This is a genomic window from Streptosporangium sp. NPDC001681 (assembly GCF_040298085.1).
Lineage (GTDB): Bacteria > Actinomycetota > Actinomycetes > Streptosporangiales > Streptosporangiaceae > Streptosporangium.
In genome coordinates this window covers 1-89,602 of sequence record NZ_JBEOZN010000023.1, presented here as the reverse complement: position 1 = coordinate 89,602, position 89,602 = coordinate 1, and the positions used below count along the sequence as shown (strand labels likewise).

Annotated in this window: 82 protein-coding genes and 1 pseudogene; 54 read left to right on the top strand and 29 right to left on the bottom strand. The window is 70.3% G+C overall.

Translation table 11 applies throughout. From position 1 onward, the window contains the following. Positions 1–89: 89 nt before the first annotated feature. Positions 90–977 (bottom strand): hypothetical protein, encoded by an 888-nt coding sequence (locus ABT130_RS13845; protein ID WP_350955580.1) that lies wholly within the window; start codon positions 975–977, stop codon positions 90–92. Between the two features lie 176 nt (positions 978–1,153). Further along, positions 1,154–2,098 (bottom strand): aldo/keto reductase, encoded by a 945-nt coding sequence (locus ABT130_RS13840; RefSeq protein WP_350919132.1) that lies wholly within the window; start codon positions 2,096–2,098, stop codon positions 1,154–1,156. A gap of 65 nt (positions 2,099–2,163) precedes the next feature. On the opposite strand from ABT130_RS13840, the gene ABT130_RS13835 reads away from it, so the two are divergent. The 5 genes from ABT130_RS13835 to mshC all read left to right on the top strand — a co-directional run bounded on the left by ABT130_RS13835 (position 2,164) and on the right by mshC (position 6,340). Beyond that, a complete protein-coding gene (locus tag ABT130_RS13835; protein ID WP_350919135.1) occupies positions 2,164–2,865 on the top strand; it encodes a histidine phosphatase family protein in 702 nt (233 codons plus the stop codon). Positions 2,866–2,874: 9 nt separating this feature from the next. Further along, entirely contained in the window at positions 2,875–3,447 is a 573-nt protein-coding gene (locus ABT130_RS13830) for a DUF3090 domain-containing protein (RefSeq protein ID WP_350955578.1), read from the top strand. Further along, positions 3,444–4,205: an SCO1664 family protein gene (locus tag ABT130_RS13825; RefSeq protein WP_350955576.1), complete on the top strand. Its 762-nt coding sequence runs from the start codon at positions 3,444–3,446 to the stop codon at positions 4,203–4,205. The genes ABT130_RS13830 and ABT130_RS13825 overlap by 4 nt, the downstream gene beginning before the upstream one ends. 92 nt (positions 4,206–4,297) lie before the next feature. Beyond that, on the top strand, positions 4,298–5,026 hold the full coding sequence (locus ABT130_RS13820; protein ID WP_350955574.1) for an NRDE family protein: 729 nt from the start codon (positions 4,298–4,300) through the stop codon (positions 5,024–5,026). Positions 5,027–5,116: 90 nt separating this feature from the next. Beyond that, entirely contained in the window at positions 5,117–6,340 is a 1,224-nt protein-coding gene (mshC, locus tag ABT130_RS13815; protein ID WP_350955572.1) for a cysteine--1-D-myo-inosityl 2-amino-2-deoxy-alpha-D-glucopyranoside ligase, read from the top strand. A gap of 202 nt (positions 6,341–6,542) precedes the next feature. Here mshC and ABT130_RS13810 read toward each other — a convergent pair whose 3' ends face one another. Then, positions 6,543–6,746 carry a cold-shock protein gene (locus ABT130_RS13810; RefSeq protein WP_030904638.1) on the bottom strand — a complete coding sequence of 68 codons (204 nt, stop codon included), beginning with the start codon at positions 6,744–6,746 and terminating at the stop codon, positions 6,543–6,545. Between the two features lie 213 nt (positions 6,747–6,959). Further along, complete coding sequence (gene def / locus ABT130_RS13805) at positions 6,960–7,436, bottom strand: peptide deformylase (RefSeq protein WP_343961111.1); 477 nt, start codon at positions 7,434–7,436, stop codon at positions 6,960–6,962. 407 nt (positions 7,437–7,843) lie between these two features. On the opposite strand from def, the gene ABT130_RS13800 reads away from it, so the two are divergent. The 7 genes from ABT130_RS13800 (at position 7,844) to ABT130_RS13770 (ending at position 17,799) form a co-directional block, all read left to right on the top strand. Then, the gene (locus tag ABT130_RS13800) at positions 7,844–9,163 is read left to right on the top strand and encodes an MFS transporter (protein ID WP_350955570.1); all 1,320 of its coding nucleotides are present in this window, start codon (positions 7,844–7,846) and stop codon (positions 9,161–9,163) included. 165 nt (positions 9,164–9,328) lie between these two features. Then, complete coding sequence (locus tag ABT130_RS13795; protein ID WP_350919152.1) at positions 9,329–11,410, top strand: molybdopterin oxidoreductase family protein; 2,082 nt, start codon at positions 9,329–9,331, stop codon at positions 11,408–11,410. Further along, positions 11,407–12,813 carry an FAD-dependent oxidoreductase gene (locus ABT130_RS13790; protein ID WP_350919155.1) on the top strand — a complete coding sequence of 469 codons (1,407 nt, stop codon included), beginning with the start codon at positions 11,407–11,409 and terminating at the stop codon, positions 12,811–12,813. The genes ABT130_RS13795 and ABT130_RS13790 overlap by 4 nt, the downstream gene beginning before the upstream one ends. A 119-nt stretch (positions 12,814–12,932) precedes the next feature. Then, positions 12,933–15,380, top strand: a complete 2,448-nt coding sequence (gene nirB, locus ABT130_RS13785) for a nitrite reductase large subunit NirB (RefSeq protein WP_350955568.1) — start codon at positions 12,933–12,935, stop codon at positions 15,378–15,380. Between the two features lie 94 nt (positions 15,381–15,474). Further along, a complete protein-coding gene (gene nirD, locus ABT130_RS13780) occupies positions 15,475–15,828 on the top strand; it encodes a nitrite reductase small subunit NirD (RefSeq protein WP_350919161.1) in 354 nt (117 codons plus the stop codon). 55 nt (positions 15,829–15,883) lie between these two features. Next, on the top strand, positions 15,884–17,053 hold the full coding sequence (locus ABT130_RS13775) for a uroporphyrinogen-III synthase (protein WP_350919164.1): 1,170 nt from the start codon (positions 15,884–15,886) through the stop codon (positions 17,051–17,053). Next, positions 17,050–17,799, top strand: coding sequence for a sirohydrochlorin chelatase (locus ABT130_RS13770; RefSeq protein ID WP_350955566.1), 750 nt, complete (start codon positions 17,050–17,052; stop codon positions 17,797–17,799). The genes ABT130_RS13775 and ABT130_RS13770 overlap by 4 nt, the downstream gene beginning before the upstream one ends. Positions 17,800–17,814: 15 nt before the next feature. Here the strand turns inward: ABT130_RS13770 and ABT130_RS13765 are convergent, their stop codons facing one another. Together ABT130_RS13765 and ABT130_RS13760 are read right to left on the bottom strand one after the other, a co-directional pair. After that, complete coding sequence (locus ABT130_RS13765) at positions 17,815–18,669, bottom strand: PAC2 family protein (protein WP_350955563.1); 855 nt, start codon at positions 18,667–18,669, stop codon at positions 17,815–17,817. 65 nt (positions 18,670–18,734) lie between these two features. Beyond that, the gene (locus ABT130_RS13760) at positions 18,735–19,193 is read right to left on the bottom strand and encodes a universal stress protein (protein ID WP_350955561.1); all 459 of its coding nucleotides are present in this window, start codon (positions 19,191–19,193) and stop codon (positions 18,735–18,737) included. Between the two features lie 94 nt (positions 19,194–19,287). Here ABT130_RS13760 and metH point away from each other — a divergent pair, with 94 nt between their 5' ends. The 5 genes and pseudogenes from metH (at position 19,288) to ABT130_RS13735 (ending at position 25,132) form a co-directional block, all read left to right on the top strand. After that, a complete protein-coding gene (gene metH / locus ABT130_RS13755) occupies positions 19,288–22,752 on the top strand; it encodes a methionine synthase (RefSeq protein WP_350955559.1) in 3,465 nt (1,154 codons plus the stop codon). 26 nt (positions 22,753–22,778) lie between these two features. Continuing rightward, entirely contained in the window at positions 22,779–23,429 is a 651-nt protein-coding gene (locus ABT130_RS13750) for an HAD family hydrolase (protein ID WP_350919178.1), read from the top strand. A 177-nt stretch (positions 23,430–23,606) separates the two neighbouring features. Beyond that, positions 23,607–23,816: pseudogene (locus ABT130_RS13745) on the top strand (transposase); the annotation flags it as partial. Between the two features lie 62 nt (positions 23,817–23,878). Further along, complete coding sequence (locus ABT130_RS13740) at positions 23,879–24,445, top strand: transposase (protein WP_350955557.1); 567 nt, start codon at positions 23,879–23,881, stop codon at positions 24,443–24,445. 270 nt (positions 24,446–24,715) lie between these two features. Beyond that, positions 24,716–25,132, top strand: coding sequence for a cellulose binding domain-containing protein (locus ABT130_RS13735; RefSeq protein WP_350955555.1), 417 nt, complete (start codon positions 24,716–24,718; stop codon positions 25,130–25,132). Between the two features lie 267 nt (positions 25,133–25,399). On the opposite strand, the gene ABT130_RS13730 is transcribed toward ABT130_RS13735, so the two are convergent. The 3 genes from ABT130_RS13730 to ABT130_RS13720 all read right to left on the bottom strand — a co-directional run bounded on the left by ABT130_RS13730 (position 25,400) and on the right by ABT130_RS13720 (position 27,279). Further along, positions 25,400–26,149: a hypothetical protein gene (locus tag ABT130_RS13730; RefSeq protein WP_350955553.1), complete on the bottom strand. Its 750-nt coding sequence runs from the start codon at positions 26,147–26,149 to the stop codon at positions 25,400–25,402. 150 nt (positions 26,150–26,299) lie between these two features. Then, positions 26,300–26,500: a DUF397 domain-containing protein gene (locus tag ABT130_RS13725; RefSeq protein ID WP_350955551.1), complete on the bottom strand. Its 201-nt coding sequence runs from the start codon at positions 26,498–26,500 to the stop codon at positions 26,300–26,302. Next, complete coding sequence (locus ABT130_RS13720; protein WP_350955549.1) at positions 26,491–27,279, bottom strand: helix-turn-helix domain-containing protein; 789 nt, start codon at positions 27,277–27,279, stop codon at positions 26,491–26,493. Before ABT130_RS13720 ends, ABT130_RS13725 begins: the two co-directional genes overlap by 10 nt. 530 nt (positions 27,280–27,809) lie before the next feature. Between ABT130_RS13720 and ABT130_RS13715 the strand changes: the two genes are divergently transcribed. Continuing rightward, positions 27,810–28,286, top strand: a complete 477-nt coding sequence (locus ABT130_RS13715) for a hypothetical protein (RefSeq protein ID WP_350955547.1) — start codon at positions 27,810–27,812, stop codon at positions 28,284–28,286. Positions 28,287–28,296: 10 nt separating this feature from the next. Here ABT130_RS13715 and ABT130_RS13710 read toward each other — a convergent pair whose 3' ends face one another. Further along, positions 28,297–30,312, bottom strand: a complete 2,016-nt coding sequence (locus ABT130_RS13710; protein ID WP_350955545.1) for a hypothetical protein — start codon at positions 30,310–30,312, stop codon at positions 28,297–28,299. A gap of 28 nt (positions 30,313–30,340) precedes the next feature. Then, positions 30,341–30,568, bottom strand: a complete 228-nt coding sequence (locus ABT130_RS13705) for a hypothetical protein (protein ID WP_350955543.1) — start codon at positions 30,566–30,568, stop codon at positions 30,341–30,343. 291 nt (positions 30,569–30,859) lie between these two features. Here ABT130_RS13705 and ABT130_RS13700 point away from each other — a divergent pair, with 291 nt between their 5' ends. Then, entirely contained in the window at positions 30,860–31,171 is a 312-nt protein-coding gene (locus ABT130_RS13700; protein ID WP_350955541.1) for a hypothetical protein, read from the top strand. Positions 31,172–31,363: 192 nt separating this feature from the next. On the opposite strand, the gene ybiA is transcribed toward ABT130_RS13700, so the two are convergent. The 4 genes from ybiA to ABT130_RS13680 form a co-directional block, all read right to left on the bottom strand. After that, a complete protein-coding gene (gene ybiA / locus ABT130_RS13695; protein ID WP_350955538.1) occupies positions 31,364–31,936 on the bottom strand; it encodes a riboflavin biosynthesis intermediates N-glycosidase in 573 nt (190 codons plus the stop codon). Between the two features lie 22 nt (positions 31,937–31,958). Beyond that, the gene (locus ABT130_RS13690) at positions 31,959–32,777 is read right to left on the bottom strand and encodes a hypothetical protein (RefSeq protein ID WP_350955536.1); all 819 of its coding nucleotides are present in this window, start codon (positions 32,775–32,777) and stop codon (positions 31,959–31,961) included. 135 nt (positions 32,778–32,912) lie between these two features. Beyond that, on the bottom strand, positions 32,913–33,884 hold the full coding sequence (locus ABT130_RS13685) for a hypothetical protein (RefSeq protein ID WP_350955534.1): 972 nt from the start codon (positions 33,882–33,884) through the stop codon (positions 32,913–32,915). Beyond that, on the bottom strand, positions 33,881–34,429 hold the full coding sequence (locus tag ABT130_RS13680; RefSeq protein ID WP_350955532.1) for an RNA polymerase sigma factor: 549 nt from the start codon (positions 34,427–34,429) through the stop codon (positions 33,881–33,883). The genes ABT130_RS13685 and ABT130_RS13680 overlap by 4 nt, the downstream gene beginning before the upstream one ends. Positions 34,430–34,579: 150 nt before the next feature. Here ABT130_RS13680 and ABT130_RS13675 point away from each other — a divergent pair, with 150 nt between their 5' ends. Continuing rightward, positions 34,580–35,329, top strand: a complete 750-nt coding sequence (locus ABT130_RS13675) for a DUF4184 family protein (RefSeq protein WP_350955530.1) — start codon at positions 34,580–34,582, stop codon at positions 35,327–35,329. Here ABT130_RS13675 and ABT130_RS13670 read toward each other — a convergent pair. After that, positions 35,320–35,673: a glutaredoxin domain-containing protein gene (locus tag ABT130_RS13670; RefSeq protein WP_350955528.1), complete on the bottom strand. Its 354-nt coding sequence runs from the start codon at positions 35,671–35,673 to the stop codon at positions 35,320–35,322. The genes ABT130_RS13675 and ABT130_RS13670 overlap by 10 nt on opposite strands. Positions 35,674–35,733: 60 nt before the next feature. Next, entirely contained in the window at positions 35,734–36,657 is a 924-nt protein-coding gene (locus ABT130_RS13665) for a TIGR03620 family F420-dependent LLM class oxidoreductase (RefSeq protein ID WP_350955525.1), read from the bottom strand. A 466-nt stretch (positions 36,658–37,123) separates the two neighbouring features. Between ABT130_RS13665 and ABT130_RS13660 the strand changes: the two genes are divergently transcribed. From ABT130_RS13660 to ABT130_RS13630, 7 genes are all read left to right on the top strand, one after another. Then, the gene (locus ABT130_RS13660) at positions 37,124–38,062 is read left to right on the top strand and encodes an ABC transporter ATP-binding protein (protein WP_350955523.1); all 939 of its coding nucleotides are present in this window, start codon (positions 37,124–37,126) and stop codon (positions 38,060–38,062) included. A 1-nt stretch (position 38,063) separates the two neighbouring features. Then, positions 38,064–38,804 carry an ABC transporter permease gene (locus ABT130_RS13655; RefSeq protein ID WP_350955521.1) on the top strand — a complete coding sequence of 247 codons (741 nt, stop codon included), beginning with the start codon at positions 38,064–38,066 and terminating at the stop codon, positions 38,802–38,804. Positions 38,805–38,827: 23 nt separating this feature from the next. Beyond that, on the top strand, positions 38,828–40,075 hold the full coding sequence (locus ABT130_RS13650; protein WP_350955519.1) for a sensor histidine kinase: 1,248 nt from the start codon (positions 38,828–38,830) through the stop codon (positions 40,073–40,075). Beyond that, entirely contained in the window at positions 40,068–40,700 is a 633-nt protein-coding gene (locus tag ABT130_RS13645; protein ID WP_350915485.1) for a response regulator, read from the top strand. Before ABT130_RS13650 ends, ABT130_RS13645 begins: the two co-directional genes overlap by 8 nt. A 203-nt stretch (positions 40,701–40,903) precedes the next feature. Next, a complete protein-coding gene (locus tag ABT130_RS13640; RefSeq protein ID WP_350915483.1) occupies positions 40,904–41,092 on the top strand; it encodes a hypothetical protein in 189 nt (62 codons plus the stop codon). Positions 41,093–41,322: 230 nt separating this feature from the next. Then, on the top strand, positions 41,323–41,694 hold the full coding sequence (locus tag ABT130_RS13635) for a hypothetical protein (RefSeq protein WP_350955517.1): 372 nt from the start codon (positions 41,323–41,325) through the stop codon (positions 41,692–41,694). A gap of 176 nt (positions 41,695–41,870) precedes the next feature. Continuing rightward, the gene (locus tag ABT130_RS13630) at positions 41,871–42,413 is read left to right on the top strand and encodes an EF-hand domain-containing protein (RefSeq protein WP_350915479.1); all 543 of its coding nucleotides are present in this window, start codon (positions 41,871–41,873) and stop codon (positions 42,411–42,413) included. A gap of 85 nt (positions 42,414–42,498) precedes the next feature. Here ABT130_RS13630 and ABT130_RS13625 read toward each other — a convergent pair whose 3' ends face one another. Further along, complete coding sequence (locus ABT130_RS13625; protein ID WP_350915477.1) at positions 42,499–43,719, bottom strand: cytochrome P450; 1,221 nt, start codon at positions 43,717–43,719, stop codon at positions 42,499–42,501. Positions 43,720–44,191: 472 nt separating this feature from the next. Between ABT130_RS13625 and ABT130_RS13620 the strand changes: the two genes are divergently transcribed. From ABT130_RS13620 to ABT130_RS13590, 7 genes are read left to right on the top strand one after another with little or no spacing between them, the layout of a single operon-like run. Next, the gene (locus ABT130_RS13620) at positions 44,192–45,010 is read left to right on the top strand and encodes an SAM-dependent methyltransferase (RefSeq protein WP_350955515.1); all 819 of its coding nucleotides are present in this window, start codon (positions 44,192–44,194) and stop codon (positions 45,008–45,010) included. Position 45,011: 1 nt separating this feature from the next. Continuing rightward, on the top strand, positions 45,012–45,896 hold the full coding sequence (locus ABT130_RS13615) for an NAD(P)-dependent oxidoreductase (protein ID WP_350915473.1): 885 nt from the start codon (positions 45,012–45,014) through the stop codon (positions 45,894–45,896). Between the two features lie 8 nt (positions 45,897–45,904). After that, on the top strand, positions 45,905–47,779 hold the full coding sequence (locus tag ABT130_RS13610; protein ID WP_350955513.1) for a non-ribosomal peptide synthetase: 1,875 nt from the start codon (positions 45,905–45,907) through the stop codon (positions 47,777–47,779). Beyond that, a complete protein-coding gene (locus ABT130_RS13605; protein ID WP_350955511.1) occupies positions 47,776–52,326 on the top strand; it encodes a type I polyketide synthase in 4,551 nt (1,516 codons plus the stop codon). The genes ABT130_RS13610 and ABT130_RS13605 overlap by 4 nt, the downstream gene beginning before the upstream one ends. Next, positions 52,323–53,120 (top strand): thioesterase II family protein, encoded by a 798-nt coding sequence (locus ABT130_RS13600; RefSeq protein WP_350955509.1) that lies wholly within the window; start codon positions 52,323–52,325, stop codon positions 53,118–53,120. The genes ABT130_RS13605 and ABT130_RS13600 overlap by 4 nt, the downstream gene beginning before the upstream one ends. A 5-nt stretch (positions 53,121–53,125) precedes the next feature. Further along, entirely contained in the window at positions 53,126–54,340 is a 1,215-nt protein-coding gene (locus tag ABT130_RS13595) for a cytochrome P450 (RefSeq protein ID WP_350915465.1), read from the top strand. Positions 54,341–54,363: 23 nt separating this feature from the next. Then, positions 54,364–55,212 carry a methyltransferase domain-containing protein gene (locus tag ABT130_RS13590; RefSeq protein ID WP_350955507.1) on the top strand — a complete coding sequence of 283 codons (849 nt, stop codon included), beginning with the start codon at positions 54,364–54,366 and terminating at the stop codon, positions 55,210–55,212. Here ABT130_RS13590 and ABT130_RS13585 read toward each other — a convergent pair. The 3 genes from ABT130_RS13585 to ABT130_RS13575 all read right to left on the bottom strand — a co-directional run bounded on the left by ABT130_RS13585 (position 55,186) and on the right by ABT130_RS13575 (position 58,914). Next, positions 55,186–56,436, bottom strand: a complete 1,251-nt coding sequence (locus ABT130_RS13585; protein ID WP_350955506.1) for an NAD(P)/FAD-dependent oxidoreductase — start codon at positions 56,434–56,436, stop codon at positions 55,186–55,188. The two genes, ABT130_RS13590 and ABT130_RS13585, sit on opposite strands and share 27 nt — an antisense overlap. 203 nt (positions 56,437–56,639) lie before the next feature. After that, positions 56,640–58,169 carry a PucR family transcriptional regulator gene (locus ABT130_RS13580; protein WP_350955504.1) on the bottom strand — a complete coding sequence of 510 codons (1,530 nt, stop codon included), beginning with the start codon at positions 58,167–58,169 and terminating at the stop codon, positions 56,640–56,642. 220 nt (positions 58,170–58,389) lie between these two features. After that, a complete protein-coding gene (locus tag ABT130_RS13575; RefSeq protein WP_350955502.1) occupies positions 58,390–58,914 on the bottom strand; it encodes a hypothetical protein in 525 nt (174 codons plus the stop codon). A gap of 228 nt (positions 58,915–59,142) precedes the next feature. Between ABT130_RS13575 and ABT130_RS13570 the strand changes: the two genes are divergently transcribed. Together ABT130_RS13570 and ABT130_RS13565 are read left to right on the top strand one after the other, a co-directional pair. Then, positions 59,143–59,271, top strand: a complete 129-nt coding sequence (locus ABT130_RS13570) for a hypothetical protein (RefSeq protein ID WP_350915456.1) — start codon at positions 59,143–59,145, stop codon at positions 59,269–59,271. Positions 59,272–59,309: 38 nt separating this feature from the next. Then, complete coding sequence (locus tag ABT130_RS13565) at positions 59,310–60,227, top strand: tetratricopeptide repeat protein (RefSeq protein ID WP_350955499.1); 918 nt, start codon at positions 59,310–59,312, stop codon at positions 60,225–60,227. Positions 60,228–60,254: 27 nt separating this feature from the next. On the opposite strand, the gene ABT130_RS13560 is transcribed toward ABT130_RS13565, so the two are convergent. Continuing rightward, positions 60,255–60,755, bottom strand: coding sequence for an ATP-binding protein (locus tag ABT130_RS13560; RefSeq protein ID WP_350915453.1), 501 nt, complete (start codon positions 60,753–60,755; stop codon positions 60,255–60,257). Between the two features lie 238 nt (positions 60,756–60,993). Here ABT130_RS13560 and ABT130_RS13555 point away from each other — a divergent pair, with 238 nt between their 5' ends. The 5 genes from ABT130_RS13555 to ABT130_RS13535 all read left to right on the top strand — a co-directional run bounded on the left by ABT130_RS13555 (position 60,994) and on the right by ABT130_RS13535 (position 66,791). Next, positions 60,994–62,364 carry a helix-turn-helix domain-containing protein gene (locus ABT130_RS13555; protein ID WP_350955497.1) on the top strand — a complete coding sequence of 457 codons (1,371 nt, stop codon included), beginning with the start codon at positions 60,994–60,996 and terminating at the stop codon, positions 62,362–62,364. Beyond that, positions 62,361–63,293 carry a phosphotransferase enzyme family protein gene (locus ABT130_RS13550; RefSeq protein ID WP_350955495.1) on the top strand — a complete coding sequence of 311 codons (933 nt, stop codon included), beginning with the start codon at positions 62,361–62,363 and terminating at the stop codon, positions 63,291–63,293. The genes ABT130_RS13555 and ABT130_RS13550 overlap by 4 nt, the downstream gene beginning before the upstream one ends. 112 nt (positions 63,294–63,405) lie before the next feature. Then, positions 63,406–64,830: a glutamate decarboxylase gene (gene gad, locus ABT130_RS13545; RefSeq protein ID WP_350955493.1), complete on the top strand. Its 1,425-nt coding sequence runs from the start codon at positions 63,406–63,408 to the stop codon at positions 64,828–64,830. Positions 64,831–64,894: 64 nt separating this feature from the next. Then, the gene (locus tag ABT130_RS13540) at positions 64,895–65,764 is read left to right on the top strand and encodes a class II glutamine amidotransferase (protein WP_350955491.1); all 870 of its coding nucleotides are present in this window, start codon (positions 64,895–64,897) and stop codon (positions 65,762–65,764) included. A gap of 373 nt (positions 65,765–66,137) precedes the next feature. Then, positions 66,138–66,791: an HD domain-containing protein gene (locus ABT130_RS13535; protein ID WP_350955489.1), complete on the top strand. Its 654-nt coding sequence runs from the start codon at positions 66,138–66,140 to the stop codon at positions 66,789–66,791. Between the two features lie 4 nt (positions 66,792–66,795). Here the strand turns inward: ABT130_RS13535 and ABT130_RS13530 are convergent, their stop codons facing one another. Further along, a complete protein-coding gene (locus ABT130_RS13530) occupies positions 66,796–67,806 on the bottom strand; it encodes a GlxA family transcriptional regulator (protein WP_350915441.1) in 1,011 nt (336 codons plus the stop codon). Positions 67,807–67,809: 3 nt separating this feature from the next. Here ABT130_RS13530 and ABT130_RS13525 point away from each other — a divergent pair, with 3 nt between their 5' ends. Continuing rightward, positions 67,810–67,992: a catalase-related domain-containing protein gene (locus ABT130_RS13525; protein WP_350955487.1), complete on the top strand. Its 183-nt coding sequence runs from the start codon at positions 67,810–67,812 to the stop codon at positions 67,990–67,992. 50 nt (positions 67,993–68,042) lie between these two features. On the opposite strand, the gene ABT130_RS13520 is transcribed toward ABT130_RS13525, so the two are convergent. Both ABT130_RS13520 and ABT130_RS13515 read right to left on the bottom strand, forming a co-directional pair. Further along, a complete protein-coding gene (locus ABT130_RS13520; RefSeq protein WP_350955485.1) occupies positions 68,043–68,417 on the bottom strand; it encodes a hypothetical protein in 375 nt (124 codons plus the stop codon). 88 nt (positions 68,418–68,505) lie between these two features. Further along, positions 68,506–69,438, bottom strand: a complete 933-nt coding sequence (locus ABT130_RS13515; RefSeq protein ID WP_350955483.1) for a TIGR03621 family F420-dependent LLM class oxidoreductase — start codon at positions 69,436–69,438, stop codon at positions 68,506–68,508. Between the two features lie 98 nt (positions 69,439–69,536). Here ABT130_RS13515 and ABT130_RS13510 point away from each other — a divergent pair, with 98 nt between their 5' ends. The 3 genes from ABT130_RS13510 to ABT130_RS13500 are packed head-to-tail and all read left to right on the top strand — an operon-like array spanning position 69,537 to position 73,184. After that, entirely contained in the window at positions 69,537–70,691 is a 1,155-nt protein-coding gene (locus ABT130_RS13510) for a Gfo/Idh/MocA family protein (protein ID WP_350955481.1), read from the top strand. Then, complete coding sequence (locus ABT130_RS13505; protein ID WP_350915431.1) at positions 70,688–71,578, top strand: hypothetical protein; 891 nt, start codon at positions 70,688–70,690, stop codon at positions 71,576–71,578. The genes ABT130_RS13510 and ABT130_RS13505 overlap by 4 nt, the downstream gene beginning before the upstream one ends. A 13-nt stretch (positions 71,579–71,591) precedes the next feature. After that, a complete protein-coding gene (locus tag ABT130_RS13500; RefSeq protein WP_350955478.1) occupies positions 71,592–73,184 on the top strand; it encodes a carbamoyltransferase family protein in 1,593 nt (530 codons plus the stop codon). Positions 73,185–73,202: 18 nt separating this feature from the next. On the opposite strand, the gene ABT130_RS13495 is transcribed toward ABT130_RS13500, so the two are convergent. After that, on the bottom strand, positions 73,203–73,583 hold the full coding sequence (locus ABT130_RS13495) for a hypothetical protein (RefSeq protein WP_350915427.1): 381 nt from the start codon (positions 73,581–73,583) through the stop codon (positions 73,203–73,205). A 62-nt stretch (positions 73,584–73,645) separates the two neighbouring features. On the opposite strand from ABT130_RS13495, the gene ABT130_RS13490 reads away from it, so the two are divergent. After that, positions 73,646–75,973: an ATP-binding protein gene (locus ABT130_RS13490; RefSeq protein ID WP_350955476.1), complete on the top strand. Its 2,328-nt coding sequence runs from the start codon at positions 73,646–73,648 to the stop codon at positions 75,971–75,973. On the opposite strand, the gene ABT130_RS13485 is transcribed toward ABT130_RS13490, so the two are convergent. From ABT130_RS13485 to ABT130_RS13475, 3 genes are all read right to left on the bottom strand, one after another. Continuing rightward, positions 75,948–76,202 carry a hypothetical protein gene (locus tag ABT130_RS13485; RefSeq protein ID WP_350955474.1) on the bottom strand — a complete coding sequence of 85 codons (255 nt, stop codon included), beginning with the start codon at positions 76,200–76,202 and terminating at the stop codon, positions 75,948–75,950. The two genes, ABT130_RS13490 and ABT130_RS13485, sit on opposite strands and share 26 nt — an antisense overlap. Further along, on the bottom strand, positions 76,199–77,506 hold the full coding sequence (locus ABT130_RS13480; protein ID WP_350955472.1) for a DUF6271 family protein: 1,308 nt from the start codon (positions 77,504–77,506) through the stop codon (positions 76,199–76,201). Before ABT130_RS13480 ends, ABT130_RS13485 begins: the two co-directional genes overlap by 4 nt. Before the next feature lie 160 nt (positions 77,507–77,666). Further along, positions 77,667–78,713 carry a LacI family DNA-binding transcriptional regulator gene (locus tag ABT130_RS13475; RefSeq protein ID WP_350955470.1) on the bottom strand — a complete coding sequence of 349 codons (1,047 nt, stop codon included), beginning with the start codon at positions 78,711–78,713 and terminating at the stop codon, positions 77,667–77,669. A 156-nt stretch (positions 78,714–78,869) separates the two neighbouring features. Between ABT130_RS13475 and ABT130_RS13470 the strand changes: the two genes are divergently transcribed. From ABT130_RS13470 to ABT130_RS13435, 8 genes are all read left to right on the top strand, one after another. Continuing rightward, positions 78,870–79,877 carry a dihydrodipicolinate synthase family protein gene (locus ABT130_RS13470; RefSeq protein WP_350955468.1) on the top strand — a complete coding sequence of 336 codons (1,008 nt, stop codon included), beginning with the start codon at positions 78,870–78,872 and terminating at the stop codon, positions 79,875–79,877. Further along, complete coding sequence (locus ABT130_RS13465) at positions 79,874–80,194, top strand: (2Fe-2S)-binding protein (RefSeq protein WP_350915415.1); 321 nt, start codon at positions 79,874–79,876, stop codon at positions 80,192–80,194. Before ABT130_RS13470 ends, ABT130_RS13465 begins: the two co-directional genes overlap by 4 nt. After that, positions 80,184–81,647, top strand: coding sequence for an FAD/NAD(P)-dependent oxidoreductase (locus ABT130_RS13460; RefSeq protein WP_350955466.1), 1,464 nt, complete (start codon positions 80,184–80,186; stop codon positions 81,645–81,647). Before ABT130_RS13465 ends, ABT130_RS13460 begins: the two co-directional genes overlap by 11 nt. Further along, complete coding sequence (locus ABT130_RS13455; RefSeq protein WP_350915411.1) at positions 81,644–82,864, top strand: NAD(P)/FAD-dependent oxidoreductase; 1,221 nt, start codon at positions 81,644–81,646, stop codon at positions 82,862–82,864. Before ABT130_RS13460 ends, ABT130_RS13455 begins: the two co-directional genes overlap by 4 nt. Further along, positions 82,858–84,156 (top strand): amidohydrolase family protein, encoded by a 1,299-nt coding sequence (locus ABT130_RS13450; RefSeq protein WP_350915409.1) that lies wholly within the window; start codon positions 82,858–82,860, stop codon positions 84,154–84,156. Before ABT130_RS13455 ends, ABT130_RS13450 begins: the two co-directional genes overlap by 7 nt. Then, on the top strand, positions 84,153–86,219 hold the full coding sequence (locus ABT130_RS13445; RefSeq protein ID WP_350915407.1) for a hydantoinase/oxoprolinase family protein: 2,067 nt from the start codon (positions 84,153–84,155) through the stop codon (positions 86,217–86,219). The genes ABT130_RS13450 and ABT130_RS13445 overlap by 4 nt, the downstream gene beginning before the upstream one ends. Then, on the top strand, positions 86,216–87,943 hold the full coding sequence (locus ABT130_RS13440) for a hydantoinase B/oxoprolinase family protein (RefSeq protein WP_350915405.1): 1,728 nt from the start codon (positions 86,216–86,218) through the stop codon (positions 87,941–87,943). Before ABT130_RS13445 ends, ABT130_RS13440 begins: the two co-directional genes overlap by 4 nt. Positions 87,944–87,949: 6 nt before the next feature. Beyond that, positions 87,950–89,602: ABC transporter substrate-binding protein (locus ABT130_RS13435; protein WP_350955464.1), on the top strand; the 1,653-nt coding region annotated here is incomplete at its 3' end.

The window sequence follows — 89,602 nt, the reverse complement described above, 5'->3', positions numbered from 1 at the left end:
GGTCACCGCAGCACGCTGCGGCTCCCTCCTCCGCCTTGCGAGACACCACCTGACCGATCCTCGCCACGGCAAGATCCGCAGGACAGGACCTAGGCCACCCGGTGATGGCCCGGTGGCACCGGCTCGAAGGGGATCGACTCCTTGACCTTCCGCCTGCTGTACAGCAGGCGGACCGCGAGGATGGCCAGAATGAGCACCGCAGTGGTGAGCACGGTGCCCGCCGTGTCGGATGACCGGCTGGGCGTCACCGGCCGTTCGTTTGACATCTGCCGCTGCAACTCCTGCATCAGCGGGGCCGGCCAGAGCAGTTCCACCCGGGGTGCCTCGGCGTCGACCACGGGTGACGGCTCGGAGGTCACCGGTGCGTCCACGTCGATCGCGGGCGTGTCGGCCTCCGGATACGGCGACCGTGAGGGCTGTCGCGTCCAGCCGGTCGGCACCGGAACCGGTTTCTTCCGCGCGGGCCGGTGGCCGTGGTCGCGCGAGGGGCTCGGCGACGGCTTGGGCCGGGCCGCCTCCTGAGAGAGGGGACTCTCCGACGGGTCCGGGCATTTGGGGGAGGCCGCCGTGGGCCGGCAGGTGCCGGTGGGATCCTCGGGGCGCGAGGGGGTCTCCTCGCCCGCTGCGGGTCGGGTTTCGGCGGCCGAGGTGGCTGGTGCCGGTGTCTCCTCCCCGACGGGGGACGTCTTCTCGGCGGTGGGCGTCCGAGCCGTGGTGCCGGCGGTGTCGTCACCGGCGGGCGAGGACGAGAGCGGGGCCAGCATGGGGGCGAGCGGGGAGGCGTCGCCCGTGATGCCGCTCACCACCTTGTCCACGGTCCGGCAGATCCCGCCCGTCACGGTGCCCAGCAGCCCTCCGTGATCGCAGTCGTCCACCTGCGTGACGGTGTCCGCCCGGGCGGTGTCCACCGACGAGACCGCCGGGATCCCGCTGCCCAGCACCAGCGCCAGTGCGCCTGCCGACATCGCGGTTCGCACTCGTCTCCCTTCCCCCGGGTCGGATATCGGCCGTGATGTGCTGCCGACATCCGGGTGCCCCCGCTACCTGTTCGACAGTCTTGTGGGGGGGCCCGGTTTTTTCACGGAAAGTTGCTATTCGGTATCGACTAGTGATACGCGAGGCGAATTCTCGTTCGGTTTCCGTCCTGGGCGTCTCAGTCGGCCGACACGTCGTCGAGTGCTTCCCTTATCTCCACGGGCAACGCCAGGTCCTCGGCCTGGAGCACCCCGGACAGCTGCGCGTGGGTGCGGGCGCCGACGATGGCGGAGGCCACCCCCGGCTGGTCGCGTACCCACGACAGGGCCACCGACAGCGGCGAGACGCCAAGCCCTTCGGCGGCGGTCGTCACCGACTCCACGACCCGGCGGCACCGCTCGTCGAGGTAGGGCGTGACGAAATCGGCGAAGTGCGGGGTGGCGGCCCGAGAGTCGGCGGGGATGCCCGTGCGGTACTTGCCGGTGAGGACCCCGCGCCCGAGCGGCGACCAGGCGAGCACCCCGGCGCCGACATGCTCGGCGGCGGGGATCAGCTCGCGCTCGGCCTCTCTGGCCAGGAGCGAGTACTCGACCTGGGCCGCGACGATCGGCACCCGCCCTGGAACCGCCCGCTGCCCCACGGCGGCGGTCGCCAGCTGCCAGCCCGCGTAGTCGCACACCCCGGCGTACGCGGCCCGCCCGGAGGACACGATCGCGTCCACGGCGGCCAGGGTCTCCTCCAGCGGGACGTCGGGATCAAAGGCGTGCAGCTGCCACAGGTCGACCTCGTTGACGCCCAGGCGGGTCAGGGAGGCGTCGATCGCGGCGACCAGGTGCTTCCTTGAGGCGTCGCGGGGTCTGCGCCCGGCGGGGGTGAGCACGGCCTTGGTGGACAGCACCAGCTCCGAACGCGGCACCGAGTCGCGCAGCAGCCGCCCGAGCAGCCGTTCGGCGTCGCCGCCCGTGTAGACGTCGGCGGTGTCGATGAGCGTGCCGCCGGCCTCGGCGAACATGCGGAGCTGCGCCGCGGCCTCCTCGGCGCCGGTGTCACGCCCCCACGTCATCGTCCCCAGTCCCAGGCGGGACACCGACAAGCCGCTCCGGCCCACATAGCGCTGCTCCATGATCCGGCCAGATTACCGCTCGGCCACTTAAAAGTAGTGGAGTGAGGGCTGCAAGACTTGCCCGCGTGACGACCTTGTTGCTGGCCAGACACGGCCTTACCCACCTCACCGGTCCGGTCCTCGCGGGATGGACCCCGGACGTTCACCTCAGCGACGCGGGACAGGCCCAGGCGAAGGCCCTCGCCGCCCGGCTGACCTCGCTGGAGCTCGACGCGATCGTCTCCAGCCCGCTGGAACGCTGTCAGGAGACCGCGCAGGCGGTCGCCGAGGGGCGACAGGGGGCGGAGGTACTGACCGATGAGCGCTTCGGCGAGTGCCGTTACGGTGACTGGACGGGCCGCCCGATCGCCGAACTCGTCAAGGACCCCCTCTGGCCGGTGGTGCAGGCCCATCCGAGCGCGGTGACGTTCCCCGGGGGAGAATCCCTGCCGGCCGTCCAGTACCGCGCCGTGGCGGCGGTCAGGGAATGGAACGAGCGTCTCGGCCCGAAGGCGGTCTACCTCGTCTGTAGCCACGGAGACGTGATCAAGGCCATCGTGGCCGACGCCATGGGGCTGCATCTGGACCAGTTCCAACGGATAACCGCTGATCCGGCCTCGCTCACCGTCATTCGCTACACCCCCTTGCGCCCCTTCGTGCTCAGGCTCAACGACACGGGTGGGGATATGGCTGGATTGCGCCTCGCGGAGGGTTCGGAAGGCGAGGACGGGGGAGAAAATCCCACCGGGAGTGATGCCGCAGTCGGCGGCGGATCCGGGACCACGTAAGGTCGGGCTATGCCGGTCTTCGACTACGATCCACCCGAGAGATTCGTGGCCGGTGCCGTGGGGCAACCGGGTTCACGAACCTTCTTCCTGCAGGCGCGGGGACAGGGCAGGCTGACCACCGTGGCGCTGGAGAAGTTCCAGGTGGCCGCGCTGGCCGACCGCCTCGACCAACTGCTCGACGAGGTGTTGCGGCGCGGCGAGGCCGGTGTCCCGGTGCCCGCCGTCGCTCCGGCCGCGCTGGCCGACAACGCCCCTCTCGACGTGCCGATCAGTGAGGACTTCCGCGTCGGCACCATGGCCCTGGCCTGGGACCCCGAGGCCGACCAGGTGGTCATCGAGGCCCAGGAGGCCGGGGTCGAGGAGGAGCTCGAGCCGTCCTCGTCCGCCGATCTCACGGTGCTGCGCGTGCACATCAGCCCAAGCGCCGCCAGGGCCTTCACCAAGCGGGCCATGGCACTTGTCGCCGCCGGGCGTCCGCCCTGCCCGCTCTGCGCCCAGCCTCTCGATGCCGAAGGGCATATTTGTGTGCGGCTCAACGGTTACCGGGGTAGTAGCGCTTCATCTGGTGGAGGAGGCGAATGAGCGCTGAGAGCGAGCCGACGCTGAGCACGGCGCCGGCCGCGGGGCTGGACGACGAGACCGCGATGCGTCTGCTCCGTGACGGACGGCTGGATGTGGCGGGTCGCCTGGTCGAGGCGACCAACATGACGCTTTACTGCTCGGTCCGGCTCGGCGGGCTCGTGGCGGCCTGTGTGTACAAGCCGGTACGGGGGGAGCGCCCGCTCTGGGACTTCCCCGACGGGACCCTGGCCGCCCGAGAGGTCGCCGCCTACGAGGTCTCCGCGGCGATCGGCTGGCGGATCGTGCCGCCCACCGTCTACCGGGACGGCCCGTTCGGCCCGGGAATGTGCCAGCTCTGGATCGACACCGACCCCGAGATCGACCTGATGGTGCTGATCCGCAGTCGCCAGCCCTCGCTGCGGCGGATGGCCGTCTTCGACGCCGTCGTCAACAACGCCGACCGCAAGGGTGGCCACCTGCTGCCGCTCGCCGACGGCCATGTCTACGGGGTCGATCACGGGGTCTCCTTCTCCGCCGAGGACAAGCTCCGCACCGTGCTCTGGCAGTGGCGCGGCAAGCCCCTGTCCCGCGAGGCCATGAACGTCCTGACCCGCCTCGAACGCGACCTGGAGCAGGGGCGGCTCGGCCGCCGCCTCCGAGAACTCCTCACCCTCCCCGAGGTCGAGGCGACCTGGTCGCGGGTCCGCAGGCTTCTCGACACCGGCCTGCACCCCCTCCCCTCCAAGGAGTGGCCGGCGATCCCGTGGCCGCCGATCTGAGCCCCCGGCTGGCAGGTGCCGTGACCTCGGACTCCTTGCCGGTGAAGGACCCCGCTCCGCGCCCGCTCGCGGCGGAGGCGTAGCCTCCGGGCATGTGCACGGTTGTCGTCAGCATCGATCCGAGCGCCGAGATCCCCCTGATCGTGGTCGGGGTGCGTGATGAGTTCACCGGCCGTCCCTGGGTTCCGCCGGCGGGACACTGGCACAAGGACCGGCCCGGCCTGATCGGCGGTCGAGACCTTCAGGGCGGCGGCACCTGGCTGGCCGTCGACCCCCGGGCCAGGAGGGTCGGGGCCCTTCTCAACGGGCACGGCGTGCTCGCCCCGGAGGAGACGCGCCGCTCACGCGGTGACCTCCCGCTCCTGGCGGCCGCCGGAGGCCGGCCGGTGGAGAGCGACCTTGACCGCTATGACCCCTTCCACCTGCTGCGCGCCGATCCCAGCGGGGCCTGCCTGTGGCACTGGGATGGGACCGCGCTGGAGCGAGACGTCCTTCCTCCGGGAACCCACATGATCGTCAACAGCGGCTGGGAACGCGGTGAGGAGAACGAGCGCGTCGCGTTCTTCCGCCCCCTGTTCGCAAAGGCCGGCCGTCCCACGGAACTCGACGGCCCCTGGGAGGAGTGGCGGGAACTCGCCACCGGGGCGGGGATTCCCTCTGATGACCTCCGGTCCATGATCATTCATCATGAGCTGCCCGACGGGCGGATCTTCGGCTCTCTCTCCGTCACCCTGCTCGCCCTGGCGCCGGGCGGCGTCCGCTACGACTTCACCGCCGCCCCCCGTGATCCGGGCGCCTTCCGTGAAGTCCGCACGGAATGATCTGGGCACCTCGCGGAGTTGAGACGAATGCCTCTGTATCCGCCACCCCGAGCTGATCGGGGTGGTCTGTCTGCTCGATAGGCTCACTTTATGAGATCGTGGTCTGCGCCGAAGGTTCCTCGGCTTCCCGGTGCCGGTGTCCCGCTGCGGCTTTTCGACACCGCTGTGCGAGATGTCGTCCCGACAAAGCCGGGTCCCATGGCACGGATGTACGTCTGCGGCATCACGCCCTACGACGCCACCCATCTGGGCCACGCCAACACCTACCTCGCCTTCGACCTGGTCAACCGGGCCTGGCGAGATGCCGGGCACGGGGTGCACTTCACCCAGAACGCCACGGATGTCGACGACCCCCTGCTGGAACGCGCGGAGCAGACCGGCATCGACTGGCGTGACCTCGCCGAGCGCGAGATCGAGCTGTTCCGGTCGGACATGGAGGCGCTGCGCATCCTCCCGCCGCGCGACTACATCGCCGTGACCGAGGTGATCGACCAGGTCGCGGCCCTGATCGAGCTGTTGCGTGACAAGGGCGCCACCTACGACCTGGAGGGTGACGTCTACTTCGACGTGGCCGCGGCCCCCAAGTTCGGTGCCGTCTCCGGTTACCCGGAGGAGCAGATGCTCGCCCTGTTCGGCGAGCGCGGAGGGGACCCGGAGCGCCCGGGCAAGAAGCACCCGCTCGACTGGCTGCTCTGGCGTGCGGAGCGCCCGGGGGAGCCGTCCTGGCCCTCGCCGTTCGGTCAGGGAAGGCCCGGCTGGCACATCGAGTGCACCGCGATCGCTCTGGCGAACCTGTCCAGTGGTTTCGACGTCGCCGGTGGGGGCTCCGACCTGATCTTCCCGCACCACGAGTGTGGCGCCCACGAGGGCCACGTGGCGTGTGGCGAGTGGCCTTTCGCCAAGGCCTACGTGCACGCGGGCATGGTCGCCCTGGACGGCGAGAAGATGTCCAAGTCGAAGGGCAACCTGGTCTTCGTCTCCCGCCTGCGCGGGGAGACCGATCCGATGGCCATCCGGCTGGCCCTGCTGGCGCATCACTACCGCTCCGACTGGGAGTGGACCTCCGACCAGCTTGCCTTGGCGGAGGTGCGGCTGGCGCGCTGGCGCTCGGCGGCGGGCCTGCAGACCGGCCCCGACGCCGGTGTCGTGCTCGACAGGGTCCGTGCCCGGATGGCCGACGACCTGGATGCCCCCGGCGCCCTCGCGGTCATCGACGACTGGGCCGAGCGTGCCCTGTCGGAGGGCGGCAGCGACCCGGGCGCGCCGCTCCTTGTCGGGCGGATCGCGGACGTGCTGCTCGGAGTCGCGCTCTGAAGGCGGGGTGGTCTGACCCTCTCTGGCGCTGCCCGGGGCTCTCGGCCGCGTTGAGAGCCGCCCTGCCCGCTCTGAGGCCAGTGCTCTTCGGGTGACCGCCTGGAGAGCACTCCCCGGCGGGGGAGCAGGGGCCGGAAAATGACTGAGCCCGCACCGCTTGCGCGGTGCGGGCTCAGCCCGAAGCCTTTGAGGTCAAACCAGGTCAGATGAGCTCGACCTTGTCGGCCTGCGGGCCCTTCTGGCCCTGCGTGGTGACGAAGCTGACACGCTGGTTCTCCTCCAGGCTGCGGTAGCCGCTGGAGTTGATAGCCGAGTAGTGCACGAAGACATCGGCGGTGCCGTCATCCGGTGCGATGAATCCGAAGCCCTTTTCGGCGTTGAACCACTTAACGGTGCCCTCAGACAAAACTACTTCTCCTCATTGGGAGCCTCACCGAACCACCAGGTCGGCGGCACGGGGCTGCGTTGCGGACCCTACCATGCACCCGCGGAAACCATCCGGAGAAACTGTAACGTCCGCTGTCGGCGGACTTCTCATAAGCACTTGAGATGATAAGGCTAAGCTGAGAACTACGACTGCAACTGCAACACTCTATCGGACAGTTGTGAGGTGTGCAAGTCAAGAGATCGAGGCGAGGAAGCGTTCCCGCTCCTCCTCGGGGAGGCGGTCGATGAAGAGGGTGCCGTCGAGGTGATCGGCCTCGTGCTGGAGAACGCGGGCCAGCATGCCCAGGGCCCGGACGGTGACGGGTTTGCCGAACATGTCACGACCGCGGGCCGTGACCATGTAGGAGCGTTCCAGTGGCCACCAGTGGCCGGGGGCGGACAGGCACGCCTCGTCGGCCACGATCCTCCGCTCGGACAGTTCCAGGCGCGGGTTGACCAGGTGGCCGGACTTGCCGTCCAACTCGTAGACGACGACCCTGAGCGGGACGCCGATCTGCGGGGCGGCGAGTCCCGCGCGGCCCGTGCCGGCACGCATCGTGGCCTGGAGCGACTTCACCAGGACGCGCAACGCGCGGTCGAAGGTGGTCACAGGCTCGGCCACCGTGCGCAGCACGGGATCGTCGAACAGTCGGATTGGCTGGACGGCCACGCGCACTCCCCGAGGCGGATGAATCGGCACCGGTGACGGTTCCCGTTGTCGCACCGGCTCAACCATTGCCGTTACTTGTGAGTGTGCTTCGGTGGGCGCGCTCCGACCGGCCCACGCCTTACCGCATCTCCGGGCGGCGTGACCGTGAGCGCGATCACACTCCAGGAGCCGGCCGCGCCGCTACCCTGGGGGCCCGGGATCGTGACAGGGCGTGTCCGTGGCCGAACGGTCGCCGGCTTCCCGCACCCCCCGGGTTTCCGGAGTGTTGCGAGTGTGCGGCGTGTGCATTGCGTATTTCCAGGGTTAGTTGCGTGTAACCGGTGCACCATCACAGACAGTGAATGTGCGTAACGCCGCCCTCCTAGTTTCGGGGATCGAAGCCCCCCGAAACCACAGGAGGACAGACGATGAGGCCCTGGATCAGCGACTGGCGGCCCGACGATCCGGATTTCTGGCAGGAGCACGGCCGGAAGGTGGCCAGGCGGAACCTGGTCTTCTCCATCTTCGCCGAGCACCTCGGGTTCACGCTGTGGACCGTCTGGAGCATCGTGGCCGTGCAACTCGGCTCCTACGACTTCTCCACCGACCAGCTCTTCTGGATCGTCGCCCTGCCCAACCTGGTCGGCTCGGCGCTGCGCATCCCGTACACCTTCGCCCCGGCCAGGTTCGGCGGCCGGAACTTCACGGTGGTCAGCGCTCTGCTCCTGCTCGTGCCCGCGGTGCTGCTGGCCGTCGCGGTCGGCGACCCCGGCACCCCCTACTGGATGTTCCTCGCCATCGCGGCCACGGCGGGGCTGGGCGGCGGCAACTTCGCCTCCAGCATGGCCAACATCACCCACTTCTATCCCCGGGAGAGGCAAGGGGCCGCGCTCGGGCTCAACGCGGCCGGCGGCAACATCGGGGTCAGTTCCGTCCAACTTCTCATGCCGTTGGTGATCGGGGCGTTCGGGCTGGCCGCCGCGGGGCTGTTCTGGATTCCCTTCATCCTGGCCGCCGCGGTGGGCGCCTACTTCTTCATGGACAACCTGACCTCGGCCAAGGCCAGTCCCGCGGACCAGTTGAAGGTCGTCGGCCGGGTCCAGACCTGGATCATGTCAGTCCTGTACATCGGTACGTTCGGCTCCTTCATCGGCTACTCCACCGCGTTCCCGCTGCTCATCAAGAGCCAGTTTCCCGAGCAGGCCTCGCTGGTCTGGCTGGCCTTCCTCGGCCCGCTGCTCGGCTCCCTGGTCCGCCCGGTGGGCGGCTGGCTGTCGGACCGGCTCGGCGGGGCGCGGGTGACGTTCGTCAACTTCGCCGCGATGGCGGGCGCGGCGGTGCTGGTCTGGCAGGGGCTGTCCCAGCGCGGCTTCGCGCTGTTCTTCTGTGCCTACATGCTCCTGGTCGCCACCACCGGTATCGGCAACGGCTCCACCTACCGGATGATTCCGGCGATCTTCCGGGCCAAGGCGGTCGCGGGCGTCACCCCGGGCACGGCCGCTCACGACGCCGCCGTGGCCGTCGGGAAGCGGGACGCCTCCGCGGCCATCGGAATCATCTCCGCGATCGGTGCCTTCGGCGGGTTCTTCATCAACCGCGGATTCGGCAGCTCCATCGCCGCGACCGGCGGGGCGGGGGCCGCACTGGCCTCCTTCGCCTCCTTCTACCTGGTGTGCGCGGTCATCACCTGGGCCTGTTACCTGCGTGCCGCAGGCAGTGCGCCGAGCCTGGCGGCGGCCCGGGTGTGAGCGCCGGCCAGGCCCGGCACCCGCCGTGCTCACATCCGGCACCGGCCGGGCCGACGGATAACTCACATCCACCTCATTGCGAATGTGAACACGGTTAGTGGCTTGTAGCACATCGGTAACAGGGGAGACCTCACGGTGAAACCGCCTGAAAGCACCATCGGACCCATGCCGGTCTCACTTCCCCCCCAGACACCTGTGAAGGGTGGGACGGCGACGCACTGCCCCTACTGCGCTCTGCAGTGCGGCATGAACGTCGCGGTGGACGAGACCGTCACGATCACTCCGCGTCACGACGTCCCGGCCAATGCGGGAGGACTGTGCCAGAAGGGCTGGACCGCCGGTGAGCTCCTCACCGGCGAGCGGCTGACCACCCCGCTGTTGCACGGCGAGGAGGTCGGCTGGGACGAGGCGCTCGGCTTTGTCGCCGACCGGATACGTGCCGTCCAGGCCGAACACGGCCCCGACGGCGTGGCCGTGTTCGGCGGCGGCGGCCTCACCAACGAGAAGGCGTACCTGCTCGGCAAGTTCGCCCGGGTGGTGTTGCGGACCAGCCAGATCGACTACAACGGCCGGTTCTGCATGTCCTCGGCCGCCGCGGCCACCAACCGAGCCTTCGGGATGGACCGTGGTCTGCCCTTCCCGATCACCGACCTCGCCCGCGCCGACGCGGTCCTGATCGCGGGCGGAAACGTGGCCGAGACCATGCCGCCGTTCGTCCGTCACCTCACCGCGATGCGCGCGGCGGGCGGCCGGCTGATCGTCATCGACCCGCGGGTCACCGCGACCGCCCGGCAGGCCGACCTGCACCTGCAGCCGACCCCCGGCACCGACCTGGCGCTGGCCCTGGGCCTGCTGCACATCGTGGTCGCCGAAGGTGATGTCGACGAGGCATACGTGGCCGCCAGGACGAGCGGGTTCGACGCGGTCCGCACCTCGGTCGCGGCCTGGTGGCCCGAGCGAGTGGAACGGATCACCGGTGTGCCGGTCGCCCGGATGCGCGCCGCGGTCGCGATCCTCGCGGGCGCGAGCCGGGCGGCGATCCTCACCGGGCGCGGCGCCGAGCAGCACGCCAAGGGCACCGACACCGTCAGCGCGTTCGTCAACCTCGCGCTCGCCCTCGGGCTGCCGGGGCGCGAGGGGTCGGGTTACGGCTGTGTCACCGGGCAGGGCAACGGGCAGGGAGGCCGCGAGCACGGGCAGAAGGCCGACCAGCTCCCCGGCTACCGCAGGATCGATGATCCGGCGGCCCGCGCCCACGTCGCCGCCGTGTGGGGCGTCGACCCCGATGACCTGCCGGGACCCGGCCGCTCCGCCTACGAACTGCTGGACGCGCTCGGCACCGGCGGCGGCCCCCGGGCGCTGCTGCTGTTCGGCTCCAACCCATTGGTCTCCGCGCCGCGTGCCGGGCACGTCGCCGAGCGGCTCGGCTCACTGGACCTGCTCGTGGTCTCGGACCTGGTCCTGTCGGAGACCGCCGCGATGGCCGACGTCGTGCTGCCCACCACCCAGTGGGCCGAGGAGAGCGGCACCATGACGAATCTGGAAGGCCGGGTGCTGCTCCGCCGCCAGGCGGCCGCCCCGCCGTCAGGGGTGCGGAGCGACCTTGAGATTCTCCGGGGGCTCGCCACGAGACTGCGCGGGACAGCCGGAGCCGAGGGTTTCCCCGCCGATCCGCGCGAGGTCTTCGATGAGCTCCGCCGGGCCTCGGCAGGTGGGATCGCCGACTACGCCGGCATCACCTATGAGCGGATCGCCGCCGAGACCGGGGTGTTCTGGCCCTGCCCGGCCGAGGATCACCCGGGTACTCCCCGGCCTTTCCTGGACGGCTTCGCCACGCCCGACGGGCGCGCCCGGTTCGTGCCGGTCGAGCACCGTCCGCCCGAGGAGGACGTCGACCCGGAGTATCCGCTCCATCTCACGACGGGACGGGTGCTCGCGCACTACCAGAGCGGTGCGCAGACCCGGCGGATCGCCACACTGAACATGGCGGCACCCGAGGCGTTCGTGGAACTCCACCCCGACCTCGCCGAGCACCTGGACGTGGCCCCGGGGGAGATGCTGCGGGTGGTCAGCCGGCGCGGCGCGACCGAGGCGCCGGCCAGGGTCAATCCGGCGATCCGGCAGGACACCGTGTTCATGCCGTTCCACTGGCCGGGCGTCAACCTGCTCACCAACCCCGCGCTGGACCCGGTGTCGAGGATGCCGGAGTTCAAGGTCTGCGCGGTCAGAGTGGAGCGTGCCGGATGACCCGGATCGTGGTCGTGGGCAACGGGATGGCGGGCGCCCGTCTGGTGAGCGAGATCCGTGCCCGTGACCGGCACGTCGGGCTGACCGTGTTCGGGGCCGAGGAGTCGCAGCCCTACAACCGCGTGCTGCTGTCGAACGTCGTGGCCGGGACGATGCCGCCCGACCAGGTGCGATTACTCGACCCGGCCTGGTACGCCGATCATTCGGTGACGGCGCTGCCCGGGGTCGAGGTGACCGCCGTGGACCGGGAGAACCGGGCCGTGCTCACCGCCACGGGCAGGCGCGAGCCGTACGACGTCCTCGTGCTGGCGACAGGCAGCGAGGCGGTCGTGCCGCCGGTACCGGGTGCGGCGGGCAGGGCCGTCACGTTCCGCACGATGGACGACTGCCGGAGGATCCTGCGGGCCGCCGGCGCGGCGCGGCACGCCGTGGTGATCGGAGGTGGTCTGCTCGGAGTCGAGGCGGCGCGTGGCCTGGCCGGGCGCGGCCTGCCGGTGACGCTACTGCATCTGGCCGGGCACCTGATGGACCGTCAGCTGGATGCCGAGGCCGGGCTGGTGCTCGGCCAGACCCTGGGCACGCTGGGGGTGAGGACCAGGACCGGCGTCGTGGTCGAGGAGATCCTCGACGACGGTGTGCGGCTCGCGGGAGACGAGACGGTCGAGGCCGATCTGGTGGTGCTCGCCTGCGGGGTCCGCCCGGTGACCGGGCTGGCTCGCGAGGCCGGGCTGGAGGTGGCGCGCGGGATCGTCGTCGACGACGAGATGCGCACCGACGACCCGTCGATCTTCGCGATCGGCGAGTGCGCCGAGCACCGGGGCAGGGTCTACGGGCTGGTCGCGCCCGCCTGGGAGCAGGCCGCGGTGGTCGCCGACATCGTCACGGGGGCCGACAAGGCCGCCCGATACCGGGGATCGCGGCTGGTGACCCGGTTGAAGGCCAGGAGCGTGGAACTGGCCGCGATGGGCGAGACGCACCTGACCGAGGACGACGCGGAGGTCGTGCGGTTCAGCCACCGGGCGGCGGGCACCTACCGCAAGCTCGTCATCCGCGACGGCCGCCTGGTCGGCGTGATCCTCCTCGGTGAGACGTCGGCGGTGGGCAACCTCACCCAGTTGTTCGACCGGGGCGGGCCGCTGCCGGGAGACCGGGCCGGTCTGCTCTTCCCCGGTCTGCAGGGCAACGCGGTAGCCGAGAGCCCGGTCAGGATGCCGGACGCGGCGAAGGTCTGCCAGTGCAACGACGTGACCAAGGGGCAGATCAGGGCCTGCTGGGAGTCGGGCGCCAGGGACGTCGCGGCCGTGGCCGCCGCCACCCGCGCCACCACCGGCTGCGGCGGCTGCCGCGACGCGGTCGAGGGCATCGTCGGCTGGCTCTGCGAGCAGGAAGGAGTCTCGGCGTGACCGGCGCTGGAGGCGAGGGAACGGCCGGGCGCCGGACGGACACGGAGCCGCCCCGCCCGGTGAGCGGGACGATCCATCGGGGACGGGCAGACGAAGCGGACGGAAGGGCGAGCGCGATCATGTCACGACTTGTCGTGGTGGGAAACGGACCGACATCGCACCGGCTGGTCGAGGCCCTGGTCGCCAAGGGGTTCACGGGCCGGATCACGGTGCTGGGGGAGGAGCCCAGACCGGCCTACGACCGGGTGGCGCTGACCTCCTACCTGGCGGGCAGAAGCGTTGAGGATCTCACCTACCCGGTGCCGGAGGGGGTCGTGCCGCGCCTGTCGTCCAGGGTCGTCGACATCGACAGGCGGACGAAGGAGGTCATCACCGCGGACGGCCATCGCGAGCCGTACGACGTGCTGGTGCTGGCCACCGGGTCCAGCCCGTTCGTGCCGCCGGTGCCGGGCAGGGAACTGGACGGCTGCTTCACCTACCGCACGATCGACGATCTCGACGCGATCAGGGAGGCCGCCTCGGCCGCCACGAGCGGCGTCGTGGTCGGCGGCGGGCTGCTGGGGCTGGAGGCCGCCGACGCCCTGCGTGGCCTGGGCCTGTCGACGCACGTGGTGGAGATGGGCGGCTGGCTCATGCCCCGCCAGGTCGACGAGGGCGGCGGCGCGGTGCTGCGCGGTCACGTGGAGGGGCTCGGCCTGAGGGTGCACACCGAGGCGGGTGTGCAGGAGATCGTCGCGGGCCCGGACGGGCGGGTGGCGGGCCTGGTCAAGCCGGACGGGGAGACCGTCGAGGCGCAGATCGTGGTCTTCTCCGCCGGGGTCAGGCCCCGTGACGAGCTGGCCAGGCAGGCCGGCCTGGAGGTTGGCGGGCGCGGTGGGATCGTCGTGGACGATCGGATGCGCACCGCCGACCCGGCGATCTACGCGATCGGCGAGTGCGCGTCGCACGAGGGCGTGGTCTACGGGCTGGTCGGCCCCTGCTTCACGATGGCCGAGGTCGCCGCCGACCGCATCCTCGGCGGCGGGGCGGTCTTCACCCGTGCGGATCTCTCCACCAAGCTCAAACTGCTCGGTGTGGAGGTCGCCCAGTTCGGCGCCATGGACGGCGCGCTGGACGTGACCTTCATGGATCCGGTGGGCGGGGTCTACCAGAAGCTGTTCGTCAGTGACGACGCGCGCACCCTGCTCGGCGGGATCTGCGTCGGCGACGCCACCCCGTACAACACCCTGAAGCCCTTCGTCGGCCGCGATCTGCCGGGATCGCCGAGCGAGCTGTTGTTCAGCGGTGGCCCGGCGAGCGTGGAGCTTCCCGACGACGCGCAGGTCTGCTCCTGCAACAACGTCACCAAGGGCCAGGTGCGTGCCGCCGTCGCCGACCACGGCCTCACCGACGTCGCCGGGATCAAGGGCTGCACCCGCGCGGGCACCACCTGCGGCAGCTGCGTCCCGATGCTCAACCAGATTCTCGTCAAATCGGGCGTCGAACTCTCCAAGGCTCTGTGCGAGCACTTCGCGTACAGCAGGGCGGAGCTGTTCGACATCGTCCGGGTGCGCGCCATCACGACGTTCTCCCAGCTGATCGCCGAGCACGGCACCGGGCGCGGTTGTGACGTGTGCAAGCCGGTGGTCGCCTCGATCCTCGCCTCGCTCGGCGGCGGCCACATCCTCGACGGAGAGCAGGCCGCCCTGCAGGACACCAACGATCACTTCCTGGCCAACATCCAGCGCAACGGCACCTACTCGGTGGTGCCGCGCGTCCCCGGCGGGGAGATCACCCCGGACGGGCTCATCGTGATCGGCGAGGTGGCCCGCGACTTCGGCCTGTACACCAAGATCACTGGCGGGCAGCGGATCGACCTGCTCGGGGCCCGCGTGGAGCAACTTCCGCTGATCTGGAAGCGCCTGGTGGACGCGGGCTTCGAGTCCGGGCACGCGTACGGCAAGGCGCTGCGCACCGTGAAGTCCTGCGTGGGCTCGGCCTGGTGCCGGTACGGCGTGCAGGACGCCGTCGGCCTGGCCATCGCGCTGGAGCTGCGCTACCGGGGGCTGCGCTCGCCGCACAAGCTGAAGTCGGCGGTCTCCGGCTGCGCCCGCGAGTGCGCCGAGGCCAGGGGCAAGGACTTCGGCGTCATCGCCACCGAGCGAGGCTGGAACCTCTACGTGGGCGGCAACGGCGGCTTCAGCCCGCGCCACGCCGACCTGTTCGCCTCCGATCTGGGCACCGAGGAACTGGTCCGCGTCATCGACCGGTTCCTGATGTTCTACATCCGTACCGCCGACCGCCTGCAGCGCACCTCCGCCTGGCTGGAGGCACAGGGGCCGGCCTACGTCAGGGAGGTCGTCCTGGAGGACTCCCTCGGGATCTGCGCCGACCTGGAGGCGCAGATGGAGCGGCATGTGGCCGGCTACGCCGACGAGTGGCGCGCCACGATCGAGGACCCGGAGAGGCTACGGCGGTTCGTCTCCTTCATCAACGCCCCCGGCACGCCGGACCCCTCGATCGCCTTCGAACCCCAGCGCGACCAGGTGAGACCGGTCCTCATCCCACTGGAGGTGGTCCGTTCCTGACCAGCCGCCCCCCATGTCCCACATCCCCCGCCGACGCGCTGGGAGGCCCGCTCCGGCCCGCCACCGCCGACATCCCGAGGAGAGGCACTCACCGATGACCGCCCTGAGCGAAGAGCTGGAGCAGGCCGGCTGGACGCCGGTCTGCTCCTACCCGGACCTGCTGCCCGAGCGTGGCGTGTGCGCGCTCGTCGGCGGTCGTCAGATCGCGCTGTTCCGTGCCTTCGACGGCACCCTGTTCGCGATCGGCAACCGTGACCCGTTCAGCGGTGCCCACGTCCTGTCCCGCGGGATCATGGGCACCAGGGCCGGCGAGCCGGTGGTGGTCTCCCCCATGCACAAGCAGGCTTTCTCCCTTGCGACGGGGGTGTGCCTGGACGATCCCGCGACGGCCGTGCCGACCTACCCGGTCCGCCTCACCGGCGAAACGGTGGAGGTGGGCACGGGGTGAGCCCGCAGGCGGCCGGATACCTGAAGAAGATCAAGCGAGGAGTGGTGAACGACAGATGAGCATCGCCGTTCTGGACAGCCCCGTCGACTCTCCCGAGACCGCGCCCGACGCGCTGGCCGGGTTCACGATCGGGGTCACCGCCACCCGGCGGCGTGAGGAGTTCTGCGCGCTGCTGGAACGCAGGGGCGCCAGGGTGGTGCGCGCCCCCGCGATCCGCCTGGTACCCCTGGCCGAGGACGCCGACCTGCTGGCCGCGACGCGAGCCGGCCTGTCCGCCCCGATCGACGACGTGGTGGTCACCACCGGCGTCGGCTTCCGGGGATGGATGGCCGCCGCCGAGGGCTGGGGGCTGGCGGGCGACCTCGCCGAGCACCTGACCTCCGCACGGCTGCTGACCCGCGGGCCCAAGGCCCGCGGCGCGGTCAGGGCCGCCGGGCTGAACGACCACTGGACCCCGTCCACGGAGTCGTGCGAGGAGGTCAAGCAGCACCTCCTGGCCCAGGACCTGCGCGGCCGCCGCATCGCCGTGCAGCTGCACGGGGAGCCGCTGACCGGCTTCGTGGCCGCACTGCGCGAAGCCGGCGCGGAGGTCATCGAGGTGCCGGTCTACCGGTGGCTGCCCTACCGGGACGTGTCGCCGCTGCGCCGCCTGGTCAGCCAGGCGATCTCCGGCGGGGTGGACGCGGTGGCCTTCACCAGTGCCCCGGCCGTGCTGGCCATGCTCAACTCGGCCCGCGCGGACGGCCTGGAGGACGCACTGGTCGCGGCCTTCGCGGGGCCGGTCGTCGCCGCCTGCGTGGGCCCGGTCACCGCCGGGCCCCTGGAGGCGCGCGGGGTGCCCACCGTGCAGCCCGAGCGCTCCCGCCTGGGCACGCTGGCCCGTACCCTCGCCAGGCACCTGCCCGAGCACAGCGTCACCCGCCTGGTCGCGGGCGGCCACCGGCTGGAGATCCGCGGTCACGCCGTCGCGGTGGACGGCGAGCTGAAGCCGCTGCCGCCGGCGCCGATGGCGGTGCTCAAGCGCCTGGCCGACAAACCCGGGCACGTGGTGGCCCGCTCCGACCTGCGGACGGTGCTCCCCGGCGGCCCGTCGCGGGACTCGGCCGAGCACGCGGTCGAGATGGCCATCACCCGCCTGCGCCGGGCGCTCGGCCCCTCGGGAATCGTCGAGACGGTCGTCAAACGCGGTTACCGCCTGGCCTGCGACCGGGGCGAAGGCCTGTGACGACGCTGGTCCTCGCCGGGCACGGGACGCGCAGCGCGAGGGGGGAGGAGACCCTGGCCGGTCTGCGTGACCTGGTACGCGAGGGCCGCCGGGGAACGCGCGTCGAGCAGGCGTTCCTGGAGATCAGCTCACCCCCGCTGGCCGACGTGCTCGCCCGCGTGCCCGGCCCTGTCGTGGTGGTCCCGCTGCTGCTGGCGGGCGGCTACCACGTCCACATCGACCTGCCCGCGGTGGTGGCCGCGGCCAGGCCGGACGCCACGGTGACGGCCCCGCTGGGGCCGCATCCGCTGCTCACGGCCGTGCTCGCCAGACGACTGGCCGCCGCGGGGCTGAGGGCGGCGGACTCGGTGATCCTGGGAGCCGCGGGGTCGTCCGACCCTGCGGCGCTGGCCGACGTGCGGGCGGCGGCCCGGCTGCTTTCGGTCCGGCTCTCCCGCCCCGTCACCGCGGCCTTCGCCGCCACGGGCACCCCCTCGATCGCCGAGGCCCTGGAGCGGCTGCGCTCAGGACCCGCGCCGCGGATCGCGCTCGCCTCCTACCTCCTGGCCCCGGGCTTCTTCCAGGACCGTCTGGAGGCGTCCGGTGCCGACCTGGTCGCCGCCCCCCTGGGGGTGGACGCCGACCTGGCCGCGCTGGTGTGGGCCCGGTTCGACCAGGCGTGCCCGGCACCGGTGACCTTGGACTCGGACCGGAGGCGCCCGGCCTCCGCGCGCCCGGTCCTGGCGGAGAGGAACGGCCGGTGGTGACCGCCGGCCGCGGGCTCAGCCGTCGGAGTCGCGGTCGCGCCGGCGCAGGTAGCGCTCGAACTCGGCGGCGATGGCGTCACCACTGGCCTCGGGCAGCTCGGCGGCGTCCTTGCGCTCCTCCAGCTCCTTGACGTACTCGGCGACCTCGCTGTCCTGAGAGGCCAGCTCGTCGACGCCGTGCTCCCAGGCCCGGGACTCCTCGGCCAGCTCGCCCAGCGGCATCGGGATGTCGAGCAGGTCCTCCATCCGGCTGAGCAGTGCCATGGTGGCCTTCGGGTTGGGGGGCTGGGCCACGTAGTGCGGCACCGAGGCCCACAGCGACACGGCGTGCAGCCCGGCCGCGCCCAGGGACTGCTGGAGCACGCCGACGATGCCGGTCGGTCCCTCGTAGCGGCTCAGCTCCAGGTTGATCGCCCTGGCCAGCCCCTCGTCGGTCGCCGATCCCACGATCGGCACCGGACGGGTGTGCGGCGAGTCGTTGAGCAGCGCGCCGAGCAGAACCGCCAGCTCGACCCCCAGCTCCCGGCAGACCAGGACGATCTCCTCGCAGAAAGCGCGCCAGCGCATGTTGGGCTCGATGCCGCGGAGCAGCACCACGTCGCGGTCGACGCCCGGCGGCCTGGCCACCGACAGCTTCGTGGTCGGCCAGGTGATGGAGCGCGTCAGCCCCTCGCCCATCTCGACGATCGGGCGGGTCACCTGGAAGTCGTAGTACTCCTCGGGGTCCAGGGAGATCAGCGGGGTCGCCTTCCACTCGCCCTCGAGGTGCGCGATCACTCCGCTCGAGGCCTCGCCCGCGTCGTTCCACCCCTCGAACGCGGCGATCATCACCGGGTCGACGAGCTCGGGCAGACCTTCGATCTCGATCACGCGCCCCCTCCTTCGCACCGCACCGTCCTATCCGGCTAAGCCTATGCCGTGAGGGGGCCTTCACGTCACCTTCCGGATGTGGTGTGGACGATCAGGACGTCGCAGCCCGCGCGCTGGGACACGCCGGACGGCACCGAGCCGAGCAGCCGCCCGGCCAGGCTGTTGAGCCCCCGGTTGCCGACGACCACGAGATCGGCCCCGCGCCTGCCGGCGAGCGACACCAGCACGTCCACCGCGTCACCCTCCTCGGCGGCCAGTTCGATCGTCCGGGCGCCCGCGGCGACCGCGTGCTCCCGGGCGGCGCGCAGGGCGTCGTCCGCCGGGGTGGAGCCGGTCACCTTGTAGGAGAGGTCGCCGAGGACGTCGGCGGCGGCGTTGCGGTCGCGCTCGCGCATGGGGGAGTAGGCGCAGGCCAGGATCAGGTCGGCGCCGGTGGCGGCGGCGAGGGAGGCGGCCGAGGAGACCGCGCCGAAGGAGGAGGTGGAGCCGTCGGTGCCGACAAGGATGGTGCGGTAGGTCGCCATCGGTGCCTCACAGGGGTGGCCGTGTTAATTGGACAGGAAGTTCAATTGCTGTCGGCAACAATAACGGCCATGCGGATCCCAGTACTCTTGTCTCATGACAAGCACCCCGTCTTTCCGTGAAGTCCTGGCCGAGCGCGTGATGGTCGCCGACGGGGCCATGGGGACGATGCTTCAGGCCCACGACGTCACCCTGGACGACTTCCAGGGCCACGAGGGCTGCAACGAGGTGCTCAATGTCACCCGCCCCGACATCGTCCGCGCCGTGCACGAGGCCTACTTCGAGGTGGGGGTCGACTGCGTCGAGACCAACACCTTCGGGGCCAACCTTTCGGCTCTCGGTGAATACGACATCTCCGAACGGGTCTTCGAGTACTCGGAGGCCGGTGCCCGCGTCGCCCGGCAGGCGGCCGACGCCTGGTCCACCCCCGAGCGGCCGCGCTTCGTGCTCGGCTCCATCGGCCCCGGCACCAAGCTCCCGACTCTCGGGCACAAGCCGTACGCCGTGCTGCGCGACGCCTACTACGACAACGCCGCGGGGCTGGTCGGCGGTGGCGCCGACGCCCTGATCATCGAGACCTCCCAGGATCTTCTCCAGGTCAAGGCGGCGGTGATCGGCGCACGCCGGGCCATCGCCGACGCCGGCCGGGACGTGCCGATCATCGCCCAGGTGACCATCGAGACCAACGGCGCGATGCTGCTGGGCTCGGAGATCGGCGCGGCACTGACCGCGATCGAGCCGCTCGGCGTCGACGTGATCGGCCTGAACTGCGCGACCGGTCCCGCCGAGATGAGCGAGCACCTCCGCTACCTGGCCCGCCACGCCCGGGTCCGCCTCTCGTGCATGCCCAACGCCGGACTGCCCGTGCTGACCTCCGATGGCGCCTACTACCCGCTGAGCCCCGAGGAACTGGCCTCGGCGCACGAGAACTTCACCCGCGACTACGGCCTCTCCCTCGTCGGCGGCTGCTGCGGTACCACGCCCGAGCACCTGCGCCGGGTCGTCGAGAGGGTACGCGGGCAGGAGACGGCCCCGCGCCGGCCCCGCCCCGAGGCCGGTGCCTCCTCTCTCTACCAGAGCGTCCCCTTCCGCCAGGACATCTCGTACATGGCCATCGGCGAGCGCACCAACGCCGTCGGTTCCAAGGCATTCCGGGAGGCGATGCTCGCCCAGGACTGGGAGGAGTGCGTGGAGATCGCGCGGGCGCAGGCCCGCGACGGCGCGCACATGCTCGACCTCTGCGTCGACTACGTGGGGCGCGACGGCGTGGCCGACATGAAGGAGCTGGCCTTCCGCTTCGCCACCGCCTCCACGCTGCCGATCGTCCTCGACTCCACCGAGCCCGCCGTGCTGGAGGCCGGGCTGCAGATGCTCGGCGGGCGCGCGGTCGTCAACTCGGTCAACTACGAGGAGGGCGACGGCGTCGAGTCGCGCTTCCACAGGAACATGACGCTGGTACGCGAGTACGGCGCGGCCGTGGTGGCCCTGACCATCGACGAGGAGGGCCAGGCGCGCACCGCCGACTGGAAGGTCCGGATCGCGCTGCGCCTCATCGAGGACCTGACCACGAAGTGGGGCATGAACGTCGAGGACATCCTCGTCGACGTGCTCACCTTCCCCATCGCCACCGGCCAGGAGGAGACCAGGCGCGACGCGCTGGAGTCGATCGAGGCGATCAAGGAAATCAAGCGGCACCACCCCGGGGTGCAGACGGTACTGGGCCTGTCGAACGTGTCGTTCGGTCTCAACCCCGCTGCCCGCATCGTGCTCAACTCGGTCTTCCTCAACGAGTGCGTCAACGCCGGCCTCGACGCGGCGATCGTGCACGCCTCCAAGATCCTGCCGATGGCGCGCATCCCCGAGGAGCAGCGCCAGGTCGCCCTGGACATGGTCTACGACCGGCGCAGGGAGGGTTACGACCCGCTGCAGCGGTTCATGGAGCTGTTCGACGGCGTCGACGCCGCGGCTCTCAAAGCGAGCAAGGCCGAGGAACTCGCCGCGCTGCCGCTGTGGGAGCGGCTCAAGCGCCGCATCGTCGACGGCGAGCGCAAGGGCCTGGAGGCCGACCTCGACGAGGCCCTCGCCCAGCGCCCCGCCCTGGAGATCGTCAACGACGTGCTGCTCGACGGCATGAAGACCGTCGGCGAGCTGTTCGGCTCCGGCCAGATGCAGCTGCCGTTCGTGCTCCAGTCGGCCGAGGTGATGAAGACCTCGGTCGCCTACCTGGAGCCGCACATGGACCGGGTCGAGGGCGAGACCAAGGGCCGCATCGTGCTCGCCACGGTCAAGGGCGACGTGCACGACATCGGCAAGAACCTGGTCGACATCATCCTCTCCAACAACGGCTACGAGGTCGTCAATCTCGGCATCAAGCAGCCGGTGTCGGTCATCCTGGAGGCCGCGGAGGAGAAGAAGGCCGATGTCATCGGCATGTCCGGGCTGCTGGTGAAGTCCACGGTGGTCATGAAGGAGAACCTGGAGGAGATGAACTCCAGGGGCATCTCCGACAGGTTCCCCGTGCTGCTCGGCGGGGCCGCGCTGACCCGTGCCTACGTCGAGCAGGACCTCGCGGAACTCTTCCAGGGCGAGGTCCGCTACGCCCGCGACGCCTTCGAGGGACTGCGCCTGATGGACGCCTTCATGGCGGTCAAGCGCGGCGAGAAGGGCGCGAGCCTGCCGCCGCTGCGCGAGCGCCGGGTCAAGACCGGAGCCACGCTGGTCAGGACGCCGGTGGAGGAGCTGCCGGCCCGCTCCGACGTGGCCTTCGACAACGCGGTGCCGGCGGCGCCCTTCCTCGGCGAGCGCGTCATCAAGGGCGTACCGCTCGCGGAGTACGCCGCGTTCCTTGACGAGCGGGCGACGTTCATGGGCCAGTGGGGCCTCAAGGCCGCCCGCGGTGGTGACGGGCCCTCTTACGAGGAACTGGTCGAGACCGAGGGCAGGCCGCGCCTGCGGATGTGGCTGGAGCGGATGCAGACCGAGGGCCTGCTGGAGGCGGCGGTCGTCTACGGCTACTTCCCGTGCGTCAGCGACGGCGACTCGCTGATCATCCTGGACGAGGGGGGCAACGAGCGCACCCGGTTCACCTTCCCGCGCCAGCGCCGCGACCGGCACCTGTGCCTGTCCGACTTCTTCCGCTCCAAGGACTCCGGTGAGGTCGACGTCGTCGCCTTCCAGGTCGCGACGATGGGCAACCGGGTCTCCGAGGCGGCGGCCGAGCTGTTCGCCAAGGACGCCTACCGCGACTACCTGGAGCTGCACGGTCTGTCGGTGCAGCTGACCGAGGCCCTGGCCGAGTACTGGCACGCGCGGGTGCGCACCGAACTGGGCATCGGCGGTGACGAGTCCCTGGAGGACATGCTCAAGGTCAACGTCACGGGCTGCCGCTACTCCTTCGGCTACCCGGCCTGCCCCAACCTGGAGGATCAGGTCCAGCTGATGGGGTTGCTCGACCCGTCCAGGATCGGTGTCGAGCTGTCCGAGGAGTTCCAGCTCCACCCCGAACAGTCGACGTCCGCGCTGATCGTCCATCACCCTGAGGCCAACTACTTCAACGTGTGACCGTCTGCCGGAAGGGCTACAAGGGTATGGAAGCGGTTCTCTTCGACATGGATGGGCTTCTCGTCGACAGCGAGAAGATCTGGTTCCAGGTCGAGACCGAGGTGATGGAGCGGCTCGGCGGCGAGTGGGGGGCCACCCACCAGGAGAACATGGTGGGCGGCTCGATGTCGGCGGCCGTGGCGTACATGCTCCGGGTCTCCGGTGGGAGCGCCGCTCCCGAGGAGGTGGAGAGCTGGATGGTGGAAGGCATGATCTCCAGGCTCGCCGGTGGTGTGGAGATGATGCCGGGCGCCGCCGAGCTGCTGGCGGGGGTGCACGGGGAGGGCCTGGCCGCCGCCCTGGTCACCTCCTCGGCACGGCTGATCGCCGAGGCGTGCCTGCGGAGCATCGGCAGGCATCACTTCGACCACGTGGTCACCGGTGACGATGTCGCGAGGAGCAAGCCCGATCCCGAGCCCTACCTGACGGCGGCCCGTCTGCTGGGCGTGGATCCGGCCCGCTGCGTCGCGCTGGAGGATTCCCCGAATGGGGTGACATCGGCTACCGCGGCGGGCTGCCGGGTGGTGGCGGTGCCGAGCGTGCTGCCGATTCCCGGTGCGCCGGGCCGTCTTGTCGTCGAGTCGCTGCATGAGGTCGATGTGGAGGTCCTGCGCTCACTGTCCGCCGGTGCCCGCTGAGCGGCCCCGTCGTCCGGCGGATGGCATGAGGACGGCCGGTGTGCTCCTTTCAGGAGAGCGCCTGTTGGGGATCCTCCCTGATCTTTCATGCGATCCTGGCCGCACCCCCTAGTAGTGCTTTGTTAGGTCAGCCTGTTGTGGCTGGTCGGGTTGGTCGTGTGGTGGTTCGATGCGGGCGTGACCCCCGAACAGCTCGCTCATATCCGTCGGCGGTTGGAGACGTTCGCCGCTGAGGTGTTCACTCCCTTGGCCCGCTCGGATCAGCGGGCCAAGGGGATCACCTACCTGCGGGGACTGCTCTTGGACGGTCGCCGTAAGTCGATGCAGCCGATGGCCGAGCGCCTGGGGGTGGATCACCAGGGGTTGCAGCAGTTCGTCACCTCAGCGGCGGATTCGGTGGTCTGGATGATCGTTGGATGGGTGGGTGGCGAGGGGTTTCCGATGGATTGATGCGAGAGTGGCTTCCCGATGATCACGTGGTGTGGGTGCTGCTCGAGGTAGTCGAGCAGTCGGACGTCACGGCGTTGGAGGCTCGGTATGCGCAGGCCGGGCCCGGTCGCCGCGCTTATGATCCTCGGATGCCGCTGTCGCTGCTGATCTACGCGTACTCGGCTGGAGTACGGTCGTCGCGGCAGATCGAGCGGCTGTGCCGGACGGATGTCGCGATGCGGGTGATCTGCGGGCTGCTGGTGCCCGATCACACGGTGATCGCTCGGTTCCGGCAGCGGCACCAGGACTCCGTGCGGGATCTGTTCACCCAGGTGCTGCTGATCTGCGCGAAGGCTGGTTTGGGAAGGCTGGGCACCATCGCCGTGGACGGCACGAAGATCGCCGCGGACGCATCGAAGAAAGCCACGTGCCGCAGACAATGGCTGCAACAGCAGGTCGATGAGATCCTCACGCGGGCTGCGGCGAAGGACGCGGGCGAAGACGCCGCGGTCGCGCCCGTGGATGTGGCGTACGAGCATCCAGAACCCGCACGCGGGGTGCCACGACGGAGGGTGGGCCGCTGTTGAAGGTGCGGTGCCGCGCATGGTGAGAAGCGCGGCGAGGGCGGGTGGAAGGTTCGAGGCCACGCTCATCGGGACCCCGGCGGGTGCCAGGCGGAAGGTGATGGCCGGTGTCGAGGAGTGGGGTGCGGGTGATCCCACGCGATCAGGTGGCTCCAGAGTCAAGTGTCAGTAAAGAAGTCAAGAGTTGATATGGCCAGGTCAGCGCACTCCTTGACCGAAAGCATAAGGATTTAGTAGAAAATCCTAGTAAACCTGGATTGGAGGAGATCGGACATGCGAAGTCGACTGGCCGGCGCCCTGGGCGTGGTGGTTCTGGCGCCGGTGATCGTTGCGATCCTCGGGGTCGAGGCGGCCGGGGCCTCCACGTGTACGGCGACGTACCAGGAGGTCAACTCCTGGTCCTACCAGGAGAACGGGGCCTGGGTGACCGACAACATGGTCGAGATATCGATCAAGAACACCAGCACCTCGATCATCGACGAGTGGCAGCTGAACTGGACGTGGCCGGGCAAACAGAAGGTCGCAGTCTTTCTGGCCGGCCGGATGGACCAGTCGGGGGCCGACGTCACCGTCCACAGCAACGGGTCGTGGAATCCCATGAAGCCGAACGCCGCGGTCCAGCTGGCCTTCATCCAGCGGGGGGCTTCCGCCGCCCCCGCCCCGACCGTGACCTGCACTCCCGTCCAGTAGCACCCGGGACCCGATACCTTGACCCTCCTCACCCGACCTCCATCCGCAGAGGCGGACGGCATCACCCGTCGGGCCACTCGCTCGCGTCGCCAAGCAGGAGGGCGGCATCCGCGTCTGGGTGCGCATGTGGGTCGAGATCGTCGCTGCCCACACCCCCTTCCCGGGCGTGAACCCGCGTACGCACAGGTCGACGGCAACCGCTGAACCTCGCCCGCCGGGTGGGACCACCCTGGCCATGGCTCGTCCCCCGAGACGAGCCGACAGGGGTCAGGCGACCTTCGAGGCGGGAGCCTTCCAGGTGTTGCAGGCGCCAGGCTTCTTCGACGCGTAGCCCTGCTCGAACCAGTGGAGACGGTTGGCGGGCTTGCCGTACCAGTTGAACCTGGCGTACTCCTTCGGCGTCTCGGCGGTGAGGAGGGGCTTCCAGTTCTTCGCCGAGCGTCCCAGGCTCCTCATGGAGATCCCGCCCAGGCAGTCGGCCTGCAGGTAGTAGCGGTGCATCTGCTCGTCGCCGTCGTCCTGGTTCTCCCCGCCGGCCGGTAGTGCCCACCACGCCGCGCCGATGCCGGTCTGCCCCTGGATGAACACGGCGTAGGCCCGGGTGACCTCGACGAGGATGGCCTGATCAGACTTGGCTTTGATCCAGTCGGAACCCAGCTGTATCTGGATGGAGCGGTGGCAGTGGGCGGCGAAGGAGCCGGACACCTGCAGACCGGTGAGGCAGAGACCGTCCTCGACCTTGGCCTCGATGCTCACTCCGGCTGGGACGAAGTCCTTGATGGTCTTGCGCCAGGCGGAGTTCAGGCAGCCGACGACCTTGTTGAGGTACTTCGTGGTGGAGGCCTTGGTGGTGCCCTTGGTCACCTTGCAGGAGACCGAGGGGAGGCTGCCCTGCTTGTAGAGCGGGTTGTGGGTCAGCTCGGGGGCTCCGACGATGGGACCGGCGGATGCGGTGGCCGTACCGGTGAACAACAGGGCGAACACCCCGGCAGTGGCCGTCAATGTGCGAATCATCATGAAGCATGATCGTAGGGGCGGACGCAATGCGTGGTGTATCTCGTTATCCAACCGCTCTGGCCCGTACTGAGGTGCTTAGCTCCTTTTGGCCGGTAGTGAGGGAGGGCTCGATGCCCCCCCGGTCTCGGCCTCGACGGTTTCTCCTGGGGCTCAGTGGTCGAATTCGCCGGCTTTGATGCCGTGGACGAAGGTGTCCCATTCGGCGGGGGTGAGGAGCAGTTTGGGGCCGTTGGGGTCCTTGCTGTCGCGGACCGCGACGACTCCGGGCAGGTTGGCGGCCACCTCGACACACTGGCCGCCGTTTCCTGAAGATCGTGATGATTTCCGCCAGATGGCAGCACTCAGGTCCATGCGCGTCTCGCTTCTTCGATCATCTTGAGGGATACGCGCTCAGGATAAGCCCACAGTCGTATCGCCTCATATCTTTCTTGGATGGAGGCCACAAGTTCGTAGTCGTTCGTAACGTATCCCTTGGCCGGTGAGTCTGTGTGAATGGTGATGGGTTGTCCGCCAGGGAGTTCGGCGATCATGAAAGCGCCTGCCAGACCGGGAAGGCATTCCGGATCGACGATCTGGATAGAGACAGAGGGGCGCTTGGCGGTCTCCAGTAGGTGATCGAACTGTTCGCGCATCACCTCGGCTCCACCAACCTTACGGCGTAACACGTCGGCATCGAAGAGCACGATGATAGGTGGAGGATTCTCCCTGTCGAGGATCCTCTGCCGCCGTGTCCGTGCTTCGACCCGCTCCTCTACCTCCTCGGGAGTAGCCCGGGGCTCCAGGTTGAAGATCTGCCGGGCATAGGCCTCCGTTTGGAGCAGGCCGGGCACCAGGAGGGGATCCCAGGAACGGATGACGAGAGCTCTGGGTTCGATCTCCTCGGCCCAGTTCCAGAACCAGGCGGGGCCGCCGGGCTGGGCGATGATGTGCTCGCGTATCCCCGTGAAGGAGATGCCGTTGGCTTTTCCGTAGAGCAGGTCCAGTCTTTCGGCGTCAGACTTGGACGGCGTCCGGCTGGCGCTCTCCAGGCGGCTGATCTGGGTCTGGGTGCAGCCGAGGCGTCTGGCCACGGCGGTCTGCGAGAGCTGAGCGGCCTCCCGTAGGCGGCGCATCTCGGCACCGAACAGCACTCGGGGAGATCCAGGGTCGAGAGACGGTGCACTGTCCATCGTATTTCCTCTCGAATTGGAAAAAACGGACTTAATATCCAGCCGGTGATATCGAATCCAGTCCGGGCAGACCAACGGCTGTCATCATCCGCTCTAGCCTGGATTGCCGATCCGGTAGCAGGCCAACTACCGCTAAGGCAGTCTAGGCACAGAAATCCTGCTCGCGAAAGTATTGTCAAGGAAGCGGTAAACCACTTTCTTGATCGGAGACGAATCGGGTCGGACATGAATGAGATAGCCCTCTTTCGGTCTCCCATCGCGAGCACCGGAAAGCATTCGAAAGGTGAAACTATGACGACGAGCGAGCCGCCGACCGAACGGGTTACGGCTCCGAACCGCGAGGACATGCCCCTGCCTTGGTTGATGACATCGGTCGGCGTGACCTGGCAACTCCCCCTGGCTGACAAACGAGTATGGGAAGGGTGTAGCGAAGGCGGGCAGGGTGGGTAAAGATTGGTATGTCCCGGCGTCAACCCCTCCGGAGGTACTGAATGCGCTTCGTCCGGCTGCTGGCAATCGGTTTAGCGTTGGTGATGATGTCGTCGGCGTGTGCCTCAGAACCCAAACTAGGACAGGCGGCGGCAGAGTTACAGAAGGATGCGCAACGTCTGGAGACCGACGGTATCTTCGAGAATCCGCTTAAGAAACTACGTATCCTGCAGCGTCCGGACAAGGATATTCCGTGCGCCAAGGACAAGTTCAAGCGGGTGTTGCGAGCTACAGCGGACTACGAGCGAAAAACTCCTGATGTGGATAGCCATCTTGATTTGGCCCAGGGGCTGATGGAGGGCACGCTTTCTCGGACTCTCGGATACAAACTAGAGTCGGACTTCAGTCAGGTAGACGCCGAGGAGGGGCGGTTCATCTATGGTGTGAAGAAGGAGCCGGAGATCAAGATAAGCGTGTTCGTGGCTCCCGAGGCCCCCACCTGGCGGCTGCATGCGGTTACCGCTTGTCTGTCGCGATGACGAAGTTGGCTCAGTCCCAGATGCCTATCTCTTCTTTGGGGCGTTCGCTGCCTTGGTAGGTTGAGGCATTCTCGGCCTTGTCGTCGAATTTTCTGTTACTGTCCATCCAGCGTTCGTAGAGTGTTAGCTTCTCCTGTAAAACCTGCTCAAATTTCTTGTCATCGCCGACTTCCCGCTTCGCCTCTGCCGTGATTTCGTCAAATGTCTTAATATTTCCGGTGGTCTTATTGACGATTTCCGCAGGTGGGTCGCTGGATGGATAGCCAGCATCGTGTAGGAGGCGAGCCATATCGTATTTCAGACGCAGGACGAAGTCTGCCCGAGCTCCGGTGGCTTGCTCTACTCGTGTCTCGATGCGGTCAGTCACGCCGTCGAGGACAGCGCCAGCGCCATATGCTTTAGCTAGTTCCCATCCCGCTGTGACGACCTCTCCCGCAATGGGAATCCCGTCGATTCCGAAGGAGACGGTGTTCTTGACGATATTAATGATCATTTCATCGGCGGTGTCCTGCTCTCCGCGCACGTCCAGCATCGCCTTGAACTCCAGACCGGCCAGGTCGCCGAACATCTTCGCGATTTGCTCGAAACGGCCCTCATCTGCTTGCGCGTCCAGACGAGCTGCTGCCGTCAGTGTGTCATGACGGAACTGTGCTGCGGTCGCGTCGAAGTCGTCGGTAACCCCCTTGTCGCCAACAAAGGTCTTCAGGAAGCGATACGTGTCGCCCGGACTGAGGTAGAACGCGGGGGTCACAGGAGGAAGGTGAACCCAGTTCTCCGGGACCCCTATTCCGGAATCGCGGTAGACGGCCTTGTCGAATCGGGCTCCCGACGCCAGTTCGTGGATGTACGACTTCGCGATCACGCCCATGGAATCACTGGCGACCGTCGGCAGGTCGGCGCCGAAGGAGCCCGTGACCTTTATCGCGTCCAGGGCGAAGGCGGCGGCTTCAGGGCTGTGCTGTCCGGGTTTCTCGGTCGTGGCCTCGGAACCCGCCTCCAGCACCCGGCCAAAGGCGTCGGCCACCTGGTCCCCGGTGCCCGCCTCCTTGGCGTAGTCGAGGAACAGCTTCATCTTGTCGGTTCGGCTCAGCGTGACCTCGGCCCCGCCCATCTTGGCGAACGCGTCCCGTACGGCCGCGCCGTCCTCGGCGAGCACCTCCAGTCCCATGGCGACCAGGTCGGAAGGCAGGCCGTGTGCCTTCGTCTCGGCAGGCCCACCGGCACGCCAGTCCTGGCGGGGCTTCTTCGCGAAGTCGTCCAGGGCCAGCGCGCGGGCAGCGGCGCTGCGTACGTCCGAGGGGGCATTGGCGCCCTTGAGCAGCGCGAGCCGGTTCCACGCGGCGGCCTTGTTGTCGGCTGGCTTCACCAGGTCGGCTCTGACCTGGGCGAAGGCCGGGATGAGGGCGGGGGCGTTCAGGGCCGCGCCGAGAGCCTTGCTGAAGGCGGCCAGGTCCTGCTTGGCGGTCTTGCTGCCGGTGTTCGCGATGAGATTGGGCAGGCTGTCGCGGACCTTGGGGGACAGCAGGGCGAAGAAGGCGGCGGCGGCCTGGGGGTTCTCCGCGAGTTTGGCGACCTTGTCGATGTGCTCGTGGATGAGCTTGGCCTGCGACTCGCCGTGGAAGCTCACCAGGATGTCCTCGCCGTACATCCTGGCCAGGCCTTGGGCGATGTCAAAGTCCTTCAGCTCGTCGGGCAGCCGGATGAACCCCTGTCCGCCCGCCGCCATCGAGGCCGCGCCGCCCGCCCCGCCCAGCTCCGCGCCGCTCGCCCCGCCCAGCTCCGGGGCGCCGTTGCCCAGGGTTTTGATCAGGTCGATCCGGCCGTGCAGCATGGAGACCTGCCTCCCGCCCCAGTCGGCGATGTCGGTGATCTCCCGGAGCGCGGGGGTGCTGATCCCGTACCGGCCGAGTTTTTCCTCGAACTCCCTGCTGAACGTGGTCAGCCGGTCGGCGGCGCCGCGCAGGGAGGTGGCGAGCTGACCCAGCTGTTCGGGGTCGATGCCGCAGAACTCGGCGGTCGGTGCCATGGAACGCTCCCCCTCATGGTCATGACGGTCACGTGCGTCCGGCCAGCTCCCGGCGCATGGCGGCCGCCTCTGCCTCGGTCACCAGTGGGGGAGAGCGGCGCAGCTCCTCCTCGACCGCGTCCACCACGTTCTGGGCGAGCCGTCCGAGTCGTTGATGCCGGTCTTCCAACTCGGTGGTCCAGGTGGTGGCCGTCGGCCCCGTCCACACCTGTCCCGACCGCATCGCCGAGGAGGCGCGCTGGTATGCCTGCCGCACCTCATGAGCCCTATATTCGGCTTCGACGAGCAATTGCCTCAGCCGTTCGTGCCGGGGACTGGGCACCATCCGCTCGGCCACGCCACCCCCGTCCTTTTCATGACCCCGTGATGAAGGAAAAAGTCGCATACCAGAGTAGGTATTGATCGTCTATATCGGCAAGTCCCGTACCCGGTCGGCATCGCGCTTCCGCCGATGGAGCCATGACCACCCGAGCGGGCGAAATCGATATTTCGGTCATTCCCTCTCACGCTGGAGCGACTACTCCACCCAACACCATCGGAATAAGGGATGACGCTGTTCGAAAAGCACATCGACGCGATAGAAATCGCTGTCAAGACCGCGTACTGGATGTGTTTCGTCGCCGGTTTCGCGCTGCTCTTCGCCGGTCACATGACCGTGCTCATGGCCATCGCGATCGGCATCATGTGGCTGTCCCGCGTCACCCTGCATCACATCCAGGCGACCCGGACGCGCTGGGACGATGCGACCGCCGAAGAACTGGAACTACGGCGTGAGCAGCAGCACGCGCACCGTGAACGAGAGCTGCGCCTCCAGATCCGGCGGCTACAGCGGCCGGAGGGCCGTAGCGGCGGCCCGTGAGTCATGCCGCTCGTCTTCCGGTGAGCGCCTGTGGAATGTCGTGATCTGCCCCTGCGGTGACCGGCATGGGCGGTGACACGGTGCTCGAACGTCCCGACGAGGCCCGGATCCGGCGCGAGCCGGAGGAGCCGGGTGAGGCGGCCGGATTTTACCGAACCACCAGCGACAGCGCCGCGAGTGTCAGGCACTGTTTCACGGCGTGCCCTCCAGGGTGTCGCGGGCGTCCATGAGGGCGAAGCCGAGCAGGTTCTGGCCTCGCCAGGTGGTGGCGGAGGTGGCACGTTCGTCGTCGGCGGCCAGGCCGATGCCCCAGATCCGGTCGACGGGGCTGGCCTCGACCAGCACGCGGGCCCGGGTGCCGAGCAGGAAGTCCTTCAGCTCGGGGTGCTCGCCGAACTTGGCGATGTTGCCGCGTACCACGATCCCGTAGCGGTGCTCGTTCCAGATCGCCTCGTCGAAGCCGCGGACCTCGCGGCCGAGTTTCTTCGCCTCACCGGGGTGCTCGGCGGCGAGGACCCGCGTGGCGGTCTCGTCGTCGCCGAACAGCCACGCCTTGTGCGCCATCATGTAGTGCTCGGCGGACCGGAAGAGGTGCCCTTCCGAGGTGAAGCCGATCTCCCACCACTGGCTGAGGCATCCGGCGCCGACCCCGCCGCCGCGCGCCGGCCGGTGGCCCCAGAAGAACAGGTAACGCAATCGCTCACCGCCCCGTTCGGCGGCGATGGCCTCGGCGACCGAGCGGGGAAGTCTGCTGAGATCGGACATCGGTACACCGTGTCATGGTCGATCATTGTCCGGCCAGTCCGTTTTCCGCACGTGAGTGATTTTCAGAGGAGTTGGCGGATGGTGACTGGCCGGGCGCGACCGACAGGAGCCTTCGGACGGCGTCGGCGATCACGGTGTCGACGGCGAACCGCTCCTCCAGCCAGGCCAGGGTGACACTGGCGGCTAGCCTGTTGTGCTCGTATCCGGGAACCATCTCGGCCAGCGGCAACACGTCCGGCGAGTACGCCTGCTCCACGCGCCGGCTCGGCTCGAACGGGTCGCGGCGGTGGTGCGCCCGAGCGGAGGTGAGGTGCAGCAGGGCGATCACCCGATCGACGGCGAACGACTGGATGAAGCGGGCCGCGGCCAGCCGCTCGCCGCGCAGCTCGCGGTGCAGGCCGACGTAGAGGTTGGTCAGGGCCTCGTTCAGGTGGAACTCGACCGTGTCGTACCACGGGCCGGCGGGTGGCGTTCCGTAACCCGCCAGGTCGGTGGGTGCGTCGTCGCGCTGCCAGACGACCCGCGCGCCGCGGAAGGGGAGCAGGGCCAGCTCATCGAGCGTGAAGATCGCGTACTCGACGAAGATCCCGTCGGCGAACAGCGCCTTGCGCCCGTTGCGATCGTTGCTGAAGCTGTACGCCACCGGGCAGGGCGCCTGCAACCAGTCGATGGACTCCAGGTAGCGGGGCTTGGCGGCGTCCTCGACGACGACGAAGAAGTCCAGGTCGGAGTGTTCGTCGAGCCGGTCGTGCTCGGCGCCGGCAGAGCCGAGGCCGAGCAGTGCGAGAGCGTCCCCGCGCGTGGCCAGGTGGGCGGCGAGGTCGTCCAGCCGTCGCAACATGGGGTGCATCCACGTCGTCCCTTCGTGAGAGTCGACGTTTCAGCCCGTACGGCCCCTGTGGCAGCCGAGGTCGCGACACCTGCTCCTGCGAGCGTCGGTGAGGCGGCACATGGATGTCAAGTGACGGCACCCGACTCAGGAGGCGGGCGGTGGTGCGCTTCCGTTGTGGAACGGATTCTCGGGCAGACGCTCTGGCGTGACGAGCAGCCGGATCACGCCGGCCTTCACCTGCCACGCGTGCCAGACGATCCAGCCGCGCCCGACCCGGTCCGCGGGTAGCGGCTCGAAGGACAGGCCGCCGGTCTCCTCGTCCGTCCGAATGAGGCTGAACACCGCGGTCAGCTCGCGCTTGCGCGCCTCGGCCAGCATGTCGTCCACGGAGCGGCCGTCTCTCAGCCGGACCCCGGCGAACATCTCACCGGGAGCCAGGGCCGCGTCGAAATTCGCATACTCCTCTCCCGGCTTCGCCTGGCGCCCCAGCCTGACATTCACCCCGCCGGCGAAACCGGCGGGGATCCGCATCACCATGACGCAGTGGCTGCTCCGTCCCGGATGGCACCCCTTGGGCGCCGTCTCCACCGAGAGGGCGACACCCCCGAATCGAGGGCCGGAGGGGTCTGGTGTGCCCTGCGGGTCGGGGGCGAGAGAGTCCTTGCCGGTGATGACCATCCCCAGGGTCTTTCCCACCGCGCCCGGCGAGACGGGCACCGGGCGCAGATCGACGTTCAGGCCGACCGCGTGGAACGCCTCGGTGTACCTGCCGTAGTCGGCGAACGGATCCTTGATGCGGGCGACGTACTGGTCACCTTCCCGGTGGATCTCCACCGCGGAGTTGGCGTAGGAGGTAGCCGCGCCACCCCCGTCCTCCAGCAGGCTCGGCCCCACGACGATGCCTGTCGCGAGCACGACCGCGGCGGCCAGGATCGGCACGAGACGGCGGGGGCCGCGCGGAAGGAGACCGGGTCGACGGGCACGTCCCGGTTCCCGGACCGTGATCGAGGTCAGCAGCGCCCGTGCCCCCGCACCGGACGCGTGGCCGTCCGGCTGCCCGGGTTCGATCCGGGACAGCGGCCTCAGCAGCTCACTGATCTCATCGGCGTTCCTCACAGCGACCTCCCCGCCGGAACCATCCGGCTTTCCGTGGTGGACCGGACACCGGCTTCGTCGAGCGCGCGGGAGAAACGCCTGCGGGCACGGTGCAGCCTGATGCGTACGGCGTTGCGTGACAGACCCAGCATCGTGGCGATCTCCTCGCGTCCCAGCCCCTCCCAGGCGACCAGCGAGAGGAGCTCACGGTCGTCGTCGGACAGGCTCCCGAACACCTGGGCGATCACGCTCAGCTCGACGCCGCTGTCGGGTGAACTTCCGTAGAGGTCGGCCATCTCGGTGTCGAGCTCGACGCTGCGCTGCCGGCGCCGGGCCGCGCTCCTGCGGTGGCCGGCCAGCACCTTGCGCGCCACGCCGTACAGCCAGAGCCTGGCCTCCGGTCCCGGTGGCAGCTCGCTCACCCGGCGCCAGGCGATGGTGAAGGTCTCCGCCACGACGTCGGCCGCGTCCTGCGGTGAGTCACAGCGGCGTACGGCGTAGGCCGTGATCTGGTGGTATGTCTCCCGGTAGACGGCCTCGAACCTGGCCAGCCAGTCGTCATCCATGGGCGCTTCCCAAGGCAGGTCTCCTTCGCGGGTACGAAAAGTGGACACTCCCTACATGGCGCGGGTGCCCCCATCATTTCGCGCGGATTCCGGAAATCTTCGGCGTGTCTTCCTGTCGTGGCTCACCGTCGCCGACGTCGACAATGGGGCATGCCTTTCACGCTGAGCCATACCGTTGCGATCCTGCCGCTGCGGCGCCGGCTGCCCCCCTCGGCATTGGCGGTAGGTGCGATGGTGCCCGATCTGCCGTACTACCTGCCGTTGCCCTTCTCCTCGAACACCACCCACGGCTGGCCGGGCGGGTTGCTGGTGGCCCTGCCGGTGGGAGTCGCGGTGCTCGTCGTGTTCCACCTGCTGCTCCGCGCGCCGTTGACGGCGCTGGCCCCGCGAGGGTTACGTGACCGGCTACCTGATCGGGAACCCTCCGGGATCGGGATCGCGGTGCCGGCCGCGCTGCTGACCGGTATCGCCACGCACCTGGTGTGGGACGGGTTCACCCAGGTGGGCGGCTTCGCCGTGGTGCACTGGCCGGCGATGCGCGTCTCGGTCGTCGGAGCGCACCGGGTGTTCAACGTGGTGATGTACGTCAGCTCGCTGGGCGGCCTGGTGGTCCTGGCCGGTTGGTTCGCGCTGTGGTACCGGCGCGCCGCCGTACGGCCGGGACGATGGCCCGGCGTGACGGGGCGGGTGCGCGGGTGGGTCCTGGCCGTCGGCGTGGGCGCCGCCGTCCTCGGCGCGGTCGTGCTGGGGAGCGGCGACCGTGCCGCGGTGAGCCTGTACGACCTGGTGCGCTGTGTGATTCTGGGGGGGATCGGTGGGTTCGGCGCGGTGATGGCCGGTTACACGGCCGCGTGGCACGTGTGGTCGGTAGTGCGCTCCGAACAGTGGGGTCAGGTCTGAGGATCCAGGTGCGTCCTGACCGCTTCGAGCACCTGGCTCTTCGACGGGTTCACCATCGCCCTTCCGGCCACGGTCACGGTTGGTACCGTCTCGTTCCCGTCCGCGACCGAGCGGACGAACGCCGCCGCCTCGGGATCTCCCCAGATGTTGACCTCGCTGTAGCGCAGCCGCGTGAAACGCAGGCGGGTGCGCAGCCTCATGCAGTACGTGCAGCCGGGCCGCCAGTAGACGACCACGCCCCGGTGGTCGGCGTCCTGGTACGACGTGGCCCGGCCTCGGCGAGGCAGGTTCGTGATGACCAGCACCACGAACGCGATGATGAGGATGAAGGTTGTGGGGGACATGGGAGAAGTATCTCAAGTCCGCCCATCCGGGCACCCTCACCTCCCGCGGACGGGTAGTGCTCAGCCGATGAGGAGGGGAGCCAGCAGTCGCAGCTGTTCCAGTTGCTGATCGAGTGTCCGGGCAAGGGGTTGCACGGCGACGTGGTCGGCGCCGGCCGTGTGGTGGGCGCGGACACGTTCGGCGATGGTCTCCGCGTCCCCCGTGGGCACGATCGCGTCGACGAGCGCGTCGCTGCCGCCTTCCTCGAAGTCCGCGTCGGAGAAGCCCAGGTCACGCAGGTTGTTCAGATAGTTGGGCAGGGCCAGGTACAGGGCCATGTAGTGGCGTGCGGTGGCACGGGCGCGCTCGGGGTCGGTGTCGACCACCACCGCCTGCTCGGGAGCGAGGACGGGGTCGGGGCCGAGGATCCTTCTGGCCTGGGCGGTGTGTTCGGGGGTGACGAAGTAGGGATGCGCTCCCTGGGCGTGGGTCGCGGCCAGTTCCAGCATCTTCGGGCGCAGCGCGGCCAGCAACCTCGGTGCCTCCTCCATCAGGGGCGCGCTGAAGACGGTGGTGTCCATGGCGTCCAGGTAGGCGCGCATGGCGGACACCGGTCTGCTGTAGTCGTGCCCGCGACTCGTGACCAGCGGGGCGTGGCTCACGCCCAGGCCCAGGACGAAGCGCTCCGGCCACGCGTCGGTCAGGGTTCTGGCCCCGTTGGCGGCGGCGGTCGCGTCTCGTCCGTAGATGTTGGCGATGCCGGTGGCCAGGATCAGGCGCTCGGTGGCGCACAGCAGGACCGCGGCGTTGGCCAGGGCCTCCTTGCTGTTCGGGGTCTCACCGAACCACAGCGTGGAGTAGCCGAGCCGCTCGATCGTGGTGGCCGCGCGCCGCGCCTCGGCCGCGGGCACCGCTGAGATCGACCCCAGCCACACACCTGTGCTGCCGAGGCGCCGCTTGAGCGCGGGCAGATCCACCGGGGGCGGCACCGTACGTTCGGCCATCTTCGCGTACCTTCTTTCCGGGCCCCTGCCAAGATCGGCGGAGGATCCCCACGTTCGCCGGGCGCCGCGGAGCGGAGAGCTCCAGGCCGCCTGGCTCGGGGGCCCGGCCTCCGTCACCGGGGCGCAGCAGGTTCTGTACCCGGTCGCGGGTCGGGGAATCGGCCGCCGACCTGCCATGAGCAGGGAAAACCCTCCTCTCGGCGATCTCCATGCCGGAGTGGTACGCGGTCTCGCACGATTTCCCCGCTCACGTCGCGAGGGCCAGGCGACGCCGGCGGAACCCCCGCACGTCGCTCATGTCGGTGAGAACGCGGTCGAGTCATGCGACACGGGCGCGGAGTGGACACCTCTGGCCATCGACCTTCGGCGCATGAGAGGTCGTACCCGAGTGTCAACCGATCGGTTGAGGTGATTTCGAGCGTGATGGGCGATGTGCCGGACCGCCGCCCACCGGGATTCTCAAGGTATGACGATCATCGAAGTCAGCGGGCTGCGCAAGGCGTACGGGGGCAGACCCGTCGTGGACGGGGTGTCCTTCGCCGTGCAGGAGGGGGAGATCTTCGGAATCCTCGGCCCGAACGGCGCGGGCAAGACGACGACCGTGGAATGCGTCGAGGGACTGCGGGTGCCCGACGCCGGCACGGTCCGGGTCGCCGGTCTCGACCCGGTCTCCGACCACGCACAGGTGACCCGGTTTCTCGGCGCGCAGTTGCAGGAGAGTGAGCTGCAGGCGAAGCTCACCGTGCGAGAGGCGCTGGAGCTCTACAGCGCCTTCTACCCGAGACCGGCCGACTGGCGCTCGCTCGCCGACCGGCTCGGTCTCGCCGACCGGCTGGCCACCCGCTTCGGCAAGCTCTCGGGCGGTCAGAAGCAGCGGCTGTTCATCGCCCTGGCCCTCATCGGCAACCCCAGGGTCGTCGTGCTCGACGAGCTCACCACGGGCCTGGACCCGCGCGCTCGCCGCGACACCTGGAAGCTCATCCAGGAGGTCCGGGACGGAGGGGTGACCGTCCTGCTGGTCACCCATTTCATGGAGGAGGCCCAGCAGTTGTGCGACCGCGTCGCCGTGATCAACGCGGGCAGGGTCGCCGCCCTGGACACCCCGGCGGGACTCATCGGCCGCACCGCGAACTCGACAGTCATCTCGTTCACGCCCTCGCGGCCGCTGGACGACGGCGAACTGGCCATGCTGCCCGCGGTCACCTCGGTGGAGCGGAAGGGCGACCGGCTGGTCATCAACGGGACCGACGAGACGGTCAACGCGGTGATCTCACTGCTCGCCCGGCAGCAGATCACCGCCCGGCAACTGCGCGTCGCCGACGCCACGCTGGACGACGCGTTCCTCGACCTCACGACAGACCTCACGACAGACCTCACGACAGACCTCACGGAACAGGAGGACTGACATGTCCGCATCCACCGCTGTGCTGAAGTCCGAGATCAGGCTCTTCGGCCGCGAGCTCGGCAGCCTGTTCTGGATAATCGGCTTCCCGACCCTGCTGCTGACGATCCTCGGCCTGATCCCGTCCTTCCGGGAGGCCGACCCGGCGCTCGGCGGCCTGCGGGTCATCGATCTGTACGTCCCCGTGGTCGTGCTCCTCGCCATGATCATGGCCGGGCTGCAGGCCATGCCGCCAGTCCTCACCGGCTACCGGGAGCGTGGCATCCTGCGTCGCATGTCGACCACCCCGGTGCGGCCCGTCTCGCTGCTGGGGGTGCAGATCGTGCTGCACGGCGCGGCCGCCCTGTGCGCGGCGGTCGTCGCGATGGCCGTGGGCCGCCTCGCCTTCGACGTGGCGCTCCCCGGGCAGCTCTTCGGTTACGCGCTGGCACTGGTCCTCACCACGCTCGGCGCGCTCGCGATGGGCGCGACGATCGCCGCGCTCTCCCGCACCACGAAGATCTCCGCCGCCCTCGGCTCGGCGGTCTTCTTCCCGGCCATGTTCACCGCGGGCGTCTGGTTTCCGGTCCAGGCGATGCCGGATATCCTGCGGCGCATCGTCGAGTTCACCCCGTTCGGGGCGGCCTCGCAGGCGCTGAACCAGGCGGCGGCGGGTGACTGGCCCGGTTGGTCGCACCTCGGTGTCACGGCACTGTGGACTGTGATCCTGCTCGGTGCCGCGTCACGCTGGTTCCGTTGGGAGTAGCGCAGATAAGGAGGGCCGCGCGGATGGCGGGCGACACGACTGCCGAGAAGCGAGGGAACCAGTTCTTCCGCTGGGGGCCGTACGTTCTGCTCGGTCTCGCCGGCCTGGTCTCGATCGCCTCGGGCGACATGCTGATGACCCGTGACGAGAGGCACGCGGCCTGGGTGCTCGCCGTGGCCGCGCTGGCCCTGCAGCTGTGGTGGAGCGGCACCGGTTCCGGCCTGCCCGAGTACGACATGGTGGGCCGGGTCTACTACGTCGCACGCCTCACGCTCGGCTCCGTGCTCACCTGGCTGAACCCGTTCTTCGCCATCTACGTGGTGATCGGCTACTTCGACGCCGACCGGCTGCTGCCACGCCGCCAGATGTATGCCGGACTGCTCGCCACCGCCGTGACCATGGCCGGTTCGCAGTCCGGCGGTATGCCGCCCGCCGATGGAACGCAGTGGGTCGCCTTCGGCGTGCTCTTCGCGCTCAACGCCTCGCTCACCCTCGTCTTCGGCAGCATCAGGGTCAAGGAGGCCGAGCACGCCAGGGCGAGGGCCGCCACCATCGCGGAGCTGGAGAGTGCCAACACCCGTCTTGAGCAGGCAATGCGGGAGAACGCGGGGCTGCAGGCCCAACTCCTCGTGCAAGCCCGCGAGGCAGGTGTCAACGACGAACGCAGGCGCCTGGCCGCCGAGATCCACGACACCATCGCCCAGGGCCTGGCCGGTATCGTCACCCAGCTCCAGGCGGCCGCCGACAGCGCCGACCCCGCGGTCGCCGGCGACCACGTCGAGCGCGCCGCGGCCCTCGCCCGCCACAGCCTGGGAGAGGCCCGCCGCTCGGTCCAGAACCTCGGTCCCGGAGCGCTGGAGCACGACACGCTGCCCGAGGCGCTGAAGAACATCGTCGAGACGTGGTCCGTCTCGACGGGCGTGCGGGCCGAGTTCACCGTCACCGGTACCGTCGAGGCGCTGCACGGTGAGATCGAGGCCACCGTGCTCCGCATCGCCCAGGAGACACTCGCCAACGCCGGTCGGCACGCCCGTGCCACGCGGGTCGGCGTCACCCTTTCGTACATGGAGGACGAGGTGAGCCTGGATGTCCGCGACAACGGCTGCGGCTTCGACCCGCACACGCTGCCCCGGCGCGAAACCACACGCGGCTTCGGCCTCGGCGGCATGCGCGCCCGTGCCGAACGCATCGCGGGGACGGTCGAGATCGAGTCCGAGCCGGGATACGGCACAGCCGTCTCGGCGCGCGTACCGTTGCTGAGCCATGGCTGAGCGGATCATCACCCTGCTGATCGTCGACGACCATCCCGTGGTACGCGACGGGCTGCACGGCATGTTCGCCGCGTCCGCTGACTTCGAGGTTCTCGGCGAGGCCTCCGACGGAGCCGAAGCGGTCGCGCTCACCGCCCGCCTCGACCCCGACGTGGTCCTGATGGACCTGCGGATGCCCGGCGGCGGCGGAGTCGAGGCGATCGCCGAGCTGACCCGCCGCGGGCTGCGTAGCAGGGTGCTCGTCCTCACCACCTATGACACCGACTCCGACACCCTGCCGGCGATCGAGGCCGGCGCCACCGGCTACCTGCTCAAGGACGCGCCGCGCGACGAGCTCTTCACCGCCGTACGAGCGGCGGCCGAGGGCCGGACGGTGCTGTCACCCGCGGTGGCCTCGCGCCTGGTCTCGCGGATGAGGGCGCCGGGCAACGAAACGCTCAGCGCCAGGGAGCGTGAGGTGCTCGTACTCGTCGCCAAGGGCACCTCGAACCGCGAGATCGCCGCCGTGCTGTTCATCAGCGAGGCGACCGCCAAGACCCATCTCACCCATATCTACGGCAAGCTGGGGGTCAAGGACCGGGCCGCGGCCGTCGCGGTCGCGTACGAACGCGGCATCCTCGGCTGACCGATCGCTCCTTTCCGGGCCGTCGTGCACGCGCACCTGGTGTTCTCCGGGGCGGGGCCGGGTGATCCGGGTACCGCCCTCCCCGGAGTCACAGTGGCATGACAGGCTGAACGCATGGATGAGTCGACGCTCCGGCTGAGCGCTCTCGCAGTGGGCCGGGTCAAGGACGGGCACGGGATCTCGTGGGCAGCGGTGTGCCGCGGATGAGCGAGCCGACGATCTGCTCGGCGAAGGGTTGCCAGGAGGCGGCGGTGTACGCCGTGATCTGGAACAACCCGAAGATTCACCCGCCCGGGCGAGAGAAGGTCTGGACGGCCTGTGAGGAGCACCGCCGGTCGCTCGCCGACTTCCTGGACGTGCGCGGATTCCTGCGCAGGGTGGACAGGCTGTAGGCATCGGCTCCGGGCGGAGGGTGGAGAAGCTCGAAACAGCCGTTGCGGAGTCGCTGAGGGGCCACCCGCGGCATCCCTCGAACCGCCGGGCCCGCCCCTGCCGGACAAGTCGTTCGACGTCGGACCGGCGATCCTCACGGTTCATCACCGGACCGATCCGCGTGCCGGGCCATCCGGCCGGGTCCCGCGCGGGTGCTCACGGGTGACCGGGGCCGGTTACGGTGGGAGGGGTGGATGAGAATCGGGCCAGGCGGGTGGTCGACGCGTTGCGTGACCGTGGCATCAACGCTCAACTGGCGAGAGGCGGCTACCAGTTCGGGGTCCGGGTCCTGCTGCCCGGTGGGCGTGAGGCGGACTGGGACACCGACGGTACGGCGGGGCTCGAAGCACTGGTGATGCGGAACGGGATGCTGGTCGGTTTCGTGCCGGTGATCGAGGGGTCCGAGGACTTCGACGAGGCCCAGGTCGTCGACGCCATCGCGCGGACCGACTACGATCAGCCCATCGCCAGGCAGCGCGCGGTGGCACCGCCGTCGGCCGAGCCCCTGCCCCGGGTGGGCGGTGTCTTCCGCCGGTTCCTCGACGGCTTCCGCTACCGGTGACGCCGGTTCCTCCCCCAACGGCTCTCGTTCGAGTGTGAATATCTCTGATTTTTCGTGAATAGTCCGGCTGGGCTTTTCCTGAAAGCTGTCAGAATTTCTCATTCTTTGGTTTTTTTGTTGCTCCGCTACGGGTATTTCGGTCACAGAAGTAGGCCGTCATATGAATGGAGCAAATAATGGCTATAGACGCTATTGCCCGCAAATCGGACCACTGGTTCAAGCTGGTCGACGTCAACGGCGACGGCAGGATCCAGCACAGCGACCTGCAGGCTCTGGCGGACAGGACCCTCAAGCACTTCGGCTACGAGAAGGGATCCGCCAAGGGGCGCCGCCTCACGGAGGCGTACGACCGGGCCTGGATGGCCATGGCCGAGGCCATGGACGCCGACAGGAACGAGGAGATCTCCAAGGAGGAGTTCCGCTCCTACATGGAGAACAACGCCAAGAAGGAGAACGCCGAGAAGCTCCTTCGCCCGGTGACCGATGCCGAGTTCGCGGCGGCCGACATCGACGACGACGGACTCCTGTCCCCATCCGAGTACGCGAAGCTGCTGCAGGCCTGGGGGCTGTCCAGCAGCGAGGCGGAGAAGGGGGCGGGCAATATCGACACCAACCGCGACGGCCAGATCAGCAGCGAGGAATACTTCAGGGCCTGCCGCGACTTCTTCGTCGGCGAGCTCACCTCACGTACCGGCCAGGTCTTCGGTCAGGTGAAATAGTCAGGATGACGAGGGTGGCGGTCGTGCGGTCGGCGACCGCCACCTTTTTCACGCGGTCCTTCTCCGGTGAGTGCCGGGCGCGGCGTCACCGGGTGACGGGCAGTGTCTCCACGCGGCGGATCAGCAGATCCGAGCGCCACGGCAGTTCGTCATCCGAGACGGCGAGGCGCATCGGCGGGCACTCCGACAGCGAGGAGATCGCGACCCCTATCAGCATGCGCACCAGGGGCGCCCCCATGCAGTGGTGCGTTCCGTACCCGAAGGACAGGTGCGGGTTGGAACCGCGGTGGAAGTCGAGCTCGCCGGGGTTGGCGAACACCGACGGATCGTGGTTGCCCGAGGGGAGGGCGGGTAGCACCTGCTCTCCCGCGCGCACCAGCGTTCCACCCACCTCCACGTCCTCGGTGGCGTAACGGGCGAAGGTGACGTGTGAGGGGAACGGCGCGTAGCGTATGAGTTCGTCGACGGCCGCCGGGATGAGCCCGGGATCCGCGCGCAGCTCCGCCAGCTTCCCGGGTGAGGTGAGCAGGAGATAGAAGGCGTTCGTCAGCTGTGTCGAGACGTTGTCGATCGCCAGCAGGATGTCGTTGACCAGTTCCTTGATCTCCGCCTCGGCGAGCCCCCCGTCCTCGGCGGGAGCGCCGTCGGGACCCTCCTCGTCCAGGGCGTGGGCGAGGACGCTGACGAGGTCGTCCCTCGGCTCCGCGCGCCGGGCGGCGATGAGCCGGTCGGTGTAGCGGGAGATCTCCTCGACCCTGGCCTCCACGACGTCGGCGGCCAGTGTGGTGCTGGCGAACCCCTCGAACCAGTTAAGGAAGATCGCGAGGTCCTGCTTGGGGATCCCGATCAGCGGACACAGCACCTCCACGACCAGTGGCTTGATGTAGTCGCCGACCAGATCGTACGGGGGAGGCGTGTCGGCGAACCCGGCCATGAGCGTAAGGGAACGCTGCTCGGCGATCGATCGGAGCAGGTGGATCCGCTCGGTGTTGAATCTGAGCCCGCTCGCCAGCACCCGGCGCAGCCGGGTCTGCTGCGGCGGGTCGGTGTTGAGGATGCTGTCCTGGAGCGGCAGGACGGTGAGGCGCGCCTCGTCGCCGCCGGTGGGGGGCGTCCGGACGAAACGGCGGTCGCGCAGCACCGAACGCATGTCGTGGTAGCGGGTCACCAGCCAGGCGTCGTCACCGTAGGGCGGGCGGACCCTGGTCAGCCCCGGCCGCTCGCGGCACCGCGTGTATTCGGAGTCGACGTCGAGACGGATGGGCTTACCGAAAGGGTAGTCGACGGGCTCGGGAATGATGTCCACGGTCTCTCCGGTGAATGACTCGGTTCGCTGGCCTGGGTTCAAGTCCGGAATCGGCCACCGCGCCGGACCTCGGCGCCGCCGTTGACGCCCATCAGCCTGAGTCGGTTATCCGTTTTGTGGGCAATGGTGCCGACAGTCGTTTGGTTCACCATCCGCGGAGGCGGTCCGGCTTCCGTAGCGGGATTACCCGTGAAGCGGGAAAGGCAAAACCAAGAAAGACAGATCCGATTTTCGGTGCCCTTTGTCGATAAATGGTTTTATGGCGAAAGGGGGGTGTACCGGTACCGACGTTCGTGGAAGTGTTGACCCGAATGGGTGGGAAACCGATATTCGAGGTCGTCGACTGTGTCGGCCCCCGCTGCTACTGTTTCGCTCGGCCGGGGAATTAATTCGATCGGCAATTTAAGATTATTGGTGCCGGTTCGGGAGGTTTCTCATTTCTGGTCTGGATGGTGAGGACTCCGAACTCCGGGTGGACGCGGGAAACGTCAGAACGGCTCCCTCGGAGATCGAGTCAACCTACAACGAGCTCGCCGCACTGGTGGGCGAGACGGCGGGACCCGACCGGCACTACGGCTTCTGGGCGGGGCCCGACGACGACACCACGATCTCCGAGGCCACGGAGCGGATGACCGACTTCGTGCTGGCCCGGCTGGACGTGGGCCCCGGCTCGCAGGTGCTGGACGTGGGCTGCGGCAACGGCCGTCCGGCGGTGCGCCTGGCCCGGACGTTCGGGGCGCGGGTCGTCGCGATCGACATCGACCGACAGGCACTGCGCAACGGGGCGGAGCACGCCGCGGCGCACGGGGTGGCGGAGATGGTGGACTTCCGGCGCGTCGACGCGCTGGACCTGCCGTTCGCCACCGCCTCGTTCGACGCGGTGCTGGCCTTCGAGGTCACCCCGCACTTCGACATCGCCGATCTCTACCGGAACATCGCCAGGGTCCTGCGCCCGCAGGGGCGCCTGGTGGTCGAGACGCCCTACCTGCGGGTTCCGATGACGGAGGAGATTCGCGGGCGCATCGGCCCCTATCTGGCCATGCTGAACGCCGTGTCGCTCGACGCGCCCGAGGACCACCTGTCGGCGGCGCGGGAGGCGGGGATGGCGGTCACCGAACTCGTCGACATCACGGAGAACGTGCGCGATTCCTTCCCCCGGCTCGTATGGGCGCTCCGGGAGCGGCTTGAGGCCAGGGCCGGCACCGAGCGGCTGCTCGACACCTTCGCGGCCTGGGCGGACGCCACCGAGGTCGGTGGAGTGGTCATGACCTTCAACAGGATGGAGCACTGACATGGCGGACATGACAGTCATCGGAACCGGCGTGATCGGTTCCGCGGTGGTGCGGGCCTGCGCCGACTCCGGCCTTGAGGTCTCGGTCTGGAACCGCACGCCCGAACGGTCGGAGAGGCTCGCGGGAAGGAACGTCCGCATCCACGAGAAGGCGGCCGCCGCGATCGAGGACTCCCCGATCGTGCTGTTCTGCCTGCTCAACTACGAGGTCACCCACCGGGTCCTGGACGGGGCCGCGGCCGATCTCTCCGGCAGGCTCGTCGTGCAGAACGCCAGCGGCGTCCCCGACGACGTCACCCCGCTGCGAGCGCGGGTCGAGGCCGCGGGAGGCAGATACCTGGAGGCGGCGATCCTCAACTACCCGGACGCCATCGGCACCGAGGACTGCTTCACCGTCTACGGCGGGGCGGCCGAGGACTTCAAGGAACTGGCGGGCGTGACCGAGGCGCTCTCCGGCAAGCAGGTGCGTCTGGGCTCCGATCCCGGTTACGCGAAGGCCTACCACGTCGTGTCCAGCGCCTTCTACTACGCGTTCGTCAACGGCTTCCTGGAATGCTCGGCCATCGCGGAGAGCCTGGGCGTCCCCCTCAACGACTTCGCCGAATCCGTGCCGCTCTACGACCCCGGTTTCCAGAACACGATCGGCGTCGGTCTCGGTCTCATCGCGCGCCGTGACTACACCTTCGAGCAGGCTCCGCTGACCTCGCACCTGGACGTCCTCGACAACCTGACCGGCATCGCGGAGCGGGCCGGGATCGACCAGTCCTACCTGGGCGTGATGCGTGAGCGCGTGCAGAGGGCGATGGACCAGGGCTACCGGCGCGAGCACGTGGCGGTGCTCACCGAACAGTTCCGCAGCCGCCGAGCGGCCGTCCATAACCGCTGAGGGGAAGCATGCACGGGTTTGAACCGGCCGGCGGCGCGGCCGGTGCCGACCATCTCTTCGAGAGATGGGCCGAGGTCGCGCCCGAGCGTGACGCTCTCGTCCACCCGGGCGGGCGGATGACGTACGCGGAGCTGCGCGAGCACGCCAGGGTCCTGGCCGGTGAGCTCGTGGCGGCGGGGGTGCGGGCGGGCGACACGGTGGGGGTGCTGATGGAGCGCTCCTTCCTGCTGCCCGCTGCGGTCCTGGCCATCTGGAAGGCTGGTGGCGCCTACGTGCCCCTGCCGCCGTCGCACCCGGTGGGACGGAACGAGCTGGTGCTGTCCGACACGGGCGCCCGGATCGTCGTCGCCGACCGGGACCCGGAGGAACTGCTGCCGGGACACGGCCTGCGCTCGGTACGGCCGGACCTCGGAAGGCCGGATCCCGCCACGGGATCGGCGAAGGGGGGCGCCGCACCGGCGACCCGGGCCGACAGCCTCGCCTACGTGCTCTACACCTCCGGATCGACCGGTACCCCCAAGGGCGTGCTGGTGGACCACGGCGGCGTGACCAACCTGGCGGAGGGGCTGCGGCTGCTCTTCGGCGACCTCGAAGGGGCCCGCGTCCTGCAGTTCGCGCCGTTCACGTTCGACGCCTGGGTCTGGGAGTTCGCGATGAGCCTGCTCAACGGCGCGACCCTGTGCGTCCCCGAGGCCGGGGTGCCGCTGTACGGCCGCGAGCTGAGCCGCGTCCTGTGCGAGCTGGACATCACCCACCTGTCCGGCGCCCCGTCGCTGCTGGCCACCCTGCCCGAGGACGTCCCGGTACCGGTCACCACCCTCACCTCGGGTGGCGAGGCGCTGCCGGAGTTCCTGGTGGAGCGGTGGGCGTCCAGGGTGCGCCTGTTCAACGCCTACGGTCCGACGGAGGCCACCGTGTCCGCGACGGCGGGGCGCTGCCGGCCGGGGGCGGGCAGGCCGTCCGTCGGACGCCCGCTGGCCGGGGTCGAGGTCCACATCCTCGACGCGGCGGGTGACCCGGTCGCGGAGGGGGAGACCGGCGAACTGTGCGTCGGAGGGCGCGGTGTGGCGCGGGGATATCTGAAGCGGCCCGACCTGACCCGCGAGAGGTTCGTCCCCGACAGGTTCGCGGGGCGCCCGGGCGCGCGCCTGTACCGTACCGGCGACCTCGCCCGGCGGCTGGCAGGGGGAGAGATCGACTTCGTGGGGCGGATCGACGAGCAGCTCAACGTCCGGGGATACCGGATCGAACCCGGCGAGGTCGAGGCGGCCCTGATGCGCCACCCGCGCGTCACCGGAGCGGCGGTGACCACCACCGGTGAGGAGACCGGAACCGCCAGGCTCACCGCGTACGCGCAGCTCTCGCGGGGGCCGGGGGTTCCCGCCGGCGAGTTGCGCGAGCTGCTCGCCGGTCAGCTCCCCCCGTACATGATCCCGTCGCTCTTCGTGACGCTGGACCGGCTCCCGCTGACCTCCCACGGCAAGGTCGACCGCGCGGCGCTGCCAAGCCCGGCGGGCGGCCGGCCGCGGCACGGCCACGCGCTGTCCTCGCGCCCGGGAGAGCGGGAGGTGGCCGAGATGGTGGGGCTGCTCCTGGGACTCGACGAGGTCGGCGCGGAGGAGAACTTCTTCGAGCTGGGCGGGACCTCGGTCGACCTCATCACCCTCCAGGCCGACATCCACGAACGCCGGGGGGTCCTGCTCCCCGTCGCCGACCTCATCGCGGCCCCCGACGTGCGGTCGCTCGCGGCACTTCTCGACACGCGCACCGGGGATCGTGACCGGTCCGGGCGAGACCTCGCGACGGCCGCGGCGAGCAGGAGGAACCTGCTCGCCGGAAGCCGGTCACTGGAGGAACGCCGCTGGAAAGGACGACAGAGTTGAAACCGACGAACGCGGACGGCGCCGACATCGCGGGCGTCGGCGTCTCGGGCGCCGACATCGCGGTCGTCGGCATCGCCTGCCGCTTTCCCGGCGCGCGCGACGTCGCCGAATACTGGCGCCTCATCGCCGAGGGCCGCCGGGGCATCTCCGAGCTCACCCCGGACGAGCTGCGGGAGGGCGGGGCGAGCGAGGCGCGCCTCGCCGATCCCGAGCTCGTTCCCGCCGGTGGCATCCTCTGGGACGCCGACCGGTTCGACGCCTCCTTCTTCGGCTACTCGGCGCGTGAGGCGGCCCTCATGGACCCGCAGCAACGCATGTTCCTCGAAGCCGCCTGGCATGCCCTGGACGACACCGGCCACGCGCCCGACCACTTCCCCGGCACCATCGGCGTCTACGCGGGGCAGACCCTCGGCACGCACCGGGACAGGGACCGCGGGGCCTTTCTCGGCACCTCCGCGGACCTCCTGGCGGCCGCCGACGACAAGGACTTCCTCTCCACCCGGGCCTCCTACAAGCTCGGCCTGACCGGGCCGAGCATCACCGTGCAGGCCGCCTGCTCCACTTCGCTCGTCGCGATCCACCTCGCCTGCCGGGCGCTCATCACCCACGACTGTGACATGGCCCTGGCCGGCGGGGTCTCCTGGACGCCGCTGCGCAGGCAGGGCTACCTGCACCAGGAGGGCGGCGTCTGGTCCGCCGACGGCCATGTCCGGTCCTTCGACCGGGACGCGTCGGGGTTCGTCCCCGCGGACGGCCTCGGGATCGTGGTGCTGCGCAGGCTCGGGGACGCCCTGGCCGACGGCGACCGCGTCTACGCGGTGGTCACCGGAAGCGCGGTCACCAACGACGGTTCGGACAAGCTCAGCTACGCGGCACCCGGCGTCCGCGGCCAGCAGGCCGCGGTGGAGGCCGCGCTCGCGGTCTCCGGCGTCGATCCGGACACCGTCGCCTACGTCGAGGCCCACGGAACGGCCACGGCGCTCGGAGACGCGGTGGAGGTCACCGCGCTGACCCGGGCCTACCGGGCGGCGGGGGCGACCGGGCGTGGATACTGCCGGCTGGGCTCGGTGAAATCGAACATCGGGCACACCGACGCGGCAGCCGGAGTGGCCGGTTTCATCAAGGCCGCGCTGATGGTCCGGCACGGCCGGATCCCGCCCAGCCCCGTCGTCTCACCGCACCCCAACCCTGAGATCGACTTCGAGACGAGCCCGTTCCGCCTCGCGGCGGCGGAGGAGGACTGGCCGCTCACGGATGTCCCCCGCCGGGCGGCCGTCAGCTCCTTCGGCATCGGCGGCACCAACGCCCACGTGATCCTTGAGGAGCCGCCGCCGCGCCCGCCCACCGCCCCGGCCCCTCCGTGGCAGCTCGTCGCGCTGTCCGCGCGTGACGAGACGGCCCTCGCCGAGATGGCCGGAGCCTGCGCGGACGCCCTCTGTGACGTCTCCGATCCCGAGTTCGCCGACCTCGCCCGTACCCTCGCGGTCGGCCGCCGCCATCTCCCCTTCCGCCATGCCGGAGTCTTCCGCGACCGCTCCCACGCCGTGGCGGAGCTGCGCGGGCGCGCGACCGGCGGAACCGCCCCCGCAGTCCGGGCGGGCAACGCCGACGTGGTGTTCATGTTCCCCGGTGGAGGAACGCGGTATCCCGGGATGGGGCGCGAGCTCTACCACGAGGAGCCGGTCTTCCGCGCGGCCGTGGACGAGTGCCTGGACCTGCTGCCGGACCGCTCCGCCGCCGGGCGGTTGGGTGCCCTGTGGGCGGACGGGCCCGGCGCGATGCCGGTCGCCGTCCCGGACGGGGAGAGCGACCCCTCCCTGGAGTTGCCCGCCGTGTTCGTCATGGAGATCGCGCTCGCCCGGCTCCTCATGTCCCAAGGGGTGATCCCCTCCCTGCTGATGGGGCACAGCCTCGGCGAGTACGCGGCGGCCTGCGTCGCGGGCGTCATGTCGCTGCGCGACGCCCTCGCCGTCGTGTCCAAACGCGGCGAGCTGCTGGCCTCGCTGCACGACGGGGCGATGCTGGCGGTTCCGGCCTCCGAGCGGGAGGTCGAGCCCTTCCTCGGAGAGGGAGTGTGCCTGTCGGTGGTCAACGGCCCGGCGTCCTGCGTGCTCGCCGGCCCCGCCGCCTACATCGCCGAGGTCAGGGAGCTGCTGGACCGGCGCGGGATCACCGGCCGCCTCCTGCCGCTCGGCACCGCCGCGCATTCGGCCCTGGTCGACCCCGTACTCGGGGAGTTTCGCGGCTTCCTCGCCGGGATCGCGCTGCGTGCCCCCTCGATGCGCCTGATCTCAGCTGTGACGGGGACCGACGACGCCGACTTCGCCGACCCCGAGTACTGGGTGACCCATCTGCGGGCGACGGTCAGGTTCGACGCCGCACTCGACCACGTCCTGGCCGACGGGCCGAAGATCCTCGTCGAGGTGGGTCCCGGCACGACGCTGAGCACGCCGGTCCGGGTACGGGCGGGCACGGACTCCGTGGTCGTCAACGTCACCCGCCACCCGATGGAGGAGCGGGCCGACAGGGAGGTCCTGCTCCGCGCGCTGGGCCGGTTGTGGGAGGCGGGCGTCGAGGTCGGCCTGCCCTCGCTCTGGCCGGAACGGCGGCTCCGGCTGCCCGCGGTGCCCTATCCCTTCGCGCCCACCGTCACCCGCCCGCCGGACCCGGTGCGCGCCACAGAGCCCGCCGCCTTTTCCGGTGCGGAACGCTCACCCGACGGCCTGTACGGGGTCACCTGGAGGAGGGCCGTGGAGGTGCCGGCGAATCCGGGGCCGGCGGTGCGGGAGCACCGCTGGATCCTGCTCTCCGACTCCTCCCCCCTCGCCGAGGCGATCATCGTGAAGCTGGCGGAGTACGGGGCCACCACGGTCGTCGTCACCCCGGGACGCGCGTTCCAGCGCGCGGCCCCGGACCGGATCACGATCGACCCCGGGTGCGGGGAGGACTACGAAAGGCTCCTGAAGACGGTGGAGGCCGACGCGGCCGGACCGCTGCGGATCGTCTGCCTCTGGGGAGCGCCGCCGCTCTCGCGGACCTGCCCGCCGCTGGGCCACGTCGTCGGCCTGGCCCGTGCCCTGAGCGGCCGGCCGCGGGCCGATCTCTCCCTGGTCACCAGGGGCGCCCTGGAGATCACCGGAGGCGAGCGGCTCGACCCGCGCGCGGCCCTCACGATCGGAGCCGCGGGGCCGCTCCGCCACGAGCTGGCCGACGCGCGCATCCGGCTCGTGGACCTGGATCCCGGTGACGGAAAGGAGCACGGAATCCGAGCCACGGAGCTCCTCGCCGAGCTCTGCCGCCCTTCCCGCGAGGATCCGGGCGGGGATCCGGGCGAGGACCCGATCGGCCTGCGGGCAGGACACCGCTGGCTGCGCCACTTCGAGCCGCTGCGGGTGACACCGGGGACGGGCCCCCGGATACGCCGGGGCGGGACCTATGTGATCACCGGGGGGACGAGCGGGATCGGGCTGCGGCTGGCCGGGCATCTCGCGGACACGTACTCGGCACGGCTCGTCCTGATCGGGCGCGGAGCATCCGGGGAGTTCCCGCCGCACGGGCCCGGAAGCCGGGAGGGCGAGGCGGTGACGGCTCTCCTCGCGGGCCGGGGAGACGAGGTCCTGGTGCGCGGCGCGGACGTCGCCGACGCCCGGCGCCTCGGGGAGGTTCTCGACGAGACACGGTCGCGGTTCGGCGAGATCCACGGAGTGATCCACGCCGCCGGTGTGCCGGGGGGCGGCATGGCGGAGTTCCTGACCGAGGACGACGTCGCCACCGCGTTGCGGGCCAAGACCGAGGGGACCTCCACCCTGGTCTCCGTCCTGCGGGAGGTCGGCGCGCTTCCCGACTTCGTCGCGCTGTTCTCCTCGCTGGCCTCGTTCTCCGGGGTTCCCGGGCTCACCTGCTACGGGGCGGCCAACGCCTTCCTCGACACGTTCGCCCTCTGCGCGCGGCGTGACGGCCTGCCGGTGCTGTCGATCAACTGGGACCGCTGGAACGGGGTGGGAATGGCCCGTGACATGGAACGGCGCCACCGTGAGCTCACCGGTGAGGGGCTGAGCGGCGGGTTGAGCCCCGAGGAGGGAGTCGAGGCCTTCGAGAGGTGCCTGGCGGCCCTTCCCCTGGGACAGGTGGTCGTCTCCGCCCAGCCGCCGGGGAGCGCGGGGCAGGCCGCGCGGCGCCCCGGCGTGCCCGCCGCCCGGTCACGTCCTCCTCGCCCGCGCCACCCCGCCGCGCCACCCGCCGGCGGCACCGACGAGTGGAGCCCTCGCGAGCTGGAGCTGCTGGCCGTCTGGCAGGACGTGCTCGGTGTCGACACGATCGGGAGGCGCGACGACTTCTTCCTCCTGGGCGGGCACTCGCTGAGCGCGCTGCAGGTGGTCCAGCGCTGCAAGGAGCGATTCGGGGTTCAGCTTCCGGTCAAGGCACTGTTCGTCGCTCCGACGATCGAGGGCCTGGCGAAGGCACTCGCCGTGACGTGGGCGGACGGCGAGGGAGAGACCGGGGCGGGCGGTCCGCGCCCGGTTCTCGAAAGGAGTGATCTTTCATGACCGAGACGATCCCGGCCGATCAGTGCATGTGGCTGCGCCGGCGGCAGGTGCTCGCCGAGCCTCGGCTGCGGCTGGTCTGCTTTCCCCACGCCGGGGGGTCGCCGAGTTTCTACCGGGGATGGCAGGACCACCTGCCCGAGGACGTCGAGCTGTCCGCCGTGTGCTACCCGGGCAGGCAGAACCGCATCAACGAGCGGCCGATCGACCGGATGGAGCCCCTCGTCGACCATGTCTGCCGGGTGCTCCTCCCCCTGGCCGACCGCCCGCTCGCCCTGTTCGGGCACAGCATGGGCGCCGTGGTCGCGTACGAGGTCGCGGTCAGGCTCGCCGGGGAGCACGGGATCTCCCCGGCGTCGCTGCTGGTGTCCGCGCACGCGGCGCCGCACCTGTGCGCGAGCGGCGCGCGGCGGATTCCCATCGGTGACGAGCAACTCGCCGAGCAGGCCGCGGCCGCGGACCCGGCGCTGCTGCGCTTCCCCGAGCTGATGGACCTGGCGATGATCGCGTTGCGGGCGGACCACGACCTGCTGCACGCCTACCGGCCCGCCGCCATCCCGAGGATCGCCGCTCCGATCACCGCCTACCTGGGGACGGACGACCGGCGCGTGAGCCATGACGAGATGCGCGCCTGGAACCGCGTCGCGGCCGCGGGGTTCGAGCTGCTGACCTTTCCCGGGGACCACTTCTATCCGGTGGACGCGGAGGCGGCACTCGTCACCGACATCGTGACCCGCCTCGGCGACATCGGTGTGCGGCACCGCGACGACCCGCTCTCCCCCTCCCCGCACGGGTGACCGCCGTGATCGACGACGGCCCGCCGGTGCCGCTCTTCGTCCGCCGCTCCAGCGTCTGCCCCCTCGACCCGGCCGAGGAGTTCGCCCGGTTGCGGGCCGAGGAGCCGGTGGTCCGGGTCACCCTCTCGACCGGGGCGAGCGCGTGGATGGTCACCCGCTACGCCGACGCCCGCCGCGTGGTCGCGGACCAGTGGCGATTCAGCTCCAGGGCGGCGGTCGACGGCCCGATCCCGCCGCCGGAGCCTCCGGGAGGGTTCCCGCCGCCGCGCCCCGGCTTCTTCTCGACGTACGCTCCCCGCGAGCACGCGCGCCTCCGGCGGATGCTCAACGCGGAGTTCGGGGCCCGTCGGCTGCGGGCGCTGCGCCCGCGCGTCGAGGCCGTGGCCGACGAGCGGATGGCGGCGATGTGCCGTTCCGGGCCTGGCGCCGACCTGATCGCGGACTTCGCGCTCCCGGTCCCGGCACGGATCTTCCTCGAACTCCTCGGGATCCCCGAGCCCGACCGGGAGGGGCTGCGGCGCAATGCCGACGTCCTCCTCGACTTCACCCCGAGGCCGCTGGAGCAGGCGGTCGCCTTCGCCGAGCTGGACACCTACCTGAGCGCGTTCGTCTCCCGGTGCCGCCGCGATCCCGGCGACGGCGACGGCCTTGTCGGCAGGCTGATCTCGTCGTACGGCGCGGATCTCTCCGACGCCGAGCTGGCCGGGATCGCCGCCCAGTTGCTGCTCGCGGGGTACGCGACGACGGCCGGCACGATCGGGCTGGGAGCCCTGCTCCTGCTGCGCCACCCCGGCCAGGCCGCGGCGCTGCGCGCCGGTTCGGCCGACGTGGACCGCGCGGTCGAGGAGATGCTCCGCCATCTGTCGGTGGTCTCCTTCGGCAAGGTCTTCACCGCCGAGGAGGACGTCACGGTCGGCGGCCAGGAGATCCGGGCGGGGGAGTACGTCCTGTGCTCCCTGCCGTCGGCCAACCGTGACGCCGTCCTGGGGCCCGACGCCGACCGGTTCGACATCACCCGCGAGCCGCTGCCCCACCTCGCCTTCGGGCACGGCGCTCGTTACTGCCTGGGCGCCGAGCTGGCCAGGCTGGAACTACGGGTCTGCGTCCCCCGCCTGCTGAACCGCTTCCCCGGCCTGCGGCTGGACGTCCCGTTCGAGGAGCTCCGGTTCACCCCGATGAACGCGGCCTACAGCCTCGAATCACTGCCGGTGTCCTGGTAGCCGGATCAGCATACGGAGGAAAGATGTCCAGCACGCCGTATCCCACGACGGGTTCCTACGACTACCTGGCCTCATTGACGGAGAAGGTCGGCGGGCTCGACCTGCACTACGGCTACTGGTCGGGACCCGACGACGACACGCCGATCGAGGAGGCCACCGCCCGGCTGACCGGGGTCGTGGTCGACCGCCTGGACGCGCGGGCCGGTGAGCTGGTGCTGGACGTGGGCTGTGGGAACGGGCGTCCCGCGGTGACGGTGGCGGAGCGCACCGGGGCGCGGGTGACGGCGATCGACGTCGACGAGCGGGCGCTGGAACGGGGGAGGGCGTGGGCTCGCGAGCGGGGCGTGGAGCCGCTGGTCTCCTTCGAGCGGTGCGACGCGCTGGCCATGCCCTACCCCGACGGTGCGTTCGACGCGGTACTGGTCTTCGAGTCGACGCCGCACTTCGCGCCGGAGCCGCTCTTCGCCGAGCTCGTCCGGGTGCTGCGGCCCGGTGGCCGGCTGGTGGTGGAGGCCCCGTGCCTGCACGTTCCCGTCACCGACGACCTGCGGCCTCGGCTGGCGACGTACTTCGAGATGTTCCAGGTCCACTCCATCGAGCAGGCCGGGACGTACCTGGAGATCCTGCGCGCGGCCGGTCTCGGCGTCGACGCCGTCGAGGACCTCACCGAGCACACCGAGCCGTTCTACCGGCGGATCCTGGAGCGGCTCGACGCCCATCGCGCGGAGCTGGCGGCCGAGTACGGCGCGGGGACCGTGGCCTGGATCCGCGACGGCATCGCCGACTGGGCCACGATCCCCGCGGGCAGCGTCCTGATCACCGCCTGCGGGCCGAACCGTCCCGCCTCAGCGAACGGGGTCGAAGTCCCGTAGGGCCGCGGGCTGCTTTCCGGTGGTGATCTGCTCGGCCAGCATGCGACCGGTGACCGGCCCGTGGGTGAATCCCCACATGCCGTGGCCACCGGCGACGTACCTGCCGGGGGCGCGGGTGGCGCCGATCAGCGGCCTGCCGTCGGGGGTGACGGGGCGCGGACCGACCCAGGTGTCGGTGCGCTCCTCCCAGGAGACGCCGCTGAGCAGCGGCCGGGCGGACGCGATGATCGCGTCGACGCGCCTCTGGTACAGGGGGGCGTCGGCGTCCCGGAACTCCATCGTGCCTGCGACGCGCAGCTTGCCCTGGTAGGGCGTGCAGGCCACCCGTACGGCGGGCAGGTAGATCGGCCCGGGCACGGGCTCGTCCGTCGGCACGGTGAACGAGTAACCGCGTCCGGCACGTACCGGCACCCGGACGCCCCAGGAGGCGCCGAGCTGGTTCAGCCAGGCGCCGGTGGCCAGCACGACGACGTCGGCGCTGACGGAGTCCCCGTCACTCGACCGGACGGCGATTCCGCCGGAGTGGGAGTAGACGTCGATCACCCGGAAGCCGGACCGGATCGTGGCGCCCCGGGCGACGACGGAGCGGGCGAGCGACCGGGTGAACTCTCCGGGGTCGACGTAGCGCTGCCCGTCCAGCCGGATCCCGGCCCGCGCGCGCGAGGAGAGCTGCGGCGCCTGCCTGCCGAGATCGTCACCCTCGAACGCGCTGTACTTGATCTCCAGGCCGGACTCGTTGATGCGCTGGAGCTCGTGCAGGAGCGCCACCGCCTGCCGCGGGGTCTCGAAGGCGGCCATGATCGGGGCCTCGACCGTGGGGGCCTCGACGCCGTTCGCGGTGAGCACGTCGAACGCCTCCAGGCACTCCTCGTTGAACGGGAGGTTGGCCCGTACGGCACGGCCCCAGGACTTCCAGCTGCAGTTCATGGCGAACCGGGTGAGGAACGACAGCAGCGCCGGGTCGGGGGTGGCCGGTATGTGCAGCGGGGCGCTCGGGTCGAGCAGGGAGCGCAGGCCGTAGCGGAGGACGCCGGGCTCGTTCAGCGGGATGGCCAGCCCAGGGGAGAGCCAGCCCGCGTTGCCCCACGACGCGCCCGCGGCCACGTCGTCCCGGTCGACGACCGTGACCTCCACGCCGCGCTCCTGCAGGAACCAGGCGGTGGACAACCCCACCACGCCGGCGCCGATCACCACCGCCGTACGCGGCCCACCGTCGATGCCCATGACCATTTTCTCCGCTCTGATATTCATTGCCTGTTTCGAGCATCGCTGGCATGGACAGAGAACGGTGTGTGCGTTTCGGACAAGCACAATGATGTGTTTTGTCGTGCGGCGACAAGCGCCGGGAGCTGGGCCCCGGATCTGGCGCCCACCGCGGCTTTCTCCTCCGCCCCGCGAGGACCGGCAGGCCGGTCCTCGCCGCGGGGCTAGGCCCGCCCGACGGCCAGCGCGATGATCATCGCCAGCCGCTTCTCCGGCAGTTCGAGCTGGAGGTTCGTGATCTCGGCCATCTTCCGCAGCCGGTAACGGACGGTGTTCGGATGGACACTGAGGCGGCCGGCGGCGACGGCCAGATCGCCCTGCGCCTCCAGCCACGCGCGCAACGTCGCGATGTACTGGGTGCCGTGCTCGGAGTCATGCCGGGTCAGCTCGGCGACCGGCCCGCGGGCGGGGGTACGCCCCGCCGAGGCGGCGGACCGGAGGCGTTGCAGCAGGATCTCGTCCCACGCCTCGTCGTAGACGACCGCCGGGGCGCCGGCGGGCCGCACCGCCCGGAGGGCGAGGCTCTCGTCGGCCTCCTGCCTGCTCGCGGCCAGCTGGGTGGGCCCCGCCGGGCCGCCGACACCGGCGAGCACGGTGACCCGCCGCGGCAGCACGTTCGCGATCGCGGCGAGCCAGTCCAGGGCGGGCGTGGCATCGTTGTCGCAGGGCAGCACCGTGTACAGGGTGTTGCCGAACAGTGCGCTCCGCCCCGGCCGCGACCAGCCGAAACCGGTGGTCGCGCGTTCGAAGGCCAGCAGGATCGCGGCATGCCGCTCCTCGGCGATGTGCGCCTGGAGCGCGATCACCCGGAATCGCTCCCGGGGCAGGCCGAGCCTGCTGATCACCGCGGCCGCGTCGGCGGTTCCCTCCAGCAGCTGGATGACGAGATCGGACTCCACCTGACGCTCCAGGTCCGCGCTGACCCGGGAACGCAGCAGGTGCAGCGCGACCGCCCGTGCCCCGTCCTCCAGGATGGTCCGACGGGTGTCGGACAGCGGGCTCTCGCACTCGACCCAGATCGATCCCAGCAACTCGCGCCCCGCCCGCACCGCGACCACCATGCGGCCTCTGAGGCCGTGTGCCGGTGAGGGGTCGACGAACAGCGGCTCGTCGGAGGTCGCCAGATGGGCGAAGACGCCCTCCCGCTCGAACAGCCGGCGCATGGCGTCCGGCACCCGCCTGCCCAGGATCGTCTCCAGCCGTGCCGGATCGGCGGTCTGCTGCGAGCCGGAGTAGGCCAGGACCCGCGACATCTGGTCCTCGATCGTCACCGCGTAGCCGAGTTCGGTCGCGAGCGTGTCCGCGAAGGCCAGCAGATCGTTCGGCCCCCGCCCGGCCTGGCTGCCTTCGAGCACCAGGCCGTACACCACGCCGAGGAGCTGGCTCCAGGACACCGCCGGTTCGACGAGCAGCACGGCGATCCCACCGGCACGAGCCTGTTCCAGCGCGCTCTCGTCGAGGGGAGGGTTCCCGTGCACCAGTACCGTGACGGCCCGTGCCGCCCGTGCCAGGCGTACGGCGTCGGACGCCGACTCCACGCCCACCGCCAGGAACACGTCACCGGTCGCGGGGCGGGTGTCGGTCGGATCATGCACCACCACGCTGCGCAGCTCGACGTCCCGTGACGCCGGAGCGCAGCACAGCCGAGCCCCGTAGCCACCGAGAACGTTCACCAACCGGTCCAGCTTCAACATCTACGCGACCTCTGTGTGCCCTCTGCCGTGCTCGCCTGTCGGCGGGCTTGTGGCATGAACACCGTTCTAGCAGTTCAACGGTACGGCGATTCGCCAGGATGCGGCGGCGTTTCGTCTTCACCCAGAATCGCAGTGCGGAGGCTCCATCGTTCACGGCGGGGAGGAAACGCGGGAAAACGGCGGATCCACGCAGCCGAATGCGTGGATCCGCCGGTCCCGGTCACTTCCCGGTGGTCGCCTCGATCCTTACCGCCACCCCGCCCTGGAGCGTCACCTTGGCGTTCAGGGGCTTTCGCGCGTTGAGTGCCCTCTCCAGTTGTGCCGCGGTGCACCTGTGCGGGACCTTGCCCGTGTCGCAGATCGTTCCCTGCGCGTCGAGCACCACCGCGTCCGGGCTGAGCATGACCGGCTGCACATCGCCGTCGCCGGTCCGCACGGTGATCCAGCCCGGCTGTCCCGCACTCGTGCCGAGTGGTCCGAGCAGGTAGACGGCGGGTCCGGTGTCCCCGGCGCCGTCGCCCGGCTCGTCCACCGCGGGTTCGGCGGGGGAGTCGGTCGAGCCGGCCGGAGACGAGGGCTCCGCGGTGACGGTGACGGTGACGGCGGGAGCAGGGACGGGGATGCTCTCGGGGCCGGAGGGAGAGGCGGAGACGGCCGGGGCGGTGGAGGAGGCGGACGAGCCGTCCTCCGCCGAACAGGCGGAAAGGCCGGCGGCGAACGCGGCCACCAGCAGGATGTGTGTCATCTTCAACGACCTACTCATAAGCCGCAACACTCCCACGGAGTCCGGCACAACAACGAACCCGCCGCGACGGTCCGCGGGAAAACCGGTGCGATGCGCTCGAACGGGCGAAAGAGGGAGGCGGGCAGGATGGTTCCTCCGGCGCCGGGTGCGCCAGTCGCTTCCAAGCGGGCCACAAGCGTCCGGGATCACGATGAGGGCGTCCTGACTCTCCGGAAAGAAGGAGCGGTAATGCGAAAGATCGCACGCCTGTACACGCTGATCCTCACGGCGGCGGTACCCGTCCTCCTGGCACTGCAGACCGGCACCGCCACCGCGGAGGCCATCCGCATCGCCAATCACTGTGAGCCGTCTGCCTGACGGTGTTCGAACGAGTCGTCCGCCGTCATCGGATCAAGGTGATCCGTCGGTGCCTGCTGCGCGGTGCGTACTGCCGAAGGCGCGGCTGGTACGCCGAGGGTGAGCGGTGGGCGCGGCGGGCGGGTGAGGTGGCGGGCCAGGTGGATCTCACCGGACATGCCGTGCTTCTGGTGGATCTGGCGTCGCTCTGGCACGGGCTCACCCGCTACCCGCAGGCACACGAGTGGGCCCGGCGGGCCGTGGAGTCGCTGGCCTCGGCGCCCGCCGGGGGCGGACGCGACGCATCACTCGCCGACGCGCTGATCCGGATGGGTGACATCGAGCGTAGGCAGGCCCGGCACACCACCGCGGAGGCGCACCTGCGCCGGGCGTTCGAGCTGGTGGACGAGGCGGACCGGCCGCGGGGCGCGGCGGTGCGGCTGGCCCTGGGGGTGCTCTGCAAGGAACTCGGCCGCTACGGCGAGGCCGAGACCCACTACCGCGGAGCGCTGGCCTGCCTGGAGCGGCACGAGGTGGACGACCCCCTGGCACGCGCCGACGTTCTGCACAATCTCGCGGGGCTCGCGCATGCCCGAGGTGACGACGATCCCGCGGGAGAGCACCACGCGCGAGCCGCGATCGAGATCCGGCGCGGAGTGCTCGGTCCCCGTCACGACCAGGTCGCGGCGGACCTGGCGGTGCTCGGCGCGGTACTCGCGAACCAGGGCAGGCTCGCGGCGGCGGAGGAGGCGCTGAGCCGGGCCCTGGACATCTTCGTTGAGCGCCTGGGCGCCGATCACTACGAGGTGGCGGTGTGCCAGGTGAATCTGGCACACCTGGACGATCTTCAGGGCCGTCCGGAGGAGGCGGGGCGACGCTACCGGGACGCGCTGCGCGTCAAGCACCTCGCCCTCGGGCCCGATCACCCTGAGGTGGAGCGCCTGTCCGCGCTGCTGAGGGCGAGGTCCGGGTGGTGAACCGGTCTCATGCCTCGTCGGGTGCCATCACATCCGGGGGCGGTGCGCCGGAAGGTCGAACCAGACGCCGGTTCCGATCTGCCCGGTGCCGCACAGCCGGGTCCAGCGCGCCCCGCAGCGCCCGGAGGTGAACTCCTCGACGATCCGCAGGCCCCGTCCGCCGAGTGACAGCTCGTCCAGGTGGCCGGGGAGCGTGAACGGGCGACGCAGCAGACGTTCGATCAGCGGGACCCCGCCGCCGGCGTCGGCCACCTCGGCCCTGATCGGCAGGTCGCGGTCGTGCAGGACGCGCAGCTCGTAGGGGCCGGGGGCGTAACTGCCGGCGTTCGTGGCGAGCTCGGTCACCACGACCTCCAGGTCGGCGACGTCGTCGGGGGCGAAGGGCGGCCGGGAGAGCAGGTCGTGCAGCAGCCTGCGGGCCCGGCGGGCGGCGTTGCCCGGTGGGAGACACCAGGCGGTCACTCGAAAGCGTCCGCGGTGCCTGCCGCGCACGCCGACCTCCAGAGCTGGAGCGTGCTCGGTGAGCATCGTTGCTCCTATCGAGTAGGACACCAGGGCCGCGGGATCGCGCTCGCTGGTCTGAATCCCCCATCCTGAGGGACAAGGCCGATATACGGAGAGTCGCAGGACCAATACTGTCCGCAGATCGGTCGGGTGATAGGCCGAGCCGATCACCTTGGGTGATCGGTCGCACCGATACGGCTCCGGCGACGCCGCATCGCTGGTTACCTTGGCGGCAAGGGAACTCCGCCGTGGGAAGATCGGGATGAACGTCAGCAACGCGAACGCGCGGGAAGTCGATCCCGCACTCTGGGAACGCCCGCAGATGCGACAGGCTCTGGCCGCCCGCGACATGGCCACCGTATACCGGTTACTGCAGCGGATCGGCGTCTCACAGCGGCACATCGCCGCCCTCACCGCGCAGTCCCAGTCGGAGATATCCGAGATCCTCAAGGGCCGCCAGGTGATGGCGTACGACGTGCTGGGCCGGATCGCCGACGGTCTGGGGATTCCCCGTGGCTACATGGGTCTGGCCTACGACGCCTCCTGCACGACACTGGCCCCGGCGGCGGCGGCCGACCAGCGCGACGACTCCAATGAGGACGAGCAGGTGCGCCGCCTGCTCGCGCACGCCGCGCAGGTGACCATCGGCGCGGCATCCGGGGACGCGGAAGAGTGGACCGAGCCGGTCACGCCCACGGAGACCCCCGTCCCGCACCGCATCGGCATGGCCGACGTCGAGCAGATCGAGACGGTGACCCGCACGCTGCGCGCCCTGGACTACCGGCACGGGGGCGGGGTCTGCCGCGACGCGGTGGTGGCACAGCTGGCCTGGTCACAGCGGCTGCTGCGGGCCTCATGCCCGGAGTCGGTAACCCTCCGCCTGCACCAGGCGCTGGCCGACCAGCACAACCTCGCGGGCTGGACCTCCTTCGACGTCGGCCTGTACGGCTCGGCCAGAAGCCACCTGGCCCGCGCGCTCGAACAGGCCAAACACGCGAGGAACTCCTCGCTGGCGGCCAACGTCCTGTACCGGATGGGCCGCGTCCACCTGCACTGCGACCGAATCCTGGACGCGCTGCGGTTCTTCCAGCTCGGACAGATCTGCGCGCAGGACGCCAGCTGCGAGCGGACCGTGGCGATGCTCTTCGCCAACGAGGCGTGGGCCTACGCCCTGCTGGGCGACAGCGATCTCGCGCTCAAGTCGATCAACCGGGCGGCCGACGAGCTGGCTCGCGCCCGTGACCGCGAGTCCCCGGCCTGGGTGAGCTTCTTCGGCACCGCCGACCTCGACGCCACGAGCGGCATGGTGCACGCCGACCTCGCCGAGACCCACCTCGACAGCCACCTCGGCATCGCCGAGCGCTTCCTCGCCGACGCGCTCGGGCAGCGCGATCTGAGCATGGCCAGGAGCAGGGCCTTCGAGCTGACCGCGCTGGCGACGGTGCAGCTCAGAGCCGGTGACATGACCGCCGGGATCGCCAACGGCAACGAGGCGGTCACCCTGGCGACCGAGATCCGCTCGATGCGGATCATCGACCGTCTCGCGCCGCTGCAGGCGGTCGCCATGATGCGGGCGCACGCCGGTGACGCCCAGGACCTCGCCCGGCGCATCTCGGTGGTGCGTGCGGCATGACGATGACCACCGACCACGCCGCAGACCATGCCGCCGGTCAGGCCGGCGGCCTCACCCGCGACCGGCTCCACTCGCTGCTGGCATCGGTCTGTGACCGGGCCGGGCTCGCGCCCGGTGACGCCGAGCTGATCAAGTTCACGAACAACGCGGTCTTCCGCCTGCGCCGGGCGCCCGTCGTGGTGCGCATCGCCGGATCCTCGGCCGCCCGCTCGCGGGTGCCGACCGTGGTGCGGGTCGCCCGCTGGCTGGCCGACCACGACTTCCCCGCGGTGCGGCTCTGGCCGGGCTGCGAGCAGCCGCTCCAGGTGGAGGGCCACCTGGTCACGCTGTGGAAGTACACCCCCGAGGTGGGCCCGCGCCCCGGCGGAGGCGAGCTGGCCACCCTGCTCAGACGCCTGCACAGGCTGCCGGACCCGCCGGTGGACCTGCCGGAGTGGGCCCCGATGACCGAGGTCCGTCAGCGGCTCGCCGAACCGGAGGACCTGTCCGCGGGCGACCACGCCTTCCTGCTGGACGAGTGCGACGAGGTCGAGGAGCGGCTCGCCGCGCTCGACTACGCGCTCCCCGCCGGGGTCATCCACGGTGACGTGTTCATGGGCAACGTCATCGCCGGACCCAAGGGGCCGGTGCTGTGCGACTTCGACAGCACCGGGATAGGTCCGCGTGAGTGGGACCTCGCCCCGGTGGCGGTCGGCCGCCTGCGGATGGACTACCCCGCCGACGAGCACACGTCGCTCGCCGAGGGCTACGGCTTCGACGTCACCCGCTGGCGCGGTTTTCCGGTGCTGCGCCGCCTCCGCGAGCTGAAGCTGGTCACCAGCGTCCTGCCCGTGCTGCGCAGCAACCCGGGTATCCGGTCGCAGTGGGAACACCGGATGCGCAGTTTCAAGGCCCGCGACCAGACGGTCAGGTGGCAGCCGTACCGGTGACGGAGCCGGGCGGATCACCGGCGGTTGGTGTCGTACCGCGGCGGCACGGGTACCCAGCCTAGGGGGAAAGCCCAGGTGAGAGCGTTGGTCGGCTGGGGAAGGGGGTGGGACGATGCCGCTGAGGCGGCCCGGTCACACCGGGCGGGGAAGCCGCGATCTGGAGGTCAACCCGATCTTCAGCCGGGAGCCGGTCCGGGTCCCGCGCTACGCCATGCCCGCCGGGGAGATGGAGCCGGATACGGCCTACCAGCTGGTGCACGACGAGCTGATGCTGGACGGCAACGCGCGGCTGAACCTGGCGACGTTCGTCACCACCTGGGCGGAGCCGCAGGCGCGGCGGCTGATGGCCGAGTGCGCCGAGAAGAACATGATCGACAAGGATGAGTATCCGCAGACCGCGGAGCTGGAGATCCGGTGCGTGGACATGCTCGCCCGGCTCTGGCACGCCGAGGAGCCCCATCGCGCGGTGGGCTGCTCGACGACCGGTTCGAGTGAGGCGGCGATGCTGGGCGGCCTGGCGCTCAAGCGGCGCTGGCGGCACCGGCGCCAGGCCGAGGGACGGCCGGCCGGGCGGCCCAACCTGGTGATGGGCGTCAACGTGCAGATCTGCTGGGAGAAGTTCGCCGACTACTTCGACGTGGAACCCCGGTACGTGCCGATGGAGGGCGACCGGTACCACCTGAGCCCGGAGACGGCCGTCGAGCTGTGCGACGAGAACACCATCGGGGTCGTGGCCATCCTGGGCTCCACCTACGACGGCAGCTACGAGCCCGTCGCCGACATCGCCGCGGCCCTGGACGACCTGCAGGCCCGTACCGGACTCGACGTGCCGATCCACGTGGACGGCGCCTCCGGCGCGATGATCGCGCCCTTCCTCGACCCCGACCTGCACTGGGATTTCCGGGTGCCGAGGGTGGCGTCGATCAACACCTCCGGGCACAAGTTCGGGCTGGTGATGCCGGGAGTGGGCTGGGCGCTGTGGCGCGACTCCGAGGCGCTCCCCGACGACCTGGTCTTTCACGTCAACTACCTCGGCGGGGACATGCCGACCTTCGCGCTGAACTTCTCCCGCCCCGGCGCCCAGGTGGTCGCGCAGTACTACAACTTCCTGAGGCTGGGCTTCGACGGCTACCGCAGGGTCCAGCAGACCTGCCGGGACGTGGCGACCCGGCTGTCCGGGGAGATCGCCAGGCTGGACCGGTTCGAGCTGATCACCGACGGCGGCCAGGCTCCGGTGTTCGCCTTCCGGGTACGGGAGGGGATCGACAACTTCACGGTCTTCGACGTCTCCGCCGCGCTGCGCGAGCGCGGCTGGCTGGTGCCCGCCTACACCTTTCCGAGGAACCGCACGGACCTGGCGGTGCTGCGCGTCGTCGTCCGTAACGGTTTCAGCAACGACCTGGCCGACCTGTTGCTGCAGGACCTGTGCCGGGTCCTGCCCCGCCTTTCCGACCAGGACCGGCCGCGTCACACCGCCGAGGACGCCGGTGGGTTCGCGCACGGCACCGGGGCCAGGAGGCTCCGGCGCCACGGCTGACGGCGCCAGGTCGGGTACGGGCCGGTGCGGCCGGAGCAGAAGTGACGGAGAAGGAGACCCTGAGATGTGCCGTCTGTTCGGCCTGAGCAGCATCCCTGAACGTACGCGTGCCACCTTCTGGCTGCTGGACGCCCCGGACAGCCTGAGTCACCAGAGCCACCGCGACCCCGACGGGACCGGGCTGGGCTACTTCGACGCCGACGGCACCCCGCACATGCACAAGGCTCCCATCGCCGCCTACGAGGACCGCTGCTTCGCCGAGGAGGCCAAGGAGGTGGAGTCCACCACCTTTCTGGCGCACGTCCGGTTCGCCTCCACCGGCGACCTGGAGGTGCGCAACACGCATCCCTTCCTGCAGGACGGGCGGCTCTTCGCGCACAACGGGGTGATCGAGGGCCTGGACGACCTCGACGCGGAACTGGGGAAGGACCGGGAACTGGTCCAGGGGGACACCGACTCGGAGCGCTTCTTCGCGCTGATCACCCGTGAGACCAGGGCGCACGGCGGCGACGTCGCCGCCGGCATCGAGAGCGCCGCACGCTGGGTCGCCAGGAACCTGCCCGTCTACGCGCTCAACCTGGTCCTCACCACGCCACGGGATCTGTGGGCGCTGCGCTATCCCGACACCCACCGGCTTTACCTACTCCGGCGTGCCGCCGGCGGGCAGCACGGTGTCCGGCACCTCGACCACAGCGGCAGCAACGACCGGATGCGGGTCCGTTCCCGGGACCTGGCGGGCACCTCCGCGTCCGTGGTCGCCAGCGAGCGCATGGACGACCATCCCCAGTGGCATCTGATGGAGCCCGGCGAGCTGTTCCACATCGGACCGGACCTCAGCCCCACCCGCCGGGTCGTGCTGCCGGAGGAGCCGGCGCACCGGCTGAGCCTCGCCGACCTGCGCCCGGAGGCCGCCGCCTCACAGCAGGCGACCTGAGGGGGCGGCCGAAAGCGAAGTTCATGATTGATCGCCGGTCATGCAGCTGGGTTTCGCCGGTGATGCGTCGGGTGAGGTTGTCGGCGGGCATCGGACAGGTCCGAGGGGTAGGGACGGCGGGGGCACTTCGGACAGGGGCCAAGCGCTGCGAAAACCCGTCAGGTCATTCTCGGAGAGCAGAGACGGCCAAGAGTGATCGGCCGTGTTCAAGCCGTTCTGCCATCCAGCGGAGACGTCGCAGTAGGCGGGCCGCGCTCCGCACGGATCGCCTTGTCGCGGATCGAGCGATTCCTGTCCGGTGCCGTGGGATGCGAAACGCCTTTGCGCCGCGACGCTGGAGGAGTCCCTGACGCTCAACTGACCAGGAGGTCCCGTGACCGAGACCATCGCAGGAATCCAGATTCCCGATACCGCCCTTGTCCGCGAGGCAACCGAGGTGGTGCGGAGTGCCACAGACGATGCCGTCGTGGGCGACACACTGTTCCATCATTCGCGACGCGTCTTCTTGTGGGGGATGCTCAAGTCGAAAGCGCGCGGCGTCGAGGTCGACCCGGAGTTGGCCTACGTCGGCGGAATGTTCCACGACCTGGGCCTCACCCAGACGTTCCGCAAGTGCCACCAGCGCTTCGAGATCGACGGCGCGGACGTCGCGTTCGACTTCCTCCGCGACCACGGCCGTTCCGAGGAGGAGGCACGCAACGTGTGGCTCGCCATTGCCCTCCACACCACCCCCGAGGTGCCGCTCCATCTCGCTCCCGAGGTCGGAGTCGTCACGCTCGGGGTGGAGACTGATGTACTGGGCATGGATCTCGGCCAGATCAGCGACGCCGATATACAGGCGGTGGTTGAGGCTCACCCCCGTCCGGACTTCAAGCGTCAGATCCTGCACGCGTTCTACGAGGGGATGGCGGATCGCCCGGACACCACCTTCGGCACGATGAACGACGACGTACTCGCCCACTTCGACCGGCGGTTCAAGCGCGCGAACTTCGTCGACATCATCCAGAACAACGCCTGGCCGGAGTAACCGGTCAGTTCGTGCCCGCCGGGGTCCGAGATGACCCCACGGCCGGGCCGGGCCCTGAGCCCGGCCCGGCCTGGGGGCGCCGGGTGGTCGTCTTGAAACGGGCCCGGTACTGGCTGGGCGAGATTCCGAATCGGGTCACGAATAGCCGGCGCAGGGTCTCGGCGCTGCCGAATCCGACCAGTCTCGCCGTTTCCGCGACGCCGTGTCCGGAGTCCAGGAGCGCCTGAGCGTGGTCGAGCCGTGTGCGTTCGACGAACTTGGCCGGCGAGATGTCGAGCTCGTTGGCGAAGAGGCGCGCGAGATGGCGCGGACTGACCCCGGCGTGCGCGGCCAGCGAGCTTGTGCTGTGCGCGAGCGCCGGCTGCGCGGAGACCAAGTCCACCACGGCGCGCAGTGTGGGCGTCCGTGGTGCCCGAATCTGGAGTGGAACTGCGAACTGTGACTGTCCTCCAGGCCGCTGCATGAACATCACGAGGCTGCGCGCCACGTCACGGGCCAGGTCGGGGCCGTGATCCTGCTCGACGAGAGACAGTGCCAGGTCGATGCCGGCGGAGACACCGGCAGAGGTGTAGATGCCGCGATCATGAACGAAGAGCGCATCCGGTGACACCGAGACCTTTGGGAACGCTCGAGCGAGCAAACTGGCATACCTCCAGTGCGTGGTGGCCCGCCGCCCGTCGAGCAGCCCCGAGGATGCCAGCACGAACGACCCGGTGCAGATGGACACCATCCGAGTACAGCGGGCCTGTAGCGCGGCCGCGGCGGCGACCAGGTCAGGCGGGATCGGTTTCGTGGGGAGGTCGTCGCCGCCCGAGACCACGACGGTGTCAGCCCGTTCGACCTGGCTGACCGCCTGATCGACAGCGAATGTCGTTCCGATCGACGTCGCCACAGCCCGCCCGGAAGTCGACGCATACGTGAGTTGGTAGTGCGCTCCGAAATGGTTCGCCTCGGAGAAGACCTCGGCGGGACCACAGATGTCGAGCATCTTCATGCCGTCGAACACCAGGAACACGATGTGCCGTGTCCTAGGCATGACGTCGCCTCCTTCAGCTTCACCGACGCCGGCCGCGAACGCATGATCGCCACGCTCGTCGGTCAAGGACTCCGGATTCATGACGACGACATCCGCGATCGGTTCGTGCAGTACTGGACCAACGTGGACACGGACCGCGGTGCCGACATCGCCGCCAAGCTGTAGCCCAAGGGCGATTTGCGCAGTGGTGGATCGTGCTGGGATCGCGGGTGGTCTCAGGGGTCGGATCGCTGGTTGACCGTCATGTCCCGGCCGGCCGCGTAGGCGTCCCTGCCCGCGCGGACGTTCTGCACGAGGGACGCCGGAGCCGGATGGTCGCGCGCCCACCCCTCCAGCTCGCCGGCGAACTCCTCGTCCCGCCGCGCGTACCAGGACAGTGCCTCGGCCAGCGACCTGATCCGGCTCTCGTCGCCGGGCTCCTCGATCGCCTGGTCCAGCGTCTCCGCCGAGCGCTCGTCGGAGCCGAAGATCGCGCGTATCCTCTCGCGGATCCGCTCGACCAGGTCCAGGGCCACCTGCTCGCCCATGGTCGTGGCCGCGCCGCCGGCGACCATGAGAGCCACCGCGGACGACACCGCAGCTATGTCCATCTGAAACCGCCCCTACGCCGACGACTCTGGGACCACAGTAGGGCGAAGGCGGCCGGAACAGAATCCCCGAAGTTTACATCCGCCTCGGTTATCCCAGCCTGGAGACGACCCCGGCGAACGCCTCATAGGCATCGGCCGTAATTACAAAATAGGAAATACCGTATATTTCGCGATATTCCTGGAGGGAGTCCACCAGCCGCTCGGTGTCGCCCAGCAGCAGATGGGGCGAGCGCAGTGCTTCGGCGACCGGTAACCCGGTGAGCGGGCCGAGTTCCGCGGCCGCCGCCTCCGCGTCCTGGGTCACCGCCGTGTAGTAGACCCGGACGCTGAGTTCCAGCGCGTCGAACCGGGATCCGGCCGCGGCCCGGATCCACTCCACCTTGGCGGCGGTGGCCGCCCCGGTCATGGTCGCCGCGCTGGAGGCGTCCGAACGGCTCGACGCCAGGTTGGCGTTCAGGCCGACGATGTCGGCCTCGCGCGCGGCCAGCGACAGGATCGCCCGCCCGCCGCCGCCCACCATCAGCGGCGGCCTCGGCCGCTGCACCGGCCGTGGCAGTCCGGCCACCTCGTCGAGGGCGTAGTGGCGGCCGGAGAAGCTGAACGACTCGTGCTCCAGCAGACCCTTGACGACGGCGATCGCCTCGGCCAGCCGGTCCACCCGGGTGGGCGGGGCGGGCAGCTCGACCCCGATCCGGTCGTGCTCGGCGCGGTTCCACCCCGCCCCGAGGCCGAGCTCCAGCCGTCCCTCCGACAGCAGGTCGACGGTGGCCGCCTCCTTCGCCAGCAACGCCGGATGGCGGAACTCGTTGGCGAGCATGTGCGAGCCGACCCTCAGCGTCGTCGTGGCGTCGGCCGCCGCCAGCATCGCCGGAACCGGTGCGAGCTGGTCGCTGAGATGATCGATGACGAGCAGCGTCCGGTAGCCGAGGTCCTCGACCGCGCGGGCGGTGTCCCGCCAGCGGGCCGCGTTCGGGGCACCCGCCGTCTCCACCCCGAAACGGAATGGCCGAATTTCCGCCACGGCATCTCCGTAAATGTCATCCGATGACAGAATTGAATTTTTCCTTGTCATTCTCCGGCTTTCTCCTCTAATAAGAGCAGAGCCTTCCGATATTCGCCATGACGGTGCAGCCCCACTCACGCGAGGCAGACATGCCGGTCCCCCCTGTCAGGTGCGCCGTTGTCGGCTGCGGGAACGTCTCCGCCAAATATCTGAGGACCCTGACCAGGGCGCCGATCATCGACATCGTCGCCTGCTGCGATTCGATTCCCGAGCGGGCCCGGCAGCTGGCCGCGTCCTGCGCGCGGGCCGTGCCGGCCTCCCTGCCCGAGACGCTGCGGGACGCCTCGATCGAGCTGGTGATCAACCTGACCCCGCCGCGGTGGCACGCCGGGATCACCCGTCAGGCGCTGGGAGCCGGCAAGTCCGTCTACACCGAGAAACCGCTCGCCGCCTCGGCCGCGGAGCTGGACGAGCTGCTGGCCACGGCCCCGGCGGCCGGCGCGATGCTGGGCGGCGCGCCCGACACCGCACTCGGGGCCGCCGCCCAGGCCGCCCGCCGCGCGATCGACCAGGGCCTGATCGGACATCCGCTGGGTGCGGCGGCGGCACTCCTGACCCCCGGACACGAACGGAGCTGTCCCACGCCCGAGGTCTTCTACCAGCCCGGCGCGGGACCGCTGCTGGACATGGGCGTCTACTACCTGAGCATGCTGGTCGGACTGCTCGGCCCGGTGCGCGACGTCGTCGGCGCGCACCGCCGGCCCTCACCGCGGCGGTCGATCGACACCGGACCGCGCGCCGGGGAGACCTTCCTCGCGGATGTGCCGACCCACCTGGCGGCCCTCCTGGAGTTCGAAACCGGGGCCGTCGCCACCCTGACGACGAGTTTCGAGGTGTGGGGAACCCGGATCCCGCATCTGGAGATCTTCGGGACGGAGGGGACCCTCGCGATCCCCGACCCGAATTTCTACACCGGCAAGGTCCGGCTGAAGACGGCCCGATCGTCGAGATGGACGACCGTGCCCTATCCGGCGGACGCGCCGGGTGGACGCGGGATCGGAGTCATCGACCTGGCGCACGCCCTGCGGGGCCTGACCGAACAGCGGCTGACCGGCGGGTTCGTCGGACACGTCACGGAGACCATGCTGGCCATCGAGACCCCGGAGACCTCTCCGGTGCGGCTGAGATCCCGGTGCGACCGTCCCGCGCCGCTGGGACCCACCCCGTACGCCACCGGTTGCTGGTGGTGCGAGCAGTGCGGTGATCCGTGAGCGCGGCGCTGTGGTCGCTCGGTCTCTCCCTGGTACTGCTCGGGTTGAGCCTGATCAACTGGCCGGTGCGGGCCGTCTGTCCCGATGGCCGCCGCTACCTGCGGGCGGGAGCCGGGCAGCCGGTCGCGCTGCCGTTCATGCTGCGCTGGCTGCTGCCCGCGCTGTGCGGGGACTCCCCACGCCGATGGCGCTGGTGCACGACCGCGCACCTGGTGGCGCTGCCGCCGCTGGTCACCGTATGGATGGAACCCTGGATCCCCGACGCGCGCCTGCGGGTGGTCGGCGGCCTGTTGATATGCGGCATGCCGGGAATCTGGCGGATCCAGCTCCGCTGGCCGGTGCTCGTCGACGGGACGGCCCTCGCCTGGGCTCTCGGCTCGGCGATCCTCCTCCAGCACGGGCTCTGGCTCCCAGCCCTGCTGGCGGCCCTCGTCGCCGGGTGCGTCAAGGAGTCGGCTCCGCTGTTCGCCGCCTGTTTCGCCTGGCACTGGCTGCCCCTGGCCGCTCTCGCCGCCCCGTTGATCCGCCGGCTGACCGGCACCGTCGGCGAGGACCACTTCGGGCAGTCCGAGCTGATGCGAAATCCCTGGCGGGCGGGCAGCCTCTACCACGCGGGAAAGTGGTTCGACCCGCTGGCGACGCTGACGCCCTGGGGGGCCGGGCTGCTCGCGCTGCTCGTCACCGACGCGCGCGTCGTGCCCATGCTCGTCGTCACCGTGACCCTCGCCTATGCCCAGCTCCTCGTCGCCACGGACACGGCACGGCTGTACCAGTGGGCGGCCCCGCCGGTGGCGCTGGGCGCCGTCTCGGTGATGCCCGACCGCTGGGCGATCGCGATCCTCCTCGTCCACCTGTGCAACCCGTGGGCCGGCAGTGCCGAGACCTAACGAAGGAGAAAGTATGACGGGCGTCATAGGGTTCGGCGGGTCCATTCACGACTTCGCCACCTGGCTGATCACCGAGGACGGCGGCAGCGTCGCGATCGAGGACGAGCGGCTCAGCCGGGTCCGCTACGCGCTGCTGGACCCCGACCCCTGCCGGGCCTCCCTCGCCTACTGTCTGGACGCGGCAGGCCTGAAGGCCGAGGACATCCGGGCCTTCGCCGCGAACGACATGCTCACCCCGCTGCGCGGCTGGGAACCCGAGATCTCGATCCGCTGGGTCAACCACCACCGGTCGCACGCCGCGAGCACCTTCTTCACCAGCCCTTTCGAGGAGGCCGTGGTGCTGGTCGTGGACGGAGCGGGAAGCGTCGTCGGACCGGGCGCCGCGGACCGGCACGAGCGGGAGACGACCACCTGGATGCTGGGCCGGGGCAACGAGCTCACCCGGCTCGGCCAGGTGGTGGGGGCCAAGCGGGGCGCCACGTCGTCCAACGACCTGACGGCGCTGATGTCCAACTCGCTCGGTGACCTCTACCGGGCGGTCACCGAGGGGATCGGCTTCGCCTTCATGCAGGCCGGCAAGACGATGGCCCTGGCACCCTACGGTGACGACCGGTTCACCGGCGAGCTCATGGAGGCCGTCGAGCTGTTGCCGGACGGACGCTTCACCATCACGCTGGAGGGACCGTACGGCGTGGTCGAGCGGATCCGCCGGATCCGCTCGGACCGGGTGTCCGGCGGGTTCGAGATCGACGCGAGCATCGCTTTCGCCGGTCAGTGGGTCCTGGAACAGATCCTGCTGCACGTGCTGGCCCACGCCTGGCGGGTGACCGGCTGCCCCAACCTGTGCCTGGCCGGGGGAGTCGCGCTGAACTGCGCGTTCAACGGAAAGATCATAAAGAACACCCCGTTCGAACGGGTCCACGTGGTCTATGCCCCCGGTGATGACGGAACGGCGCTCGGCGCGGCGATCCTCGCCGCACTCGAACTCGACCCGCCGGCCTCGACCGCGCGCTTCCCCGTCGGTCCATACCGGGGGCGAACCTACGGCACGGAGGAGATCGACGACCGGGTCCTGCGTCGCACGGCCGAGCTGCTCGACCGGGGCGGGGTGGTCGGCTGGTTCGAAGGGCGTTCGGAGTTCGGACCGCGAGCGCTCGGCCACCGCAGCATCCTCGCCGACCCCCGGCGCGCCGACGTCGCACGGCGGATCAACAGCCGCATCAAACACCGTGAGTGGTTCCGGCCGCTCGCCCCGGTGGTCCTCGCGGAGGCGGCCGGGGACTACTTCGACGCCGACTGCGCCTCACCCTGGATGCAGTTCGCCTGGCCCATCCGGCCGGAGCACCGAAAGACGCTCGCGGGCGTATGCCATGTGGACGGCACGGCCCGAGTCCAGACGCTGGAGCAGGAGGACCACCCGTCGCTCGGCCGGCTGCTGGCGGAGTTCGCCGGCCTCGGCGCGCCCCCGGTGCTGTTGAACACCTCCCTCAACATCCGCGGCGAGCCGATCGTCGAGACCCCGGCCGAGGCGATGGCGGTGTTCCGGGAGGCCGGCCTCGACGCCATGGTGGTGAACGGGACCCTGTTCGAACGCCGGCCGCACTGACCGCGGACCGTGCCGAGGTCAGGGGGTGGCGAGGTCATCCGACGGCTCGATGAGCCGACCGGTCACCGGATCCATCGCGGGCAGCCTGCCGAAGAGCGTCAGCCGCCGCCGTACGCTCCCGGCGGGCCGTCCCAGGCGCGCGGCCACCGCGTCGAGGTCGTAGCAGGCGTCGAAGGCGCGTACCAGCGCCGCGTCCTCGGCGTCGCTCCAGGGCGGGTCCGCCGCCGGTGCCGCCGCCAGGGCCGCGGCCACGGCCCCGAGCGGCTCCGCGAGCTCGGTGGCCGTCCCCGGCCCGGTGTCCGGACGCAGGTGAACGGTGATCCGCCAGTCGCCGTAGCGCGCTTCGAGGACATGTGCTCCGTCGTGGCGGGAAATGTTGGTGACAATCGCCTTCATCATCGGGCTCCGCTCGGGGATAATCCTCGTGTCACTCTGGACTCCTTCCCGATGCGGCAGGTGCGATGCCTGAGATGCACGCCGGACGCGACCTCTACGTCGCCGGACGAGACCTGATCATCCATCAGCATCTGGACCAGCCGTTCACCATCACCGCGGGGCTCTACCAGCTTCCCGCCGACATCGCGGACTTCACCGGACGTGAGGAGGCGTTGGAGACCCTGCGCTCCTGGCTCGTCGGAGCCGAGGACACGGTGGTGCTGAGTGCGATCTCGGGCATGGGCGGGGTCGGCAAGACCACCCTCGCGGTACGGCTGGCGCACCGGCTCCGGGACTTCTTCCCCGACGGCCAGTTGTACGTGAACCTCCGGGGCGCGGAAGCCGAATCCCTCGACCCCTCGGACGTCCTCGCCGGGTTCCTGCGCGCGTTCGGCGTGCAGGGCCCGGCGATCCCGCCGGACGCGGCCGAACGCGCCGCCTTCTACCGAGGACTGCTGGACGGCAGGCGGGTGCTCGTCGTTCTCGACAACGCCGCGTCCGCCGCCCAGCTCCGGCCGTTGCTGCCCGGCATGCCCGGCTGCGCGGCACTGATCACGAGCCGCGAGCGCCTTCCCACGCTGGAGGGCGCCCGGGGTTTCGACCTGGACGTGCTGACGCACGAGGCGGCGCTCGAACTGCTGAGGAAGATCGTCGGTCCGGCTCGGGTCGATGCCGAGGCGGAGGCCGCCGAGCGGCTGGTACGGCTCTGCGGCCACCTCCCGCTCGCGGTCCGGATCACCGGGGCCAGACTGGCGGTCCGGCCGCACTGGCGGCTGGCCCGGATGCTCACCCGGCTGGAGGACGAGCACCGCCGCCTCGAAGAGCTGAAAGTTGGTGATCTCAGCGTGCGTGCCTCGTTCTCCCTGAGCTATGCGGCCCTGAGCGCGGAGGAGCAGTCGGCGTTCCGGCTGCTCGGCCTGGTCAGAGCACCCGACTTCGCCCCCTGGGTGCTCGCGGCGGCGCTCGACTCCGACCTGGCGGCCGCGGAGGAGCTCATCGAGCGGCTGGCCGACGTCCAGCTCCTGGAGGCGGTCGGCGAGGACGCGGTGGGACAGCTCCGCTTCCGCTTCCACGACCTGCTGCGCTCGTTCGCCCAGGAACGGCTGCGTGACCACGGCCCCGCGGACGAGGCCATGGAACGTGTTCTGGGCGGGTATCTGGCACTGTCCAAACGCGCCCTCTACCTGATGTCGCCGAACAGCAAACGGGACGCCCTGGCTCCCCGGGCGAGGCTCTGGCTGCCCCGCGACCTCGACGCCGACGTCCTGGTCGGCCACCGGCCGATGGACTGGTTCGTCACCGAGGAGGCGGGCATCGTCGCCGCCGTCGGGCAGGCCTACGAGCACCGGCTGTGGGACCTGACCTGGGAACTCGCCGATCCGCTGCACTACCATTTCCGGGTGCTCGCCCGCTGGGCCGAATGGGCGGCGACCCACGAGCTGGCGCTGGAGGCGGCGAGGCTGGCGGGCAACCGGCGGGGCGAGGCGTGCATCCTGCGCAACCTCGGGAACGTCTACCGGGACCAGGGCCGCCCGGCCCAGGCCATCGCCTGCTACGAGGCGGGCCTGGCCATCGCGACGGACCTGGACAGTGCGCTGCTGAGCGCCTTCATGCTCAACGGGATGGGTGAGGTCTGCCTGGATCGAGGCCGGATGGTCGAGGCGACCGCCTACTTCGAACGGGCACTGCCGGCCTGGGCCGGGATCGACGACCTGACCGGAGTGGCGTACACCCACACCCATCTCGCGATGAGCTACCTCCAGCTGGGGCGGCTCGACGAGGCCATGGCCCAGGCGGAGCGGTCACTGGTCATGCAGCGTGAGTTCCACGACCGCAGTGGGGAGAGCTACGCGCTGATCGCGATCGGGGAGGTCCAGCGGGTACGCGGACACGCTGACCTGGCCGCCGGGTTCTACCGGCAGGTGCTGGAGATCGCACGCGAGCAGGGAGCGAAGCTGTCCGAATCCGACGCGCTGGTCAGGCTTGGCTGGGCGCACCGCGACCGGGGTGAGATCGACGAGGCCGAGGCGGCGTTCGCGCAGGCGCTGCCGCCGTTCGTCGAGTACGGGCAGCGGCGCGGCGAGGCGGAGGCCACCGCGGGGCTCGGCGCCGTGGCGGCCGACGCGGGCCGCCTCACCGAGGCGGTCACCCGGCTCGACCAGGCGCTGCGGATCGCGGCCGAAGCCGACGACGCGCTGGCGCAGGCCCGGATTCTCACCCTGCTTGGCGACACCTGGGCGGCGGCGGGCGACACCGGGGCCGCCGCCGGGCGGTGGCGGCTGGCCGCCGACCGGTTCCACCAGGTGGGCTCACCCCGCGAGGCGGAGCTCAGGGAGCTGATCTCAGGTCTCTAACAGCACGCTCGCCTGCATGTAGTTCGCGTTGCTCCACCCAGCAGTCCAGCGCCGGATCGACGGTCCGGATGCTGGCCTCCAGCAGGCTGGGCTGGTCGTGGAAGACCGGCACCCCGGCGAACTCCCGGGCCTCGAACTCGGCCGCCCTGACCGCGTTGGCGACCTGCCGCCGGAAGGCGGCCGAGTGCGGCACCTCCTGACCGCTGCTGCGCGGCCTGCCGTCGGTCATCCGAGCCGCTCCTCTCCCACCAGGGCCAGGGCCCGGACCAGACCGGCCGACCGGGACGCGGCGGCGACCAGCGCGGGCCAGTGCTCCAGCAGGAAACAGTAGTCGGCGAACCCGTCCACGACCTCCGCGACATGACGGTCGGTACCGTCGAGCGCGGCCGTACCGATCGCGTTCAGCCGTGCCGCGACGTCGCCACCGGTCTCCGCCGCCGCGGCCAGGTGCGCCGCGGCGAACTCCGCCGCGACGCCGGGGAGCGACGGAGTCTGCCGGGCGACCGCCTGCCGTGCCGCCGCACCGAACCGTTCCGCGTCGACCTCTCCCGGCGGGCGCCAGAAGTCCTCGGGCCGCGCGGCCACCAGCGCGGCCAGCTCGCTCCAGATCCGCCAGAACAGCAGGTAACGCAGGTCCCGTACCGCGTAGCGGACCGCGGCCGAGAAGTCGGAGCGCCCGCGCCGGGTCTCGTCGTAGCGGTGGTAGACCTTCCGGGAGTGGAACAACACCGGATACCCGACGGCCAGCAGCAGGTTCCGCTGGATGAAGTCCGATCCGAGCATCTCGGTGAGCGGCATCTCCGGCACCGTACGGAAGATCTCCTTGACGCAGGAGACGCCCATCTCCACGCTTCCAGGCCGGTCGGGGGTGACGAAATCGGAGTCGTAGCCGCGGGCCGGCTCGTCGACCAGGTACTCGCGGAGCAGCTCGTCGATCTCCCGATCGCTCAGGCCGGGTTTGATCTCGCGCTCGATACGGCGCACGAACTCCGGTCCCGCCGACAGCAGGTCGCGCCGGTCCAGCGGCGGATCTCCCACGTAGGTGCTGGCGACGAAATACACCCCCTGTCCGGCCAGCGCGCGCAGTTCCAGCTCTCCGGGAAACGCGAGGACCTCCCCACGCGGCATCGGGCGCGTGTCGGAGTCCCGGCGCAGCAGTACCTGGGCGTCGAGTGCCACCGCGACCAACGCGGCGATGTTCGGCCCCGCCCCGTACGAGACCCCCTCCGGGATCAGGAGCCTTTCCAGCCGATCCCGATCCGCCGGTTCATCCGCCGCCGCTTCCACCAGCGCCCGTACGTAGGCTCGCCGCCCCTCCGGTACCAGATGAAAGGCCCGCGCGGACCGCTCGACACTGAGCCGCCCGAGCAACTCGGCATGTTCGGGGATCCAGTCGGCCGGAAACGACTCGACGAGCAGGAAGGGGATCTCCTCCCCGTACTCGCGGGCGAGGAACAGGCTCTCGTCCAGATACGAGACGATGGCCTCGGGACAGCGCCGGTGCGTGGGAACGTAGAGCAACCGTTTTGGCATGCCACAGCCTCACTGGGAAACCCGCGATCAGCACATCCCCGAACTGTAAAATGCCCCGCCACCCCTGTCCATGCCCCGTACGTCTGGGAGAGCAGGAGAACGGCGGCGGTCCCGGGCGGGCCTCCGCGGGTTCGAGGATCACGGGCCGTGGCGGTTCACCTCAGCGGGGGGCGGCCGGTTTCGCGCAGGAGGAGCGCAGGACGAGCTGGGCGCCCACCCGGTAGGCCCGGCCTGCCCGGCCGGTGGTCCGTGCCGGAGCCGTCGACCGGTCGGTCCGTTCGATCTGCTGGAGCAGGAGGTTCATGGCGAGATCCCCGAGTTCGTGGGCCCCGTTGTCGACGACGGTGATGGGGGGCTGCCACCAGCGCAGCCAGGGGATGTCCTCGTAGCAGATCAGCGAGAGCTGCTCGGGAATGACGACGCCGGCACCGACGAGTGTGGGCAGCATGCCGAACACGGCCTCGTGGTTCGCGGCGAACAGCGCCGTCATCTCCGGGTTGCGGCGCAGCAGCCGCTCCGTCGCCTCGGCGCCGAAGGCGGAGTCGAACGGCCCGCGTTCGACGAGTGACTCGTCGACCTGACGGCCGCGTTCCCTCAGTGCCTGCTCGTAGCCGGCGAACCGCTCCAGGCCGGAGTTGGCGCTCAGCAGGCCGCCGATGAAGCCGATCCGCTCGTGACCCAGGTCGAGCAGGTGTGAGGTGGCCGCGTGGGCGCCCTCGCGGTCGGAGGCGAGCACCGACGGCGCGGCGCTCTCGGCGGCGGCGCGGATGACGTTGACGACCCCGATGCCCTCGGCGAGCAGCGCGTTGGCCATGGCCGTGTTCTTGCCCGTACCTATCATGATCAGCCCGTCCACCCCGTGCGCGGCGAGGGTCCGCAGGAAGGACTCCTCCCGCCGCGGGTCCGCGTCGGTGATGCAGAGCATCACCTGGTAACCCTCGGCCGCGGCGCGACGCTGCACGACCTCGGCGATGGTGTGGAAGGACGCGTTGATGAGGTTGTTCAGCACCAGTCCCACGACATGGGACTGCTTGGAACGCAGCGCGCTGGCCGCGCGGTTGGGGCGGTAGCCCATCCGATCCGCGACCTCCTTCACCGCCACCCGGGTCTCCGGGGCGATCAGCGGTGAGCCGCTCAGTGCGCGAGAAGCCGTGCTGCGTGACACCCCGGCCGCGGCGGCGACGTCCTTCAGCGTGATCGCCATCATCCTTCTTCCTGGGATCGATCCCATCCGGGGGAAAATTTTGCCACAAGATCATGAACACTTGGTGAGGTGCGAGGAAATTTACCCAGGTTAAAAACATATTTCGGCCTTGACCTGAATCTCCCGAGTACTGCAACCTAATGCAAGCGATCCCAAAAAATGACTACAACATTGATCCCCGGGGGTTCCATGGACCGCGACGACGTCACCTGGCACGGTTACTGGCCGGCCGCGCCCACCCCTTTCACCAGCGAAGGCGGGCTGGACGAGGACGCGTGGCGCGCGCTGCTCCGGCTCTACGCCGCCCAGGGCGTGCACGGAGTCCTGGTCAATGGGAGCACCGGTGAGTGGTTCAGCCAGAGCGCGGCCGAGCGCCGCCGGGTCGCCGAGATCGCGGTGTCCGAGCTCTCCGGCAGGGTCCCGGTGGTCGTCGGCGTCACGGCCTACACCGCCGCAGAGGCGATCGAGTTCGCGCGGCACGCCGCCGAGGCGGGCGCGGACGGCGTGCTCGCCACGCCCCCGCCGTACGTGCACCCGGGGCCTGAGGACATCCTCGCCTTCTACCGGCAGGTCAGCTCCGCGACGGAGCTGCCGTTCATGGTCTACAACTGGCCGCGCGGGGTGGCCGTCGACATCTCCGCCCACCCCGGGCTGATGTCGAGACTGGCCGACCTGGACAACGTGGTGGCCATCAAGGACAGCACCGGTGACTGGCTGCGGATGCTCGGCACGGTTGAGGAGGTCGGCGACCGGGTCCGGGTGTTCGGCAGCTTCCTGCACCGGCGGGGCCTCGCCGTCCTGCTGGAGCTGGGCGGGGACGGGAACATCGACGGCGGCGGCATGGGCGCCCCGTTCGCCGTCCCCTACTACGAGGCGGTCGCGGCATCCGATCGCGAGGCGGCGCGCGGCTGGGTCGACCGGTACGCGGGGCTCTCCTCCCGGCTGATCAACCCCGACTACAGCGGTGTGTACGGCACGCCCATCGCCCAGCTCAAGGCCGCCATGGCGATGCTCGGCCAGCCGGGCGGGCACGTCCGCCCGCCGCTCCTGCCGATCACGGACCCGGAGAGGCTCGACGCGATCGGCGCCGCGCTGAAGGAGTCCGGCCTGGTCGAAGCCCTTTCCGGGGGCAGCGCGGACACCGTCTCGGGGCGGGCCGGGCGATGACGACGGCGCAGGGCCGCACCGGCCGGCGTGCCGGGCCGGGCCGGGCTCCGCAAACGGAGATCGTCGTCGACGGCGACTCCGTGCAGGCCGTCGACGGCATCAGCCTCGCCGCGGTCCTCGTCGGCGAGCGGAGGTGGAGCCTGCGGCGCAATCCGGTGGGCGGCGACCTTCGCGGCCCGTTCTGCGGGATGGGCGTGTGCTTCGAGTGCGAGGTGACGGTGGACGGTCGTCCGGGGGTCCGCGCCTGCATCACCAAGATCTATGCCGGCATGCGGGTCGAGACGGCCACAGAGGGAGAGGTCCCGCATGACCGCTGAGCGCAGCGCGGCCACGTACGGCGAGGTCGTCGAACGGGATGTCGTGATCGTCGGCGGCGGTCCCGCGGGGCTCAGCGCCGCGGCCCGGCTTGCCTCCGCCGGTCTGGCCGTGACGATCCTCGACGAGCAGCCGGAACTGGGCGGGCAGTACTACCGGAGGCCCGCGCCCGCGGTGGCGAGGCACTGGGGCGACCACCGGCCCGAGGGCGGCCGGCTGATCGCCCAGGTGCGCGCGGCCGGCGCCGAGTGCCGCACCGGCCATCTGGTCTGGGGTGTGGAGGACGACGGGCGCACGCTGCTCGCCTCCGACGCCGCCGAGCATCCGGTGCGGTTGCGCGCCCGCTACCTCGTGCTGGCGACCGGTGCCTTCGAGCGGGTGTTCCCCTTCCCCGGCTGGCAGCTTCCCGGAGTGACCACCCCGGGCTTCGCCCAGCACCTGGCCGCGAGCGATCACACCACCATCGGAGACCGGGTGGTCCTGGCCGGTTCAGGGCCGTTCCTGCTGCCGGTCGCCTGCTCGCTGATCGAACTCGGCGTGAGCGTGGTGGGAATCGCCGAGGCGGGCAGGCCGTACCGGCCGAGCCTGCGGGCGCTGGGCACGCTCGGCCACCCCGCGCGACTGCGCGAGCTGGCCACCTACGCCGCGCGGCTGGCCCGTGCCCGGGTGCCGATCTGGCAGGAGACCGTCGTGCTCCGCGCCGACGGCCGCGACCGGGTCTCCTCGGTGACCCTCGCCGCCGCGGCCAGGCCCGCGCGCCCGGTCCGCACCGTCGAGGTGGACGCGCTCTGCGTCGGGTACGGCTTCCGGCCCCAGACCGACCTGGCCCGCATGCTGGGCTGCCAGGTGCGGGTCGACGTGGCGAGCGGGGACGCGGTGCCGGTGATCGACGTGGCGGGACGCGCCTCCCGGGCCGATGTGTACGTGGTGGGCGAGGCGGCGGGAATCGGCGGGGTGCACGCGGCGAAGGCCAGAGGGCTCGCCGCCGCGCACGACATCCTGACCCGTGAGGGCCGCGCGGCCGTACCGGTGTCCGAGACCCGGCGGGTGGTGTCGGCCAGGCGCCGTTTGGAACGTTTCATCGCGCTGACCGACTCCCTCTATCCCGGCCCGGCGGCACTGCTCGCCACGCTGGCGCCCGCGCTGCCCGCCGACACCATGGTCTGCCGGTGCGAGGCGGTCCGCGCGGAGGAGATCCGCACCACCGCCGCGGGAAGCGCCGACGGCGACCTCAACGCGACCAAAGCCTGGACCCGCGCGGGAATGGGCCCCTGCCAGGGCCGGGAGTGCGGGTTCGCGGTCGCCGGACTGGTCCGGTCCGTCATGCCCCGCCGGGGCGCGGGCGACGGCGAGTCCCGGGTGGAGGTCTTCCCCTCCCGGCTGCCGGTGCGCCCCGTCCCCCTCGCCACGCTGCTGGAGCTGGCCGGACCGGAATCGCAGAAAGGCGACGCATGAGCACGCGGACCGCGGACGCGGTGATCGTGGGAGCCGGGGTGCTCGGCGCCTCGGTGGCCAGCCACTTGGCCCGCAGCGGCCATCGGGTGCTCGTACTGGAACGCGGCGCCCCCGGCAGGGAGGGCTCCGGCACCACCGCCGGCAACCTGCACATGCAGGCCGTGCACACCAAGCGCCCCGGTCAGGCGGTGCCGCTGGACAGCGCGCGGTTCCTGCCGCTGCAGCGCGCCGCGAGCGACCGGTGGGAGACGCTGGAGGAGGAGCTGGAAACCTCGGTGGAGGTCCGCCGCACCGGTGGCTTCACCATCGCCGAGACCGAGGAGCAGTGCCAGGAACTGCGTGACAAGCACGGCTGGGAGGCCGCCGCCGGGATCCACACCGAGATCCTCGACGGAGACGCCGCGCGGGCCGCGCTGCCCCTGCTCGGACCGACGGTGGCCGCCGCCACCTGGTGTGACCTGGACGGCTACGCCAACCCGCTGAAGGTCACCCCCGCCTACCTGGACTCGGCGACCAGGCACGGCGGCCGGACCGTGGCGTTCGCGCCGGTCCGGCGGATCACCCGCAACGGCGACGGCTGGCGGGTGGTCGCCGGGCGCGGCGCCGCCGAGCGGGTGGTGGACACCCCCGTGGTGGTCGACGTCGCGGGGCCCTGGCTGGGGGAGATCGCGGCCATGGCCGGGATCACGCTGCGGATGACACCGGTGGCGATCCAGATGCACGCCACCGTGCGCTCCTCGGCCACCATGTCCCACCTGGTCCAGCACATCGGCGAGGGACTGTCGGTGAAGCAGGTCGCCGCGGGCAACCTGCTGATCGGCGGCGGCTGGCCGGCCCTGAGCATGGACCTGGCCGGCCGGAGCGACGCCAGCCTGGACAGCCTGGTGGGAAACGTCGCGCTGGCGGTCCGGGTGCTGCCGTTCATCCGGGACCTGCGGCTGCTGCGGATGTGGGCCGGGCCGCTCGCGGCCACGCCCGACGAGATGCCGGTGATCGGCGAGGTGCCCGGCGCCCCCGGGTTCTACGTGGCCGGAGGCACCTACGCCTTCACCTTCGCCCCGCTGTGGGGGGAGACGCTGCGCTGCCTGATCGAGGGGAAGCCGCCGCCGGTCGACGTCTCCGACCTCGGCCCCGGCCGGCTGATGGAGCGGTGGAGCCAGGAAGACAACGGCCCAGAGCAGGAAAACCACCAGGACAGAAGGAGCAAGCGGTGCTGACATCACCTCGGCTGCGGCCCACGTCGGAGCCCGAGACCCTCTGGTTGACCGGTGGGCACGTCGTGGACGTCCGATCAGGACGGATCCGCAGGAACGCCAACGTGCTCGTCGCGGCCGGCCGGATCGAGAAGATCACGGCGGACGCCCCGCCCCCGGGAGCACGGACCGTCGAGCTGGGCGGCAGGTACCTGATGCCCGGCCTGATCTCGGTGCACACCCACCTGTCGGTGCTCTACCCCTTCTCCGCCACCGACGAGTCGGAGAACCCCGGGCTGACCGCGCTGCGCGCGCTGTCCCGGGCGCAGGACGCCCTCGTCGCGGGGGTCACCACGATCCGCTGCGTGCACGAGCAGAACCGCGCCGACCTGCTGGTGCGCACCGCCGCGGACCAGGGCTGGGTGGCCGCGCCGCGGATCGTCGGAGCGGGCCGGGCCATCTCCACCACCGGCGGCCACGGCAAGGGCGCCGACTGCTCCTACGCCGACGGGCACGACGGCTTCCTGCGCGCGGCCAGGCAGGAGCTGGACGCGGGCGCCGACCTGCTCAAGATCTTCATCACCGGCGGCATCGCCCACCAGGGCGAGTCGTTCACCGGCGCGCAGATGACCGCCGAGGAGATGCGGGCCGTGGTCCGCGCCGCCGAGGAGCACGGCAGTTACGTGACCGCGCACGCCGGCGCCGGCTCGGCGATCCGCGAGGCGCTCGCCGCCGGAGTCCGCGGCTACGAGCACGCCTACGACCTGGACGACGACACGGCCAGGCAGATGGCGGACCGGCGGGTGTTCCTCACCCCGACCCTGTGCGTCACCCGCTGCCCCGACTGGATGGCCGAGCACAGCTTCACGCCCTGGCAGATCGAGCGGGCGGTGGAGGTCGGCCCCGGCCACCTGGCCAGCATCCGGCGGGCGGTCGCGGCCGGCATTGCCGACCCGGACGACCCCGGCGCACCGGGCATCACCATGCTCGCCGGCACCGACTACCCGCCGGGCGAGCCCATCGAGGACACCGTCGTGGCGGTCCGCGAGATGGAGTTCCTCACCGACGCGGGACTCAGCCCCATCCAGGCGGTACGGGCCGGCACGTCCGAGGCCGCGCGCCTGGTCGGGCTGGCCGGCCAGGCCGGTGCCGTCGAGGAGGGCTACCTCGCCGACCTGATCGTCACCGAGCGCGACCCGCTGAGCGACGTCTCCGCGCTGCGCCGGATCCCCTTCGTCATGCAGGCCGGCCGGATCGTCCGTGACGATCTGCCGGTCGTCCCCGCCCCGCAGCAGGTCCCTGGAGGTGCCCTGTGAATTCCCCCGACGCTCCGGCCGGACGTACCCGGTTCGCCGTGGACATCGGCGGCACGTTCGTCGACGCGATCGCCTACGACGAGGAGACCGGGCAGATCCGGCTGCACAAGGCCTCGACCACCCCCGGTGCCCCCGAGCGGGGCGTCCTGGACGCGGTGGGCGGCCTCGCCACCCGGCTGGACGGGGTGGAGGCGTTCGTCCACGGCACCACGCTCGGCCTGAACGCGATCCTGCAGCGCCGCGGCGCGAACCTCGGCATCATCACCAACGAGGGCTTCAGAGACCTGCTGGAGATCGCCCGCGCCAACGTCCCCGGCCAGCACATGTACGACTTCTCCTACGCCCCGCCGCCGCCGCTGGTGCCGCGCCGCCGGCGGATCGGCGTACCCTGCCGGATCGACGCGCAGGGCGACGTGGTGCAGGACCTGGACGAGGACGCCGTGCGCGAGGCCGGCCGGATCCTGGTCGAGGAGCAGGGACTGGCCTCACTGGCCATCTGCTTCCTGCACTCCTACGCCAACCCCGAGCACGAGCGGCGGGCCGCGCGCATCCTGCGCGAGCTCTACCCGGACGTGTCGATCTCGGTCTCCACCGACATCACCCGCGAGTACCGCGAGTACGAGCGGACCAGCACCGTCACCCTGGACGCCTACATCCGGCCGGTGCTGAGCGACTACATCGGCACCCTGGAGGCCAGGCTGACCGAGGCGGGGCTTACCCACCCGCTGCACATCATGCGCTCGGGCGGCGGTGCGATGACCGCGGAACTGGCCCGCCGCGCCCCGCTGATGACCGTGCTGTCCGGCCCCGCCGGGGGAGTGGTGGGCGCCTCCTTCCTGGCCCGCGAGCAGCGGCTGCCCAAGCTGATCTCCTTCGACGTCGGCGGCACCAGCGTGGACTGCTGCGTCATCGAGGACGGCGAGCCCGGCGAGGTGCACGAGGCGGGCATCGACGGCTTCCCGCTGCTCATCCCGATCTTCGACATCCGTACCGTGGGCGCGGGCGGTGGCTCGATCGCCTGGATCGACGAGGGGCTGCTCAAGGTCGGCCCGCACAGCGCCGGCGCCGTGCCGGGGCCGGTGGCGTACGGCGCGGGCGGCACCGAGCCGACCGTCACCGACGCCGCGCTGGTGCTCGGCTACCTGGACCCCGCCGCGTTCCTCGGCGGCGACATGTCCATCGACGCGGACGCGGCCCGCGCCGCGATCGAGGCCAAGCTGGCCGTTCCCCTCGGGGTGAGCGTGACCCAGGCCGCCGCGAGCGTCTTCCGGGTGCTGCTGGCCCGCATGGTCGGCGCGCTGCGCGAGATCACCGTGGAGCGGGCGCTGGATCCGCGCGAGTTCGCGCTGCTGGCCATCGGCGGCGCCGGACCGCTGCTCGGCCCGATGCTCGCCAGGGAGATGGGCATCGCCACCACGATCGTCCCGCAGGTGCCCGCCGCGTTCTCCGCCTTCGGCATGCTGATGTCCGACCTGGAGTACGAGTTCGCCGCCACCGTGCTGCGCTCCCTCAGCGACGACAGCCTGGCCGACCTGGAGAGCGAGTTCGCCGACCTGGAGGCGCAGGGCGACGAGGTGCTGTCCGCGCAGGGCATCAAGCCGGAGGACCGCACCCTGATCCGTAGGCTGGACATCCGCTACCACGGCCAGGAGCACAGCCTCGGCATCGACCTGCAGCCCGGCGACACCGCCGCGAGCGTGCTGGCCCGGTTCAACGCCCAGCACGAGGCGCGCTACGGCCACGCGATGGCCGACACCGGGCAGATCCTCACCCTGCGGGTGCGGGCGGTGGGACGGCTGGCCAAGCCGGCGCTGCGCGAGCTGGCACCCGCCGGGCCCGGCGGGCCCGAGGCGGTCGGCGAGCGGCCCGCCTTCGACGTCGCGGTCGGCGAGATCGCCGTGTTCCCGGTCTACGACCGGACCACCCTGGCGCCCGGTCACGAGGTGAGCGGCCCGGCGATCGTCGAGGAGGGCACCTCGACGACGGTGATCTTCGGTGATCAGCGGCTCACCGTCGACACCTATGGACAGCTGCTGGTGACCGGTACCGGAGGAACCCTGTGAACAGCCCTGAGCGTCTGGACGGCGCGACCGTCGAGGTGATCCGCAACTACCTGGTCTCGGTGGGCGAGCAGATGCGCCGCACCCTGGTGCGGGCGGCCTTCAACCCGGTGATCTACGAGGTGCTCGACTTCGGTATCTCGATCTACAACGCCGACCTGGAGCTGACCGCCGAGGCCGCGGGGATCACCTCGTTCCTCGGTGCCAACGACCACGCCATCGTCAAGGGCGTGGAGTACGTCGGCCGGGAGAACTTCGCGCCGGGCGACGTCTACCTGCTGAACTATCCGTATTGGAGCGGCGCGCACTCCTACGACGCGATGCTCTTCGCGCCGGTCTTCCGTGACGGGCACGAGGGCCCCGCGGCCTACCTCGCGGTGCGCGCACACTGGATGGACCTCGGTGCCAAGTCCCCCGGCTATGTCCTGGACTCCACGGACATGCACCAGGAAGGTCTCATCTTCCCGGGCACCAAGATCGTGAGCCGCGGCGAGGTGGTCCGCGACATCGTCGAGCTCATCCGGTTCAACTCCCGGCTGCCCGACCTGACCATCGGCGACTTCCACGCCCAGCTCGCCGCCCTGCGCACCGGCGAGAACCGGCTGGCGCAGGTCTGGGAGAAGTTCGGCGGCGAAACCGTCGACCAGGCCATCAGGCAGGTCATCGAGCACGGCGAGCGGGTCGCCAGAAAGGCCCTGGCCGCGCTGCCCAACGGCACCTGGACGGCCTTCGACTACTGCGACGACGACGGCATCACCGAGGACCTGATCCGGATGGAGGTCAAGGTCACCATCGACGGCGACCGGATGGAGGTCGACTTCAACGGCTCCGACGGCGCGGTGGCCGGCCCGGTCAACCTGCCGATCGGCTCCACCGAGAGCCTGGGCAAGGCCATCTTCAAGGAGCTGACCACGCCCAGGGAGCCCTCCAACGCCGGGCACTACCGGGCGCTGGAGGTCAAGGCCGATCCCGGCAACTTCTTCCACGCCGTCTACCCGGCCGCGACCTTCACCCAGTGGAGCGCCATCGTCGCGTTCGAGCTGATCCACAAGGCGCTGGCCCAGGTGATGGACTCGATCCCGGCCTCCTCCGGTGGTGACGAGCCGGGCTTCATGGCGCTCGGCCACGACCCGCGCACCGGCGCGGACTTCGTGATCAGCAACAACGAGGGCATCGGCTGGGGCGCGCGCAAGGACCGCGACGGCGCGAACGCCCAGCAGCACCCCTCCCAGAGCGTGGTCCGCAACACCCCGGTCGAGGTGCTGGAGCACAAGTCCACCGTGTTCCACGAGCGGCTGGAGCTGATTCCCGACTCCGGCGGCGCCGGCCGGTTCCGCGGCGGCGTCGGCGTGCTCAGGCAGGTCCGCTACCTCGCCGACGGCGAGGTGCTGTCGATGAAGAAGAAGAGCAAGACCCGGCCCTGGGCGCTGGACGGCGGCCAGGAGCCCGAGCCCAGCGAGATGGTGCTGTGGCCGGACACCGACCAGGCCAAGCGGGTCGGCATGTACCGGGCCGCGATGAAGGCCGGCGACCGGTTCGTGAACCGGACCGCCGGAGGCGGCGGCTACGGCGACCCCCTCGACCGCGACCCGGCCGCGGTGGTGGCCGACGTGCTCAACGGCTACGTCAGCGCCGAGGCCGCGGAGCAGTCCTACGGCGTGATCGTGGACGGCGACGGCTGGCGGCCCACGCCGGCCAGGGCCGCCCGACTCAAGAGTGAAGGGTAGACGACAGTGCACCGACCCCCCGCCACCCCGGTGGCACGTGGCCGCAAGGGCACGCTGGGCCTGACCTCCGTCCTGCTCGTCGGCGCGCTGGCCCTCGCGGCCTGCGGCCAGAGCACCCCGGGCGGCTCCGGCGGCTCCGACGTCCGCAAGCAGACGCTGATCATCGCGGAGAACGAGCCGCCGGCCACCTTCGACCCGGTCCAGGCCGACAACTCGACCGTTGACGAGGTGTCCATCCCCGCCTACGACACCCTGGTCAAGTACGGCAAGGGCGGCGTGATCGCCCCCGCGGTGGCCACCGAGTGGACGTTCTCCAAGGACGGCAAGACCCTCGACCTGACGCTCCGCGACGACGTGACCTTCCACGACGGCACCAAGCTGACCGCCACCGACGTGAAGTACACGCTGGACCGGATCGGCAAGCTGCAGATGGGCGTCGCGTCGCTGCTGACCGCCTACGACTCCGCCGAGGTCGTCGACGACACCCACCTGGCGATCAGGCTGAAGCAGTCCTACGCACCGTTCCTGGGTGCGCTGTCGCGGGTCTACCTGCTCAACTCCAAGCTCGTCCAGGCCAACGCCGGCTCCGACGACGGCCGTCAGTGGCTGGCGGCCAACGGCGCGGGGTCCGGGCCGTACAAGCTGACCGGGTACACCCCCAACCAGGAGGCCAAGTTCACCCGGCACGACGGTTACTGGGGCGGTTTCACCAACCAGGCCAAGGACGTGGTGATCCGCTACCTGCCGCAGGCGGCGACCCAGAAGACCGCGCTGAGCAACGGTGACGTGGACATCGCGATGGACATCGACCCCAACGACTGGGCAGGTCTCGAAAGCGGCGGCTATGTGGTGGACAAGGCCGACACCAACGTGCAGCTTTACGTCTTCTTCAAGATGAAGGACTCGCCGGTGGCCGACAAGGCGCTGCGCGAGGCCATCACCTACGCCTACGACTACGACCAGCACCAGTCGGCCATCCTCAAGGGCGCGGGCAAGAAGGCCGCCGGAGTGCTGGCGAGCACGATGGCCTGCGCCGACCCCACGGTCGCGCAGGCGGGCTACGACCTGGACAAGGCCAAGAGCATCCTGGACGCCGCCGGTCTGAAGAACGTCACGCTGACGATGAGCTACCTCAAGGCCACCGCCGAGATGGAGCAGGCGGCCACGCTGCTCCAGTCCGACCTCGCCAAGATCGGCGTGAAGGTCGAACTGTCGGCGGTCACCTACCCGCAGTACGTCGAGATGCTCAAGAGCAACGAGACCACGCCCGACCTCGGCATGATCTACGGCTTCCCGCCCTACCCGGACCCGGACTCCGTGCTGCACCTGCAGTTCAACTCGAAGTTCATCAACAACGGGCAGAACAGCGGCGGCTACCACAACCCGAAGGTCGACAAGCTGGTCGAGGACGCTCAGAAGCTGACGGACGAGGAGGCCCGCTGCGCCCTCTACAAGGAGGCCCAGCAGACCATCGCGGCCGACCACCCCTCGATCAACATGTCCAACCCGCAGTACGTGACGGTTCACCGCAAGGGGCTCACCGGCTACGCCTATGACCCCGCGCACCACCAGACCGTGGACGTCTACCAGGTGCAGGTCGGCGCGGGTTCTCGGGCGGCTCAACCCGATCGACGAGTTCCACAAGGACGCGGTCCCGGC

Coding starts and splice junctions, on each gene's coding strand:
- ABT130_RS13840 (WP_350919132.1), bottom strand. CDS start 2,098: ATGGAGCAGCGCTATGTGGGCCGGAGCGGCTTGTCGGTGTCCCGCCTG.
- ABT130_RS13830 (WP_350955578.1), top strand. CDS start 2,875: ATGCCGGTCTTCGACTACGATCCACCCGAGAGATTCGTGGCCGGTGCC.
- ABT130_RS13825 (WP_350955576.1), top strand. CDS start 3,444: ATGAGCGCTGAGAGCGAGCCGACGCTGAGCACGGCGCCGGCCGCGGGG.
- ABT130_RS13820 (WP_350955574.1), top strand. CDS start 4,298: ATGTGCACGGTTGTCGTCAGCATCGATCCGAGCGCCGAGATCCCCCTG.
- mshC (WP_350955572.1), top strand. CDS start 5,117: ATGAGATCGTGGTCTGCGCCGAAGGTTCCTCGGCTTCCCGGTGCCGGT.
- ABT130_RS13800 (WP_350955570.1), top strand. CDS start 7,844: ATGAGGCCCTGGATCAGCGACTGGCGGCCCGACGATCCGGATTTCTGG.
- ABT130_RS13795 (WP_350919152.1), top strand. CDS start 9,329: ATGCCGGTCTCACTTCCCCCCCAGACACCTGTGAAGGGTGGGACGGCG.
- ABT130_RS13790 (WP_350919155.1), top strand. CDS start 11,407: ATGACCCGGATCGTGGTCGTGGGCAACGGGATGGCGGGCGCCCGTCTG.
- nirB (WP_350955568.1), top strand. CDS start 12,933: ATGTCACGACTTGTCGTGGTGGGAAACGGACCGACATCGCACCGGCTG.
- nirD (WP_350919161.1), top strand. CDS start 15,475: ATGACCGCCCTGAGCGAAGAGCTGGAGCAGGCCGGCTGGACGCCGGTC.
- ABT130_RS13775 (WP_350919164.1), top strand. CDS start 15,884: ATGAGCATCGCCGTTCTGGACAGCCCCGTCGACTCTCCCGAGACCGCG.
- ABT130_RS13760 (WP_350955561.1), bottom strand. CDS start 19,193: ATGGCGACCTACCGCACCATCCTTGTCGGCACCGACGGCTCCACCTCC.
- metH (WP_350955559.1), top strand. CDS start 19,288: ATGACAAGCACCCCGTCTTTCCGTGAAGTCCTGGCCGAGCGCGTGATG.
- ABT130_RS13750 (WP_350919178.1), top strand. CDS start 22,779: ATGGAAGCGGTTCTCTTCGACATGGATGGGCTTCTCGTCGACAGCGAG.
- ABT130_RS13740 (WP_350955557.1), top strand. CDS start 23,879: ATGCGAGAGTGGCTTCCCGATGATCACGTGGTGTGGGTGCTGCTCGAG.
- ABT130_RS13735 (WP_350955555.1), top strand. CDS start 24,716: ATGCGAAGTCGACTGGCCGGCGCCCTGGGCGTGGTGGTTCTGGCGCCG.
- ABT130_RS13730 (WP_350955553.1), bottom strand. CDS start 26,149: ATGATGATTCGCACATTGACGGCCACTGCCGGGGTGTTCGCCCTGTTG.
- ABT130_RS13725 (WP_350955551.1), bottom strand. CDS start 26,500: ATGGACCTGAGTGCTGCCATCTGGCGGAAATCATCACGATCTTCAGGA.
- ABT130_RS13715 (WP_350955547.1), top strand. CDS start 27,810: ATGCGCTTCGTCCGGCTGCTGGCAATCGGTTTAGCGTTGGTGATGATG.
- ABT130_RS13710 (WP_350955545.1), bottom strand. CDS start 30,312: ATGGCACCGACCGCCGAGTTCTGCGGCATCGACCCCGAACAGCTGGGT.
- ABT130_RS13700 (WP_350955541.1), top strand. CDS start 30,860: ATGACGCTGTTCGAAAAGCACATCGACGCGATAGAAATCGCTGTCAAG.
- ybiA (WP_350955538.1), bottom strand. CDS start 31,936: ATGTCCGATCTCAGCAGACTTCCCCGCTCGGTCGCCGAGGCCATCGCC.
- ABT130_RS13690 (WP_350955536.1), bottom strand. CDS start 32,777: ATGTTGCGACGGCTGGACGACCTCGCCGCCCACCTGGCCACGCGCGGG.
- ABT130_RS13680 (WP_350955532.1), bottom strand. CDS start 34,429: ATGGATGACGACTGGCTGGCCAGGTTCGAGGCCGTCTACCGGGAGACA.
- ABT130_RS13675 (WP_350955530.1), top strand. CDS start 34,580: ATGCCTTTCACGCTGAGCCATACCGTTGCGATCCTGCCGCTGCGGCGC.
- ABT130_RS13670 (WP_350955528.1), bottom strand. CDS start 35,673: ATGTCCCCCACAACCTTCATCCTCATCATCGCGTTCGTGGTGCTGGTC.
- ABT130_RS13665 (WP_350955525.1), bottom strand. CDS start 36,657: ATGGCCGAACGTACGGTGCCGCCCCCGGTGGATCTGCCCGCGCTCAAG.
- ABT130_RS13660 (WP_350955523.1), top strand. CDS start 37,124: ATGACGATCATCGAAGTCAGCGGGCTGCGCAAGGCGTACGGGGGCAGA.
- ABT130_RS13655 (WP_350955521.1), top strand. CDS start 38,064: ATGTCCGCATCCACCGCTGTGCTGAAGTCCGAGATCAGGCTCTTCGGC.
- ABT130_RS13650 (WP_350955519.1), top strand. CDS start 38,828: ATGGCGGGCGACACGACTGCCGAGAAGCGAGGGAACCAGTTCTTCCGC.
- ABT130_RS13645 (WP_350915485.1), top strand. CDS start 40,068: ATGGCTGAGCGGATCATCACCCTGCTGATCGTCGACGACCATCCCGTG.
- ABT130_RS13640 (WP_350915483.1), top strand. CDS start 40,904: ATGAGCGAGCCGACGATCTGCTCGGCGAAGGGTTGCCAGGAGGCGGCG.
- ABT130_RS13630 (WP_350915479.1), top strand. CDS start 41,871: ATGGCTATAGACGCTATTGCCCGCAAATCGGACCACTGGTTCAAGCTG.
- ABT130_RS13615 (WP_350915473.1), top strand. CDS start 45,012: ATGGCGGACATGACAGTCATCGGAACCGGCGTGATCGGTTCCGCGGTG.
- ABT130_RS13610 (WP_350955513.1), top strand. CDS start 45,905: ATGCACGGGTTTGAACCGGCCGGCGGCGCGGCCGGTGCCGACCATCTC.
- ABT130_RS13600 (WP_350955509.1), top strand. CDS start 52,323: ATGACCGAGACGATCCCGGCCGATCAGTGCATGTGGCTGCGCCGGCGG.
- ABT130_RS13590 (WP_350955507.1), top strand. CDS start 54,364: ATGTCCAGCACGCCGTATCCCACGACGGGTTCCTACGACTACCTGGCC.
- ABT130_RS13585 (WP_350955506.1), bottom strand. CDS start 56,436: ATGGGCATCGACGGTGGGCCGCGTACGGCGGTGGTGATCGGCGCCGGC.
- ABT130_RS13580 (WP_350955504.1), bottom strand. CDS start 58,169: ATGTTGAAGCTGGACCGGTTGGTGAACGTTCTCGGTGGCTACGGGGCT.
- ABT130_RS13575 (WP_350955502.1), bottom strand. CDS start 58,914: ATGACACACATCCTGCTGGTGGCCGCGTTCGCCGCCGGCCTTTCCGCC.
- ABT130_RS13570 (WP_350915456.1), top strand. CDS start 59,143: ATGCGAAAGATCGCACGCCTGTACACGCTGATCCTCACGGCGGCGGTA.
- ABT130_RS13560 (WP_350915453.1), bottom strand. CDS start 60,755: ATGCTCACCGAGCACGCTCCAGCTCTGGAGGTCGGCGTGCGCGGCAGG.
- ABT130_RS13555 (WP_350955497.1), top strand. CDS start 60,994: ATGAACGTCAGCAACGCGAACGCGCGGGAAGTCGATCCCGCACTCTGG.
- ABT130_RS13550 (WP_350955495.1), top strand. CDS start 62,361: ATGACGATGACCACCGACCACGCCGCAGACCATGCCGCCGGTCAGGCC.
- gad (WP_350955493.1), top strand. CDS start 63,406: ATGCCGCTGAGGCGGCCCGGTCACACCGGGCGGGGAAGCCGCGATCTG.
- ABT130_RS13540 (WP_350955491.1), top strand. CDS start 64,895: ATGTGCCGTCTGTTCGGCCTGAGCAGCATCCCTGAACGTACGCGTGCC.
- ABT130_RS13520 (WP_350955485.1), bottom strand. CDS start 68,417: ATGGACATAGCTGCGGTGTCGTCCGCGGTGGCTCTCATGGTCGCCGGC.
- ABT130_RS13510 (WP_350955481.1), top strand. CDS start 69,537: ATGACGGTGCAGCCCCACTCACGCGAGGCAGACATGCCGGTCCCCCCT.
- ABT130_RS13500 (WP_350955478.1), top strand. CDS start 71,592: ATGACGGGCGTCATAGGGTTCGGCGGGTCCATTCACGACTTCGCCACC.
- ABT130_RS13495 (WP_350915427.1), bottom strand. CDS start 73,583: ATGATGAAGGCGATTGTCACCAACATTTCCCGCCACGACGGAGCACAT.
- ABT130_RS13490 (WP_350955476.1), top strand. CDS start 73,646: ATGCCTGAGATGCACGCCGGACGCGACCTCTACGTCGCCGGACGAGAC.
- ABT130_RS13485 (WP_350955474.1), bottom strand. CDS start 76,202: ATGACCGACGGCAGGCCGCGCAGCAGCGGTCAGGAGGTGCCGCACTCG.
- ABT130_RS13480 (WP_350955472.1), bottom strand. CDS start 77,506: ATGCCAAAACGGTTGCTCTACGTTCCCACGCACCGGCGCTGTCCCGAG.
- ABT130_RS13475 (WP_350955470.1), bottom strand. CDS start 78,713: ATGATGGCGATCACGCTGAAGGACGTCGCCGCCGCGGCCGGGGTGTCA.
- ABT130_RS13470 (WP_350955468.1), top strand. CDS start 78,870: ATGACTACAACATTGATCCCCGGGGGTTCCATGGACCGCGACGACGTC.
- ABT130_RS13465 (WP_350915415.1), top strand. CDS start 79,874: ATGACGACGGCGCAGGGCCGCACCGGCCGGCGTGCCGGGCCGGGCCGG.
- ABT130_RS13460 (WP_350955466.1), top strand. CDS start 80,184: ATGACCGCTGAGCGCAGCGCGGCCACGTACGGCGAGGTCGTCGAACGG.
- ABT130_RS13455 (WP_350915411.1), top strand. CDS start 81,644: ATGAGCACGCGGACCGCGGACGCGGTGATCGTGGGAGCCGGGGTGCTC.